Origin of the sequence: Pseudomonas sp. Irchel 3F6, assembly GCF_900187595.1 — a bacterium.
Taxonomy (GTDB): domain Bacteria; phylum Pseudomonadota; class Gammaproteobacteria; order Pseudomonadales; family Pseudomonadaceae; genus Aquipseudomonas; species Aquipseudomonas siliginis.
Genome location: NZ_FYDP01000004.1, coordinates 286,477 through 399,746, shown reverse-complemented (window position 1 = coordinate 399,746; position 113,270 = coordinate 286,477). Strand labels below are relative to the sequence as shown.

At 61.1% G+C, this 113,270-nt stretch carries 108 protein-coding genes (2 of these 108 only partly in view); 49 read left to right on the top strand and 59 right to left on the bottom strand.

Annotated elements, in window-relative coordinates:
• Positions 1-1,113, top strand: partial view of a dihydroorotase gene (locus CKW30_RS16370; RefSeq protein WP_095181336.1) — the 3' portion only. It extends 159 nt beyond the left edge of the window; only the last 1,113 of its 1,272 coding nucleotides appear in the window; its start codon lies beyond the left edge, outside the window; the stop codon is at positions 1,111-1,113.
• An 83-nt stretch (positions 1,114-1,196) separates the two neighbouring features.
• Here CKW30_RS16370 and CKW30_RS16365 read toward each other — a convergent pair whose 3' ends face one another.
• Entirely contained in the window at positions 1,197-1,631 is a 435-nt protein-coding gene (locus CKW30_RS16365; protein WP_016772734.1) for a TM2 domain-containing protein, read from the bottom strand.
• A 248-nt stretch (positions 1,632-1,879) separates the two neighbouring features.
• On the opposite strand from CKW30_RS16365, the gene CKW30_RS16360 reads away from it, so the two are divergent.
• Entirely contained in the window at positions 1,880-2,497 is a 618-nt protein-coding gene (locus CKW30_RS16360; RefSeq protein WP_024014657.1) for a C40 family peptidase, read from the top strand.
• A gap of 125 nt (positions 2,498-2,622) precedes the next feature.
• On the opposite strand, the gene CKW30_RS16355 is transcribed toward CKW30_RS16360, so the two are convergent.
• Positions 2,623-3,657 carry a type IV pilus twitching motility protein PilT gene (locus tag CKW30_RS16355; protein WP_041476813.1) on the bottom strand — a complete coding sequence of 345 codons (1,035 nt, stop codon included), beginning with the start codon at positions 3,655-3,657 and terminating at the stop codon, positions 2,623-2,625.
• Positions 3,658-3,713: 56 nt separating this feature from the next.
• Here CKW30_RS16355 and CKW30_RS16350 point away from each other — a divergent pair, with 56 nt between their 5' ends.
• The 10 genes from CKW30_RS16350 to CKW30_RS16305 all read left to right on the top strand — a co-directional run bounded on the left by CKW30_RS16350 (position 3,714) and on the right by CKW30_RS16305 (position 11,154).
• Positions 3,714-4,400 carry a YggS family pyridoxal phosphate-dependent enzyme gene (locus CKW30_RS16350; RefSeq protein WP_071172225.1) on the top strand — a complete coding sequence of 229 codons (687 nt, stop codon included), beginning with the start codon at positions 3,714-3,716 and terminating at the stop codon, positions 4,398-4,400.
• 23 nt (positions 4,401-4,423) lie between these two features.
• Positions 4,424-5,242 (top strand): pyrroline-5-carboxylate reductase, encoded by an 819-nt coding sequence (gene proC / locus CKW30_RS16345; RefSeq protein WP_095181335.1) that lies wholly within the window; start codon positions 4,424-4,426, stop codon positions 5,240-5,242.
• 11 nt (positions 5,243-5,253) lie between these two features.
• Positions 5,254-5,844: a YggT family protein gene (locus CKW30_RS16340; protein ID WP_039757546.1), complete on the top strand. Its 591-nt coding sequence runs from the start codon at positions 5,254-5,256 to the stop codon at positions 5,842-5,844.
• A gap of 252 nt (positions 5,845-6,096) precedes the next feature.
• Positions 6,097-7,236 (top strand): homoserine O-acetyltransferase, encoded by a 1,140-nt coding sequence (locus tag CKW30_RS16335; RefSeq protein ID WP_095181334.1) that lies wholly within the window; start codon positions 6,097-6,099, stop codon positions 7,234-7,236.
• Positions 7,237-7,243: 7 nt separating this feature from the next.
• Positions 7,244-7,864: a methionine biosynthesis protein MetW gene (gene metW / locus CKW30_RS16330; protein ID WP_056786380.1), complete on the top strand. Its 621-nt coding sequence runs from the start codon at positions 7,244-7,246 to the stop codon at positions 7,862-7,864.
• Positions 7,865-7,890: 26 nt separating this feature from the next.
• Positions 7,891-8,325: a DUF4426 domain-containing protein gene (locus CKW30_RS16325; protein ID WP_056786377.1), complete on the top strand. Its 435-nt coding sequence runs from the start codon at positions 7,891-7,893 to the stop codon at positions 8,323-8,325.
• Entirely contained in the window at positions 8,322-8,918 is a 597-nt protein-coding gene (gene rdgB / locus CKW30_RS16320; RefSeq protein WP_095181333.1) for an RdgB/HAM1 family non-canonical purine NTP pyrophosphatase, read from the top strand. Before CKW30_RS16325 ends, rdgB begins: the two co-directional genes overlap by 4 nt.
• Positions 8,915-10,120: a radical SAM family heme chaperone HemW gene (gene hemW / locus CKW30_RS16315; protein WP_095181332.1), complete on the top strand. Its 1,206-nt coding sequence runs from the start codon at positions 8,915-8,917 to the stop codon at positions 10,118-10,120. The genes rdgB and hemW overlap by 4 nt, the downstream gene beginning before the upstream one ends.
• Positions 10,121-10,142: 22 nt before the next feature.
• Entirely contained in the window at positions 10,143-10,466 is a 324-nt protein-coding gene (locus CKW30_RS16310) for a DUF3392 domain-containing protein (RefSeq protein ID WP_008083808.1), read from the top strand.
• Positions 10,467-10,605: 139 nt separating this feature from the next.
• The gene (locus tag CKW30_RS16305; RefSeq protein ID WP_095181331.1) at positions 10,606-11,154 is read left to right on the top strand and encodes an RNA 2'-phosphotransferase; all 549 of its coding nucleotides are present in this window, start codon (positions 10,606-10,608) and stop codon (positions 11,152-11,154) included.
• A 129-nt stretch (positions 11,155-11,283) separates the two neighbouring features.
• On the opposite strand, the gene trmB is transcribed toward CKW30_RS16305, so the two are convergent.
• The 4 genes from trmB to CKW30_RS16285 all read right to left on the bottom strand — a co-directional run bounded on the left by trmB (position 11,284) and on the right by CKW30_RS16285 (position 13,526).
• A complete protein-coding gene (gene trmB, locus CKW30_RS16300; RefSeq protein ID WP_024014663.1) occupies positions 11,284-12,009 on the bottom strand; it encodes a tRNA (guanosine(46)-N7)-methyltransferase TrmB in 726 nt (241 codons plus the stop codon).
• Between the two features lie 9 nt (positions 12,010-12,018).
• Positions 12,019-12,813 carry a thiazole synthase gene (locus tag CKW30_RS16295; protein WP_041476820.1) on the bottom strand — a complete coding sequence of 265 codons (795 nt, stop codon included), beginning with the start codon at positions 12,811-12,813 and terminating at the stop codon, positions 12,019-12,021.
• Between the two features lie 60 nt (positions 12,814-12,873).
• On the bottom strand, positions 12,874-13,074 hold the full coding sequence (thiS, locus tag CKW30_RS16290; protein WP_038861193.1) for a sulfur carrier protein ThiS: 201 nt from the start codon (positions 13,072-13,074) through the stop codon (positions 12,874-12,876).
• 71 nt (positions 13,075-13,145) lie between these two features.
• Entirely contained in the window at positions 13,146-13,526 is a 381-nt protein-coding gene (locus tag CKW30_RS16285) for a DUF423 domain-containing protein (RefSeq protein ID WP_056786365.1), read from the bottom strand.
• Positions 13,527-13,600: 74 nt separating this feature from the next.
• Between CKW30_RS16285 and mtgA the strand changes: the two genes are divergently transcribed.
• The gene (gene mtgA / locus CKW30_RS16280) at positions 13,601-14,323 is read left to right on the top strand and encodes a monofunctional biosynthetic peptidoglycan transglycosylase (protein WP_095181330.1); all 723 of its coding nucleotides are present in this window, start codon (positions 13,601-13,603) and stop codon (positions 14,321-14,323) included.
• Between the two features lie 178 nt (positions 14,324-14,501).
• Here mtgA and rpoH read toward each other — a convergent pair whose 3' ends face one another.
• The 4 genes from rpoH to ftsY form a co-directional block, all read right to left on the bottom strand.
• Positions 14,502-15,356 carry an RNA polymerase sigma factor RpoH gene (rpoH, locus tag CKW30_RS16275; RefSeq protein WP_016772717.1) on the bottom strand — a complete coding sequence of 285 codons (855 nt, stop codon included), beginning with the start codon at positions 15,354-15,356 and terminating at the stop codon, positions 14,502-14,504.
• A 115-nt stretch (positions 15,357-15,471) separates the two neighbouring features.
• Positions 15,472-16,497: a permease-like cell division protein FtsX gene (gene ftsX / locus CKW30_RS16270; RefSeq protein ID WP_016772716.1), complete on the bottom strand. Its 1,026-nt coding sequence runs from the start codon at positions 16,495-16,497 to the stop codon at positions 15,472-15,474.
• On the bottom strand, positions 16,494-17,165 hold the full coding sequence (ftsE, locus tag CKW30_RS16265; protein ID WP_016772715.1) for a cell division ATP-binding protein FtsE: 672 nt from the start codon (positions 17,163-17,165) through the stop codon (positions 16,494-16,496). Before ftsE ends, ftsX begins: the two co-directional genes overlap by 4 nt.
• The gene (ftsY, locus tag CKW30_RS16260; protein WP_095181329.1) at positions 17,162-18,649 is read right to left on the bottom strand and encodes a signal recognition particle-docking protein FtsY; all 1,488 of its coding nucleotides are present in this window, start codon (positions 18,647-18,649) and stop codon (positions 17,162-17,164) included. The genes ftsE and ftsY overlap by 4 nt, the downstream gene beginning before the upstream one ends.
• Before the next feature lie 608 nt (positions 18,650-19,257).
• Between ftsY and CKW30_RS16255 the strand changes: the two genes are divergently transcribed.
• From CKW30_RS16255 to CKW30_RS16230, 6 genes are all read left to right on the top strand, one after another.
• Positions 19,258-20,613: a pitrilysin family protein gene (locus tag CKW30_RS16255; RefSeq protein WP_041476824.1), complete on the top strand. Its 1,356-nt coding sequence runs from the start codon at positions 19,258-19,260 to the stop codon at positions 20,611-20,613.
• Positions 20,606-22,096, top strand: coding sequence for a pitrilysin family protein (locus CKW30_RS16250; RefSeq protein WP_095181328.1), 1,491 nt, complete (start codon positions 20,606-20,608; stop codon positions 22,094-22,096). Before CKW30_RS16255 ends, CKW30_RS16250 begins: the two co-directional genes overlap by 8 nt.
• Positions 22,096-22,698, top strand: coding sequence for a 16S rRNA (guanine(966)-N(2))-methyltransferase RsmD (gene rsmD / locus CKW30_RS16245; RefSeq protein ID WP_041476826.1), 603 nt, complete (start codon positions 22,096-22,098; stop codon positions 22,696-22,698). The genes CKW30_RS16250 and rsmD overlap by 1 nt, the downstream gene beginning before the upstream one ends.
• A gap of 214 nt (positions 22,699-22,912) precedes the next feature.
• Positions 22,913-24,148, top strand: coding sequence for a pitrilysin family protein (locus tag CKW30_RS16240; protein WP_256584354.1), 1,236 nt, complete (start codon positions 22,913-22,915; stop codon positions 24,146-24,148).
• The gene (locus CKW30_RS16235; RefSeq protein WP_082530280.1) at positions 24,145-25,617 is read left to right on the top strand and encodes a pitrilysin family protein; all 1,473 of its coding nucleotides are present in this window, start codon (positions 24,145-24,147) and stop codon (positions 25,615-25,617) included. Before CKW30_RS16240 ends, CKW30_RS16235 begins: the two co-directional genes overlap by 4 nt.
• A gap of 71 nt (positions 25,618-25,688) precedes the next feature.
• A complete protein-coding gene (locus CKW30_RS16230; RefSeq protein WP_095181327.1) occupies positions 25,689-26,696 on the top strand; it encodes a hydrolase in 1,008 nt (335 codons plus the stop codon).
• Positions 26,697-26,949: 253 nt separating this feature from the next.
• On the opposite strand, the gene CKW30_RS16225 is transcribed toward CKW30_RS16230, so the two are convergent.
• Together CKW30_RS16225 and CKW30_RS16220 are read right to left on the bottom strand one after the other, a co-directional pair.
• Positions 26,950-27,804, bottom strand: coding sequence for a sulfurtransferase (locus CKW30_RS16225; protein ID WP_095181326.1), 855 nt, complete (start codon positions 27,802-27,804; stop codon positions 26,950-26,952).
• A gap of 31 nt (positions 27,805-27,835) precedes the next feature.
• Complete coding sequence (locus CKW30_RS16220; RefSeq protein ID WP_016772708.1) at positions 27,836-28,507, bottom strand: TetR/AcrR family transcriptional regulator; 672 nt, start codon at positions 28,505-28,507, stop codon at positions 27,836-27,838.
• A gap of 147 nt (positions 28,508-28,654) precedes the next feature.
• Here CKW30_RS16220 and CKW30_RS16215 point away from each other — a divergent pair, with 147 nt between their 5' ends.
• The 5 genes from CKW30_RS16215 (at position 28,655) to CKW30_RS16195 (ending at position 33,382) form a co-directional block, all read left to right on the top strand.
• Positions 28,655-30,085, top strand: a complete 1,431-nt coding sequence (locus tag CKW30_RS16215; protein WP_095181325.1) for a coniferyl aldehyde dehydrogenase — start codon at positions 28,655-28,657, stop codon at positions 30,083-30,085.
• 29 nt (positions 30,086-30,114) lie between these two features.
• Positions 30,115-30,660, top strand: coding sequence for a twin-arginine translocation pathway signal protein (locus tag CKW30_RS16210; RefSeq protein ID WP_095181324.1), 546 nt, complete (start codon positions 30,115-30,117; stop codon positions 30,658-30,660).
• A gap of 131 nt (positions 30,661-30,791) precedes the next feature.
• The gene (locus CKW30_RS16205) at positions 30,792-32,387 is read left to right on the top strand and encodes a GMC family oxidoreductase (protein ID WP_095181323.1); all 1,596 of its coding nucleotides are present in this window, start codon (positions 30,792-30,794) and stop codon (positions 32,385-32,387) included.
• A 115-nt stretch (positions 32,388-32,502) separates the two neighbouring features.
• Positions 32,503-32,982 (top strand): pantetheine-phosphate adenylyltransferase, encoded by a 480-nt coding sequence (gene coaD / locus CKW30_RS16200; RefSeq protein ID WP_003229157.1) that lies wholly within the window; start codon positions 32,503-32,505, stop codon positions 32,980-32,982.
• 148 nt (positions 32,983-33,130) lie between these two features.
• Complete coding sequence (locus tag CKW30_RS16195) at positions 33,131-33,382, top strand: YfhL family 4Fe-4S dicluster ferredoxin (RefSeq protein WP_003195146.1); 252 nt, start codon at positions 33,131-33,133, stop codon at positions 33,380-33,382.
• Between the two features lie 125 nt (positions 33,383-33,507).
• On the opposite strand, the gene CKW30_RS16190 is transcribed toward CKW30_RS16195, so the two are convergent.
• Genes CKW30_RS16190 through CKW30_RS16180 form a run of 3 tightly spaced genes read right to left on the bottom strand, consistent with a single transcriptional unit; the run spans position 33,508 to position 35,525 of the window.
• Positions 33,508-33,831, bottom strand: a complete 324-nt coding sequence (locus CKW30_RS16190) for a hypothetical protein (RefSeq protein WP_041476834.1) — start codon at positions 33,829-33,831, stop codon at positions 33,508-33,510.
• Positions 33,832-33,887: 56 nt separating this feature from the next.
• Positions 33,888-34,700 (bottom strand): bifunctional DNA-formamidopyrimidine glycosylase/DNA-(apurinic or apyrimidinic site) lyase, encoded by an 813-nt coding sequence (gene mutM / locus CKW30_RS16185; RefSeq protein WP_095181322.1) that lies wholly within the window; start codon positions 34,698-34,700, stop codon positions 33,888-33,890.
• A gap of 12 nt (positions 34,701-34,712) precedes the next feature.
• Positions 34,713-35,525, bottom strand: a complete 813-nt coding sequence (locus tag CKW30_RS16180) for an HDOD domain-containing protein (RefSeq protein WP_164558347.1) — start codon at positions 35,523-35,525, stop codon at positions 34,713-34,715.
• 228 nt (positions 35,526-35,753) lie between these two features.
• On the opposite strand from CKW30_RS16180, the gene CKW30_RS16175 reads away from it, so the two are divergent.
• The 6 genes from CKW30_RS16175 to ilvD all read left to right on the top strand — a co-directional run bounded on the left by CKW30_RS16175 (position 35,754) and on the right by ilvD (position 43,475).
• Positions 35,754-36,293, top strand: a complete 540-nt coding sequence (locus tag CKW30_RS16175; protein ID WP_016772701.1) for a type 1 glutamine amidotransferase domain-containing protein — start codon at positions 35,754-35,756, stop codon at positions 36,291-36,293.
• A gap of 162 nt (positions 36,294-36,455) precedes the next feature.
• Positions 36,456-37,652 (top strand): class I SAM-dependent rRNA methyltransferase, encoded by a 1,197-nt coding sequence (locus CKW30_RS16170; RefSeq protein WP_016772700.1) that lies wholly within the window; start codon positions 36,456-36,458, stop codon positions 37,650-37,652.
• A 452-nt stretch (positions 37,653-38,104) separates the two neighbouring features.
• On the top strand, positions 38,105-39,178 hold the full coding sequence (locus tag CKW30_RS16165) for a SagB family peptide dehydrogenase (protein ID WP_056786314.1): 1,074 nt from the start codon (positions 38,105-38,107) through the stop codon (positions 39,176-39,178).
• Positions 39,175-40,152, top strand: coding sequence for a diiron oxygenase (locus CKW30_RS16160; protein ID WP_095181321.1), 978 nt, complete (start codon positions 39,175-39,177; stop codon positions 40,150-40,152). The genes CKW30_RS16165 and CKW30_RS16160 overlap by 4 nt, the downstream gene beginning before the upstream one ends.
• A complete protein-coding gene (locus CKW30_RS16155) occupies positions 40,145-41,377 on the top strand; it encodes an MFS transporter (RefSeq protein WP_095181320.1) in 1,233 nt (410 codons plus the stop codon). The genes CKW30_RS16160 and CKW30_RS16155 overlap by 8 nt, the downstream gene beginning before the upstream one ends.
• A 256-nt stretch (positions 41,378-41,633) precedes the next feature.
• Positions 41,634-43,475 (top strand): dihydroxy-acid dehydratase, encoded by a 1,842-nt coding sequence (gene ilvD / locus CKW30_RS16150; protein WP_024014684.1) that lies wholly within the window; start codon positions 41,634-41,636, stop codon positions 43,473-43,475.
• 173 nt (positions 43,476-43,648) lie between these two features.
• Here ilvD and CKW30_RS16145 read toward each other — a convergent pair whose 3' ends face one another.
• Positions 43,649-44,704 (bottom strand): phosphorylcholine phosphatase, encoded by a 1,056-nt coding sequence (locus CKW30_RS16145; protein ID WP_095181319.1) that lies wholly within the window; start codon positions 44,702-44,704, stop codon positions 43,649-43,651.
• A gap of 239 nt (positions 44,705-44,943) precedes the next feature.
• Between CKW30_RS16145 and CKW30_RS16140 the strand changes: the two genes are divergently transcribed.
• Positions 44,944-46,335, top strand: a complete 1,392-nt coding sequence (locus CKW30_RS16140) for an L-cystine transporter (RefSeq protein ID WP_056786302.1) — start codon at positions 44,944-44,946, stop codon at positions 46,333-46,335.
• Positions 46,336-46,428: 93 nt separating this feature from the next.
• Here CKW30_RS16140 and CKW30_RS16135 read toward each other — a convergent pair whose 3' ends face one another.
• A complete protein-coding gene (locus CKW30_RS16135) occupies positions 46,429-46,941 on the bottom strand; it encodes a dihydrofolate reductase (protein ID WP_095181318.1) in 513 nt (170 codons plus the stop codon).
• 85 nt (positions 46,942-47,026) lie between these two features.
• Here CKW30_RS16135 and CKW30_RS16130 point away from each other — a divergent pair, with 85 nt between their 5' ends.
• Both CKW30_RS16130 and CKW30_RS16125 read left to right on the top strand, forming a co-directional pair.
• The gene (locus CKW30_RS16130; RefSeq protein WP_095181317.1) at positions 47,027-48,400 is read left to right on the top strand and encodes a DUF2868 domain-containing protein; all 1,374 of its coding nucleotides are present in this window, start codon (positions 47,027-47,029) and stop codon (positions 48,398-48,400) included.
• Positions 48,393-49,778: a GTPase/DUF3482 domain-containing protein gene (locus CKW30_RS16125; protein WP_095181316.1), complete on the top strand. Its 1,386-nt coding sequence runs from the start codon at positions 48,393-48,395 to the stop codon at positions 49,776-49,778. Before CKW30_RS16130 ends, CKW30_RS16125 begins: the two co-directional genes overlap by 8 nt.
• Before the next feature lie 162 nt (positions 49,779-49,940).
• Here CKW30_RS16125 and CKW30_RS16120 read toward each other — a convergent pair whose 3' ends face one another.
• From CKW30_RS16120 to CKW30_RS16090, 7 genes are all read right to left on the bottom strand, one after another.
• Positions 49,941-50,498 (bottom strand): phosphonate degradation HD-domain oxygenase, encoded by a 558-nt coding sequence (locus tag CKW30_RS16120; RefSeq protein WP_095181315.1) that lies wholly within the window; start codon positions 50,496-50,498, stop codon positions 49,941-49,943.
• Positions 50,495-51,628, bottom strand: coding sequence for a TIGR03364 family FAD-dependent oxidoreductase (locus CKW30_RS16115; RefSeq protein ID WP_095181314.1), 1,134 nt, complete (start codon positions 51,626-51,628; stop codon positions 50,495-50,497). The genes CKW30_RS16120 and CKW30_RS16115 overlap by 4 nt, the downstream gene beginning before the upstream one ends.
• Before the next feature lie 118 nt (positions 51,629-51,746).
• Positions 51,747-52,772 carry a putative 2-aminoethylphosphonate ABC transporter substrate-binding protein gene (locus CKW30_RS16110; RefSeq protein ID WP_095181313.1) on the bottom strand — a complete coding sequence of 342 codons (1,026 nt, stop codon included), beginning with the start codon at positions 52,770-52,772 and terminating at the stop codon, positions 51,747-51,749.
• Positions 52,773-52,809: 37 nt separating this feature from the next.
• On the bottom strand, positions 52,810-54,534 hold the full coding sequence (locus CKW30_RS16105) for a putative 2-aminoethylphosphonate ABC transporter permease subunit (RefSeq protein ID WP_095181312.1): 1,725 nt from the start codon (positions 54,532-54,534) through the stop codon (positions 52,810-52,812).
• Positions 54,534-55,610, bottom strand: a complete 1,077-nt coding sequence (locus CKW30_RS16100; RefSeq protein ID WP_095181311.1) for a putative 2-aminoethylphosphonate ABC transporter ATP-binding protein — start codon at positions 55,608-55,610, stop codon at positions 54,534-54,536. The genes CKW30_RS16105 and CKW30_RS16100 overlap by 1 nt, the downstream gene beginning before the upstream one ends.
• A gap of 221 nt (positions 55,611-55,831) precedes the next feature.
• On the bottom strand, positions 55,832-56,695 hold the full coding sequence (locus CKW30_RS16095; protein ID WP_038861192.1) for a LysR family transcriptional regulator: 864 nt from the start codon (positions 56,693-56,695) through the stop codon (positions 55,832-55,834).
• Between the two features lie 15 nt (positions 56,696-56,710).
• Positions 56,711-58,966 (bottom strand): heavy metal translocating P-type ATPase, encoded by a 2,256-nt coding sequence (locus CKW30_RS16090; RefSeq protein ID WP_095181310.1) that lies wholly within the window; start codon positions 58,964-58,966, stop codon positions 56,711-56,713.
• An 84-nt stretch (positions 58,967-59,050) separates the two neighbouring features.
• Between CKW30_RS16090 and cadR the strand changes: the two genes are divergently transcribed.
• On the top strand, positions 59,051-59,500 hold the full coding sequence (gene cadR / locus CKW30_RS16085) for a Cd(II)/Pb(II)-responsive transcriptional regulator (RefSeq protein ID WP_016772685.1): 450 nt from the start codon (positions 59,051-59,053) through the stop codon (positions 59,498-59,500).
• Between the two features lie 125 nt (positions 59,501-59,625).
• On the opposite strand, the gene CKW30_RS16080 is transcribed toward cadR, so the two are convergent.
• The 3 genes from CKW30_RS16080 to CKW30_RS16070 all read right to left on the bottom strand — a co-directional run bounded on the left by CKW30_RS16080 (position 59,626) and on the right by CKW30_RS16070 (position 62,325).
• Positions 59,626-60,597 carry a thymidylate synthase gene (locus CKW30_RS16080; RefSeq protein WP_076564469.1) on the bottom strand — a complete coding sequence of 324 codons (972 nt, stop codon included), beginning with the start codon at positions 60,595-60,597 and terminating at the stop codon, positions 59,626-59,628.
• Between the two features lie 50 nt (positions 60,598-60,647).
• Entirely contained in the window at positions 60,648-61,463 is an 816-nt protein-coding gene (gene lgt / locus CKW30_RS16075) for a prolipoprotein diacylglyceryl transferase (protein ID WP_016772683.1), read from the bottom strand.
• A 79-nt stretch (positions 61,464-61,542) separates the two neighbouring features.
• The gene (locus CKW30_RS16070; RefSeq protein WP_095181309.1) at positions 61,543-62,325 is read right to left on the bottom strand and encodes a sulfite exporter TauE/SafE family protein; all 783 of its coding nucleotides are present in this window, start codon (positions 62,323-62,325) and stop codon (positions 61,543-61,545) included.
• 130 nt (positions 62,326-62,455) lie between these two features.
• Between CKW30_RS16070 and CKW30_RS16065 the strand changes: the two genes are divergently transcribed.
• A complete protein-coding gene (locus CKW30_RS16065; protein ID WP_095181308.1) occupies positions 62,456-63,202 on the top strand; it encodes an NRDE family protein in 747 nt (248 codons plus the stop codon).
• Positions 63,203-63,411: 209 nt separating this feature from the next.
• On the opposite strand, the gene ptsP is transcribed toward CKW30_RS16065, so the two are convergent.
• On the bottom strand, positions 63,412-65,691 hold the full coding sequence (gene ptsP / locus CKW30_RS16060; RefSeq protein WP_041476855.1) for a phosphoenolpyruvate--protein phosphotransferase: 2,280 nt from the start codon (positions 65,689-65,691) through the stop codon (positions 63,412-63,414).
• Positions 65,692-65,713: 22 nt separating this feature from the next.
• On the bottom strand, positions 65,714-66,193 hold the full coding sequence (locus CKW30_RS16055) for an RNA pyrophosphohydrolase (protein ID WP_003229203.1): 480 nt from the start codon (positions 66,191-66,193) through the stop codon (positions 65,714-65,716).
• A gap of 143 nt (positions 66,194-66,336) precedes the next feature.
• Here CKW30_RS16055 and CKW30_RS16050 point away from each other — a divergent pair, with 143 nt between their 5' ends.
• A complete protein-coding gene (locus tag CKW30_RS16050; RefSeq protein WP_041476856.1) occupies positions 66,337-66,993 on the top strand; it encodes an HAD family phosphatase in 657 nt (218 codons plus the stop codon).
• A 120-nt stretch (positions 66,994-67,113) separates the two neighbouring features.
• Here the strand turns inward: CKW30_RS16050 and CKW30_RS16045 are convergent, their stop codons facing one another.
• Positions 67,114-67,527 carry a DUF2269 family protein gene (locus CKW30_RS16045; protein WP_056786263.1) on the bottom strand — a complete coding sequence of 138 codons (414 nt, stop codon included), beginning with the start codon at positions 67,525-67,527 and terminating at the stop codon, positions 67,114-67,116.
• A gap of 41 nt (positions 67,528-67,568) precedes the next feature.
• On the bottom strand, positions 67,569-69,083 hold the full coding sequence (gene ilvA / locus CKW30_RS16040) for a threonine ammonia-lyase, biosynthetic (RefSeq protein WP_095181307.1): 1,515 nt from the start codon (positions 69,081-69,083) through the stop codon (positions 67,569-67,571).
• A gap of 317 nt (positions 69,084-69,400) precedes the next feature.
• Here ilvA and rpiA point away from each other — a divergent pair, with 317 nt between their 5' ends.
• Complete coding sequence (rpiA, locus tag CKW30_RS16035) at positions 69,401-70,075, top strand: ribose-5-phosphate isomerase RpiA (protein WP_007913886.1); 675 nt, start codon at positions 69,401-69,403, stop codon at positions 70,073-70,075.
• A 145-nt stretch (positions 70,076-70,220) separates the two neighbouring features.
• On the opposite strand, the gene CKW30_RS16030 is transcribed toward rpiA, so the two are convergent.
• The 4 genes from CKW30_RS16030 to CKW30_RS16015 all read right to left on the bottom strand — a co-directional run bounded on the left by CKW30_RS16030 (position 70,221) and on the right by CKW30_RS16015 (position 74,551).
• Positions 70,221-71,138: an SdiA-regulated domain-containing protein gene (locus tag CKW30_RS16030; RefSeq protein ID WP_041476859.1), complete on the bottom strand. Its 918-nt coding sequence runs from the start codon at positions 71,136-71,138 to the stop codon at positions 70,221-70,223.
• A 183-nt stretch (positions 71,139-71,321) separates the two neighbouring features.
• Positions 71,322-72,245 carry an SdiA-regulated domain-containing protein gene (locus CKW30_RS16025; RefSeq protein ID WP_095181306.1) on the bottom strand — a complete coding sequence of 308 codons (924 nt, stop codon included), beginning with the start codon at positions 72,243-72,245 and terminating at the stop codon, positions 71,322-71,324.
• A gap of 204 nt (positions 72,246-72,449) precedes the next feature.
• Complete coding sequence (locus CKW30_RS16020) at positions 72,450-73,115, bottom strand: fumarylacetoacetate hydrolase family protein (RefSeq protein WP_095181305.1); 666 nt, start codon at positions 73,113-73,115, stop codon at positions 72,450-72,452.
• 41 nt (positions 73,116-73,156) lie between these two features.
• Positions 73,157-74,551 (bottom strand): FAD-binding oxidoreductase, encoded by a 1,395-nt coding sequence (locus tag CKW30_RS16015; protein ID WP_024014706.1) that lies wholly within the window; start codon positions 74,549-74,551, stop codon positions 73,157-73,159.
• A gap of 205 nt (positions 74,552-74,756) precedes the next feature.
• Between CKW30_RS16015 and serA the strand changes: the two genes are divergently transcribed.
• Entirely contained in the window at positions 74,757-75,986 is a 1,230-nt protein-coding gene (gene serA / locus CKW30_RS16005; protein WP_024014707.1) for a phosphoglycerate dehydrogenase, read from the top strand.
• Positions 75,987-76,088: 102 nt separating this feature from the next.
• Here the strand turns inward: serA and CKW30_RS16000 are convergent, their stop codons facing one another.
• Positions 76,089-76,514, bottom strand: a complete 426-nt coding sequence (locus tag CKW30_RS16000; protein ID WP_095181304.1) for a DUF4399 domain-containing protein — start codon at positions 76,512-76,514, stop codon at positions 76,089-76,091.
• A gap of 135 nt (positions 76,515-76,649) precedes the next feature.
• On the opposite strand from CKW30_RS16000, the gene CKW30_RS15995 reads away from it, so the two are divergent.
• On the top strand, positions 76,650-77,213 hold the full coding sequence (locus CKW30_RS15995; RefSeq protein WP_095181303.1) for a transporter substrate-binding domain-containing protein: 564 nt from the start codon (positions 76,650-76,652) through the stop codon (positions 77,211-77,213).
• A 224-nt stretch (positions 77,214-77,437) separates the two neighbouring features.
• On the opposite strand, the gene CKW30_RS15990 is transcribed toward CKW30_RS15995, so the two are convergent.
• Complete coding sequence (locus tag CKW30_RS15990) at positions 77,438-77,923, bottom strand: DUF523 domain-containing protein (protein WP_095181302.1); 486 nt, start codon at positions 77,921-77,923, stop codon at positions 77,438-77,440.
• A 2-nt stretch (positions 77,924-77,925) separates the two neighbouring features.
• A complete protein-coding gene (locus CKW30_RS15985; RefSeq protein WP_095181301.1) occupies positions 77,926-78,558 on the bottom strand; it encodes a 2OG-Fe(II) oxygenase in 633 nt (210 codons plus the stop codon).
• Positions 78,559-78,666: 108 nt separating this feature from the next.
• Between CKW30_RS15985 and CKW30_RS15980 the strand changes: the two genes are divergently transcribed.
• Positions 78,667-79,398 (top strand): DUF2059 domain-containing protein, encoded by a 732-nt coding sequence (locus CKW30_RS15980; RefSeq protein ID WP_095181300.1) that lies wholly within the window; start codon positions 78,667-78,669, stop codon positions 79,396-79,398.
• 104 nt (positions 79,399-79,502) lie between these two features.
• Here CKW30_RS15980 and CKW30_RS15975 read toward each other — a convergent pair whose 3' ends face one another.
• On the bottom strand, positions 79,503-80,450 hold the full coding sequence (locus tag CKW30_RS15975; RefSeq protein WP_095181299.1) for an alpha/beta hydrolase: 948 nt from the start codon (positions 80,448-80,450) through the stop codon (positions 79,503-79,505).
• 99 nt (positions 80,451-80,549) lie between these two features.
• Between CKW30_RS15975 and CKW30_RS15970 the strand changes: the two genes are divergently transcribed.
• Positions 80,550-81,128: a DUF6436 domain-containing protein gene (locus CKW30_RS15970; protein WP_056786241.1), complete on the top strand. Its 579-nt coding sequence runs from the start codon at positions 80,550-80,552 to the stop codon at positions 81,126-81,128.
• Positions 81,129-81,230: 102 nt separating this feature from the next.
• Positions 81,231-83,660 carry a penicillin acylase family protein gene (locus CKW30_RS15965; RefSeq protein WP_095181298.1) on the top strand — a complete coding sequence of 810 codons (2,430 nt, stop codon included), beginning with the start codon at positions 81,231-81,233 and terminating at the stop codon, positions 83,658-83,660.
• 200 nt (positions 83,661-83,860) lie between these two features.
• On the opposite strand, the gene CKW30_RS15960 is transcribed toward CKW30_RS15965, so the two are convergent.
• The 8 genes from CKW30_RS15960 to CKW30_RS26960 all read right to left on the bottom strand — a co-directional run bounded on the left by CKW30_RS15960 (position 83,861) and on the right by CKW30_RS26960 (position 92,668).
• Positions 83,861-84,751, bottom strand: a complete 891-nt coding sequence (locus tag CKW30_RS15960) for an ABC transporter permease subunit (RefSeq protein WP_095181297.1) — start codon at positions 84,749-84,751, stop codon at positions 83,861-83,863.
• Entirely contained in the window at positions 84,748-85,629 is an 882-nt protein-coding gene (locus CKW30_RS15955; RefSeq protein WP_177327003.1) for an ABC transporter permease subunit, read from the bottom strand. Before CKW30_RS15955 ends, CKW30_RS15960 begins: the two co-directional genes overlap by 4 nt.
• Positions 85,630-85,664: 35 nt before the next feature.
• On the bottom strand, positions 85,665-86,807 hold the full coding sequence (locus tag CKW30_RS15950) for an ABC transporter ATP-binding protein (RefSeq protein ID WP_016772662.1): 1,143 nt from the start codon (positions 86,805-86,807) through the stop codon (positions 85,665-85,667).
• A gap of 63 nt (positions 86,808-86,870) precedes the next feature.
• Positions 86,871-87,968, bottom strand: a complete 1,098-nt coding sequence (locus CKW30_RS15945; protein WP_095181296.1) for a polyamine ABC transporter substrate-binding protein — start codon at positions 87,966-87,968, stop codon at positions 86,871-86,873.
• 186 nt (positions 87,969-88,154) lie between these two features.
• Positions 88,155-89,267, bottom strand: a complete 1,113-nt coding sequence (locus CKW30_RS15940; protein WP_039757472.1) for a polyamine ABC transporter substrate-binding protein — start codon at positions 89,265-89,267, stop codon at positions 88,155-88,157.
• A 171-nt stretch (positions 89,268-89,438) separates the two neighbouring features.
• Entirely contained in the window at positions 89,439-90,803 is a 1,365-nt protein-coding gene (locus tag CKW30_RS15935; RefSeq protein ID WP_095181295.1) for an aspartate aminotransferase family protein, read from the bottom strand.
• A gap of 56 nt (positions 90,804-90,859) precedes the next feature.
• Positions 90,860-92,218 carry a glutamine synthetase family protein gene (locus CKW30_RS15930; RefSeq protein WP_016772658.1) on the bottom strand — a complete coding sequence of 453 codons (1,359 nt, stop codon included), beginning with the start codon at positions 92,216-92,218 and terminating at the stop codon, positions 90,860-90,862.
• A gap of 93 nt (positions 92,219-92,311) precedes the next feature.
• A complete protein-coding gene (locus CKW30_RS26960; protein ID WP_143497970.1) occupies positions 92,312-92,668 on the bottom strand; it encodes a glutamine amidotransferase in 357 nt (118 codons plus the stop codon).
• A 278-nt stretch (positions 92,669-92,946) separates the two neighbouring features.
• Between CKW30_RS26960 and CKW30_RS15925 the strand changes: the two genes are divergently transcribed.
• Together CKW30_RS15925 and CKW30_RS15920 are read left to right on the top strand one after the other, a co-directional pair.
• Positions 92,947-94,323 carry a glutamine synthetase family protein gene (locus tag CKW30_RS15925; protein WP_016772657.1) on the top strand — a complete coding sequence of 459 codons (1,377 nt, stop codon included), beginning with the start codon at positions 92,947-92,949 and terminating at the stop codon, positions 94,321-94,323.
• 285 nt (positions 94,324-94,608) lie between these two features.
• Positions 94,609-95,241: a TetR/AcrR family transcriptional regulator gene (locus CKW30_RS15920; RefSeq protein WP_095181294.1), complete on the top strand. Its 633-nt coding sequence runs from the start codon at positions 94,609-94,611 to the stop codon at positions 95,239-95,241.
• Positions 95,242-95,402: 161 nt separating this feature from the next.
• Here CKW30_RS15920 and CKW30_RS15915 read toward each other — a convergent pair whose 3' ends face one another.
• The 8 genes from CKW30_RS15915 to CKW30_RS15880 all read right to left on the bottom strand — a co-directional run bounded on the left by CKW30_RS15915 (position 95,403) and on the right by CKW30_RS15880 (position 102,679).
• A complete protein-coding gene (locus CKW30_RS15915) occupies positions 95,403-95,618 on the bottom strand; it encodes a molybdopterin-binding protein (RefSeq protein ID WP_003229256.1) in 216 nt (71 codons plus the stop codon).
• Between the two features lie 29 nt (positions 95,619-95,647).
• The gene (ssuB, locus tag CKW30_RS15910; protein WP_095181293.1) at positions 95,648-96,454 is read right to left on the bottom strand and encodes an aliphatic sulfonates ABC transporter ATP-binding protein; all 807 of its coding nucleotides are present in this window, start codon (positions 96,452-96,454) and stop codon (positions 95,648-95,650) included.
• Positions 96,451-97,233 (bottom strand): aliphatic sulfonate ABC transporter permease SsuC, encoded by a 783-nt coding sequence (ssuC, locus tag CKW30_RS15905; protein WP_027610511.1) that lies wholly within the window; start codon positions 97,231-97,233, stop codon positions 96,451-96,453. The genes ssuB and ssuC overlap by 4 nt, the downstream gene beginning before the upstream one ends.
• Positions 97,234-97,242: 9 nt before the next feature.
• The gene (gene ssuD, locus CKW30_RS15900; RefSeq protein ID WP_016772653.1) at positions 97,243-98,391 is read right to left on the bottom strand and encodes an FMNH2-dependent alkanesulfonate monooxygenase; all 1,149 of its coding nucleotides are present in this window, start codon (positions 98,389-98,391) and stop codon (positions 97,243-97,245) included.
• A 25-nt stretch (positions 98,392-98,416) separates the two neighbouring features.
• Positions 98,417-99,391: a sulfonate ABC transporter substrate-binding protein gene (locus CKW30_RS15895; protein WP_095181292.1), complete on the bottom strand. Its 975-nt coding sequence runs from the start codon at positions 99,389-99,391 to the stop codon at positions 98,417-98,419.
• A gap of 89 nt (positions 99,392-99,480) precedes the next feature.
• Entirely contained in the window at positions 99,481-100,074 is a 594-nt protein-coding gene (ssuE, locus tag CKW30_RS15890) for an NADPH-dependent FMN reductase (RefSeq protein ID WP_095181291.1), read from the bottom strand.
• Positions 100,075-100,389: 315 nt separating this feature from the next.
• Positions 100,390-101,028, bottom strand: a complete 639-nt coding sequence (locus tag CKW30_RS15885; RefSeq protein ID WP_041476878.1) for a peroxiredoxin — start codon at positions 101,026-101,028, stop codon at positions 100,390-100,392.
• A 292-nt stretch (positions 101,029-101,320) separates the two neighbouring features.
• Positions 101,321-102,679: an OprD family porin gene (locus CKW30_RS15880; RefSeq protein WP_095181290.1), complete on the bottom strand. Its 1,359-nt coding sequence runs from the start codon at positions 102,677-102,679 to the stop codon at positions 101,321-101,323.
• 364 nt (positions 102,680-103,043) lie between these two features.
• Between CKW30_RS15880 and tauA the strand changes: the two genes are divergently transcribed.
• Positions 103,044-104,033 (top strand): taurine ABC transporter substrate-binding protein, encoded by a 990-nt coding sequence (gene tauA / locus CKW30_RS15875; protein WP_095181433.1) that lies wholly within the window; start codon positions 103,044-103,046, stop codon positions 104,031-104,033.
• A gap of 133 nt (positions 104,034-104,166) precedes the next feature.
• Here tauA and argA read toward each other — a convergent pair whose 3' ends face one another.
• Complete coding sequence (gene argA, locus CKW30_RS15870) at positions 104,167-105,468, bottom strand: amino-acid N-acetyltransferase (RefSeq protein WP_016772647.1); 1,302 nt, start codon at positions 105,466-105,468, stop codon at positions 104,167-104,169.
• Between the two features lie 262 nt (positions 105,469-105,730).
• Entirely contained in the window at positions 105,731-106,885 is a 1,155-nt protein-coding gene (argE, locus tag CKW30_RS15865; RefSeq protein WP_095181289.1) for an acetylornithine deacetylase, read from the bottom strand.
• A gap of 156 nt (positions 106,886-107,041) precedes the next feature.
• Here argE and CKW30_RS15860 point away from each other — a divergent pair, with 156 nt between their 5' ends.
• A complete protein-coding gene (locus tag CKW30_RS15860) occupies positions 107,042-108,412 on the top strand; it encodes an inorganic triphosphatase (protein ID WP_095181288.1) in 1,371 nt (456 codons plus the stop codon).
• Positions 108,413-108,593: 181 nt separating this feature from the next.
• Here CKW30_RS15860 and CKW30_RS15855 read toward each other — a convergent pair whose 3' ends face one another.
• Positions 108,594-109,058: an Lrp/AsnC family transcriptional regulator gene (locus CKW30_RS15855; protein WP_024014730.1), complete on the bottom strand. Its 465-nt coding sequence runs from the start codon at positions 109,056-109,058 to the stop codon at positions 108,594-108,596.
• Positions 109,059-109,184: 126 nt separating this feature from the next.
• On the opposite strand from CKW30_RS15855, the gene CKW30_RS15850 reads away from it, so the two are divergent.
• The 3 genes from CKW30_RS15850 to CKW30_RS15840 all read left to right on the top strand — a co-directional run bounded on the left by CKW30_RS15850 (position 109,185) and on the right by CKW30_RS15840 (position 111,786).
• On the top strand, positions 109,185-109,523 hold the full coding sequence (locus CKW30_RS15850) for a hypothetical protein (RefSeq protein WP_095181287.1): 339 nt from the start codon (positions 109,185-109,187) through the stop codon (positions 109,521-109,523).
• A gap of 92 nt (positions 109,524-109,615) precedes the next feature.
• A complete protein-coding gene (locus tag CKW30_RS15845; protein ID WP_095181286.1) occupies positions 109,616-111,400 on the top strand; it encodes a GspE/PulE family protein in 1,785 nt (594 codons plus the stop codon).
• A 65-nt stretch (positions 111,401-111,465) separates the two neighbouring features.
• A complete protein-coding gene (locus CKW30_RS15840) occupies positions 111,466-111,786 on the top strand; it encodes a DUF2388 domain-containing protein (protein ID WP_172667868.1) in 321 nt (106 codons plus the stop codon).
• A gap of 131 nt (positions 111,787-111,917) precedes the next feature.
• Here CKW30_RS15840 and gcvP read toward each other — a convergent pair whose 3' ends face one another.
• Positions 111,918-113,270, bottom strand: partial view of an aminomethyl-transferring glycine dehydrogenase gene (gcvP, locus tag CKW30_RS15835; RefSeq protein WP_095181285.1) — the end only. 1,521 nt of this gene lie beyond the right edge of the window; 1,353 of the gene's 2,874 nt are visible here — the last part of the coding sequence; its start codon lies off the right edge, out of view; it ends in the stop codon at positions 111,918-111,920.

Here is a 113,270-nt window from a genome sequence, read left to right as displayed (position 1 = left end):
GCACCTGGTCTGGTCGATCTCAATGTTGCCCTGCGCGAGCCGGGTTACAGCCGCAAAGGCTCGATCGTCAGCGAAACCCGCGCCGCCGCTGCCGGTGGCGTGACCAGCCTGTGCTGCCCACCGAAGACCAGACCGGTGCTCGACACCTCAGCCGTCGCCGAACTGATCCTCGACCGCGCCCGCGAAGCCGGCAACACCAAGGTGTTCCCGATCGGCGCGCTGAGCAAAGGTCTCGACGGTGAGCAATTGGCCGAACTGGTGGCCTTGCGCGACGCCGGATGCGTGGCGTTCGGCAACGGTCTGGAGAGCTTCCGCAACAGCCGCACCCTGTGCCGGGCGCTGGAATATGCGGCTACTTTCGACCTGACGGTGATCTTCAACTCGCAGGATCACGATCTGGCCGAGGGCGGTCTGGCCCACGAAGGCGCGGTCGCCAGTTTCCTTGGCCTGCCGGGGATTCCGGAGACGGCGGAAACCGTGGCGCTGGCTCGCGATCTGCTGCTGGTCGAGCAAACCGGCGTACGTGCGCATTTCAGCCAGTTGACCAGTGCGCGCGGTGTGGCGCTGATTGCCCAGGCGCAGGCCCGTGGCTTGAAGGTAACGGCGGATGTTGCGTTGTATCAGCTGATCCTGACTGACGAAGCGCTGATCGACTTCAACAGCCTCTATCACGTGCAACCGCCGCTGCGCACCCGCGCCGATCGCGATGGCCTGCGTGAAGCTGTGAAGTCCGGGGTGGTCTCGGCCATTTCCAGCCATCACCAGCCCCACGAGCGCGACGCCAAACTGGCCCCGTTCGGCGCCACCGAGCCGGGCATCAGCAGTGTTGAGTTGCTGCTTCCGCTGGGGATGACGCTGGTTGAGGATGGTTTGCTCGATCTGCCGACGCTGCTGGCACGTCTCAGCGCAGGCCCGGCCGAAGCGCTGCGCCTGCCGGCGGGCAAACTGGCGGTGGGCGGTGCGGCGGATATCGTGCTGTTCGATCCGAAGTCATCCACGGTGGCCGGTGAACAATGGCTGTCGAAGGGCGAGAACTGCCCGTTCATCGGGCATAGTCTGCCGGGCGTGGTGCGCTATACGCTGGTGGATGGGCGGATTACGCACCAGGCTTGATAGCCAGTTGACCCCTTCGCGAGCAGGCTCGCTCCCACAGGTATTGCGATGATTCCTGTGGGAGCGAGCCTGCTCGCGAAAGCTTACTGAAAGGCGCCCCGATTCTGCGCGTTGCGCACCGACACCTGATCGTTCAGCGTCCAGAAGTCATACAGCACGCCAATAAAGAACAACCCGCCGGTCAGCAGATACAGCAAGCCGCTGATCCATTTGCCCTGATACATCCGGTGCACGCCGAACACACCGAGGAAGGTCAGCAGAATCCACGCGACGTTGTACTCGATCGGCCCGGCAGCAAAGCGCAAATCCGCTTCGCGATCCATCGCCGGGATCAGAAACAGGTCGATCAGCCAGCCAATCCCCAGCAAACCGAAGGTGAAGAACCAGATCGTCCCGGTCACCGGTTTGCCGTAGTAAAAGCGGTGCGCGCCGGTGAATCCGAAAATCCACAGCAGGTAGCCGATAACTTTGCTGTGAGTGTCTTTTTCTTTCACGCGGGGTAGCTGATAGCTGTTCATTAAGACCTCATTGCACTCGATAGATAAATATTCTTCATTTCTTTGTGACTTTTTTACAGGTGGCCGACGTATGGCAAATGTTACCGTTGCTAGCGCGAAACCCTTGTAGAACCTGACTTCTGTCGGACAATTGCGTACTTTTTGAGCGTTTTTGGTTCCGTAGCCGGCGGAATGAATCGATGAACGGCCTCGGAACGGCAAAAAAAGCTGTTATAAAGTTGCGCGCTATCACTTATGAGCCACGCCTAATGCGACCATTTTTCAAGACATGGCTGACTATTTGCCTATTAATGCCACTGGCCGCCCACGCCACCAATCGTGAGCAACGTCTTCCCAACGTCAACGGCTTCACCCCTAAATCCCATGCTTCGGCTCCCTCGAGCAAAAGCAGCAAGAGCAAGACCACCACGCTGAGCAGCAAGAGCCGCAGCAAGCTGGTGCCACCGATGGCGAGCAAGGAAAGCAGCAATGTGCTGAGCCGTGCGGTAAACGTCCTCGGTACACCTTATCGTTGGGGCGGCAGCAGCCCAAGTAAAGGCTTCGATTGCAGCGGCCTGGTGAAATACGCGTTCAACGACGCTACGTTCGACCTGCCACGCACCTCCAACGCCATGGCCAGCGGTCACGGCGAGAAAGTCGAGCGCAAGGATCTGAAGCCGGGCGATCTGATTTTCTTCAACATCAAGAGCCGTCGGGTCAATCACGTTGCCATCTACCTGGGCAACGACCGCTTCATCCACGCCCCGCGCCGGGGCAAAGCGGTGAGCATTGACACGCTGAACAAGCCGTACTGGGAAAAGCATTACGTCGTCGCCAAACGCGTGTTGCCGAAAGAACAACAGCAACTGCGCGTAGTCCAGCGCTAACACCATGCCGATCGTTCCCACGCTCCGCGTGGGAATGACTCAATGGACGCTCCGCGTCCGCTTCGGCAGGGACGCAGAGCGTCCCGGGCTGCATTCCCACGCAGAGCGTGGGAACGATCACTCCCTCAAAAATTATCCGGCGTACGCGCTTTCTCTCGCGCATGCTCGCGGCTGATCAGGCCCTTGGTCACCAGATCTTTGAGGCACATATCGAGTGTCTGCATCCCCAACGACCCACCGGTCTGAATCGCTGAATACATCTGCGCCACCTTGTCCTCGCGGATCAGGTTACGGATCGCCGATGTCCCGAGCATGATTTCATGAGCTGCCACCCGCCCGCCGCCGATCTTCTTGATCAACGTCTGCGACACCACCGCCAGCAACGACTCCGACAGCATCGAACGGACCATCGACTTCTCGTCGCCGGGGAACACGTCGACCACGCGGTCGATGGTCTTCGCCGCCGAGGTCGTGTGCAGGGTGCCGAACACCAGATGCCCGGTCTCGGCGGCGGTCAGCGCCAGGCGAATGGTTTCCAGATCACGCATTTCGCCGACCAGAATCACGTCCGGGTCTTCACGCAAGGCCGAACGCAGTGCGGTGGCGAAGCTGCGCGTATCGCGATGGACTTCGCGCTGATTGATCAGGCATTTGCGCGATTCATGGACGAACTCGATGGGATCCTCAATGGTGAGGATGTGGTGATGGCGATGGGTGTTGAGGTAATCGATCATCGCCGCCAGCGTGGTCGATTTGCCGGAGCCGGTCGGCCCGGTGACCAGCACCAGCCCGCGCGGCGCATCGGTGATCTTGCGGAAAACATCGCCCATGGCGAGGTCTTCCATACTCAGCACTTTCGACGGAATGGTGCGGAACACGGCGCCGGCGCCACGGTTCTGGTTGAATGCATTGACCCGAAAGCGCGCCACGCCGGGTACATCGAAGGAAAAATCCGTTTCCAGATTTTTCTCGAATTCGATGCGCTGGGTGTCGTTCATGATGTCGTAGATCAGCTCGTGCACTTGCTTGTGATCCAGCGCCGGCAGATTGATCCGTCGCACGTCGCCATCGACACGGATCATCGGCGGCAGGCCGGCCGACAGGTGCAGGTCGGAAGCGCCCTGTTTGGCGCTGAAGGCCAGCAGTTCAGTGATATCCATAGCGTCCCTCAATTCCAGTAGAATGCCGCGAACCTACAGACCGCCGGCGCCTCTTGATGTCCACGATAGCAGACAACATTCTTCAGGTTAGTTCGCGCATCCAGGCAGCGGCGAAAGCTGCGCACCGCGACGAAAACAGCATCCATTTGCTCGCCGTGAGCAAGACCAAACCCGCCCAGGCCCTGCGTGAAGCCTATGCCGCCGGGCTGCGCGACTTCGGCGAGAACTACTTGCAGGAAGCCTTGGGCAAACAGCTGGAGCTGGCCGACCTGCCCTTGATCTGGCACTTCATCGGCCCCATTCAATCGAACAAGACTCGCGCGATTGCCGAGCATTTCGACTGGGTGCACTCCGTGGATCGTCTGAAAATTGCCCAACGCCTGTCCGAGCAGCGCCCGGCCGAACTGCCGCCCCTGAACATCTGCATTCAGGTCAATGTCAGCGGCGAGGCGAGCAAATCCGGTTGCACCCCGGCCGATCTGCCAGCGCTGGCCGAGGCCATCAGCGCTCTGCCCCGGCTGAAATTGCGCGGACTGATGGCGATTCCCGAGCCGACCGAAGAGCGCGCTGAACAGGACGCTGCCTTCGCCGCCGTGCAGACATTGCAGGCGAGCCTCGCTCTGCCGCTCGACACACTGTCCATGGGCATGAGCCACGACCTCGAGTCGGCCATTGCCCAAGGCGCCACCTGGGTGCGGATCGGTACCGCGCTGTTTGGCGCCAGAGATTATTCCCAGTCTTGAACGTTTCCAGATAAGGACCACACATGAGCAACATACGTATTGCGTTTATCGGTGCGGGCAACATGGCGGCCAGTCTGATTGGCGGCCTGCGCGCCAAAGGTCTGGAAGCGGCGCAGATCCGCGCCAGCGATCCGGGCGAAGACACCCGTGCCAAGGTCAGCGCCGAACACGGCATCGAAACCTTCGCTGACAACGCCCAGGCCATCGACGGCGTCGATGTCATCGTGCTGGCGGTCAAGCCACAGGCGATGAAAGCCGTGTGCGAGGCGATTCGCCCATGCCTGAAACCGAATCAACTGGTGGTGTCGATCGCCGCCGGCATTACCTGCGCGAGCATGACCGCGTGGCTCGGCGAACAGCCAATCGTGCGCTGCATGCCGAACACCCCGGCGCTGCTGCGTCAGGGTGTCAGCGGTTTGTACGCGACCAGCGAAGTAACCGCCGAGCAGCGTCAGCAAGCCGAAGAGCTGCTGTCCGCCGTCGGCATCGCCCTGTGGCTGGAAGAAGAACAGCAACTGGACGCGGTCACCGCAGTGTCCGGCTCCGGCCCGGCGTATTTTTTCCTGTTGATCGAAGCGATGACCGCCGCCGGCGTCAAACTTGGCCTGCCACAAGAGATCGCTGAGCAACTGACCGTGCAGACTGCTCTGGGCGCCGCGCACATGGCGGTATCCAGCGATGTCGACGCCGCCGAATTGCGTCGCCGCGTGACCTCGCCAAACGGCACCACGGAAGCTGCGATCAAATCATTCCAGGCTGGCGGCTTCGAAGCGCTGGTTGAAACCGCACTCGGCGCCGCCGCGCACCGCTCGGCCGAAATGGCCGAACAACTGGGCAAATAAAGGAGCCTTACATGATCGGATTGAATACCGCAGCGGTTTACGTGCTGCAAACCCTCGGCAGCCTGTACCTGCTGATCGTGCTGCTGCGCTTCGTCCTGCAACTGGTGCGGGCGAACTTCTACAACCCGCTGTGCCAGTTCGTGGTCAAGGCCACTCAGCCGCTGCTCAAGCCTTTGCGCCGGATCATCCCAAGCCTGTTCGGCCTCGACATGTCGTCGCTGGTGCTGGCGATTCTGGTGCAACTGCTGCTGATGGCGCTGACCCTGCTGCTGACCTACGGCACCACCGGAAACCCGCTGCAACTGTTGATCTGGTCGCTGATCGGCGTCACTGCGCTGTTCCTGAAGATCTTCTTCTTCGCTCTGATCATCAGCGTGATTCTGTCGTGGGTCGCACCGGGCAGCCACAATCCGGGCGCTGAGCTGGTCAACCAGATCTGCGAGCCGGCGCTGGCACCGTTCCGCCGCTTCCTGCCGAACCTCGGCGGCCTGGATCTGTCGCCGATCTTCGCCTTCCTTGCGCTGAAATTGATCGACATGCTGGTGATCAACAATCTGGCGGCGATGACGATGATGCCGGAGATTCTGCGTTTGCTGATGTGAGGTCGGGGGATGGGCGCTCGTCTTGATGTCGGCGTCGCCTGCGCCCCTCACCCCAGCCCTCTCCCGAGGGAGAGGGAGCCGATCGGGTTGTTTTCAAGGCCTGAGTTCGACTCGATATCTCAGGTCAGCATCACTCTGAAGATCGCCGCGGTCAGTCCCCTCTCCCTCCGGGAGAGGGTTAGGGTGAGGGCCGCTTGCCGCTACCCCCCACGGTCTTTAGACTTACGCCTCATTTCAACGAGAGCAGGGTCGATGCCAACTGCCTTTCCCGCCGATTCTGTTGGTCTGGTAACGCCGCAAACCGCGCATTTCAGCGAACCGCTGGCGCTGGCTTGTGGCCGTTCGCTGGCCGCTTATGACCTGATTTATGAAACCTACGGCACGCTGAACGCCCAGGCGAGCAACGCCGTGCTGATCTGCCACGCGCTGTCCGGTCATCATCACGCCGCTGGTTATCACAGCGTCGACGACCGCAAGCCCGGTTGGTGGGACAGCTGCATCGGCCCCGGCAAGCCGATCGACACCAACAAGTTCTACGTGGTCAGCCTGAACAACCTCGGCGGCTGCAACGGCTCCACCGGCCCGAGCAGTATCAACCCGGAGACCGGCAAGCCGTTCGGCGCCGATTTCCCGGTGCTCACCGTGGAAGACTGGGTGCACAGCCAGGCGCGTCTGGCTGACCTGCTCGGCATCGGCCAGTGGGCAGCGGTGATCGGCGGCAGCCTCGGCGGCATGCAGGCGTTGCAATGGACCATCACCTACCCGGATCGCGTGCGGCACTGCCTGGCCATCGCCTCGGCGCCTAAATTGTCGGCGCAGAACATTGCCTTCAACGAAGTCGCGCGTCAGGCGATCCTCACCGATCCGGAATTCCACGGCGGCTCGTTCCAGGAAGCCGGCGTGATCCCCAAGCGCGGGCTGATGCTCGCGCGCATGGTCGGCCACATTACCTATCTGTCCGATGATTCCATGGGTGAGAAATTCGGCCGTGGCCTGAAGAGTGAAAAGCTCAACTACGACTTCCACAGTGTCGAGTTCCAGGTCGAAAGCTATCTGCGTTATCAGGGCGAAGAGTTCTCCGGGCGCTTCGACGCCAATACCTATCTGCTGATGACCAAGGCGCTGGACTACTTCGATCCGGCGGCGAACTTCGACGATGATCTGGCGAAAACCTTCGAAAACGCCACAGCCAAGTTCTGCGTGATGTCGTTCACCACCGACTGGCGCTTCTCCCCGGCGCGCTCGCGGGAACTGGTGGATGCGCTGATGGCCGCGCGCAAGGACGTCAGTTATCTGGAAATTGACGCACCGCAGGGCCACGACGCCTTCCTGATTCCGATCCCGCGTTACTTGCAGGCGTTCGGCAATTACATGAACCGCATTTCGTTGTGAGAAAGCCATGAGAGCTGATCTGGAAATCATCCAGGAATGGATCCCCGCCGGCAGCCGCGTCCTCGACTTGGGTTGCGGTGACGGCGAGCTGCTGACCTGGCTGCGCGACAACAAGAACGTCACCGGTTATGGCTTGGAAAACGACGCCGACAACATCGCCGAGTGCGTGGCTAAGGGCATCAACGTCATTGAGCAGGATCTGGACAAAGGCCTGGGCAACTTCGCCAGCAACAGTTTCGACATCGTCGTCATGACCCAGGCCCTGCAAGCGGTGCATTACCCGGACAAGATCCTCGACGAAATGCTCCGGGTCGGCCGTCAGTGCATCATCACCTTCCCCAACTTCGGCCACTGGCGCTGCCGCTGGTACCTGGCGAGCAAGGGCCGCATGCCGGTCTCGGAATTCCTGCCTTACACCTGGTACAACACGCCGAACATTCACTTCTGCACCTTCGAGGATTTCGAAGAGCTGTGCCGCGAACGTGACGCCAAGGTCATTGATCGGCTTGCCGTGGATCAACAGCACCGCCACGGGTGGGCCAGTAAGCTATGGCCTAATCTGTTAGGTGAAATCGGTATCTACCGCGTCAGCAGTCCGCAGTTGGCGGACGCCCGAGTCGCGGTCTGAGCCAGGGCATTTGAAGGAGCACGAACATGAGCCGTCTAGCGTTGCTGTTATTCACCGCCTGCCTGAGCGCCAGCACCATGGCGGCGGACGTCATCAAAGGTGAGCGCAAGGAAACCTTCGGCGACATTACGGTGCACTACAACACCTTCAACTCGACGTTCCTGCAACCGGACATCGCCAAGGCCGCCGAGCTGATCCGCAGCAAGAACCAGGGCGTGATCAATGTTTCGGTGGTCAAGGACGGCAAACCGGTGATCGCCAGCGTCACCGGCACGGTCAAGGACCTGACCAGCAACAGCGTGCCGCTGAAATTCCGCCAGGTCACCGAACAGGGCGCGATCTACTACATCGCCCAGTACCCGGTGCCGCAGCAGGAAACCCGCACCTTTGAAATCAAGGTGCAGAACGGCGACAAGATCAACACCATCAACTTCAACCAAGAACTCTTTCCCGGCGAATGATGAACATCAAGCAGCTCGTACTGGCCAGCCATAACGCCGGCAAACTCAAAGAACTTCAGGCCATGCTCGGCGACTCGGTGCAACTGCGCTCGATTGGCGAATGGAGCAAGGTCGAGCCGGAAGAAACCGGCCTGTCGTTCGTCGAGAACGCGATTCTCAAGGCGCGCAACGCCGCGCGTATTTCCGGGCTGCCGGCACTGGCCGATGATTCCGGGCTGGCGGTGGATTTCCTTGACGGTGCGCCGGGTATCTACTCGGCGCGTTACGCCGACGGCCAGGGCGATGCGGCGAACAACGCCAAACTGCTCGATGCGCTGAAGGACGTACCGCAAGCCGAGCGCGGCGCGCAGTTCGTCTGCGTGCTGGCACTGGTACGCCACGCCGATGATCCGCTGCCGATTCTCTGCGAAGGCCTGTGGCACGGGCGCATCCTCACCGCTGCCAGCGGCGAGCACGGCTTCGGTTATGACCCGCTGTTCTGGGTGCCGGAGCGCGACGTGTCCAGCGCCGAACTCAGCCCGGCCGACAAGAACCAGATCAGCCACCGCGCCCGTGCAATGGATCTGCTGCGCCAGCGTCTGGGCTTGAAATGACCACTGATTCTTCCGCGTCGTCGCTGATTATCGGCGGCGCCGCGTCCTCGCCTCGGGCGCCGCTGCCAACTCTGCCGCCGCTGGCGCTGTACATCCACATTCCGTGGTGTGTGCGCAAATGCCCGTATTGCGATTTCAACTCGCACACCGCCAGCCCGGTGCTGCCGGAGCAGGAATACGTCGACGCGCTGCTGGCCGATCTCGATCAGGATCTGCATGCGGTGTATGGCCGTGAGCTGACTTCGATTTTCTTCGGTGGCGGGACGCCGAGCCTGTTCAGCGCCGAAGCCCTCGGGCGTTTGCTGAAGGGCGTCGAACAGCGCATCCCGTTCGCCGCTGACATCGAAATCACCCTTGAGGCCAATCCGGGCTCCTTCGAGCAAGAGAAGTTTGTCGCCTATCGCAAGCTGGGGATCAATCGGCTGTCGATCGGTATCCAGAGCTTTCAGCAGGAAAAGCTTGAGGCCCTCGGCCGCATTCACAACGGTGACGAAGCCGTGCGTGCGGCGGGCATGGCGCGACAGGCCGGGTTCGATAACTTCAACCTGGACTTGATGCACGGTTTGCCCGATCAGTCGCTGGACGATGCCCTGAGCGATCTGCGCCAGGCCATTGCGCTGAAGCCGACGCACATTTCCTGGTATCAACTGACGCTGGAGCCGAACACGGTGTTCTGGAATCAGCCGCCAGTGCTGCCGGAAGACGACACCCTGTGGGACATTCAGGAAGCCGGTCAGGCGCTGCTGGCCGAGCACGGTTACGCGCAATACGAAGTGTCGGCGTATGCCCAGGCCGGTCGACCGGCGCGGCATAACCTTAATTACTGGAGTTTTGGCGACTTCATCGGCATCGGCGCCGGCGCCCATGGCAAGTTGAGCCACCCGGACGGGCGCATCGTGCGCACATGGAAAACCCGCCTGCCGAAGGATTATCTGAACCCGGCGAAAAGCTTTCAGGCCGGCGAGAAATCGCTGAGCAATGACGAGATGCCGTTCGAGTTCCTGATGAACGCCCTGCGCCTGACCGCCGGGGTCGAATCGCGCCTGTATCCGGAACGCACCGGCCTGTCGCTGGACACCCTCGCCGAAGGCCGGCGCGAGGCCGAACAAAGCGGCCTGTTGCAGGTCGAACCGTCACGCCTGGCGGCGACCGAACGCGGCCAACTGTTCCTCAACGATTTGCTGCAACAATTTCTGAACTGACTTCAGCTCAAAGGGAAAACGCATGGATTTGATACTCGACCTGCTGGCCACCGTCTCCCGCTGGAGCCGCAGCAATCTCTCGGAAATCGCCCTGGCGCTGGTCGGTTGCCTGCTGGTGCTGTTCGGCGCTGACTTCAAAGGCTGGGTCGAGCAACGCCTGGGCAGCATCGCCGGCGCCCTGCGCGTGCCCCTGATGGCCCTGCTCTGCCTGATCGGCAGCGGCGCCGCGCTGATCTACGCCACGCCGTGGGTGATCAAAGGCCTGAGCCAGTTCAACAACTACAGCCTGGCGCCGGTGCTGCTGGTGGTACTGGTGTTGATCGGCGTCGTCGCCGACCGCCGCTGACCCCGCAAGCACCCCGAAACGAAATGTGGGAGCGAGCCTGCTCGCGAAGGCGTCTCGACATCCAACATCATCGTTGATCGTCAGACCGCTTTCGCGAGCAGGCTCGCTCCCACAGTTGATTGCAATGAAAGGGAAGTTCATGAGTAAAAAACTACTGGATGAGACGAGCAAATTTCTTAGCTTCGTGTTGCGTCACGAGCCTCAGGCGATCGGACTGAATCTGAATTCGGAAGGCTGGGCAAATATCGAAGCACTGATCAGCGGCGCGGCGCGTGATGGCAGGCATTTAAGTCGTGAGCTGATTGAAAACGTCGTGACCAGCAGTGACAAGAAGCGTTTTACGATTTCCGCTGATGGCCACTGTATACGCGCTGTTCAAGGCCACTCGACGAAAAGCGTTGATCTGCAATTCGAGCAGAAACAGCCACCGCAAACGCTCTACCACGGAACAGCGACGCGTTTTCTCGACTCGATCCACGAACAAGGCTTGATTCCAGGACAACGCCATCAGGTGCATCTGTCCGACGAGATCGCCACCGCGTCGGCCGTGGGTCAACGCTACGGAACGCCAGTCGTTCTGAAGGTTGCCGCGAAGCAGATGGAAGAACAGGGCTTCAAGTTCTATCAGGCCGAAAATGGCGTCTGGTTGACAGAGCAGGTGCCCGCTCGATTTCTTGCCCCCCTGTAATCTCCTCATACACAAAACAATTGTGGGAGCGAGCCTGCTCGCGAAGGCGTCTTGACATCCAACATCATCGTTGAACGTCAGACCGCTTTCGCGAGCAGGCTCGCTCCCACAGTTTTTTTTGCGTGATGCTTAAGCGATCTTTTCGAACTTCAGATCCCACACGCCATGGCCAAGGCGTTCGCCACGGCGTTCGAACTTGGTGATCGGGCGTTCGGCCGGGCGTGGGACGCATTTGCCGTCTTCGGCAAGGTTGCGGTAGCCCGGGGCGACGTTCATCACTTCCAGCATGTACTCAGCGTACGGCTCCCAGTCGGTGGCCATGTGCAGAATGCCGCCAACCTTCAACTTGCTGCGCACCAGTTCGGCGAACGAGGCCTGGACGATGCGGCGCTTGTGGTGGCGGCTCTTGTGCCACGGATCCGGGAAAAACAGCATCAGGCGATCGAGACTGTTGTCGGCGATGCAGCGGTTGAGCACTTCGATCGCGTCGCAATCGTAGACCCGCAGGTTGGTCAGCCCTTGGGTCAGCACGCCATTGAGCAGCGCGCCGACACCCGGACGGTGTACTTCAACACCGATGAAATCCTGCTCTGGAGCAGCAGCGGCCATTTCCAGCAGCGAGTGGCCCATGCCGAAACCGATTTCCAGCGAGCGCGGCGCCGAGCGGCCGAACACCTGGTCGTAATCGACCGGCGCATCGGCCAGCGGCAGCACGTACAGCGGCGCGCCCTGGTCCAGGCCGCGTTGCTGGCCTTCGGTCATGCGCCCGGCGCGCATCACGAAGCTCTTGATGCGGCGGTGTTGGCGCTCGTCGCCTTCGTCCGGCTGGACAGGCGTGTCGTTCGATTCAGTCATCAATGGCTCTTACTTGATCAGACCATCCAGCGGCGAAGAGGCGCTGGCATAGAGTTTTTTCGGCATGCGGCCGGCGAGGTACGCCAGGCGACCGGCGACGATGGCGTGCTGCATGGCTTGCGCCATCATGACCGGTTGCTGGGCGTGGGCGATGGCCGAGTTCATCAGTACAGCGTCGCAACCCAGTTCCATGGCGATGGTCGCGTCGGAAGCGGTACCGACGCCAGCATCCACCAGCACCGGGATCCTGGCTTCTTCGAGGATGATCTGCAGGTTGTACGGATTGCAGATACCCAGACCGGAGCCGATCAGACCGGCCAGCGGCATCACGGCGATGCAGCCGATTTCCGCCAGTTGCCGGGCGATGATGGGGTCATCGCTGGTGTAGACCATCACGTCGAAGCCTTCCTTGACCAGGGTTTCAGCGGCCTTGAGGGTTTCGATCACGTTGGGGAACAGGGTTTTCTGGTCGGCCAGCACTTCCAGCTTCACCAGATTGTGGCCATCGAGCAGCTCACGCGCCAGGCGGCAGGTGCGCACGGCTTCGATGGCGTCGTAGCAACCGGCGGTGTTCGGCAGAAAGGTGTAGCGATCTGGCGACAGCACTTCGAGCAGGTTCGGCTCGCCTTCGATCTGGCCCAGGTTGGTGCGGCGTACGGCGAAGGTGACGATCTCGGCACCCGAGGCTTCGATGGCCTGGCGGGTTTCTTCCATGTCACGGTACTTGCCGGTACCGACCAGCAAACGCGACTGGTAAGTACGACCGGCCAGTACAAAAGGCTTGTCGCTACGAACGATGCTCATGGGGAATCCTCTTTAAGGGTGAGGGTCTTGCAGAATTCTGTGCCCTTGCGGGCCGGGCGATCAGCCGCCGCCGATGGCGTGGACCACTTCGACGTTGTCGCCGTCGTTCAACGTAGTGTCGGCATGCTGGCTGCGCGGGACGATGTCCAGATTGAGCTCGACCGCCACCCGACGTCCGGCCAGATCCAGACGGGTGATCAGGCCCGCAACGGTTTCACCGTCGGGCAGTTCAAAGGACTCACCGTTCAACTGAATGCGCATGCACAACGCCGCCATCATTTTTAGGGGCTGGCATTCTAGCCCGATCATGACCTAAAGGTCAGTACCAAGCGTCAAGCGGTTAGCTGCAAGCGCCAGGCGGCGAGGCCGAGGCAAACCCAACCGATGAGAAACGCGAGGCCACCAAAAGGGGTAATGATGCCGAGCTTGCTGATGCCGGTGGTGGTCAGCAGATACAGGCTGCCGGAGAACAACACAATGCCGACGGTGAAGGACACGCCGGCCCAAGTGACCAGCCGCCCTGGAATCTGCGTGGCCAGCAGCGCAACGCCGAACAGTGCGAGCGTGTGCACCAGTTGGTAGGTGACGCCAGTGTGGAAGATCGTCAGGTATTCCGGCGTCAGACGGTTTTTCAGGCCGTGGGCGGCAAACGCGCCCAGCGCAACACCGGTGAATCCGAAAAAAGCAGCCAGCATCAAAAAGCCACGCAGCATGGGGAACTCCAGTCAGACGCCATCGGCAGGGTCTGTATAATGGCCCGCTCCACGGGTTCGGCCAAGCCATCTCTATGCTGCGTTCAATTTTCCGTCGTCTCACGAAGGCTCTGCTCTGGTTCGCCGGCGGCAGTGTCTTGCTGGTGCTGGTGTTTCGCTTCGTGCCACCGCCGGGCACGGCGCTGATGGTCGAGCGCAAGGTCGAATCCTGGGTCGACGGCGAGCCGATTGACCTGCAGCGCACCTGGAAACCGTGGAACGAGATCTCCGATGACCTGAAAGTGGCGGTAATTGCTGGCGAAGACCAGAAATTCCCCGAGCACTGGGGCTTCGATCTGCGCGCGATTCAGGCTGCTCTGGCCCACAACGAACTGGGCGGTTCGATTCGCGGTGCCAGCACCTTGAGCCAACAGGTGTCGAAAAACCTCTTTCTGTGGTCGGGCCGCAGTTATCTGCGCAAAGGCCTGGAAGCGTGGTTTACCGCGCTGATCGAGGTGTTCTGGCCCAAGCAGCGAATTCTCGAGGTGTACCTGAACAGCGTCGAGTGGGATGACGGCGTATTTGGCGCTGAAGCGGCGGCCCGCCATCACTTTGGTGTGAGCGCAAAGTCATTGTCGCGTCAGCAGGCGAGTTATCTGGCTGCCGTACTGCCCAATCCACGGGTGTGGAGCGCGAGTCATCCGACCGGTTATGTATCGCGCCGGGCTGGGTGGATTCGGCAGCAGATGAGTCAGTTGGGCGGAGACAGTTACTTGCTCGGGCTGAACGATTCGCGGCGGGCGCCTTGGGCTGAATAACACCGAAATTCCAATGTGGGAGCGAGCCTGCTCGCGAAAGCGGTGTGTCAGCTTGCATTGATGGCACTGATAAACCGCTTTCGCGAGCGGGCTCGCTCCCACAGGGATTTGTGTTGAAACAGAATGAAAACGCCCCGATCATCGCTGATCGGGGCGTTTTTTATTGCTGATCTACCGGTTACGCGGCGATCGACAACTTGAGCTTGTTCATCGCGCTCTTTTCGAGCTGACGGATTCGCTCGGCCGACACGTTGTACTTCTGCGCCAGGTCGTGCAGCGTGGCTTTCTCTTCCGCCAGCCAGCGCTGGTAGAGGATGTCACGGCTGCGCTCGTCCAGCACTTCCAGTGCTTCGTGCAGGTTGGTGTTGGAGTTGTCGCTCCAGTCGGCATCTTCCAGTTGACGCGCCGGGTCGTACCGGTGGTCTTCCAAGTAGTTGGCCGGAGACTGGAAAGCACTGTCGTCGTCGGCTTCGGCAGCCGGGTCGAAGGCCATATCATGGCCGGTCAGGCGACTTTCCATCTCGCGCACTTCACGTGGTTCGACGCCGAGGCTTTCCGCCACACGGTGGACTTCCTCGTTATTCAGCCACGCCAGACGCTTCTTCTGGCTGCGCAGGTTGAAGAACAGCTTGCGCTGGGCCTTGGTGGTCGCGACTTTCACAATGCGCCAGTTGCGCAGGATGAACTCGTGAATTTCCGCCTTGATCCAGTGCACGGCGAACGACACCAGACGCACACCCATTTCCGGATTGAAACGCTTGACGGCCTTCATCAGGCCAACGTTACCTTCCTGGATCAGGTCAGCCTGAGCCAGACCGTAGCCGGAATAGCTACGGGCAATGTGTACGACAAAACGCAGGTGGGCGAGCACCATCTGCCGAGCCGCCCCCAAATCCTGCTCATAGTAGAGACTCTCGGCCAGTTCACGCTCCTGCTCCGGCGTCAGCAATGGAATGCTGTTGACGGTGTGCACGTAGGCTTCCAGGTTCGCACCCGGAACCAACGCATACGCAGGTTGCAAAGAATTGGTCATACGAAAAAACCTCCCACTCACATACTCGTGCCTCTCGGCACTGCGAAAAATTGACCGGGAACTCAGGTACAAGTTCCCATAAAAACCGCAAGGTCAATCACGCGCAAAAAAGATTCTACTTCGGCGCCAGCTCCCTGAGATGACGTGCGACTGCAATCCATGCACCGATATAACCCAACAGCACCGCGCCAAGCAAGAGCGACAGACCGTCGGCCACTGGCACACCGGCCAGGGCGAAATCACTGCCGTACAAGCCGGCCAGTCCGACCACCGCATCGTTCAGCCAGTTCAGGCCGAACGCCAATACGCCCCAGGACAACAGCCCTGCACCGAAGCCATACAACGCGCCCATATAAAGGAAAGGGCGGCGCACATAACTGTCAGTGCCGCCGACGAGTTTAATCACTTCTATCTCGGTGCGGCGGTTTTCAATATGAAGACGAATGGTATTGCCTATCACCAAAAGTAATGCAGACACCAAAAGCACCGTCAGACCGAAGACAAAGCGGTCGCCAAGCTTGAGGATGGCGGCCAGACGCTCGACCCAGACTAGATCAAGTTGCGCCTGTTGTACCTTCGGCAGCTCGGAAAGTTTTTGTCTTAATGCTTCGAGTGTCGGCTTGTCGACTTCGTTCGGTGTCACCAGCACCACACCCGGCAAAGGGTTGTCAGGCAGCTCACGCAGGGCTTCGCCCAGGCCGGATTGCTGCTGGAACTCTTCCAGCGCCTGATCGCGGCCGACATATTCGGCATCAGCGACGCCCGGCATGCCTTTGATCTGCTCACGCAGCGCTTCGCCTTGTTCCGGGCTGGCGTCGAGTTGCAGGTACAGGGAAATCTGCGCCGCGCGCTGCCAGGAACCGCCGAGACGTTCGACGTTATTGAGCAACAGCGAAAGCCCCATCGGCAGACTCAACGCCACGGCCATCACCATGCAGGTGAAGAAGCTGCCGATCGGCTGTTTGCCGAGACGGCGCAGGCTGTCGAGCAGGCTGGCGCGATGGCTTTCGATCCAGGCGCGAAACAGCGTGGCGAAGTCCGGGCCGTCGTCATCGTCGTGCTTTTTCTTTTTCTGCGGTTGCGGATCGGCGGCCTTCGGGGCCACGCGCTCGGAAACCTTAGGACTGCGTGTCGCACTCATACCCCGGCCTCCCCGTCGCCGATGAGGCGGCCGCGTTGCAGGGTCAGCATGCGATGACGCATGCGCGCGATCAGTGCCAGGTCGTGACTGGCGATCAGTACGCTGGTGCCCAAACGGTTGATGTCTTCGAACACGCCCATGATTTCGGCGGCCAGACGCGGGTCGAGGTTACCGGTCGGTTCGTCCGCCAGCAGCAAGGCCGGGCGGTGGACGATGGCGCGGGCAATGCCGACGCGCTGTTGCTGACCGGTGGACAGGTCGCCCGGGTACAGATCGGATTTATCCGACAGCGCCACGCGCTCCAGCGCCGAATCGACGCGCTTGGCGATCTCGACCTTGGACAGGCCGAGGATCTGCAGCGGCAAGGCGACGTTGTTGAACACCGTGCGATCGAACAACAACTGGTGATTCTGGAACACCACGCCGATCTGCCGACGCAGAAATGGAATCTGCGCATTGCTGATAGTGCTCAGGTCTTGCCCGGCGAGCAGCAATTTGCCGCTGGTCGGCCGTTCCATTGCCAGCAACAGGCGCAACAGCGTGGATTTACCGGCACCGGAGTGGCCGGTGACAAACAAGAACTCGCCACGACGGACTCGAAAGCTCAGCTCATGCAAGCCGACGTGACCGTTCGGGTAGCGTTTACCGACCTGTTCGAAACGAATCATGAACGCTCCCGCTCGGCAAACAGTGCCTGGACAAAGGGTTCGGCTTCAAAGGTACGCAAATCGTCGATGCCTTCACCGACGCCGATGTAGCGAATCGGCAGGCCGAATTGCTTGGCCAGGGCGAAAATCACCCCGCCCTTGGCAGTGCCATCGAGCTTGGTCAGCGCCAGGCCGGTCAGTTCGACGGTCTGGTTGAACTGCTTGGCCTGGTTGATCGCGTTCTGGCCAGTGCCGGCGTCGAGCACCAGCAGCACTTCATGCGGCGCGTCGGCGTCGAGCTTGCCGATCACCCGGCGAACCTTTTTCAGCTCTTCCATCAAGTTGTCTTTGGTGTGCAGACGACCGGCGGTGTCAGCGATCAGCACGTCGATGCCACGGGCCTTGGCCGCTTGCACGGCGTCGAAGATCACCGAAGCGGAATCGGCGCCGGTGTGCTGAGCGATCACCGGAATCTTGTTGCGCTCGCCCCAGACCTGCAATTGCTCCACGGCCGCTGCACGGAAGGTGTCGCCGGCCGCCAGCATGACCTTCTTACCCTCCAATTGCAGCTTCTTCGCCAGCTTGCCGATGGTGGTGGTTTTGCCGGCGCCGTTGACGCCTACCACCAGAATCACGAACGGCTTGTTCTGCGAGGCGATTTTCAGCGGTTGTTCGACCGGTTTGAGCATTGCGGCCAGTTCGGCCTGCAGGGATTTGTACAGGGCGTCGGCGTCTGCCAGTTCCTTGCGTGCAACCTTCTGGGTCAGGCGCTGGATGATCTGCGTGGTGGCTTCAACGCCGACGTCGGCGGTGAGCAGACGGGTTTCGAGGTCGTCGAGCAGGTCATCGTCGATGGTCTTGCGCCCGAGGAACAGGCTGGCCATGCCCTCGCCGATGCTGGCGCTGGTCTTCGACAGGCCTTGCTTGAGGCGGGCGAAGAAACCGGCTTTGGTTTCTTCGGTGCGCGGGGTTTCGACTGGCGCTTCTACAGGGACTTCGACCGGCACGACCGGAGCGACCGGAGCGACAACCGGCGCAGCGGCAATCGGTGCAGGCTCCGACGGCGGGACAACCGGGGCGGCGGGTTCAGAAATGACCGGCGCAGGCTCGACAACCGGTTCAGGCACAGGCTGCGCAGGCACCTCGGCAACCGGCGCAGGAATCACTGGCGTCACATGCGGCGCCGCTTCTTCAACAAGCGCGACCGGTTCTTCTGCCACCGGCAAGGTCAGCCACGGCTCGCCGGCGGGCGTCAGCGGCAGTTCGGGAGCGGCGGGCGCTTCCGGCTCGGCTTCAGCATCCGGTTGCAGCACCGGCTCGGCGATCGGCAGCACAATCGGCGCCGGCTCTTCTTCTATTACAGGTGCAGGCGCAGGGGCCGGCTCAGGAATCGCGGGCGGCTGTTCGACGACGGGTTCCTGCGGTTTCTTCCGCAGCCATCCGAACAGGCTTTTCTTCTCGCCAGCCGCAGCTGGGCTCTTCTTGTCGTCGTTGGAACCAAACATGGAGGACGGCTATCTCACGGTAGCGACGCGCCAACAGGGCGCCCCGGCAAATAAATATTCGATGCAGAACAGACTGTGTTTCACCCAGCTTGTTCACGCGCAACATTTTGTCGAGGCACCGAAGGCACCTCAAGGATCGTATTAACGTTGATCTAAACCGGCAAAGATCAGCGAAAACGCGGAGTTTAGTGGGAAAAACACAGCTTTTCGCCGCAAACCTATACAGCCTTATCAAACCCTGAAGCCTGATAGGCGTGGCCGCCAGTAAAACGGATCAGTATCCTAGGGCGTGTCATTGATCATTACCAGTACCGCGTGGCCGCCTGAAAACGGGCCAGACAGGGCGCAGGCCGCAGGGAATGTGCTTTCCTTGCCAAGGGCTGCAACGCAGTATGGCCCGTTTTCAGGCGCCACCCGGAGGGCCGGGCCTGATAGTGTGCAGGGCTGCGTTGCTCGGAGTTTATTTGGAACAACCAAACCACACTCCTCGCGCCTTGCCCTGCACACTATCAGGCGCCGGCGCGGTACTGGTAATGATCAATGACACGCCCTACCTCTCGCCCGCTGACGCTAAGACCAAGCGGGCAGCCCAACAGGTTGAAAAACGAATGAATGCTCTAGCCCGCCGCGCTGCTGGCCTGCTGCTCAGCGCAGTCTGCCTGCCCCTTTCGGCCCTGGCGGCCGACCCGCAACCGACCCATGAATTCACCCTCGACAACGGCCTCAAGGTCGTCGTGCGCGAAGACCATCGTGCGCCGGTGGTCGTTTCGCAGATCTGGTACAAGGTCGGCTCCAGCTACGAGACTCCGGGGCAGACCGGTCTGTCCCACGCGCTTGAGCACATGATGTTCAAGGGCAGCGAAAAAGTCGGCCCCGGCGAAGCCTCGCTGATCCTGCGCGACCTCGGCGCCGAAGAGAACGCGTTCACCAGCGACGACTTCACTGCTTATTACCAGGTGCTGGCCCGTGACCGTCTCGGCGTGGCGTTTGAGCTGGAAGCCGACCGCATGGCCAATCTGCGCCTGCCGGCCGACGAGTTCGCCAAGGAAATCGAAGTCATCAAGGAAGAGCGCCGCCTGCGCACCGATGACAAGCCGATGTCCAAGGCCTACGAGCGCTACAAGGCCATGGCCTACCCGGCCAGCGGTTATCACACGCCGACCATCGGCTGGATGGCTGACCTCGACCGTATGAAAGTCGAGGAACTGCGCCACTGGTACCAATCCTGGTACGCGCCGAACAACGCCACGCTGGTGGTGGTCGGTGACGTCACTCCGGACGAAGTGAAAACCCTCGCCCAGCGCTACTTCGGCCCGGTCGCCAAACGCGACGTGCCACCGGCGAAAAAACCGCTGGAACTGGCCGAGCCCGGCGAACGCCAGATCACCCTGCGCGTGCAGACCCAACTGCCGAGCCTGATGCTTGGCTTCAACGTGCCGAGCATTGCTACCGCTGAAGACAAACGCTCGGTCAACGCCTTGCGCCTGATCTCCGCGCTGCTCGACGGCGGCTACAGCGGGCGCATCCCCACGCAGCTGGAGCGTGGCGAAGAGCTGGTCTCCGGCGGCTCGTCGGACTATGACGCCTACACCCGTGGCGACAGCCTGTTCACCCTGTCGGCCACGCCAAATACGCAGAAGAAAAAGACCATCGCCCAGGCCGAAGCCGGCTTGTGGAAACTGCTTGAGCAACTGAAAACCACCGCGCCGTCTGCCGAAGAGCTGGAACGCGTCCGCGCTCAAGTCATCGCCGGCCTGGTCTACGAGCGTGACTCGATCACCAGCCAGGCCACCGCGATCGGTCAACTGGAAACGGTCGGTCTGTCGTGGAAGCTGATGGACACCGAACTGGCCGATCTGGAAAGCGTGACCCCGCAAGACATCCAGAACGCCGCGAAAAAGTATTTCACCCGCGAACGTCTCAGCGTCGCCCACGTCCTGCCTTTGGAGACGACTCATGAGTGAGCGCAAAACCCCACGCCTGATGCTGCTTGGCCTGATTGCTGTCGCGGTGATCGGCTCGGCGGCTGTGTATCTGTCGCCCGGCGCTGACAGCCACGCCAGCGAAGCCTTGGATAACGCCAAGTCCAGCCAGAAATTGCAATCGCTGGCCGAACTCGATGGCAAGGCCCCGGCCAGCCGCAAGCTCGATGTGCAGACCTGGAACACTGCTGAAGGCGCGAAAGTGCTGTTCGTCGAAGCGCATGAGCTGCCGATGTTCGACATGCGCCTGATCTTCGCCGCTGGCAGCAGCCAGGACGGCAACGCGCCCGGCCTCGCGGTGCTGACCAACGCCATGCTCAACGAAGGCATCGCCGGCAAAGACGTCGGCGCCATCGCCCAGGGCTTTGAAGGTCTCGGGGCCGACTTCGGCAACGGTGCGTTCAAGGACATGGCGCTGGCCTCGTTGCGCAGCCTGAGCGCAACTGAGCAGCGTGAACCGGCGTTGAAGCTGTTCGCCGATGTGGTCGGCAAACCGACCTTCCCCGCCGATTCCTTCGCGCGCATCAAGAACCAGCTGCTCGCCGGTTTCGAATACCAGAAACAGAACCCCGGCAAACTCGCCAGCCTGGAGCTGATGAAGCGTCTGTATGGCGATCACCCGTACGCGCATTCCAGCGACGGCAATCCGCAAAGCGTGCCGAAGATTACCGTCGCGCAATTGCGCGAGTTCCACGCCAAGGCCTACGCCGCCGGCAATGCTGTGATTGCACTGGTCGGTGACCTGTCGCGAGCCGAAGCCGAGGCGATTGCCAATCAGGTTTCCTCGGCCCTGCCGAAAGGTCCGGCGCTGGCGAAGATCGCTGCGCCGCAGGAGCCGAAGGCCAGTGTCAACCACATCGAGTTTCCGTCGAAACAGACCAACCTGATGCTCGCGCAACTGGGCATTGATCGCGATGATCCGGATTACGCCGCGCTGTCGCTGGGCAACCAGATCCTCGGCGGCGGTGGTTTCGGTACGCGCCTGATGAGCGAAGTGCGCGAGAAGCGCGGCCTGACCTACGGCGTGTATTCGGCGTTCAGCCCGATGCAGGCCCGTGGGCCGTTCATGATCAACCTGCAGACCCGCGCCGAGATGAGCGAAGGCACCCTGAAACTGGTGCAGGACGTGCTCGCCGACTACCTGAAAACCGGGCCGACACAGAAAGAACTCGACGATGCCAAGCGCGAACTGGCCGGCAGCTTCCCGCTGTCTACCGCGAGCAACGCCGACATCGTTGGCCAGCTCGGCGCGATGGGCTTCTATAATCTGCCGCTGAGCTATCTCGACGATTTCATGCGTCAGTCGCAGAGCCTGACCGTAGAGCAGGTCCGTGATGCGCTGAACAAACACCTGAGCACGGAGAAAATGGTCATCGTCACCGCTGGCCCGACCGTGCCGCAAAAGCCGTTACCGGCCCCATCTGATAAACCTGCCGAGCAACCGCTCGGGGTTCCGGAGCATTAATGGCCACTCGAGCACCGAAAAAACCTGTGCAAAACGTGCACAACGGCGTCAATCAGCTGCGCATCATTGGCGGCCAGTGGCGCAGCCGCAAGCTGAGCTTCCCCGACGCACCGGGCCTGCGCCCGACCCCGGATCGCGTGCGTGAAACCCTGTTCAACTGGCTCGCGCCCTATGTCGAAGGGGCGAAAGTGCTCGACCCGTTCGCCGGCAGCGGCGCGCTGTTTCTCGAAGCGCTGTCCCGAGGCGCGGCCACGGCCCAGGCGCTGGACGCCAGCAACGTTGCGGTTTCCAGTCTGAAGGAACACCTCGGCACCTTGCGTTGCAGCAACGGCCAAGTACAAACCGCCGACGCGCTGCGCTACCTGGAAACCCAGGCCGCGACGCCGTTCGATCTGGTGTTCCTCGACCCGCCGTTCAACCAGAACCTGTTGCCAGCGGTTTGTACTTTGCTGGAAGAGCGCCAATGGCTGGCGGCCGATTCGTGGATCTACACGGAAAGCGAAACAGCGCCATCGACGCTGGGCCTGCCGGGCAACTGGCGCCTGCATCGTGAACAGAAATCCGGTCGTGTGTATTACGCGTTGTGGCAGCGCAGCGCCTGAACCATCCGCACTGCGCTTTAGCGTGCGGTAGATAGTTACCGCACCCAGTGCCTCGCAGTCCGCCACAGTGGTTGCCGCAATCTGCGTTAACCACTGAGGATTTCGCGTATGGATACGCTCTGCAGCCGGATGCTGCTTTTTCTTGGCCTCGCGCCGTTCATGACGCTGGCCGCCACGCCCCCCGCCGACTCATCAATTCACCCTGGAAAACGGTTTGCAGGTACTGGTGCGCGAGGATCACCGTGCGCCGCTGGTCACTTCGCATTTGTGGTTCAAGGTCGGCTCGGCAGACGAGGCGCCGGGGCAAGCCGGGCTATCGCACGTTCTTGAACACATGCTCTACAGAGGCAGCCGCAAGACCTGCGCCGGTGAGGCTTCGCGTCTTTTGGAGTCCCTGGGTGCCGAAGAAAATGCCTTCACCGCCGAGGACGTCACCGGCTACTACCAGACCTTGTCGCCGCGCTATCTGGGCGTGGTTTTCGAGCTGATGGCCGACCTGATGACGACTGCTGATTTGCACGTCGACGACCTGAAAACCGAACTGGCAGTCATCCGCGAAGAGCGCCAGTTGCGCATCGACGACGATGTCGACGCCGCTGTGCTGGAACACTTCACCAGCCAGGCGCATGTCGCCAACAGCTATCGCACGCCAGTCATCGGCTGGATGCACGACCTGCAGCAAGTGGACGCCGAGGAACTTCGCCATTGGTATCAAAGCCGTTATGCGCCGGGCAACGCCGTACTGGTGATCGTCGGCGATGTCACGCTCGCACACGTGCAGCCGCTGGCCGAGCGCTATTTTGGCGCGCTCGCAAATCGTCCCGTGCCGCGCCTGTTACGGCCCGTGGAGCTGAAAGTGCCGGGCGAGCGCAAACTGACCTTGCAGCGCAATGTCCCAGCAGAGCGGTTGCTGATGGCTTTCAATCTGCCCGGACTGGCCACGGCCAAAGACCTGCACACCGTGCACGCCCTGCGCCTGATCAACGCGATACTCGGCGGCGCACATGGCGCGCGCCTGCAAAAGAAACTGATTTTCACCGACCGCGTGCTCAATCGTGTCGACACTCACTACGACGAACGCACGCGCGGCGACAGCCTGCTGCTGTTGACTGCCGAGCTGGCCGATCCGCCGCTGACCGATCTTGAAGGTGCGCAAGCGCGGGTGTGGGAGCAGATCGAAACGTTGCGCACCACACCACCGTCGCCGGAAGAGCTCGAGCGGGCACGCACGCAACTGATCGCGCAGCAGGTGTATGCCCGCGATTCGATTCAGGAACAGGCGCGTCAGCTGGCCAGGTTCCAGGCCATCGGCTTGCCTTGGCGAATACTCGATGAAGATGCCGCTGCATTGGCGAAAGTGACGCCGCAACAGATCCGCGAAGTGGCCGCCACGTGGCTGATACCCGAGCGTCTCAGCGTTGCCCAAGTGCGCAAGGTGGACGTCCGATGAGCAGGTCCTCAAGGCGCACGGGGTTGGTCCTGATGTGGCTGTCGGCTGCGGCGGCTTGCGCTGATGGTCAGCCTGAACAAGCGCGGACATCGCGCCTGCAATCGCTCAGCGAAGTCCAAGCGCTGGAAATCAAGCCGCGCGCATTGCAGATCAGGGGCTGGAAAACCCTGACCGGCACCAAGGTGCTGTTCGTGCGCACGAGCGATCTGCCGATGTTCGATATTCACGTCAGCTTCGCCGCAGGCAGCGCCCGCGACGGTAGCCTGCCGGGCCTGGCTGCCACGACCTTTTCCATGCTCAATGAGGGTATCCCCGGCAAGGATTTGTCCGCCATCGTCGAAACCTTCGACGGGCTCGGCGCGCAATGGGAAATGGATATCGATCACGACCGCGCCGTGTTCTCCCTGCGCAGCCTCAGCGATCCGGCCAAGCGCCTACCGGCGATGGATCTGTTGACGCGAATATTCAGCGAGCCATCGCTCAGCGCCCAGCGCCTGCCGCCAGTGAAAGACGAACTGCGCGCCGCGCTCATCGCAGAGCAAGGCGATGCCGCGGGTCTGGCCTCGCAGAGCATCAAGGCACTGCTTGCGCCGGACAGCCCCTACAGCCTTCCGGTGTATGGCACGCAATGGGGCCTCAATGCCGTGACCCGGGCCGCCGTGGAGGATTTCCATCGCCGCTATTACGCTGCCCGACATGCGCAAATCACCCTGGTCGGCGACCTCACTCTGGACCAGGCACAAGCGATCAGCCTGCAGATCAGCAATGCCCTGCCCAAGCCTCCTGACGCGCTGGTATCTTCAGCAATGGCAACACCCGGAAACGTCCAGTCCAGTCACCTGGAACTGAATCAACTGCAGACCCACATTGCCTTTGCCCAAATCAGCGTGCCGCGACGACATGCCGATCACACCGCCTTGTACGCCGCCAGTCAGATTCTCGCCGGAGGCAGCAACAGTCGGTTGATGAATGAACTGCGGCACAAGCGCGGACAGGTTTATGACGTGTATGGCGCCAGCGTCAATTGGGCTGGTGGCGCCGGGTTGCTGACCGTCACCTTGCAGACCGGTAGCTCCATGAGCGACAGCACCGTCGCTTTGGTGCGCTCGATGCTCAATGATTTTCTTCGGCAAGGGCCGACCGCCCCGGAACTCGAGCACCTCAAGCGCAGGCTGGCCAACAGAAATGTGCTCACCAGCGCCAGCAACCGGCACATTCTGGCCAGACTCGTGGAGATCAACCGCTACGACTTGCCGCTCGATCTGGATTACACAATGCAACAAGTGCAGAAGCTGACGGTGGACGACATCAAACTCGCCATGAACCGTCACTTGTCTGTTGATCGCTGGGTGTCGGTTACGGTCGGCCCCAGTGTCGAGCAACAGCCACTGCCTGGACCGGAGGTTGCGCCGATCGGTCAGGCTGAAGAGGACATGTGTCGCGCCGACCCGGGCTTTGTGGCAAGTTAGGCGCTTTCGTTGAGAAGCGATAGCCCGCCCTGTGCGCCGGTCGCTTTACGCAAGACCTGTCGAGATTTGCCGTGCAATCACCGTCCCCGCTTCCCGCCTCGCGTTTCGTTCCGGCCTTCGGCCTCGGCAATCCGCATCTGCAAACCCTGTGGGGGCCGCTGTGGCGCAAGACCGTGCACATCGAGCGCGAACGCGAACGCCTGTGGCTCGAGGACGGCGACTTCCTCGACCTCGACTGGCACGGCCCGCACAGCGCCGAGGCGCCGTTGGTACTGGTGCTGCACGGTTTGACCGGCTCATCCAATTCGCCCTATGTGGCGGGCATTCAAAAGGCCTTGGCCGAGCAGGGCTGGGCCAGCGTGGCGCTGAACTGGCGCGGTTGTTCCGGCGAGCCGAATCTGTTGCCGCGCAGCTACCACTCCGGCGCCAGCGAAGACCTTGCCGAAGCCATCCAGCACCTGCGCGCGAAACGACCGTTGGCGCCGTTGTACGCGGTCGGCTATTCACTGGGCGGCAACGTGCTGCTCAAACATCTTGGCGAAACCGGCAGCAACAGCGGCGTGCTCGGCGCAGTGGCGGTGTCGGTGCCGTTCAGGCTCGACCAGTGCGCAGACCGGATTGGCCAGGGATTTTCGCGGGTTTACCAGGCGCATTTCATGCGCGAAATGGTCGCCTACATCAAGAACAAGCAGCGCCAGTTCCAGCATGACGGACGCGAAGACGGCCTGGCGAAACTGGCCGCGCTCGGCTCGCTGGAAAACATGCGTACGTTCTGGGATTTCGACGGCCGGGTCACCGCGCCGCTGCATGGTTTCACCGATGCCGAGGATTACTACCGCCGCGCCTCGAGCCGCTACTACCTCGGCGAGATCCGCACGCCGACGCTGATTATTCAGGCAGCGGATGATCCGTTCGTATTTCCCCACAGCCTGCCGCAAGCCGATGAGTTGTCAGCCTGCACCCAGTTCGAATTGCAAACGCGTGGCGGTCATGTCGGTTTCGTCGACGGCTCGTTTCGCCAGCCCGGGTATTACCTGGAGCGGCGCATACCACAATGGCTGGCCGCACTCGGTCAATGAACGCCGCATATCCCTTGCAGGAGTGAGCCTGCTCGCGATGGCGGTGGGTCAGTCTGGAAATTCAATGCCTGACAGGACGCCTTCGCGAGCAGGCTCGCTCCCACAGGGATTTGTGTCGGCATGAAAATGCATGGCACAACCTGGTTCAATGTGGGAGCGATCCTGCTCGCGAAAGCGGTGAGTCAGGTGGCATTTAACTCACAGACACACCGCCATCGCGAGCAGGCTCACTCCTACAGAGAGATCGCTGGGTTTATTCGCCCGTGGCAATGCTGCGCGACGGTTCGTTGATCCACTCGCTCCACGATCCGGCATACAGCGCACCCAGCGGATAGCCAGCCAGGCACAGTGCGAACAGGTTATGGCACGCCGTCACCCCGGAGCCGCAGTAGGCGACCAGTTCCGACGGTGAGCGATCACCCAGCTTCGCCGCAAAGCGCTGCTTGAGCTGCTCCGCCGGCAAAAAACGTCCATCACTGCCGAGGTTGTCGGTGAACGCCGCGCACTGCGCGCCGGGAATGTGCCCGGCGACCGGATCGATCGGTTCCACTTCGCCCTTGAAGCGCGGCAAGGCGCGGGCGTCGAGCAGGGTCAGGGTTGGCTGGCCGAGACGTTGTAGCAGTTGCTCGGCGCTGAGCAGCAGGCTCATGTCCGGCTGACCGCTGTAGTGGCCCGGAGTCATGCTCGGCGGATCCAGGCTCAGCGGCAGGCCGGCCGCGTGCCAGGCCTTGAGCCCGCCGTCGAGAATGAACACGCCGTCGCGCTTGCCCAGCCATGCCAGCAACCACCACGCCCGCGCCGCATACGCACCCGGGCCGTCGTCGTACAAAACCACATCGCTGTCGTTGCTGATGCCCCAGGCTTGCAGGCGCTCGATCAACACCGCCGGCTCGGGCAACGGATGACGTCCGGTCACGCCCTTCTCGACTTTACCGCTCAGATCCTGCTCCAGATCGGCGAAACTCGCCCCGGCAATGTGCCCTTCGGCGTAGCTGCGCTGGCCGTAATCCGGATCTTCGAGGGCGAAACGACAATCGAGAATCACCAGCCCCGGCTGCTCTTTGCGAGCGTCCAAAGCTTGTGGGCTGATCAACTGCGCAATCGACATAACGGGCTCCTGTGGAATTCGGCTGAACGGTTTATTTCACGTCTTCAAGGGCCTGCGCCAGCGGCACATAGAACTCGTCGAACAGTGCGTTGACTTCATCCCGCGCCTGATCGGTGACAAACCCTGCCTCAAGCACCAGCACCTGATACACGCCACGCTTCACGGCCTGTTCGCTGAGGTGGTTGGAGTTTTCCCGGGTGGTGCACAGAAAACGCACCCACGACGTCAGGATGATCCACGCATTGAGGGTCAGCGATTCGATCTGCACACGGTCCATTTTCAGGATGCCGGCGGCGACGAAGCCTTCGTAGATCGCTGCGCCCTGGATCACGCAGCGCTGGGAAAAGCGCCGATAGCGCGCGGCCAGTTCCGCATCGCTGTCGAGCAGATGCTCAAGATCGCGATGCAGAAAACGGTAACGCCACATGGCCGAGAGCAGTTCCTTGAGATAGAAACGCTTGTCCTCGACGGTCGCCGGGCGACCCTGAGGCGGACGCAAAAAGCTGTCCACCAGGGCTTCGTACTCACTGAACAACACGGCGATGATCGCCTGCTTGTTGGGGAAGTGGTAGTACAGGTTGCCCGGAGAAATCTCCATGTGCGCGGCGATGTGGTTGGTGCTGACGCTGCGCTCGCCCTGCTGATTGAACAGCTCCAGGCTGTTCTGAACGATGCGCTCGCTGGTTTTTATTCGTGGGGCCATGGCTTGAGCTTTAATTCAGAGTGCGTAGACGGCGCATCTTACGACCTAACCGGAAATGGATAAAACCTTGCCGTGCACGGAAGTCGTTTGACTTTCTAGAGCTTAGACTCTAAAAAGTGCCCATTACAATAAAATCCGGAGCCCGCGATGACTGCCGACATTGCCTACCTGCAAACCCTGCAACAGCCTCTTGAAACCCTCGATCGGCAGTTCCAGGCACAACGGGCCGCGTACGCCGCCAACCCGATGCCGCCGGCCGCACAACGTCAGCAATGGCTCAAGGCTTTGCGCGATCTGCTCAGCGCTGAACGGCAGACATTGATCGACGCGATCAGCGCCGATTTCAGTCACCGCAGCGCCGACGAAACCCTGCTCGCCGAACTGATGCCGAGCCTGCACGGCATTCACTACGCCAGCTGTCACCTGAAAAAATGGATGAAGCCGTCGCGGCGCAAGGTCGGCATGGCCTTCCAGCCTGCTTCGGCAAAGGTTGTTTACCAGCCGCTGGGCGTGGTCGGTGTGATCGTGCCGTGGAACTACCCGCTGTATCTGGCCGTAGGGCCGATGGTCGGCGCCCTGGCGGCGGGCAATCGGGTGATGCTCAAGCTCAGCGAATCGACCCCGGCCACCGGCCTGTTGCTCAAAGAGCTGCTCGCGCGGATCTTTCCCGAAGACCTGGTTTGTGTAGTGCTGGGCGAAGCGGATGTCGGCGTAGCGTTCTCGCGTCTACCGTTCGATCACTTGCTGTTCACCGGTTCCACCAGCGTCGGCAAACACGTCATGCGCGCTGCGGCGGAAAACCTCACGCCGGTCACCCTGGAACTGGGCGGCAAGTCGCCGGCCATCGTCTCCAGAGACGTACCGCTCAAGGACGCCGCCGAACGCATCGCCTTCGGCAAAACCCTCAACGCCGGGCAGACCTGCGTCGCGCCCGACTATGTGCTGGTGCCGGAAGACCGCGTCGGCGCCTTCGTCGAGGCCTACCGTCAGGCTGTGAAAGGCTTCTACCCGACACTGGCCGACAACGCCGACTACACCGCGATCATCAACGAACGCCAGATGGCCCGACTGAACGGTTACGTCAGCGACGCGACCAGCAAGGGCGCGCTGCTGATCCCACTGTTCGAACAAGGCCAGGGCCGACGCATGCCGCACAGCGTGCTGCTCAATGTCAGCGATGAGATGACGGTGATGCAGGACGAGATTTTCGGCCCGTTGCTGCCGATCGTGCCCTATCGCGATCTGGAGCAGGCATTCGCTTACATCAATCAGCGGCCTCGTCCTCTGGCTCTTTACTACTTTGGCTACGACAAACGCGAACAGCATCGCGTGCTGCACGAGACCCATTCCGGCGGCGTATGCCTGAACGACACCTTGTTGCATGTCGCTCAGGACGATATGCCCTTCGGTGGCATCGGCCCCTCGGGCATGGGCCATTACCACGGCCACGAAGGTTTCCTGACCTTCAGCAAGGCCAAGGGCGTGCTGATCAAACAACGCTTCAACGCGGCCCGGCTGATCTACCCGCCCTACGGCACATCGATTCAGAAACTGATTCAGAAGCTGTTCATTCGCTAAACGTTCGTCGACGCCGGGTAATAAAAACAATGCACCCAAGCCTGACCGAAACACCTGCCCTGTCGCGCCGTGGCCTGCTGAAATTCAGCCTCGGCGCCAGCGCGTTTCTCGCCACCGCCGGCCTTGGCGCCAGCCTCACTGGCTGCTCGTCGAGCGTCAGCGCCAACGGTTTCGTCAGTTTGCGCGACGGCGATCTGCTGTTCCTGCGCGCGCTGATCCCGGTGATGCTCGACGGCGCCGTCGCCGCCGGGGAAATGCCCGCAGCGCTAGACGGCACGCTGAAGTCGCTGGACTACAGCCTCGATCACCTGTCGCTGGAAATGCTCAAGCTCACTCGGCAACTCTTCGATGTGCTCGGCATGGCCGTGACCCGTGGCCCGCTCACCGGTATCTGGGGCAGTTGGGAAAACGCCAGCCCTGAAGCGATGCGGCATTTCCTTGAACGCTGGGAGAACAGTTCACTGAGCTTGCTGCGCATGGGCCATAGCTCGTTGCAGCAGATGGTGATGATGGCCTGGTACACCCGCGCCGAGTCCTGGGCTCACTGCGGTTATCCCGGTCCGCCGAAGGTCTGAAACCAGGGCGCGGCCTTCGCGAGCAGGCTCGCTCCCACATTTGAAATGCATCCCCCTATGGGAGCGAGCCTGCTCGCGAAGGGGCCTGCTGCATCACCTCAGCATCCAGAATAATAAAGAGAACCTGACCGATGCCCGTACCCGATCCCTTCCGCGAAGGCCTCGCCCGAGGCTGGAAAACCTACAACGGCGCGCAACTGAGCGACGACCTCATCCTCGAAGCCGACGTGGCGATCATCGGCAGTGGCGCCGGCGGCGGCACCACGGCGGAGATCCTCAGCGCGGCCGGCTACAAAGTCCTGCTGATCGAAGAAGGCCCGCTGAAGACCAGTTCGGATTTCAAGCTGCTCGAAGACGAGGCTTACAGCAGCCTCTACCAGGAAGGCATCGGGCGCATGAGCAAGGACGGCGCGATCACTATCCTGCAGGGCCGCGCGGTCGGCGGCACGACGCTGATCAACTGGACCTCGAGCTTCCGCACACCCGAGCCGACCCTCGAACACTGGGCCAGCGAGCACAACGTCAAAGGCCATAGTCCGGCAGAGATGGCGCCGTGGTTCGAAAAAATGGAGCAGCGCCTCGGCGTCGCGCCGTGGATGGTGCCGCCCAATGCCAACAACGATGTGATCCGCAAAGGCTGCGAGCAACTCGGCTACAGCTGGCACGTGATCCCGCGCAACGTGCGCGGCTGCTGGAATCTGGGCTATTGCGGCATGGGCTGCCCGAGCAATGCCAAGCAATCGATGATGGTCACGACCATCCCGGCGACGCTGGAAAAGGGCGGCGAGCTGCTGTATCTGGCGCGGGTGGAGAAACTGCTGATCAGTGGCGACAAGGTTACCGGGCTGCATTGCGTGGCGATGGACCAACGCTGCGTCGAGCCGACCGGGCGCAGCATCAGCGTCAAGGCGCGGCATTATGTGCTGGCCGGCGGCGGCATCAACAGCCCGGCGCTGTTGCTGCGCTCCGACGCGCCGGATCCGCATGAGCGCATAGGCAAGCGCACCTTTCTGCACCCGGTGAACATGTCCGCCGCGCGTTTCGCCGAGGTGGTCAATCCGTTCTACGGCGCGCCGCAGTCGATCTACTCCGACCATTTTCAGTGGAAGGACGGCACCACCGGGCCGATGGCTTTCAAACTCGAAGTGCCGCCGCTGCACCCGGCGCTGGCCGCCACACTGCTCGGCGGTTTCGGTCAAGAGAACGCGCAACACATGGCTGATCTGCCGCACACCCACGCGATGCTGGCGCTGCTGCGCGATGGCTTCCATCCGGACAGCAGCGGTGGCTCGGTGGAGCTGCGCGGTGATGGCTCGCCGGTGCTCGACTATCAGGTTTCGCAATACGCCTGGGACGGTTTGCGCCGGGCCTTTCACGTGATGGCCGAAATCCAGTTCGCCGGCGGCGCGCAATCGGTGATGCCGATGCACGCCGACGGCCGCTATGTGAAGACACTGGCCGAGGCGCGCTCAATGATCGATGGACTGAGCCTGGAGCTGTACCGCACGCGACTGGGCAGTGCCCACGTGATGGGTGGTTGTGCGATGGGTGAAGATCCGAAAAGCGCGGTCGCTGACAGCCTCGGCCGCCATCATCAACTGAGCAATCTGTCGATTCACGATGGCTCGCTGTTCCCCACCAGCATCGGCGCCAACCCGCAGTTGTCGGTGTATGGCCTGACCGCACAACTGGCGACAGCCTTGGCTGACCGACTGAAAAATCCATGAAAAAGCAGAATATTCCCATCGTCTATAGTGCTTTCTTACCCAACAGGCGACTTGGCCGACCGGGAAGGCTGCGATACCATCCGACTCCCCAACGGACTCCCGCCAGGACGACGCGATGAACCGAGTGTTGTACCCAGGTACCTTCGACCCTATTACCAAGGGCCATGGCGATCTGGTCGAACGCGCCTCGCGCCTGTTCGATCACGTGATCATTGCGGTCGCCGCCAGCCCGAAAAAGAACCCGCTGTTCCCGCTGGAACAACGGGTCGAACTGGCTCGCGAGGTCACCAAACACCTGCCTAACGTGGAAGTGGTCGGTTTCTCGACGCTGCTCGCGCATTTCGCCAAAGAGCAGAACGCCAATGTGTTCCTGCGTGGTCTGCGTGCGGTGTCGGACTTCGAATACGAATTCCAGCTGGCCAACATGAACCGCCAACTGGCACCGGATGTGGAGAGCCTGTTTCTCACGCCGTCGGAGCGTTATTCGTTCATTTCCTCGACGCTGGTGCGGGAGATTGCCGCGCTGGGCGGCGATATCAGCAAGTTCGTCCACCCGGCCGTGGCCGACGCGCTGACCCTGCGCTTCAAGAAGTAGGAGCTGCCGCAGGCTGCGATCCTTTCGTTTTTGGATCGCAGCCAAAGAGTGCCCTTGATCGCCCCCGCGTGCACTGCGAGCTTCAATGCGGCACAATTGCGCGCATTGATTTATAGCGCCCGGGCCTGCCGCCCCGGCTGGAGTTAGCATGTCCCTGATCATCACCGACGATTGCATCAACTGCGACGTCTGCGAACCCGAGTGCCCGAACGCCGCCATTTCCCAAGGCGAAGAGATCTACGTGATCGACCCGAACCTGTGCACCCAGTGCGTCGGCCACTACGACGAGCCGCAGTGCCAGCAGGTCTGCCCGGTGGATTGCATTCCACTGGACGAAGCCCATCCGGAAACTGAAGAACAGTTGATGGAGAAGTACCGCAAGATTACCGGCAAGGCCTGATCTCTTCAGTGCCCGTCCGGCCCTCTTCGCGAGCAGGCTCGCTCCCACATTTGCAATGCATTCTCCTGTGGGAGCGAGCCTGCTCGCGAATGGGCCATCAGCCACACCCCTGAAACCCGATCAGCTCACTCGCGCTGCTCGAACCCCTCCCCCGTACACCCCAGACACCGCACAAACGCTGCTTTCGCCGGGTCTACCACCAGCGCCTGACCGGCATCGCCAACACCGCCGCCGAGCGCGGTAAACGGCAACGACACCACAAACGCTCCCGCACCGATCACCGTGGCCACCACCAGCAAAGGTCGGGCAATCAGCAGGTCGCCAAGCATGGCGTACGCCGGGGGATTCTGGATGGTGTATCGCGGGTCACCGCTGCCGTTTTCCGAGGCCTGAACGGCCAAGCTGGAACACAACAGCAGCGTGACGAAGAAGACTTGCAGGAGTTTCATGGCACGATCCTTCGGGCTGAACAGTGAGACTTCTCACTATAGACCCAAGGATTTTTTCAGGTCTGGCAGCGCGGGCAAAACACGCTGGCACGCTGACCGAGCTTCACTTCGCGCAATCCGGTGCCGCAGACCTTGCAGAGCTGTCCTCCCCGGCCGTAGACAAACAGTTCCTGCTGGAAATAGCCGGGCTGACCGTCGCCGCCAATGAAATCGCGCAATGTCGTGCCGCCACGCTCAATGGCGGCGGCAAGGATGCGTTTGATCTCGATCGCCAGTTTCAAGTAACGCCCGCGGGAAATGCTCCCGGCTTCGCGGCGCGGGTCGATGCCGGCGGCGAACAGCGCTTCGGTCGCATAGATATTGCCCACCCCGACCACCACCGCGTTGTCCATGATGAACGGCTTGACCGCCATCGAGCGCCCGCGTGACAGCTTGAACAATCTTTCGCCATCGAACAGATCGGTCAGCGGCTCCGGTCCGAGGCGAATCAGCAGTTCGTGATTGAGCGGGTCGTTGCTCCACAGCATCGCGCCGAACCGTCGCGGGTCGGTGTAGCGCAGGGCCAGACCCGATTCCAGTTCGATGTCGACGTGCTCGTGCTTCAACGCCGGCAACCCGGCCTCGACCAGACGCAGATTGCCCGACATGCCCAGATGGCTGATCAGTGTGCCGATCTCGGCGTTGATCAACAGGTACTTGGCGCGCCGCTCCACCAGCACGATGCGCTGCCCGGACAGGCGCACATCGAGGTCTTCGGGGATCGGCCAGCGCAGGCGCCGGTCGCGGACGATGACGCGGCTGACACGCTGGCCTTCCAGGTGCGGGGCGATCCCGCGACGGGTGGTTTCGACTTCCGGCAGTTCAGGCATGGTGTCCTCGGATCAATGCGCGCCGAGGTCGCGAATCGTTTGTTTGAGTGTTTCGAAGTCGTAGTCCGACAGACCGACGTAATCGAGCACCAACGGGCCGACCGCGTTCCACTCGAAATCTTCGGTCTGGTTGCCCAGCACCCGATACGAGGCGCAGATGTGCTCGGCCATTTTCAGAATCGCCAGCAAATTTTTCAGCTGGCTGTTCTTCGACGATTCGTCGCTGAAAATCGCCAGCGCGTTGTGGTGGTTGGCGATGGCGGCGCTGACATGCTCCGGCAGGCGCCAGGACTTGGCAGTGTAGTAACCGACCACGGCGTGATTGGTGTTGAACACACGGTTTTCCGTATCGACCACACGGCATTCCGGGCTGGCGCTGGCATAGGCCTCTTCCAGTACGGTCATGTAGTTGGGGAAACGCTGCAGCATCAACGGTACGCCGCAATCGTGGAACAGCCCTAACGCATAGGCTTCGTCACCGGCCTGGGTGCCGATGCGCTTGGCCAGGGTCAGGCATGTCATCGCCACGTCCTGCGCGGTGTCCCAGAAACGGTTGAGGGTGACGATGGTGTCGTCGTTCATCTCGCCCTTGATCGACTGCGCGTTGATCAGGTTGATGATCGAGCGGCTGCCCAACAGGTTCACCGCACGCTGGATCGAGGTGATCTTGTTGCTCAGGCCGTAATACGGCGAGTTGACGATTTTCAGCAGCGCGCCGGACAGGCCGGGATCCTGGGAGATCAGCTTGGCGATCACCTCCAGGTCCGGGTCGGGCATGTACTGCTCCATTTGCAGATCCACCATGATCTGCGGTTGCGCCGGCACACTGATGCCTTGCAGCGATTGTTGAATCTGTTCGGTGGTCAGCTCTTGGGACATAAGTACACACTCCGGGGCAGGCGGCGATTCTAACCGCTGAAACGGCAGGGCGACACACCGATGGGCACATCGTCGGAACTTTCATCTGTGCCCAGGCTTCGGAATCTGTAGGGCGCATCGGACCTCAACGGTCCGCTGCGAAGGCAAAATCTCCACAGACTCAGGAGCTTACCGATGGCAACTTCCCTCAATGGCAAACGCGTCGCTATTTTGGTTACCGATGGTTTCGAACAGGTCGAAATGACAGGCCCCAAGGATGCTCTGGAGCAGGCCGGCGTGCAGGTCGATATCCTTTCCGCCGAGGCTGGCACGGTGAAAGGCTGGAACCATGACAAACCGGCCGACGACTTCCCCGTCAGCAACACTTTCCAGGCTGTGAGCGTCGATCAATACGATGCCGTGCTGCTGCCGGGCGGTGTGCAGAATTCCGACACCATCCGTATCGATCAGGATGCCCAGCATCTGGTCAAGACTGCCGCTTCGGCGGGCAAGCCGATTGCCGTGATCTGCCACGGCAGCTGGTTGCTGATCTCGGCAGGACTGGTCAATGGCAAGACCATGACCAGCTACAAAACGGTCAAGGACGATCTGGTCAATGCCGGGGTCAACTGGGTCGACCAGGAAGTGGTCAAGGACGGCAACCTGATCAGCAGCCGCCAACCGGATGATGTGCCGGCGTTCAGTCAGGCCCTGATTGACGCACTGGCTGCATAAGAGCTGAAATCGCTTTCGCGAGCAGGCTCGCTCCCACAGGTGAATGCATTCCAAGTGTGGGAGCGAGCCTGCTCGCGAAGGGGCCATCCGCTTTTCATCGCAGGCCAGACCGGAGCACGCGTCAACACGCTATACTCCCGCTCTTTTTTCCGGAGCGACGTCATGTCCCTGCCTAGCCTGCGCCTCAAAGCCAACGCCGACCGTCGCCTGCGCAACGGCCACTTGTGGGTCTACAGCAACGAAATCGACGTGGCCGCCACGCCTCTGCACGGCTTCAAGGCCGGCGATCAGGCGGTGCTCGAAGCCGCTGGCGGCAAGCCGTTGGGCATCGTCGCCATGAGCCCGAACAACCTGATCTGCGCGCGTCTGCTGTCACGCGACATCAAACTGGCACTCGACAAGTCGCTACTGGTGCATCGCCTGAATGTCGCACTGTCGTTGCGCGAGCGTCTGTTCGACAAACCATTCTATCGTCTGGTCTACGGCGACTCCGACCTGCTGCCGGGTCTGGTGGTCGATCGCTTCGGCGACATTCTTGTGGTGCAGATCGCCTCGGCGACCATGGAAGCGCACAAGGACGACGTGATCGCCGCGTTGACCCAGGTGCTCAAGCCAAGCGGCATTTTGTTCAAGAATGATTCCGCCGCCCGCGACGCCGAAGGCCTCAACCGTTATGTCGAAACCGTGTTCGGTCTGGTGCCGGAGTGGGTCGCGCTGGAAGAGAACGGCGTCAAGTTCGAAGCGCCGGTCATTCAAGGGCAGAAAACCGGCTGGTTTTACGATCACCGCATGAACCGCGCGCGCCTGGCACCTTACGCAAAGGGCAAACGCGTACTTGATCTCTATAGCTACATCGGTGGCTGGGGCGTGCAGGCCGCTGCGTTCGGCGCCAGCGAAGTGTTCTGCGTCGACGCCTCTGCATTCGCCCTCGACGGCGTCGAGCGCAATGCCGCGCTGAACGGCTTCGCTGACAAGATGACCTGCATCGAAGGCGACGTCTTCGAAGCCTTGAAGGAACTCAAAGCCAGCGAAGAGCGCTTCGACGTGATCGTTGCCGATCCGCCGGCCTTCATCAAACGCAAGAAAGACATGAAGAACGGCGAAGGCGCCTACCGTCGTCTCAACGAGCAAGCCATGCGCCTGCTGACCAAGGACGGCATTCTGGTCAGTGCTTCGTGCTCCATGCACCTGCCGGAAGACGATCTGCAGAACATCCTGCTGACCAGCGCCCGTCACCTGGACCGCAATATCCAGATGCTCGAGCGTGGCGGTCAGGGTCCGGATCATCCGGTGCATCCGGCCATCGCTGAAACCCGTTACATCAAAAGCATCACCTGCCGTCTGCTGCCCAACAGCTGATTGCGCTTGAACACCGGGGAGCCAATGAGCTCCCCGTTTTTTTTGCGCGCCCTCCCCCCGTTTTTTCACACTCGACATGAGTGTACTGCCCTCTTCCTACAACTTCTTTCTCGCTGCCTTGCAGGAAGTTTCGTCATGCCTGTCAATCATGGAAATTAAACCTACACAGTAAGCCTCCTGCAAAAGATCACTCCGACAAAATTACTGGAATATTCCTACTTAATATCCGCTTGCCAATATTCGATTACAAACTAATATGAAGTTGTCGCAACGAAGCGACTCAACTACCAACGAACAAGGAGTTCACATCATGAAAACCATTTATCTCGAAACAGACAAACTCGCCAACCTGGCCTTTCTGGTTGCAGCCACCGGCCGCTAAGTAAGCCTGGACGCCGGAGAGTGCCGGCACTCTGGCGTCCATCAGACTTTTTCCCGAGTGACCTGAGCCCATGTATATCAATCCTTTTCTTTTTATATTGCCGCGCCCGCCTGGACAAGTTGTCTGGAACTACAAGAACCACACTCAACACGAACTTGATCTTGATTACTCCCATCGCCTCGCCAGACTTATACACAACCCTGAATTATTTGATCCGAACAACATAATAGACACACAACTTCTGGACGCAGGAATTCTGACAACTTCCAAAATAGACAGCCCGAATTGGGGCTGGGATGAATTGTCGAAGATCTATCACATCGGCACACAAAACATACCTAGCGCACATACGCCTCGGAATATCCACGAGTGGTCCAGGCAATATCTGGCGCACTGCAGCGAAGTGCTGGCGAAGCCAGAACCTGCAGACACCCGGGCGCGGCGATCAGTGCAGCCCCTGATTACCCTGCCCGTACCGGGCGCCATTGATGATGACAGCCTGACTCAGGCCCTGATGAGGCGCAAAACCTGTCGTTCCTACACCGGTGCAGCGGTGACACTGGATGAGGTTGGCACGCTGCTGTATTTGACCCTCGGCTATCTTCCCCCACGCGACAATGCCCACGACGATCCGGTCGCACCTGGTCTCGAGGCACGCCGAAGCTGCCCGTCCGGCGGCGGACTGAACGCCTGTGAGGGATTTGTCCTGGCGCAAAATGTCAGCGGACTGGAACCCGGCATCTACGCCTATCACCCTGCCGAACACGCCCTGAGTCGGATCAATGCGCTGCCGGATCCGGAGCTGGGTCAATTGCTCGGCGGCCAGCATTTCATCAACAACCTGCCACTGGGCGTGTTCATCACTGCAAGGTTTGATCGTCTCTGGTGGAAGTACGAGCACTCGCGTGCCTATCGCATGGCCTTCATCGAAGCCGGTCATCTCTCGCAAACCTTTCAACTGGTAGCGACGACGCTGGGGTTGAACACCTGGTTGACCGGCGCATTTGCCGACGCACAGATTGAAACCCTGCTCGGCATCGCGGACAGCGCCGAGCAACCGTTGTTCTTCGTCGGCTGCGGACAAAGCGATGGCCAGGCCATGTGCCAGGAAATGCGTGATCTGCTCAGCGGAGCACAGTCATGATTCCCACGGCTATGGACGAAAGCGAAGCCCCGGTGTCATGGTCGCTCAAATTCACGCTTCCAGGCTGGGAGAACCGTGCATCGGTACGCAGCAGTGTCCACGACTATCGATTACCGGGCGATGTCGAGCAGCAATTGCAAACCCGCTACTGGTTACCCCCGGCCTTTGTGCCCTATCTGGCGCATCCGGCCATCCAGGCCAAAGGTCGCGAAACCCTGCACCGCCTTACCGCCAATCATCTGGTGTATTTCCTCGACTACACCACCCTGCTCGAACACCGCATCGTCAACCGCGCGGTGGAAGTCATCGTGCACCGCGAACTGCCCATTTATATACCGCTACCGATGAAACATGCGGCACTGCAGCTGTATACCGACGAGGGCTACCACGCGCTGTTTTCCAACCAGATTGCCGAGCAGATCGCTGCGCTCTACGGCATCACCCGGCGACCGGTCATTCCGAAGCGGATCAGCCGCATGAACGCTTTGATCGCGCGCACGCCGGAGAAAAACCGTGCATTGGCCTGGTTCCTGCTGGGATTTGTCTCGGAAACCATCATTGCCCGCGAGTTGCTGGAGGTCTGCCGCGACACGCTGGTATCCAGTGTGAGTGACATGTTGCGTGATCACCTTGCCGACGAAGCCCGGCACAGCCGCTATTTCGCCGAAGCCTTCCATTACTTCTGGATTGCGATGAACAGTCGTCAACGCCTGTTCGCCAGCAAGACCCTCGTGGAGATCATTTCCATCTTCTTCGAAGCAGATGAAGGCTGGCTGCAACAAAGCCTGCGTTCGGCCGGTATTGCCGAGATCGACGTGATGGAGATTGTCGGCGGCACGGCAACGGTGCAGGCCAACCGCGCTCGTGCACGCGTTGGCTGCAAACCTACGGTGGAGGCCTTGCACAAGGCGGGCTTCTTTGCATTGCCCCACAACCAGACACTTTTCGCCAAAGCAGGATTGATCGATGGATAAACACAGCCGTGTAGCTACCCGCCGGCAACAACGCGGTGCCGTCAGCCTGTTGTTGGCGATGATCCTGCTTGGCGTGTTTCCGCTGGATGTGCTGCTGCCTTCCTTTCCGGCATTGGCAGCTCACTTTGGCCGATCGTCTAACGACATCGCGCTGTCGATCAGTCTGTTTGCCGTGGGCATCGCATTTGCCCAGTTATTGATCGGCCCGCTGTCAGATGTGATCGGGCGCAAAGGTCTGCTGCTTGCCGGCATGAGCGTGTCGCTGCTCGGCGCACTGGGCTGCGTGCTGAGCAATGACTACACGCTGTTCCTGATTTTCCGGGTGATGCAGGCGCTGGGATGCGGTTGCTTCGTGCTGTCCCAGGCACTGGTGCAGGATCTGTTCGAAGGCAACGAGCGTGATCGCCTGCGGATCCTGATGGTCACCGCAACGGGCATCTTCATTTCGGTATCACCATTGGCGGGCACGTTTCTGCAGGCCACGCTCGGCTGGCGCGGCAGCTTCTGGGTCTTCATCGCCCTGGCCGCAGCAGTTCTGATCAAGACCTGGCGATTGCTCGACAACAGCCGTCCTCCTCATGACGCCAATCGTCTGGGCTTCATCCAGTCCTATCAGCGCGTCCTGGGCAATTTTGAATTCGTCGGCTGCTGGCTGATTTCCGCCTTCGCTTTCGCCTGCCACTTTTCCTTCATTGTCATTTCGCCGCTGATCTTCATGGAGCAGCTGCAGATGGCACCTTACGATTTCGCCTTGATCCTGCTGATTTACGGCGCCGCCTATGTCTTCGGCGGCGTGCTCGCCAGCGTGCTGAACCGGCATATCAATGCGCAACAGCAGATTTTTACCGGGCTGAGTCTGATCCTGCTCTCGGGACTGGTAATGCTCTATCTGGCCGCCAATCATGATTTGTCAGCTGCGACGGCGCTGATTCCAATGCTCATCTGCACGGTGGGCACGACCATTTCCCGGCCACCGGCTACCTCCCGCGCCATGAGCCTGTTCGCCGAAAATGCCGGCGCATCGGCGTCCGCCGGCAGCACCATCATCTTTATCTGTGGCGGGCTGGTCAGCGCCTTGATCAGCCTCGGCCCGGCCAACCTGCAAGCGACGCTGGGTTACGGCTTCGTGGTGTTGAGCGGCGTATCGCTGTTGCTCAACAGCGTGATTGGCCGTCGCGTCAGCAACCTGCGCAGCAATCCGGTGATGCCGGGAGGCGACCACTGATCCTGCCAGTCGTCATCCCGCGTGCCTCTTCAGCGGGGGAACAACGCTTTGCGCCATTCCCTCGCGACGCCAGCGGTGTAGAATCGCCTCATTCATCGCCATTCATCCCCGGCGGGTTTATGAGCTCAGGCTGAGACCAGCGGCGATCCCGCAACGTCATCGGCAGCTTCCGGACACACGGCCATTTTTCGGGTGTTTCAGAGGTCAACAGAAGCTCACTCCCCTTTAGTACGTGATTAGCCGCCCGGAGTGCTCCATGCCAGATTACCGCTCGAAAACATCCACCCACGGCCGCAACATGGCCGGCGCCCGCGCACTGTGGCGCGCCACCGGCATGAAAGATGACGACTTCAAGAAGCCGATCATTGCCATCGCCAACTCGTTCACCCAGTTCGTCCCGGGGCATGTGCACCTGAAGGACCTGGGTCAACTGGTCGCCCGCGAGATCGAACGCGCCGGTGGCGTGGCCAAGGAATTCAACACCATCGCCGTCGATGACGGCATCGCCATGGGCCACGACGGCATGCTGTATTCGCTGCCGAGCCGCGAGATCATCGCCGACTCCGTCGAGTACATGGTCAATGCCCACTGCGCCGACGCTATCGTGTGCATTTCCAACTGCGACAAGATCACCCCGGGCATGCTGATGGCCGCGTTGCGCCTGAACATCCCGGTGATCTTCGTTTCCGGTGGCCCGATGGAAGCGGGCAAGACCAAACTCGCCTCCCACGGCCTCGACCTCGTCGACGCCATGGTGATCGCCGCCGACTCCAGCGCTTCTGACGAGAAAGTCGCCGAGTACGAGCGCAGCGCCTGTCCGACCTGTGGTTCATGCTCCGGCATGTTCACCGCCAACTCGATGAACTGTCTGACCGAAGCACTGGGTCTGGCCTTGCCGGGCAACGGTTCCACTCTGGCCACTCACAGCGACCGCGAACAGCTGTTCCTGCAGGCCGGTCGCACCATCGTCGAGCTGTGCAAGCGTTACTACGGCGAGAACGATGACTCCGTGCTGCCGCGCAACATCGCCAACTTCAAGGCGTTCGAGAACGCGATGATGCTCGACATCGCCATGGGCGGTTCGACCAACACCATCCTGCACTTGCTCGCAGCCGCCCAGGAAGCCGAGATCGATTTTGACCTGCGCGACATCGACCGTCTCTCGCGCAGCGTGCCGCAGCTGTGCAAAGTCGCACCGAACATCCAGAAGTACCACATGGAAGACGTGCACCGCGCCGGCGGCATTTTCAGCATCCTCGGTTCGCTGGCCCGTGGCGGCCTGCTGCACACCGACCTGCCGACCGTACACAGCCGCAGCATGGAAGAAGCCATCGCCAAGTGGGACATTACCCAGACCAGCGACGAAGCCGTGCATCACTTCTTCAAGGCAGGTCCTGCGGGCATTCCGACCCAGACCGCGTTCAGCCAGTCGACCCGCTGGGAAACCCTCGACGACGACCGTGAAAACGGCTGCATCCGCAGCTTCGAGCACGCCTATTCGAAAGAAGGCGGTCTCGCCGTGCTGTACGGCAACATCGCGCAGGACGGTTGCGTGGTGAAAACCGCCGGAGTCGATGAGTCGATCCACGTCTTCGAAGGCAACGCGAAAATTTTCGAAAGTCAGGACAGCGCCGTGCGCGGCATCCTCGCTGACGAAGTGAAGGAAGGCGACATCGTCATCATTCGCTACGAAGGCCCGAAAGGCGGCCCGGGCATGCAGGAAATGCTCTACCCGACGTCCTACCTGAAATCCAAAGGTCTGGGCAAAGCCTGTGCGCTGCTCACCGACGGGCGTTTCTCCGGCGGTACTTCCGGCCTGTCGATTGGTCACGCTTCGCCAGAAGCTGCGGCCGGCGGCGCGATTGGTCTGGTGCAGGATGGCGACAAGGTGCTGATCGACATTCCGAACCGCTCGATCAACCTGTTGGTCAGCGACGAAGAACTGGCGGCACGCCGTGCCGAGCAGGACAAGAAAGGCTGGAAACCGGTCGAGGTGCGTCCACGCAAAGTGACCACCGCGCTCAAGGCCTATGCCCTGCTGGCGACCAGTGCCGACAAGGGCGCGGTGCGTAACAAAGCGATGCTCGACGGGCTGTAACCGTCAAATCGTCGATGCAAAAATGCCCCGCCATGTGCGGGGCTGATCGTTCCCACGCTCTGCGTGGGAATGTCTCAAGGGACGCTCCGCGTCCAGTGACGCGGAGCGTGGGAACGATCCAAAACAAGATCAAAAGATCGTAACCTTCGGCAGCTCCTACATGCGATCGTGGCTTACTGGATGTCTTCCGGTTTGACGATCACCCAGTTCTTGTCCGCCGTCACCGGCAAGCCTTCCTTGGCCTGCGCCGCCGCGTGCCTGGCCATCATGCCGTTGATTTGCGTCATGTACTTGTCCTTGCGGTTGATCCACAAGTGAATGCCGCCCTTGGCCACATCGACATCGTGGAACAGCATGTAACCGTCGCTCGTCGGGGTATCGCCGCCGACCAGTACCGGTTTTTTCCATTCATCGATATAGGTCAGGATCGCTGCGTGCTTGCCGGCCATCCACGTTGCCGGGGTCCACAGGTACGGCGTCAGCTCCAGGCCGAGGTTGGCCTTCTCGTCATATTTGCCAGCAGTGATCTGTTTGCGCGCAGTGGTCAGCTCGCCGGTCTTCTGATCCTTGAGCAGCAGTGAAACGCCAATGACGTTCTGCGGTTTGACGTTGTAACCGTACTTGGGATCCGCCGCGACCATACGCACCAGTTCCTCGGAGGCGGCGGTCATCACGTAGACCTCGATGCCGTTCTCCATCAGCTTGTTGTACAGCTCCTGCTGGCCAGTGAAGATCTTCGGCGGATTGACATCGAGCTTCTTCACCACATCGCCTTCGTAATACGTCGCCGGCACCGGTTTGCCCGAAGCCATCAGCTCGTCAACGTAGCCCTTGAGTTCCTTGAGGGTGAAGCCAGAGAATACCTGCGCCACCCACGGGTAGCAGACCATGTCGTCGACTTCGCAGAGCCGGTAGTAATAACTGAACAGGCTTTCCTTGTGCTCGGCGGTGTCCTTGAAGGGCATCAGTTTCAGCGAGGGGTCGAGCTTGTCGCGGGTAATAAGGCCTTTGTTTTCCATGAACGGCAGCAAGGATTCTTCGAGGTCGTAGCGGTAACTGGTGTTGTCCATGTCGAACACCGCGTAATTACCCTTGTTGGCGTTGGCGGCAATCATCGCGTCCAGCGCCTTGGCCTGATCCGCCGGCCAATGCTTGAGGTCCGTGGCCAATGCCTGGCCAGCAAGGCCAGCCGCCAGTGCCATAGCCAACAACGTGCGTGCAATTCTCATAGCGCTACTCCCCGATGCAAAGAGTTCGACGCTAACAAATCATTGTGACAAGCCTCGCCTGTCAGCGACCGCTTACGTCCCCTGCGCGTCAGTTGCATTGCCGACAGCGACACGCGCTTATTCCAAAAACGACGGTTGCCCAGCCATTTTGGTATTAAATCATTGCAAATCAAGCTGTTAGGCTTGCCGGTTCGCAGCAGCCCCGGATGGCTGTTGGCACAGTCTTTACTGGAGTTCTCATGAATCTACCGCTGATTCTCAACCTGCTGGTGTTCCTCGCCCTGCTCTTCGGTCTGGCGCAGACCCGCCACACTACCTGGAGCCTGGCGAAAAAAGTCCTGCTCGCACTGGTCCTCGGCGTGGCGTTCGGCGTCGCGCTGCACACGATTTACGGTGCCGGCAATCCGGTGCTGAAAGCCTCGATCGGCTGGTTCGATCTGGTCGGCAACGGTTACGTGCAGTTGCTGCAAATGATCGTGATCCCGCTGGTGTTCGCTTCGATCCTCAGCGCCGTCGCCCGCCTGCACAACGCCTCGTCGCTGGGCAAGATCAGTTTCCTGACCATCGGCACGCTTCTGTTCACCACCGCCATCGCGGCGTTGATCGGCATCGGCCTGACCAACCTGTTCGGCCTCAGCGCTGAAGGTCTGGTTGCCGGCACCCAGGAAATGGCACGCCTGCAAACCATTCAGAACGACTACGCCGGCAAGGTCGCCGACCTGAATGTGCCGCAATTGCTGCTGTCGTTCATTCCGCAGAACCCGTTCGCCGACCTGGCCCGGGCCAAGCCGACCTCGATCATCAGTGTGGTGATCTTCGCCGCATTCCTCGGGGTTGCCGCGCTGCAACTGCTCAAGGACGACGTCGAGAAAGGTCAGAAAGTGATCAACGCCATCGACACCCTGCAAGCCTGGGTGATGCGTCTGGTGCGTCTGGTGATGAAGCTGACCCCGTACGGTGTGCTGGCGCTGATGACCAAAGTGGTCGCCGGTTCCAACCTGCAGGACATCATCAAGCTCGGCAGTTTCGTCGTGGTCTCGTATATCGGCCTGGGCCTGATGTTCGTCGTGCACGGCGTGCTGGTGTCGGCCGCCGGGATCAACCCGCTGCGCTTCTTCCGCAAGATCTGGCCGGTGCTGACGTTTGCTTTCACCAGTCGCTCCAGCGCGGCGACCATCCCGCTGAGCATTGAAGCGCAGACCCGTCGTCTGGGCATTCCGTCGTCAGTCGCCAGTTTCGCTGCCTCGTTCGGTGCGACCATCGGCCAGAACGGGTGTGCCGGCCTGTACCCGGCGATGTTGGCCGTGATGGTGGCACCAACGGTCGGCATCAACCCGCTGGATCCGCTGTGGATCGCGACGCTGGTAGCGATTGTCACGTTGAGTTCGGCCGGTGTCGCCGGAGTGGGTGGAGGCGCGACGTTCGCCGCACTGATCGTGCTGCCAGCGATGGGCCTGCCGGTGTCACTGGTGGCGTTGCTGATTTCGGTCGAGCCGCTGATCGATATGGGCCGCACCGCGTTGAACGTGAGTGGCTCGATTACCGCAGGGGCGATTACCAGTCAGGTCATGCAGCAGACTGATAAAGCGTTGCTGGATGCCGATGAACACGCAGAGTTGGCCCAGGCTTAAGCTTCTCAGCGACTGAGCGGGCCTCTTCGCGAGCAGGCTCGCTCCCACACTGAAATGCGTTCCCCTGTGGGAGCGAGCCTGCTCGCGAAGCTGTTAGGCTTTCTCCCAAACCTCAAAGCTATATGCAGGTTTATCGCCCTCTGCCGGATTCGGTACATCCGACACCAGCTTCCATTCGCTCAGATCAAACTCCGGAAACCACGCATCCCCTTCCGGGCTCAGCGCTACGCGGGTCAGGTACAGCCGATCGGCCTGCGCCAGCCCTTGCGCATACAACTGCGCGCCGCCAATCAGCATCAGTTCATCAACGCCCTGGGCTTTCGCCCATTCCTCGGCGCGGGCCACGGCGGCTTCCAGCGACGGATAGACCTCGGCGCCTTCGAGCTGCAGATCAGGCTGACGGCTGACCACGATGTTCAAGCGCCCCGGCAGCGGCCGGCCGAGCGAATCCCAGGTCTTGCGACCCATGATGATCGGCTTGCCGAGCGTGGTCGCCTTGAAGTATTTGAAGTCCCCCGGCAAGTGCCAGGGCATGCTGTTGTCGACGCCGATCACGCGGTTTTCACCGAGGGCTGCGATCAGGCTGAGGGGCAGTGATTTAGTCATGCCGGCGAGGATACCAGAGCCGCGCTTACCCCGATAAGCGCCACAGCGGTTATGCTCAGCGCTCGATTTAGCGACGGGACGCCGCGTGACTGAACTGACTCCACTGCAAAACCTCTGGCTCAGCGAAACCATCCGCCTGCGCGAAGAACACGCGGGGCCGCTGGACGATCTGGAAGCCAATCGTCTGGCCCGCGCCGCTGGCGGCGATCTGCCGAGCCGCATTGCACGCCGGGCGCTATGGCTGGCCGAGCGCGACGGGCTCACCGCCGCCCTCAAGCACTGGCTGCAAGGCGCGCGTCTGGCGCTGGTGCTGTTGATGATTTTCGCCGTGCTCAGCGGCGCCGGCCTGGCTTTCGCCGCACTTGGGCAGACGCCGGTGAATGTGTTCTGGGCGCTGGGCAGTCTGCTCGGGATCAATCTGATTTTGCTGCTGAGCTGGGCGCTGGGTTTGATTTTCGCTGGCGAACACGGCGCCACCCTCGGGCGCTTGTGGCTGTGGCTCAGCGAAAAATTCGCCCGCGATGCCAAAGCCGCGCAACTGGCGCCCGCCCTGCTGTTGCTGCTGCAACGCAAGAAACTCAACCGCTGGGCACTCGGCACTTTGGTCAATGGTCTGTGGCTGCTGGCGATGCTCAGCGCGCTGATCCTGTTGCTGACGCTGATGGCCACGCGGCGCTACGGCTTTGTCTGGGAAACCACGATCCTCGGCGCCGACACCTTTATCCATGTCACCCAGGCCCTTGGCTATCTGCCGGCGCTGCTCGGCTTCAATGTGCCGACCGAGGAAATGATCCGCGCCAGCGGCGACGGCGCACTGGATATTGAAAGCGCACGACAAGCCTGGGCGACCTGGCTGGTCGGTGTGCTGGTGGTCTACGGCGTGCTGCCGCGCCTGCTGCTCGCGCTGTTCTGCCTGTGGCGCTGGAACAGCGGCAAAGCCGTGCTGCGCCTGGATCTGAACCTGCCCGGCTACGCGCAACTGCGCGAAAGGCTGATGCCAACCAGCGAGCGCCTCGGCGTCAACGACCCGGAGCCGGCGCAACTGCATCGCATCGAAAGCAACGTCGGCGAACGCGCCAGTGAAGGCGCGCTGCTGGTGGCGATCGAGTTGGACGAACAGCGTCCGTGGCCACCCGCGCTGCCGAAAAACGTCAGCAACGCGGGCATCCTCGACAGTCGCGAATCGCGGCACAAACTGCTCGAACAACTCAGTCGCTTCCCGCCGGCGCGGCTGGCCATCGCCTGCGATCCACGACGTTCGCCGGATCGCGGCAGCCTCGCGCTGATCGCCGAACTCGCGCGCAACGCTGGCGCCACTCGCATCTGGCTGCTGCAAGCGCCGCCTGGCGAAGCGCTGGACGGGCAACGTCTGGGTGACTGGCACGCGGCGCTGCAACAACTGGACCTGCCGTTTGCCGATTGCGCGCCGATGAACTGGCTGGAGAGCGGACATGACTGATGCACGCAAAGCCCCGCTGAAACTCGCGGTGGTCGGCCACACCAACGTCGGCAAGACCTCGCTGCTGCGCACGCTGACCCGTGACGTCGGCTTCGGCGAAGTCTCGCATCGGCCGAGTACCACCCGGCATGTCGAAGGCGCGCGGTTGTCGGTGGACGGCGAGCCGTTGCTCGATCTGTACGACACGCCGGGGCTGGAAGATGCGATCGCCCTGCTGGATTTTCTCGAGCGTCTGGAACGCCCCGGCGAACGCCTCGACGGCCCGGCACGACTGGCGCGGTTTCTCGACGGCAGCGAGGCGCGCCAGCGTTTCGAGCAGGAGGCCAAGGTACTGCGACAACTGCTGGCCTCCGATGCCGGTCTGTATGTGATCGACGCCCGCGAACCGGTGCTGGCCAAGTACCGCGACGAACTGGAAGTGCTCGCCAGTTGCGGCAAACCGCTGCTGCCAGTGCTGAATTTCGTCAGCAGCGCCAACCATCGCGAACCCGATTGGCGTGAAGCGCTGGCGCGGTTGGGGCTGCATGCGTTGGTACGTTTCGACAGCGTCGCGCCGCCCGAGGATGGCGAGCGGCGCTTGTACGAGAGCCTCGCCCTGCTATTGGAAAACGCCCGGCCGCAACTGGAGCGGTTGATCGCCGACCAGCAGGCGCAGCGCCTCGCCCGTCAGCAAAGCGCCGCACGCCTGATTGCCGAATTGCTGATCGACTGCGCTGCGTGCCGGCGCAGTGTGGTCAGCGAAGCCGAGCAGGAACAGCAGGCGATCAGCGAACTGCGCAAAGCCGTGCGCCAGCGCGAGCAGAAGTGCGTTGAGGCGTTGCTCAAGCTCTACGCGTTTCGCCCGCAGGACGCGGCGGCCAGTGACTTGCCGCTGCTCGACGGGCGCTGGGGCGATGATCTGTTCAACCCGGAAACCCTGAAGCAACTCGGCGTGCGCGTCGGCGGCGGCATTGCTGCCGGTGCAGCGGCCGGGGCTGGGGTGGATTTGCTGGTCGGCGGGATTACCCTTGGCGCGGCGGCGTTGGCCGGTGCGATCGCCGGCGGTGCGCTGCAAACCGCGCGCAGTTATGGCAGTCGCCTGCTCGGCAAAATCAAAGGCCAGCGGGAATTGACAGTGGATGACGCCGTGCTGCGCCTGTTGGCGTTGCGCCAGCGCCAGTTGCTGCTGGCCCTGGATCAGCGCGGGCATGCGGCGATGGACAGTATTCAGGTGGCCACGCCTCTGGACAAGACCTGGCGCGAAGGCAAGTTGCCGGAAGCGCTGAACAAGGCGCGCGCGCATCCGCAGTGGTCGTCGCTCAATCCGCAGGCGAAGTTGAATCAGGCGGAAAGGCAGGAGCAGGTTGAGGCGTTGGTTGATCGGGTGCTTGAGCTTTAGATCGCTACCCCCTCACCCCAGCCCTCTCCCGGAGGGAGAGGGGGCCGACTGTGTTGCTCTTGGGTCATACACCGACCTGAGATATCCAGTCGAACTCAGGTTTGAAAAGCATGGAGATCAGCTCCCTCTCCCTACGGGAGAGGGCTGGGGTGAGGGCTGCAATCACTCAGCCGACAACAATTTCTCAGCCTTGCGCTTTAACACACTCAGATCCACCAGCGGCACTGCAACCTCCTTCGCCAACTCATCCCAACACCGCATGCGCAAACTCAGCGCACATAACGGATCAGCCGCAAACGTATCCGCCTCAGCCTCGCTCATTACCCCGCCCTGATATTCCAGGGTGCGCCGACTCGCCTCACTCAACCGCGCGTAATAGCCCGGCTCGCGTAAGGTCAGATAGCGCTTGGCCTGGACGTGATATTCCACCAGTCGCGCCAGCCGTTCGCTGAAACCTGCCTCACGCAGATAATCGGCCCCGAGCCGTTCATGGCTGACCACGCCATAACCGCCCATGTTTTCCGCGCCCTCGGCACACAAATGGCCGATGTCATGAAAGAACGCCGCCAGCACCACTTCATCGTCGCAGCCTTCAGCCATAGCCAGTTCTGCGGCCTGGGACATGTGCTCGAGCTGCGACACCGGTTCGCCGATGTAATCGCTGGCGCCGAAGCGTTCATACAGGCCGAACACCCGGGCGATCACCTGTTCGTGATTCATGCCTCCTCCAGTAATTGCGCGATGTTGCGTTCGGCCAGCGCCGGGCCGACGCTCATGCCGACGCCGGTGTGCATCAGCGCCACGCTCAGGCCCGGTGCCGGGCGCAGGAAAGAAAACGGACCAGGCCCACGAGCACCATAGACGCCCTGCCAGCGTTCGACCACTTGCACCCGGCAGCCCAGCGTCTGCTCGGCGAGTTCGAGCATCCAGTTATCGACCTGCTCGGCGTTGAACGGTGACGCATCGCTGCCGTAATGATGCGAATCGCCGATGATGAGTTCGCCATACGGCGTCGGGCTGATCAGCAAGTGAATGCCGTTGGCGTGCAGGTGCGGTTGTTCACGGAGAATCTGCGCCTGCACCGCTGCGGCTTCCGGCAAATCGGCGAAGGCGCCGTAGTGCACGCAGCTCAGGCCGGTGAGCACGGCGTGTTGCAGATTGAGATCGACCTGCGGTTTGGCCCGCAGCATTTGCAAACGACAGATCTGCGGATTGAGCGCGGCAATCGGCTCGGCCAGCAGGGTCTGATAATCGTGGCCGGAGCAGACGATGATCTGCTTGCCGGTAAAACTGCCAGCGGTGCTGTGCAGATGCCCCGGCTCGACACCGCGCACCAGCGTGGAAAAGTGAAACTCGACGCCGAGGTCACGGCGCAAATAATCGATCAGCGCCGGAATCGCTTCGCGCGAATACAACTGCTGATCATCGATACCGTGCAACGCGGCGCGGTGATGGCTGAACTGGCCGCCATAGAGATCACGCAACGCCGCGCCGCGCAGCAGCTCGACGTTGTAGCCATGCTCGACCGCGCGGTCGGCGCAGAAGACTTCGAGCAAGTATTCTTCGGCCGCGCTGCGGGCGAACAGGTATGAGCCGTTGCGCTTGATCTGCAGGCCGGCAAGTTGCGCCCAGTCGCCCCAGATTTCGCGGCTGGCCCTGGCCAGGTCGAGCATGGTGCCGGGCGGCTGACCGGTGACCAGTGCCTGGCCGAAATTGCGCACCGAAGCGCCGAGGGGCGTGGCGGTGCGTTCGAATACCGCGACTTTGAGGCCGCGTTTGGCGGCGGCATAGGCGTGGGACAGACCGAGGATGCCGGCGCCGATGATGAGCAGGTCTTGGTGTTGTGTCATGTAGAGGTGCTCTGAATGAGAAACCGCTTTCGCGAGCAGGCTCGCTCCCACAGGGGACAGCATTGCAACTGTGGGAGCGAGCCTGCTCGCGAAGGGGCCTTGTCAGTCGATAAAGATCTTACTTGGCGACAACTTTCTCGGACTTGCCGTCATACCGCTTGCGCCATTCAGCCAGGATCTCGTCGCGATTCTTTGAGGCCCAGGCAAAGTCGTTCTTGATCAGGCGCTGCTCATAGTCGGCTGGCAATTCGGTTTGCGGCTTGGCAATCCCCGGCTGGGCGAGCACGGCGAAGTTCTCTTTGTACAGATCCATCGCCTTGGCGCTGGCAGAGAAGTCCGCCAGTTTCTTCGCTGCCTCTTCATGCGGCGTGCCTTTGATCACCGCCGTCGCTTCGATCTCCCAGCCCAGACCTTCCTTCGGCAGGATGATGTCCAGTGGCGCGCCCTGGCGTTTCAGCTGTACGGCTGGATATTCAAAGGAAATCCCGATCGGAAACTCCCCCGCCGCCGCCAGTTTGCACGGCTTGGAACCGGAGTGAACGTACTGGCCGATGTTCTGGTGCAGGCCGTCCATATACGCCCAGCCCTGCTTCTCGCCGAAGGTTTGCAGCCAGGCGCTGACGTCGAGGAAACCAGTGCCGGACGACGCCGGGTTGGGCATGACGATCTTGCCCTTGTACTCAGGCTTGGTCAGGTCCTGCCAACTGACCGGTTTGCTCAGACCCTGCTTCTCAGCCTCGACGGTGTTGAAGCAAATGGTCGCGGCCCACACGTCCATACCGACCCAGGCTGGCGGGTTGGCGGCATCGCGGTAGTTTGCACCGATCTTGCCGAGATCCTTCGGCGCGTAGCTTTGCAGCATGCCTTGCTGGTCGAGGATCGCCAGGCTGGAAGCGGCCAGCCCCCAAACGGCGTCAGCCTGCGGACGGGCCTTTTCGGCGAGCAGTTTGGCGGTGATGATCCCGGTGGAATCGCGCACCCATTTGATCTCGACGTCCGGGTTGGCCTTTTCGAAAGTTTCCTTGTAGGACTTCAGCTGTTCGGCTTCGAGGGCGGTGTACACCGTCAACTCGGTTTTTGCCGCGAAGGCATTCAGGCTGAAAGTCGCGAGCACAGCAGCGGCCAGGGCCATAGGCTTGAACATGAGCGTTTTCCTGTAGATGAGTTGATCGGGTTTGCAATCAGTGACCGGGCGCGGTTTGCCGCCAGGCCTGGGAGCGGCGCAACAGGCCGCGCGAAGCCCACGCCAGCAGCAGCGACACGCCGGCCGAAGTGAACAGAATCAGGGTCGACATCGCCGCCGCGCCGCCAACGTTGCCGGCATCGTCCATGTTCAGCACCGCCACCGCCGCGAGGATGGTGTCGGGGCTGTAGAGGAAGATCGCGGCGGAAACCGTGGTCATTGCCGAGACGAACAGGTAGCGCACGATGTCCAGCAGCGCCGGCAGGCAGATCGGCACGGTCACGCGCAGGTAATGCCGATACAGCGGCGCCTTCAGCGACAGCGCAGCGGCTTCAAACTCGGCGTCGAGCTGGCGCAGCGCGGTGGTCGCGGTCATTTGTGCGGTGGTCAGATAGTGCGCAATGGTGCAGACAATCAGCAGCGTCATCGTCCCGTAGAGCACGTGCAGCGGATTACCGCTGAGGTTGAAGAAGAAGACATAGCCGAGACCCAGCACCAATCCCGGCACCGCCATCGGCACGAAGCTGAGCATGCGCAAAGCCAGGTTCAGCCCGCGCTGAGTGCGGGTTTTCTCCATCAGATAGGCGCCGGTAAAAATCAGCACGCTGCCAATCAGCGCCGTGCCCAGCGCCATCTTCAGACTGTTGCCGTAGGCGAGCCAGCCACCGCCGGCGGTTTCGTTGAACTGATAGTGGTTGAGCGACAGCGACAGGTTGTACGGCCAGAACTTCACCAGCGACGAAAACACCGCCATGCCGAACACCAGCAGCAGCGCGGCGCAAATCAGCAAAACGATCACCAGATAGCAGCCGTCACGCAGCCTGGACGGCAGCGGTTTGAACACCTGCGCGCGTCCGCTCATGGAGTCGCCATGGCGGCGACGCAACCAGGCATCGACACCGAAACTGAACAGCGCCGGCAGCAACAGCACCATGCCGATCAACGCGCCGCGACCGAATTGCTGCTGGCCGACCACGGCTTTGTAGGCTTCCAGCGCCAACACTTGATAGTCGCCACCGACCACCACCGGCACGCCGAAATCGGTGATGGTCAGGGTGAACACCAGACAGAACGCGGCGAACACCGCCTGACGGGTCGCCGGCCAGGTGATGCTGCGAAACGCCTTCGCAGGGCTGGCGCCCATGCTCGATGCGGCATCGAAAAGCCGCGCATCGGCCAGCGACAATGCCGAGAGCAAAATCATCAGCGCATGGGGAAAGGTGTAGATCACCTCGCCCAGCACAATGCCCCAGAACCCGTAGATATTGTCCGAGAGCAACCCACGCAGCATGCCCTGATTGCCGAACAGATAGACCAGCGCAATCCCCGGCAGCATCGACGGCGCCATCAGCGGCAGCAGGGAGATCCCGCGCCAGATGCCTTTGCCCGGAATCAGCGTGCGTTGCAGCGCGTAGGCAAACAGGTAGGCCAGCGGTACGACAATGGCCGCAACGCTGAGGGACACTTTCAGGCTGTTGCCGAGCAACCAATGGAAATTGGCACTGGTCACCAACTCTTTCGCCGCGAGCCAGCCACCGCCCTGCCCGGCGTCATTGCTGAAGCCGCGCCAGAAGATCGCCAACAACGGCAGCAGCACCGCGAGGCCGAGCAACACCAGCAGAACGACTTTGCCGCCGAGCACGAACAGGCGATCGCCGATCTCGGCTTTCGAAGACTGTCGCACCTGCTTGTGCGGTAGCGGCAGCGCGAGGTTGCTGTTCATCAGGCGAACACCTGCAAACTGCGCGGCGGCAAGGCGACCATGATCTGCTGGGCGCCGAGGCGCGGCATGGCTTCTGGCGCGATTTCGGCGAGCAGCGCGTGGCCCGGCAATTGATCAAGTTCGAAGCTCATCCGGCAGCGGTTGCCGAGAAAAGTGATTTCGCGAACCCTGGCCGGGAACAGGTTCTCTTCGTGCATCAGCGGGTTGACGTTGATCGCCTCCGGGCGGCAGAACAGTCGACCCGAAGCGCCGTGTACGCTGCCCTCGGCCAGGCGCAGATTCATCCCGCCGACCTGGGCGTGACTGTCGCTGCTGCGCTGGAACGGCAGCCAGTTGCCCTGGCCGACAAACTCGGCCACGAACGGCGTGGCTGGACGGTTGTAGATTTCCTGCGGCGTGGCGTACTGCTCGACGCGGCCGTTGTTCATCACGGCGATGCGATCGGCCATCAACATCGCTTCGTCCTGATTGTGCGTGACCATCAGCGTGGTGATGCCGAGGTTGCGTTGCAGCTGACGCAGCTCAGTGCACAGATGCTCGCGCACCCGCGCGTCGAGGGCCGACATCGGTTCATCCAGCAACAGCAGCGACGGTGCCGGCGCCAATGCGCGAGCCAGCGCGACCCGCTGTTGCTGACCGCCGGACAGTTGGCCGGGGTATTTTTTCTCACTGCCAGTGAGGCCGACCAGTTCCAGCATCTGGCCGACACGCCGGCGCACTTCATCGCGCCCGCTGCCGGCGAGGCCGTAGGCAATGTTCGCCTCGACCGTCAGATTGGGGAACAGCGCGTAGGACTGGAACAGAATCCCGTAATCCCGCGCTTGCGGGGCAAGGTGCGAGACATCGCGATCGCCCAGGTACAGCTCGCCACTGTCCTGCTGCTCCAGCCCGGCGATGCAGCGCAACAACGTGGTCTTGCCACAGCCCGACGGGCCGAGCAGGCACACCATTTCGCCGGCGGCGACATCAAGGGAGACGTTATCCAGCGCAGTGAACGCGCCGAAACGCTTGTGCACGCCGCGCACTTTCATCGGCGCGCCGGGGTTGGTCAGGGCAGTTGCGATGGCAGGATTCATGGACGGACCTCAGCAAACGGATGAGGCCAATCCTAGAGTTGTAATGCGTCCGTCATGTGGCAGCGAGGCAAAAACGGCTGATAGTGGTATTCGGGGATTTTGGTTCACTGCAGATCGTTCCCACGCTCTGCGTGGGAATGCCTCATCGGACGCTCCGCGTTCGGCTTTTGGGACGCAGAGCGTCCCGGGCTGCATTCCCACGCGGAGCGTGGGAACGATCATTACGCAGGAGACATCTCTTGGGCCAGGCCAAGAAACGCCGCTGGCAACCGCGCACCCTTGCGCTCTTTGAGGCAATACAGATACTCCGGAATCTGCGGCGCATTCTCGATGGTCAGCACGCGCAACTGCGGATCATGCGGCACTTCCTGACGCGCAATGATGCTGATGCCGATATTGCGCAGCACCGCTTCGCGGATCGACTCACGGCTGCCGATTTCCAGCAGCGGCCCGAAGCTCACTCCGGCGCTGGCCAGCAACTCTTCGGTGAGGCGCCGCGTGGTCGAACCCGGCTCGCGCATCAACAACGTATGCCCGGCCAGCGCGTTCAGCGTCACATGTTCCTGCGCGGCCAACGGATGATTGCGATGCACCGCCAGCACCAGCGGATCGGTGCCGAGTACCCGGCGAATCAACCGCGCATCGTCGAGCAGCTGTGACGACGCCGCGACATCCACGCGGTAATCCTCCAGCGCTTCCAGGACCTGCTGCGAGTTGCCGATTTCCACCGACACTTCCACCTGCGGCAAACGCTCGCGGAAGGTCTTCACCAGATCGAGGATGTAATACGGCGCCGTCGCGGCAATGCGCAGCGTGCCCTGCACCTGACCGCTGTTGCGCAGGAAAAACTCGATGTCCGCCTCTTGCTGCAACAGGGTCTTGACCATCGGCAGCAAGCGCGCGCCTTCGTCACTGACGCTTAAGCGGCGCCCGCCACGGTAGAACAGTTCCACCGAATACTGACTCTCCAGATTGCGGATTTGCGTGGTCACGGTCGGTTGGCTGAGGCCGAGTTTTTTCGCCGCCAGCGTAATGCTGCCCAGGCGGGCGACCATGTAAAACGCTTTCAGCTCGGCACTCAGCACAACCATCCCTCACGTTTATTTGCGCAGCAGGCGCAAACCGTTGAACACCACCAGCAGGCTCACACCCATATCGGCAAACACCGCCATCCACATGGTGGCAAGCCCGGCAAAGGTTACCGCAAGAAATATCGCCTTGATCACCAGCGCCAGTGCGATGTTCTGTTTCAGGATGCTCGCGATGTCGCGCGACAAACTGATGAACGCGGGGATCTTGCGCAGATCGTCGTCCATCAGGGCGACATCGGCGGTTTCGATCGCGGTGTCGGTGCCGGCGGCGGCCATGGCGAACCCGATCTCGGCGCGGGCCAGTGCCGGGGCGTCGTTGATGCCATCGCCGACCATGCCGACCCGGTGGCCCTGCTTGTACAGATCTTCGATGGCTTGCAGCTTGTCGGTCGGCAGCAAGTCGCCACGTGCCTCGTCGATCCCGACCTGGGCGGCAATCGCTTGCGCGGTGTGGACGTTGTCGCCGGTCAGCATCAGGGTTTTCACGCCGAGTTCATGCAACTGACGAATCGCTTCAAGGCTGGTTTCCTTGACCGTGTCGGCCACGGCGAACAGTGCCAAGGGGCCTGCGCTGTCGAGCAGCAGCACCACGGATTTGCCCTGTTTTTCCAGCGCGAACAGCTTCTCTTCCAGCTGCGGCGAGCACAGGCCGAGCTCTTCGACCAGACGATGATTGCCCAAGTGATAAGTCTGGCCGTTGATGTCGCCTTTAACGCCCCGCCCGCCCAGCGAGGCAAAGTTATCCACAGGCAGTGCGGCGAAGTTTTTATCCACAGCGGCATTGGCAATCGCCAGCGACACCGGGTGATCGGAGCGACCGGCCAGCGCAGCAGCAATTGCCGGAGCCGTGGCGTCGGCGGTCGGGTCGAGGGACAGGTAATCGGTCTGCACCGGCTTGCCGTGAGTGATCGTGCCAGTTTTATCCAGCGCCAGATAATCAAGCTTGAAGCCGCCCTCCAGATACACGCCGCCCTTGACCAGAATGCCCTTGCGCGCCGCCGCCGCGAGGCCACTGACGATGGTCACCGGTGTGGAAATCACCAGTGCGCACGGGCAGGCAACCACCAGCAACACCAGCGCGCGGTAGATCCAGTCGAACCACGCCGCGCCCATGAACAACGGCGGGATGATCGCCACGGCCAAGGCGAAGACGAAGACCGCCGGGGTGTAGATTTTCGAGAATTGATCAACGAAACGCTGAGTCGGCGCCCGCGCGCCCTGGGCCTGTTCGACGGCGTGAATGATCCGCGCCAGGGTCGAATTGTTCGCCGCAGCGGTCACCGTGTATTCCAGCGAACCGGCCTGATTGATGGTGCCAGCGAAGACTTTGTCACCGACGGTTTTTTCCACCGGCAGGCTTTCGCCGGTGATCGGCGCCTGGTCGATGGTCGAGCTGCCGCTGACCACCGCGCCGTCCAGCGCGATGCGCTCGCCGGGTTTCACCCGCACGCGGGCGCCGAGATCGACGCTTTTCACCTCTTGTTCGCGCCAGTTGCCGTCGGCCTGCAAGACCGTGGCTTGCTCGGGGGTCATCTGCATCAAGCCGCTGATCGCATTGCGTGCACGATCCAGCGAGCGTGCCTCGATCAACTCGGCGACGGTGAAAAGGAACATCACCATCGCCGCTTCCGGCCACTGGCCGATGAGGATCGCGCCAGTCACGGCGATGCTCATCAGCGCATTGATGTTGAGGTTGCGGTTCTTCAGGGCAATCCAGCCCTTTTTATAGGTGCCGAGGCCGCCACTGAGAATCGACACCAGCGCAACGATTGCCACCACCCAGTCCGGCGCGGCGCTGGTGAAATGAATGACTTCGGCGCCCAGCGCGGTCAAGCCGGACAGCGCCAATGGCCACCAGTGTTTTTTCACCGCTGCCGGTACTGGCGCGTCGACACCCGCCTCCAGCGGCTCGGCGTGCATGCCGAGGGACTTGATCGCTTCGGTGATCGGCTCGGTGCCCGGCAGATTGTGGGTCACGCCAAGTACGCGGTTGATCAGGTTGAATTCCAGTTGCTGCACCCCGGCCAGTTTGCCGAGTTTGTTCTGGATCAGCGTCTGCTCGGTCGGGCAGTCCATTGCCTCGATGCGGAAGCTGCTCAGGCGCGCGTCGGCGCTGGTCTTTTCGCTCAGTTGCACCCGCGCAGGTGCGGCGGCTTTTGACGAGCAGCAGGAATCGCCGCCATGCGCATGTTTATGCACGGGCTGCAATTTATGACTGTGATCGTGACCGTCGCCGGGCTTGTGGGTGTGCAGGGAATCGCTCATTGGTCGCGTCCATGAAGGTGCCTGTTGCCAAGTAAAGACCCTGTAGCCACTATAGGGTCAAGCACCCTTTTGGAGATGGCGGTCATGAAGATCGGCGAACTGGCGAAACTCACCGACTGTGCGGTTGAAACCATCCGCTACTACGAGCGCGAAAACCTCCTGCCGGAACCGGCGCGCAGCGACGGCAACTACCGCGTCTACACCCAGGCCCACGCCGAGCGCCTGACCTTCATCCGCAACTGCCGCACCCTCGACATGACCCTCGAAGAAATCCGCAGCCTCCTCGCCCTGCGCGACAGCCCGCAGGATCAGTGCGAGAGCGTCAATGCGCTGATCGACGAACATATTCAGCATGTGAAGGCGCGGATTGATGGCTTGCTGGCCTTGCAGACACAACTGCTCGACCTGCGCCAACGCTGTGGCGAAGGGCCGGAGGCGGATCAATGCGGGATCTTGCAGCGGCTGGAGGTGAGTGGCGGGGTTGTCGCGACCGAAGTCGAACACTCCCATGTGGGCCGCAGCCACGGCCACTAAGCACACCGCAAAAACAAATGTGGGAGCGAGCCTGCTCGCGAAAGCGGTGTATCAGTCGACACATCTGTGACTGACACGCCCTCTTCGCGAGCAGGCTCGCTCCCACAGGGATATTGCGGTGTGGTTTAGACCGCCATCGGCGCGGTCATTGGTGGGTGGTGCTCGTAGCCTTCCAGCGAGAAATCGCTCGGTTCCACCAGCTCCAGCCACTCCGGCTGATATACACCAGTCTTGGCAAACTCCGGCACGCGGTCGGAGATTTTCAGTTTCGGCATGGCAAACGGCTCGCGCTTGAGCTGTTCGTTGAGCATGTCCAGGTGGTTTTCGTAGACGTGCGCATCGCCGATGAAATAGGTGAACCAGCGCGGCGTATAGCCGGTCAGGCGACCGATCAGGCTCAGCAGTGCGGCGCCTTCGGTGAGGTTGAACGGCGTGCCCAGTCCCAGATCGTTGGAACGGATGTAGAGGGTCAGAGAAATCTCTTTGGTCTCGACATTCGGGTGGAACTGGTACAGCAGGTGGCATGGCGGCAGGGCCATTTCATCGAGCTGGGCGACGTTCCAGCCGTGGAACAGAATGCGGCGGCTGCCCGGATCCTTGATGATCGTGTCGACGCACTGGCGTACCTGGTCGATCGCCTTGTACAGCACGACGTAGGCCTGGCCGTCTTCTTCGCCCTGAGCGATCTGCTTGTAGCCGTTGCTCAGGGTCTGTTCGATGGCAGCGGTGTTGCTCAGCGGGATCTGCTTGTACGCCGGCCACTTGCGCCATTGCACGCCGTAGATTTCACCGAGGTCGTCGTCGCCCTGACGGAACGGGTTGGCCAGCCACTGCGCGTTTTCGTTGGCGTTCTGGTCCCAGACCTTGCAGCCCAGCGCGCGGAATTCAGCGGCGTTGTTCACGCCACGCAGAAAGCCGCACATCTCGCCGATGGCCGATTTGAAGGCCATTTTGCGCGTGGTGATCGCCGGGAAGCCTTCCTGCAGATCGAAACGCAGCATCGCTCCCGGGAAACTGATGGTGTTGATACCGGTGCGGTTGGCCTGTTTGGTGCCGTTCTGAATGACGTGCGAGACCAGTTCGAGATATTGCTTCATGAGGTACCTGTGTCCTTGGAGCCCCGGCGTCGCGCGCCGGGGTTCGTAGTTTAAGCCGTCGGCGCGAGCGGCGCTGCCGGGGCGCGACGATAGGCCAGCCAGATCAGCAACAGCCCGCCGACAATCATCGGCACGCAGAGCACCTGACCCATGGTCAGCCAGTTCCACGCCAAGTAGCCGAGCTGAGCATCCGGGACGCGGACGAACTCGACGATGAAACGGAAGATGCCGTAGAACAGCGCGAACATGCCGGAGACCGCCATGGTCGGGCGCGGTTTGCGCGAGAAGATCCACAGGATCAGGAACAGCGCCACGCCTTCGAGGGCGAACTGATACAGCTGCGACGGGTGGCGCGGCAACTGCGCCGGATCGCTGAACGGCGGGAACACCATCGCCCAAGGCACGTCGGTCGCCTTGCCCCACAACTCGGCGTTGATGAAGTTGCCGATGCGCCCGGCGCCCAGGCCGATCGGCACCATCGGCGCGACGAAGTCCATCAGCTGGAAGAACGACTTGCCATTGCGCTTGCCGAACCACAAGGCCGCGAGCATCACGCCGATGAATCCGCCGTGGAACGACATGCCGCCCTTCCACACTTCGAAAATCAGCGTCGGGTTGGCCAGGTACGCGCTCAGATCATAGAACAGCACGTAACCCAGACGGCCGCCAACGATCACGCCCATCGATAGCCAGAACACCAGATCGGAGAGTTTCTCCTTGGTCCAGGTCGGGTCGAAGCGGTTGAGCCGGCGCGACGCCAACAGCCACGCGCCGCCGATGCCGATCAGGTACATCAGACCGTACCAGTGGATTTTCAGCGGACCGATGGCCAGGGCCACCGGGTCGATCTGCGGGTAAGGCAGCATTGCGACTCCTTGTTAGAGTTGAAAGCAAAATTCCCGGGTGACGCTGCCACCTCAGGATTAAGCCAGGATTGCCACGCGGTCAGAGCAGAAAGCTCAAACCCACGCAGAACAGCAAAGCGGCGAACAGCCTTTTCAGCAAGCGCGGCGACAACCTGTGCGCCAGACGCGCGCCGAGCCGAGCGAAGACCATGCTGGTCAGGGCGATGCCCAACAATGCCGGCAGATAAATAAAACCGAGACTATGGGCCGGCAACAACGGATCGTGCCACCCCAGAATCATGAAACTTAACGCGCTGGCCAAGGCAATCGGCAGGCCACAGGCCGACGAGGTCGCCACGGCCTGCTGCATCGGCACGCTGCGCCAGGTCAGAAACGGCACGGTCAGCGAGCCGCCGCCAATACCGAAAATCGCCGAGGCCCAGCCAATCACCGTACCGGCAGCGGTCAGACCGAGTTTGCCCGGTACCGTTCGGCTGGCCTTGGGTTTGACGTCCAGCGCCAGCTGCACGGCGATCACCAGGGCAAATACGCCGATGATCTTTTGCAGGTTCGGCCCGGAGATCGCTTCAGCAGTCAGCGCCCCGAAACCGGCGCCGAGCAGAATGCCCACGGTCATCCAGCGAAAAATCGCCCAGCGCACCGCGCCGCGACGGTGATGTTCACGCACGGCGTTGACCGAGGTGAATATGATCGTCGCCAGCGACGTCCCTACCGCCAAATGCGTAAGAATCGACTGATCGAAGCCCTGCAAAGTGAAGCTGAACACCAGCACCGGGACGATGATGATCCCGCCGCCAACGCCAAACAGCCCGGCGAGCACGCCCGCACAGGCACCGAGCGCCAGGTAGAGCAGAAATTCCATGACCGTCTCCAGCACGCATCGGCAAAACAGGAGCGGCATGTTAACGGATGCGCAGCCTTCTGCTCCACTGGCGATGGATGCACGGACGCCGGATGCGTAGAGTGGGCAAAAAACACACAAGGACCACCTTATGTGCCTGATTGTTTTCGCTTGGCGCCCGGACCATGCCCAGCCGCTGATCGTCGCGGCCAACCGCGACGAATTCTACGCCCGCCCCAGCCTGCCATTGGCGCCGTGGCCCGAGGCGCCGCACGTACATGCCGGGCGCGATCTTGAGGCTGGCGGCACCTGGCTGGGGATCGGCGCCAACAGACGCTTCGCCGCGCTGACCAATATTCGCGATCCGCAACAGCCACCGGCGACCAAATCCCGGGGCGAGCTGGTGGCGCGGTTTCTCACAGGTGATCTGTCAATTGATGATTATTTGAGCGATGTAGTGGCCCGTGCCGCCGAATATGCCGGGTTCAATCTGCTGCTGGGCAATGCCCATGAGTTGTGGCATTTCAATGCACGAGCGTCAGAGCCGGTGATGTTGCAGCCTGGAGTTTATGGGTTATCCAACGCGGGGCTGGATACGCCGTGGCCGAAACTGCTCAAGGCCAGGGCGGCGTTGAGCGCGGTACTGGATGATCCGCAGCCTGAGCGCTTGTTGACCCTGCTCAGCGATGCACAGACCGCCCCCGAGGCGGAGTTGCCGGATACCGGGGTGGCCATGGCGACGGAAGCATTGTTGTCGAGCGTGTTTATTGCCAGCCAGAGTTATGGCACGCGGGCGAGTACAGCGTTGGTTGTGCAGGCGGACGGAACGCGGCGGATGGTGGAGCGCAGTTTTGGGCCGTATGGCGGGCATCTCGGGGAAGTTGAGGTTTGTGTCTAACAGCAGCCCCTCACCCCAGCCCTCTCCCGGAGGGAGAGGGGGCCGACCGAAGTGCCTTGCGGTATACATCGACCTGAGAGATCGAGTCGATTATGGATTCAGCAAAGCACTTACAGGTCGACGGAGTTCTGCAGCATCCCCCAATCAGTCCCCTCTCCCTCTGGGCGGTCCGACGTTTCGGGAGGGCTAGGGTGAGGGGCCTTTGATCTTTAGAGAGCCTTGGTCACCACCGGCGAATTCATCTTGGCCAACCCGAGATTCTTCAGCGCCAGTTGCAGCGAGCTGTGGATAACCTGCGGGTTATCGATCTTCATCAGTTCGGCCAGCATCTCCTGGGCCTTGCTCAGGTTCACCTGACGCAACATCCACTTCACCTTCGGCAGGTTGGTGGCGTTCATCGACAGGCTGTCGAAACCCATCGCCATCAACAGCACCGCCGCCGCCGGATCACCGGCCATCTCGCCGCAGATGCTCACCGGTTTGCCTTCGGCGTGGGCGTCAGTGACCACGGTTTGCAGGGCTTGCAGCACCGCCGGGTGCAGATAGTCGTAGAGGTCGGCGACGCGCGGGTTGTTGCGGTCTACCGCCAGCAGGTACTGGGTCAGGTCGTTGGAGCCGACCGAAAGGAAATCGACCATCCGCGCCAGTTCCTTGGTCTGGTACACCGCTGCCGGGATCTCGATCATCACGCCGATCGGCGGCATCGGCACGTCGGTGCCTTCGTCGCGCACTTCGCCCCAGGCGCGGTGGATCAGGTGCAGGGCCTCTTCGAGTTCGTGAGTGCCGGAGATCATCGGCAGCAGAATCCGCAGGTTGTTCAGGCCTTCGCTGGCCTTGAGCATCGCGCGGGTCTGCACGAGGAAGATTTCCGGGTGGTCGAGGGTGACGCGGATACCGCGCCAGCCGAGGAACGGGTTGTCTTCCTTGATCGGGAAGTACGACAGCGATTTGTCACCGCCGATGTCGAGGCTGCGCATGGTCACCGGTTGCGGGTGGAACGCGGCGAGCTGTTCGCGGTAGATCGCCAGCTGTTCCTTCTCGCTCGGGAAGCGCTGGTTGATCATGAACGGCACTTCGGTGCGGTACAGGCCGACCCCTTCGGCGCCACGCTTCTGCGCCCGCGCCACATCGGCGAGCAGGCCGGTGTTGACCCACAGCGGCATGCGGTGACCATCGAGGGTCACGCACGGCAGGTCGCGCAGGGTGTCGAGGCCCAGCGCCAGTTGTTTCTCTTCTTCGACGACTTCGGCGAACTGCTTGCGCAGCACTTCGCTCGGGTTGGTGTAGACCTCGCCACGGGTGCCGTCGACGATCATTTCGATGCCGTCGACCTTGGCGTACGGCAGATCGACCAGGCCCATCACTGTCGGAATGCCCATGGCTCGGGCGAGAATCGCGACGTGAGAGTTACCCGAACCGAGTACCGAAACCAGACCGACCAGCGTGCCTTCCGGCACCTCGCCGAGCATCGCCGGCGTCAGCTCTTCGCTGACCAGAATGGTTTTTTCCGGGTAGACCAGATTCTGCTGGCGCTCTTCCTGCAGATAGGCGAGCAAGCGGCGGCCAAGGTCTTTGACGTCCGAAGCACGCTCGCGCAGGTAGGCGTCGTCCATCAGTTCGAAACGGTTGACGTGCTCAGTGACCACCTGACGCAGCGCGCCCTGAGCCCACTGCCCCGTTTTGATCACCGTGGTGATTTCGCTGCCCAGCGAGGCATCGTCGAGCATCATCAGGTAGACGTCGAACAACGCGCGCTCTTCCGGGCGCAGTTGGGTCGCGAGTTTGGCGGACAAGGCGCGCATGTCGGCGCGCACGCCTTCGATGGCAGTCTTGAACAGCGCCAGCTCAGCGTCGATGTCGGTGATGGTCTTGTCCGGCACCACGTCCAGGTCCGCCGGCGGCAGCATCACCACGGCGGTACCGACGGCAGCACCCGGCGAACCCGGTACGCCGACGAACTTGGCTTCCTGAATGCCCTTGCCCTGCCGGCCCAGACCACGGATCGAACCGGTGGCCTCGGCGTGGGCGATTACACCAGCAAGCTGCGCGCTCATGGTCACGAGGAAGGCTTCTTCACCTTCGTCGAACTGGCGGCGTTCTTTCTGCTGGATGACCAACACGCCGACGACGCGGCGGTGGTGGATGATCGGTGCACCGAGGAACGAGGCGTAACGCTCTTCACCGGTTTCGGCGAAGTAGCGATAGCGCGGGTGAACCGAAGCGTTTTCCAGGTTCAGGGGTTCTTCACGCGTGCCGACCAGACCGACCAGACCCTCGTTGGGGGCCATGCTGACCTTGCCGATCGAGCGCTTGTTCAAGCCCTCGGTGGCCATCAGGACGAAGCGATTGGTTTCCGGATCAAGCAGGTAGACCGAGCAGACCTGGCTGCCCATGGCCTCTTTGACGCGCAACACAATAATCCCCAACGCCGCCTTGAGATCCTTGGCGGAGTTAACTTCCTGGACGATCTTGCGCAGCGTATTGAGCATGGCTCGGGGTCGAACTCCGTCGTCAGTCGCGCGCTAAAAGGCGCGGGGCAAGCTCTTTGAGAGCGCGTCGATACACCTCGCGCTTGAATGTCACCACCTGGCCCAACGGATACCAATAGCTGACCCAGCGCCAGCCATCGAACTCCGGTTTACCGGTCAGATCCATCCGCACCCGCTGCTCGTTGGAGATCAGGCGCAGGAGGAACCATTTCTGTTTCTGGCCGATGCACAGCGGTTGGCTGTGGGTACGCACCAGGCGTTGCGGCAAACGATAGCGCAACCAGCCCCGGGTACAGGCCAGTATTTCAACATCTTCACGTTCCAGGCCAACTTCTTCGTTCAGCTCGCGGTACAAGGCGTCTTCCGGCGTCTCCTCGGGGTTGATCCCCCCTTGCGGAAACTGCCAGGCGTCCTGATTGATACGGCGAGCCCATAGCACCTGGCCGGCGTCATTCGTCAGAATGATCCCGACATTGGGGCGGAAACCATCGGGGTCGATCACGGCAACAACCTCGCAAACGCATGTCGCCGCATTGTTCCACAAAGCTTGATCAGGCGGCAACGAAGGTTCCTACCTTATGTGCACTCTTGTGAAAAGACCGTATTCTTGTCGCCTTTTTACTGACTTTTCAGCGGGTAACTGCAATGCGCCTGGCTCTATTCGATTTGGACAACACCCTACTGGGCGGCGACAGCGATCACGCTTGGGGCGATTATCTGTGCGAGCGCGGCTTCCTCGACCCGATCGCCTACAAGGCGCGCAACGACGAGTTCTATCAGGATTACCTGGCCGGCAAGCTGGACAACGCCGCCTACCTGAACTTCTGCCTGGAAATTCTCGGCCGCACGGAAATGGCCGTGCTTGAGCAATGGCACAGCGATTACATGCGCGACTGCATCGAGCCGATCGTGCTGCCCAAGGCACTGGAGCTGCTGAAGAAGCACCGCGATGCCGGCGACAAACTAGTGATCATCACCGCCACCAACCGTTTCGTGACGGCACCGATCGCCGTGCGCCTGGGCGTGGAAACCCTGATTGCCACCGAATGCGAAATGATCGACGGCCGCTACAGCGGGCGCAGCACCGACATCCCGTGCTTCCGCGAAGGCAAGGTCACGCGCCTCAATCGCTGGCTGGAAGAGACCGGCTATTCGCTCGAGGACAGCTATTTCTATAGCGATTCGATGAATGATCTGCCGCTGCTGGAGCAGGTGGCGAATCCGGTGGCGGTGGATCCGGATCCGAATCTGCGGGCCGAGGCCGAGAAGCGTGGCTGGCCGGTGATTTCGTTGCGCGACTGAGATTGCTATCGCTGGCAAGCCAGCTCCCACAGGGTTCTCAGTGTCCACTTAATCTGTGTTCACTGAATACCCCTGTGGGAGCTGGCTTGCCAGCGATGGGGGTCAACTCGGCCTCAAGCCTTAAACCGGCTTGGCCCCCATCAACGCCGCTATGGCGACAAATCCGACGCCGCTGACAATCGCCAGCGCCAGATTGAATGTGCGATTGCCCACCCCGCTCGTCCACAACCGATCCAGCCGGACCAGCAGCCAGACCGCACTGAACGTGGCCACGGCGTAGATCACGCTGGATCCCAGAATCCACAATTGGCCCAATGGCCAGCCCACCAGGTGCACCAACCACCAGCCGGTGAAAGGCATGCTGAGCATGCCGATCAGCATCAGACACCAGATGAACAGCCACGGACGGCGCATCGTACTGGCCGGCCCTTCGCTGCGATTTCGCCAGGTCAGGGCGGCGAGCCCCAGCCCGCTCGCGAGGATCACCACGGTCGCCGCAACGTGGAGGACTTTCAGGGTGGTCAGGGTTTCCATGTCGTTCTCATCCGTAGATCCATGCCCATCAGCGTAGCCGCTCAGCCAAGAAACAGCTGATAGGCCGGGTTGTCGCTTTCATCCCAGTATGGATAGCCGATTTCCACCAGCGCCGCCGGCACCAGATGACGTTCGTCATGCGGCACTTGCAAGCCGGCGACCACACGCCCGTCCGCCGCGCCGTGGTTGCGGTAGTGGAACATCGAGATGTTCCAGCGCCCGCCGAGCTTGTTGAGGAAGTTGAACAGCGCGCCCGGGCGCTCCGGGAATTCGAAGCGCAGCACCACTTCATCGACCACCTGCGCGGCGCGGCCACCGACCATGTGGCGAATGTGCAGCTTGGCCAGCTCGTTGTCGGTCAGGTCGAGCACCGGAAACCCCTGCTCGGTCAGGCTCGCCAGCAAGGCGCTGCGCGGATCGTTGTCCGGGTGGGTCTGCACGCCAACAAAGATGTGCGCTTCGCTGCCGGTGTTGTAGCGGTAATTGAATTCAGTGATCTGGCGCTTGCCGATGGCTTCGCAGAACGCCTTGAAGCTGCCGGCCTTTTCCGGAATGGTCACGGCGATGATCGCTTCGCGACCTTCGCCCAGTTCGGCGCGTTCGGCGACGTGGCGCAGGCGGTCAAAATTGACGTTGGCGCCGGAGTCGATGGCGACGAAAGTCTGCCCGCTGACGCCACGTTGCTCGACGTACTTCTTGATTCCGGCCACGCCCAGCGCGCCGGCAGGTTCGGTGATCGAGCGGGTATCGTCGTAGATATCCTTGATTGCTGCGCAGATCTCGTCGGTGCTGACGGTAATCACTTCGTCGACGTAATCCTTGCAGATCTCGAAGGTGTACTGGCCGATCTGCGCCACCGCCACGCCGTCGGCGAAAATGCCCACGGCCGGCAGAACCACGCGCTCGCCCGCTGCCATTGCCGCTTGCAGGCAGTTGGAGTCGTCCGGCTCGACGCCAATTACCTTGATGTCCGGACGCAGGTATTTCACGTAGGCCGCGATACCGGCGATCAGGCCGCCACCGCCGACCGGGACGAAAATCGCATCCAGCGGCTGCGGGTGCTGACGCAGGATTTCCATGGCCACGGTGCCCTGCCCGGCAATGGTGTGCGGATCGTCGTACGGGTGGATGTAGACGTAGCCTTTTTCATCGACCAGTTTCAGCGAATAGGCCAGCGCTTCCGGAAACGAGTCACCGTGCAGCACCACTTTGCCGCCGCGCGAACGCACGCCTTCGACTTTGATTTCCGGGGTGGTCTTGGGCATGACGATGGTGGCTTTGACGCCCAACACTTTCGCCGCCAGAGCCAGACCCTGCGCATGATTGCCCGCCGACGCGGTGACCACGCCACGAGCGCGCTCTTCGTCGCTCAATTGCGTCAGCTTGTTGTAGGCGCCGCGAATCTTGAACGAGAACACTGGCTGCAAGTCTTCGCGCTTGAGCCAGATGTCATTGCCCAGCCGCTCGGAGAGCTGGCGGGCGTTCTGCAGCGGGGTTTCTACGGCAACGTCATAAACGCGCGAGGTGAGGATCTTTTTGACGTACTGTTCGAGCATCGGAAAGCATCACTGGCGATTGGGCGGGACCAGCGAGTCTAACCCGCCTTTTGCCGAGGCGACCACACTAAACAGGTGGTTTTAAGGTCTGGAAACCCAATCTTGAGTGAGCACCGTTGTGGTGAGGGGATTTATCCCCGCTGGAGTGCGAAGCGCTCCCCTGCTTTTTTTCAGTCACACCGCGTTCCTGGGTTTTACGACGACTGCGTCGCCGAACGGGGATAAATCCCCTCGCCACAGCTTGTTTCCCCCTGTACCACCGCGAGGCCTATAATGCCGGCCTTTCTGCCCAACCCTTGCCCGCTTCCGGAGCCCGCATGACCCAGGATCAACTCAAACAGGCCGTGGCCCAGGCCGCCGTCGACTTCATCCTGCCGAAACTCGACGACAAGAGCATCGTCGGCGTCGGCACCGGCTCCACCGCCAACTGCTTCATCGACGCCTTGGCCCAGCACAAGGGCGCGTTCGATGGCGCCGTTGCCAGCTCCGAAGCCACTGCCGCGCGCCTCAAGGGCCACGGGATTCCGGTGTATGAGCTGAATACCGTCAGCGATCTGGAGTTCTACGTCGACGGCGCCGATGAGAGCGATGCGCACCTGAACCTGATCAAGGGCGGCGGCGCGGCGCTGACCCGCGAGAAGATTGTCGCCGCTGTGGCCAAGACCTTCATCTGCATCGCTGACGCCAGCAAACTGGTGCCGGTACTCGGCGAGTTCCCGCTGCCGGTGGAAGTCATCCCGATGGCCCGCAGCCACGTTGCCCGCCAACTGGTCAAACTGGGTGGCGACCCGGTCTACCGCGAAGGCGTGCTGACCGACAATGGCAACATCATCCTCGACGTGTTCAACCTGCAGATCACCAACCCGGTGGAGCTGGAAGCACAGATCAATGCCATCGTCGGCGTGGTCACCAACGGCCTGTTCGCCGCGCGTCCGGCGGATCTGTTGTTGCTGGGCACCAGTGAAGGCGTGAAAACCCTGAAGGCTGAGTAAGCCGGACTGCCCACACTGGTGTGGGCAAATGAAATACCTGTGGGAGCTGGCTTGCCAGCGATAGCGGCCTGTCAGTCAACAATGATGTTGAAAGTGATGGCCTCATCGCTGGCAAGCCAGCTCCCACAGTGTTTTGGGGTGTTGGTTAGGGCTGTGCCGGTTTCTTGAACACGTAAAACAGATTCGGCTCGCTCACCAGGTACAACGTGCCGTCATCATCCATTGCAATTCCCTCCGCCTGCGGCACGGTTTTCTGCAAACCCTGGCGCCCGCCGCTGATCGACATGGTGCTCAACGGGCGCCCGTCGACATCCAGTTCGATAATCAACCGCGACTCGTCCGACAGCGCCAGCAAGTGCCCGCTGCGCTCGTCGTACTGCAGACTCGACAGATCACGCACAAACATTCCGGCATCGCGCTTGGGGTTGTTGATCACGTGCACCGCGTAGGTCTTGTCCGGTTTGAAATGCGGGAAGCCGTGGACTTCGTAGATCAGCATCGGGTCGCGTTCTTTCGCCACGAACAGCCGCTTGCCCACAGAATCATAAGCAAGCCCTTCGAAACCCTTGTTGCCGGACATGTGCACGCCAAGGGTCATTTGCTCGGCATCCTCGGCATCGAGAAAAGTGGTGTCGGCCTCGAGGTGGATCTTGATCAGGCGTTGCTGACGCTCGTCGGTGATCACGTAGGTGTCGGCACTGATGTACTCGACGGCTTCCGGATCGCCAAACCCCACCAGAGCGATGCGCCGCAGAATCTTGCCTTCCAGGGACAATTCGACCAGTTCGGAATTCTTGTTGGTGACCGTGAACAGACTTTTGCGCACCGGATCGTAGGTCAGCGCCGAGACGTCATCGTCGAGCCCCTCGATCGGCCGCGCCTCGATCGTCACCCGATACTGGTCGAGCCCGATCGCCTCGCTGCTCACCGGTTGCCACAGCGTGTGCAGGTTGAACCAGGCGCGCTCGAACAGACGCAGGTATTGGCCGATCGCGATCAACGCAATCAGGACAATCATCAACAGGACGAGAATCAGCGGTTTGGGGCGGGCAAGTCGACGCATTCAGGCAGGCTCGGATTCATGACAGGCCGATGAAATATCACGCCTGTCTGAACTGAAGCTTAATGGCCACTTGCCTCAGATCACAAGCCAAGCGCCGTAGGAGCTGCCGAAGGCTGCGATTTTTTGACTTTCATAAGCAAGATCAAAAGATCGCAGCCTGCGGCAGCTCCTACAGGGAAGGCATCACCGGTGTTTTTCGAATCGGTAGAACAGGTTCGGCTCGCTGACCATGTACAGCGTGCCGTCCGCATCCATGGTCATGCCTTCGGCGCGGGGAATGGTGTCTTTCAGACCGTTGAAATTCCCAAGCAACGTCATGAAGCTGACTTGCTTGCCATCCTCGTCGAGTTCAAGCAACAGGTGTGAATCCGCCGACAGCACCAGCAGATGGCCAGTGCGCGGATCGACAGCCAGCGCCGACAGGTTGCGCAGATCCAGCTGATCGCTGGCCAGCTTCTGCTTGTCGCCCTCCAGGGTCTGGCCGCCATCGCTTTTCCAGGTGAACAGCGCCGGTGGGCGTTCCTCCCCCAGAATCAATCGCTGATTGCGCGGATCCCACGTGATGGCCTCAAACGCCTTGTTCTGATCTTTCGACGGCCCGAGGTCGTATTTCGGGAAATCGGCGATGTTCAGCTCACGAGTCGCGGCGTCGATCTTGACGATCGACAAGGTATGCTCACGCTCATCGACAATGGCCAGCAAGCCGTTTTCCATGACCGTCAGGCCTTCCGGATTGCTCCAGCCCACCAGCGGCATCTTGCGCAACACGTCGCCCTGAAGCGTCAGCTCGACCAGGAAGGCATTCTTGCCCATCACCGCAAACAGGGTCTTGGTCTGCGGGTTATAGGCCAGATCCGAAGCTTCGTCCTTTTCCATGCCCGGCAGCGGCTTGGCATCGATCACCACCTGATAATCCGGCAGCCACACACTCTCCTTTTGCTCGGCCTTGCTCTCGAAGCGCTCCAGCACCCACAGCACGCCGCGATCATCCCAATGCATGGCGAACGCCAGTCCATAGGCTGCGGCGATGACCAGCAACAGCCAGACATACCAGCGCAGGACGAAGCGCGAACGGGAGGGGGATTTCTGCTGAGTTCGAGATGCCATCGAGGGATGCGTTCCGTTAATTCAGGCCAAGGGTAATAGCACAAAGAGGCCGGCTGAGACGCCAGAATCGCGGGAATTATCCAGAGAGGATGTGAAAAAAACGGGAAATGGCGGGATTGGCGTGTGCGTTTGCCAGCAACACAATTGTGGCGAGGGGATTTATCCCCTCACCACAAAGCTCACCCCCTGCAAGGGCTTCTGCGGTTAGCGCACGCTGCTGCTGAAGCTGCTCGCCCCCGGCAGTTCGAGGACGATTTCATCGCCGACGTTCAGCGGGCCGACGCCCACTGGCGTGCCGGTGAGGATCACGTCACCGGCCTGCAGCGAGAAGCAGCCAGCCATGTGCTGGATCATCGGCACGATCGGGTTGAGCATCGCGCTGCTGTTGCCGTCCTGGCGCACTTCGCCGTTGATGGTCAGGCGGATGCCGATGTCGGTCAGGTCAGCGAAGGTGCTGCCGACCACGAACGGCGCGATCACCGCCGCGCCGTCGAACGACTTGGCGATTTCCCACGGCAGGCCCTTGGCTTTCAGCTCGGCTTGCTTGTCGCGCAGGGTCAGGTCCAGCGCCGGGGCAAAACCGAAGATTGCGTCGAGGACTTCTTCACGGCTCGGTTTGGTCGACAGCGGCTTGCCGATCAACACAGCGATTTCCGCTTCGTAGTGCACCGAACCGCGCTCGGTCGGAATGCTGAAACCGCCTTCCAGCGGCACCACGCAACTGCCCGGCTTGATGAACAGCAGCGGCTCGGTCGGCACCGGATTGTCCAGTTCCTTGGCGTGTTCGGCATAATTGCGGCCAATGCATACGACTTTCCCGATCGGGAAGTGAATGCGCGTGCCGTCGACGTACTGGTGCTGATAGCTCATTTACCGACTCCTGCCTTTATTGATTCAACAGAGATTACCGATCAAACCGGGAAAATCTTGCCCGGGTTCATGATGCCGTTCGGGTCGAACACTGCCTTGACCGCTTTCATGTACTCGATCTCGGCCGGCGAGCGGCTGTAGGTCAGGTAATCGCGCTTGGTCATACCGACGCCGTGCTCGGCCGAGATCGAGCCGTTGTACTTCTCGACGGTTTCGAACACCCACTTGTTGACGGTGGCGCACTTGGCAAAGAACTCGTCCTTGCTCAGGTTTTCCGGCTTGAGAATGTTCAGGTGCAGATTGCCGTCGCCGATGTGGCCGAACCAGACGATTTCGAAATCCGGGTAGTGCTCGCCAACGATCGCGTCGATTTCGCGCAGGAACGCCGGTACTTTCGAGACGGTAACCGAGATGTCGTTCTTGTACGGCGTCCAGTGGGAGATGGTTTCGGAGATGTACTCGCGCAGCTTCCACAGATTGTGCAGCTGGGTTTCGCTCTGGCTCATCACACCGTCGAGTACCCAGCCTTGTTCGACACAGTGCTCGAAGGTTTCCAGCGCGCTGTTGGCCACTTCTTCGGTAGTCGCTTCGAATTCCAGCAGGGCGTAGAACGGGCACTCGGTGTCGAATGGCGCCGGCACGTCGCCACGGCCCATGACCTTGGCCAGCGCCTTGTCGGAGAAGAATTCGAACGCCGTCAGGTCGAGTTTGCCCTGGAAGGCATGCAGCACCGGCATGATCGAATCGAAATCGGCGGTACCGAGGACCATCGCCGTGAGGTTTTTCGGCGCGCGATCAAGGCGCATGGTCGCTTCGACGACGAAACCGAGGGTGCCTTCGGCGCCGATGAACAGCTGACGCAGGTCGTAACCGGTGGCGTTCTTGATCAGGTCCTTGTTCAGTTCCAGCACATCGCCCTTGCCGGTGACGACCTTCATGCCGGCCACCCAGTTGCGGGTCATGCCGTAGCGAATCACTTTGATCCCGCCGGCATTGGTGCCGATATTGCCGCCAATCTGGCTGGAACCTGCCGAGGCGAAATCGACCGGATAGTACAGGCCGTTTTCTTCGGCGACGTTCTGCAGATGCTCAGTGACCACGCCCGGCTGGCACACGGCGGTGCGATCGGTGAGGTTGACGTCGAGAATCTGGTTCATGTAATCGAACGAAACCACCACTTCACCATTGGCCGCCACCGCAGCGGCGGACAACCCGGTGCGCCCGCCGGATGGCACCAGCGCAACCTTGTGAGTGTTGGCCCAACGCACCACGGCCTGCACTTGCTCGATGGTCTTGGGAAACACGATGGCGCTCGGTGCCGGGGCGAAGTGCTTGGTCCAATCCTTGCCGTAAGTGTTCAGGGAGTCGGCGTCGGTGAGGACTTTGCCAGGCTCAACCAGGGTCTTCAGTTCATCAATCAGCGCAGGATTGGTCATCGACAGAACTCTCGAACAATTCATGGTCATCCTGAGAACGCTTCACGTCGCAGGAATGAGTGTTTAGCGGGGTGGCTATGCTAGCATACCGACCCCGCAGGACAGTGCCCAAGGCCAGATCCGCGGTGACGGCTTTGTTGCCGTGCGGGTCAGCTCCAGGCTGCTCCCTCCCTGCCATTTTTCTCCGGGATACAGGTTTACGCAGATGAGCAAGACTTCTCTCGATAAGAGCAAGATCAAGTTCCTTCTTCTCGAAGGCGTCCACCAATCGGCTGTCGACGTCCTCAAGGCGGCGGGCTACACCAGCATCGAATACCTGACTGGTTCCTTGCCGGAAGCCCAGCTCAAGGAAAAGATTGCTGACGCTCACTTCATCGGCATTCGCTCGCGCACGCAACTGACCGAAGAGATCTTCGATCACGCGAAGAAACTGGTCGCGGTCGGCTGTTTCTGCATCGGCACCAACCAGGTTGACCTCAGTGCGGCCCGCGAGCGCGGTATTGCCGTGTTTAACGCGCCGTACTCCAACACCCGTTCCGTAGCCGAGCTGGTACTGGCCGAAGCGATCCTGCTGCTGCGCGGCATCCCTGAGAAAAATGCCTCCTGCCACCGTGGCGGCTGGATCAAGTCCGCTGCCAACTCGTTCGAGATCCGTGGCAAGAAACTGGGCATCGTCGGCTACGGCTCGATCGGCACGCAGCTGTCGGTTCTGGCTGAAGGTCTGGGCATGCAAGTGTTCTTCTATGACACCGTGACCAAGCTGCCACTGGGCAACGCTACGCAGGTCAACAATCTGCACGAGCTGCTGGGCATGTCCGACATCGTCACCCTGCACGTACCGGAAACCGCCGCCACTCAGTGGATGATCGGCGAGAAGGAAATCCGCGCCATCAAGAAGGGCGGCATCCTGATCAACGCTGCACGTGGCACCGTGGTCGAGCTCGACGCCTTGGCGGACGCGATCAAGGACAAGCACCTGATCGGCGCGGCCATCGACGTGTTCCCGGTGGAGCCCCGCTCCAACGACGAAGAGTTCGAAAGCCCGCTGCGTGGCCTCGACAACGTGATCCTGACCCCGCACATCGGCGGCTCGACCGCCGAAGCGCAAGCCAACATCGGTCTGGAAGTGGCGGAGAAACTGGTCAAGTACAGCGACAACGGTACCTCGGTGTCGTCGGTCAACTTCCCGGAAGTGGCCCTGCCGGCTCACCCTGGCAAGCACCGCCTGCTGCACATCCACGAGAACATCCCGGGTGTGATGAGCGAGATCAACAAGGTCTTCGCCGAAAACGGCATCAACATCTCCGGTCAGTTCCTGCAGACCAACGAGAAGGTCGGTTACGTGGTGATCGACGTCGATGCCGAATACTCGGAGCTGGCGCAAGAGAAGCTGCAACACGTCAACGGTACTATCCGTAGTCGGGTGCTTTTCTAAAAGCCTACAAGCGGCAAGTGAAAGCGCTTTGCCTTTACTTGCCGCTTGCAGCTAGCCACTTGAAGCTGAATAAAAAAGGGAGCCCCGAAAGGCTCCCTTTTTTTATTTCACGTTGACCGTGATTTTTTCCGAAACGATCGATGGGTCGAACGGCATGTGGCCGCTGTCGCCGAGGATCAGTTGCAAGGTGTGCTTGCCCGGGGCCAGTTTGATCGTGGCTTCGGTCTGCGCCTTGCCGAAATGCATGTGGTGAGCGTCAGTCGGAATCGGCGCGCCTTCGGCCGGCAGGTCGTCGACGTCGATCAGCAGGTGATGGTGGCCGGTGTTCCTGGTGGTGTCACCCGCCGGGGCCAGCGCGACGTTCTTGACGCCGAACTTGACCTTGAATTCCTGCGAGACGGTGGCGCCGTCCTCGGGAGAAACGATGAACACTTCAGCATCCTTCGGCGCTGGCGTCGCCGCACTGGCCAGCACCGAAACACCCATCAGCACACCGGCCAACGCTGCACGAGACATAAAGCTTTTCATTTTCTTCTCCAGTTTTTCCGTAAAATCCGCACGGTCATGACAACTTCATGACCATTCGTTGTCGAAGGCACTCGACAACCATAGCAAAGCGAGCCTGAATCAGAGCGTCGCGATAATGATTTCAAAGGAGTGACCATGCGCTTGCTGCCTGGCCTGATCTGCCTGCTACCCCTTCTGAGCCCGCTGGCTCACGCCGAACTGATTGATGACGTCAACGACCGTGGCGAGCTGCGCATAGCCCTTGAGGCTAATACACCGCCCTTCAATTACAAGGAAGGCGACACCCTCACGGGGTTCGAGGTCGAGCTTGGGCAACTTCTGGCCCAGGAGCTGGATGTACGCGCCGACTTCATCGTCACCGACGAGGGCGACCTGCTCCAAGGCGTTGAAAGCGGCAAATACGATGTCGCGCTCAACCACATAGCACTGACACCCGAACTCAAGGATCGTTTCGACTTCAGCGAGCCGTACGGCGAGGTCGACGGGCAATTGCTGGCGAAGAAGGACGAGACGCCGCGGCCGCTGGTGCTGGTGCAGGCGTTGACCGAAGCGAAGCCGAAAGCGGCAGCGCCGGTCGAGTTGGCGATCCCGTTTCAGAAGGGTAATCCGGCATTTCAGGCCAGCCTCAAGAGCGCGCTGGAACGGATCAAGGCGGATGGGCGGTTGGCGGCGCTGTCCGAGAAGTGGTTGAAACCGTAAGAGCCCCTCACCCTAACCCTCTCCCGGAGGGAGAGGGAACTGATCCGGGGATGCTTTAGAGGTACGCCGACTTGGGATTGCTATACCGAATCCGAAATCGACTGATCATGGCTTTGTCGAATCCCTGGTCGCCAAGGTCTTTCAGGTCGATGGACAGCGCCAGACACCTCGGTCGGCCCCCTCTCCCCCCGGGAGAGGGCTGGGGTGAGGGCAACGATGGCGGATCAGTCCAAAGCCGCCAGAGTCACCGCCGCCTCAACCAGCTCAAGTTCACTGAAAACCCGAACCCCATGACGCTTGAGCAACGCCGCCGTCACCCCTTCGCCACTGACTTTGACCCCACTGAACGTGCCGTCATACGTCAACAGATTCCCGCAAGAGGGGCTGTTGGCCTTGAGCACCGCCACCCGAATGCCGTGCTTTTGCACCAGTTCCAGCGCTTGCCGCGCCCCCTCGAGAAATTGCGCGCTGACATCCTCGCCATCGGTAGTGATCACAGCAGCAGTGCCATCCAGCACCTCACCGCCCTGCCCGCCGGGAATCTCCGCCGCCGCCCGCGGCGTCGGCAATCCACCGGCCACCTCCGGACACAACGGCACTACCCGCCCTTCTTCGATCCACTGCTCAAGCAGATCAAACGGCCCGCTCGCGCCACCGTCATAACGCACGCGATGGCCCAGCAGGCAGCGACTGACCAGGATCTTTTCCATGTTCAGAACGGCTCGTTGCCACGGCGACGGAACCAGCCAGTCAGCGACAGCCGTTCGCGCTGGGCCGGCAATACTTCGTGAGGCACTTCGCCGGAGAGAAACACCGCTAGGCAGCCGCCGGTCGGCTGCACGTCGTGCACGCGCTCATCGCCCAGGTACATGCGCAACTGTCCGCCGTCCTCCGGCAGCCAGGCGTCGTTGAGGTAGATCACGGCCGAGACCATGCGCCGGTCATCATCGCGAAAGCGGTCGAGATGCTTGAGGTAGAACGCGCCGGGCGGGTACAGGGCGAAATGGCATTCGAAATCTTCAAGCCCCAGAAACAAGCCACGATTGAGTGCCTCGCGCAGCCTGTCCATCAGGCTCAGGTAGCGGTCAGTGGCGTCGGCCTGACCCGGGTCGATCCACTGGATGTGATCGCCGCGAATACCCTCGCGAATCTCCGAAAACGGCCCGCGACCGACCGCCGCCGGCGCCAGCTCACCCTCGGCTTCACGTTTACGGCACTCAGCCGCCAGCGCCCGGGTCAGATCGGCGGGCAGGAAGATGTTCTGCTGCGACCAGCCGTGTTCGGCCAGGTCGTCGACAATGCGTAACAGCAGCGGGTGTTCAGAGGATATCGGCATGGCGCGCATAGTATGCCGACGGCGATAAATCCGACAGAGCCACGCAGCGCCTTGCTAGGAATTCTCGACAAGTACCGGCACCGCACGGACAATAGTCCGCTGCTGACAGGAGTCCCTATGCGCCGTTTGCTTTTTTCACTGTTGATGTTCTGCGTATTGCCCGCCTGGGCGGACGGCCACGATCAGTTGTACAACGTCGCCGGCTGGCCAGAACAACGCGCGCATTTCAACGATGCCCTGAGCGCCGCCCAGCAGCGCTATCAGAACAGCCTGCCGCCTGCGGTATTTCAGGCGCTGGTCAACAACAGCAATCAACGCTTTGCCGCGCAGGCCATGGATCAGCGTGCCGAAGCGCAACTGCGGCAGAAACTCGCCGACCCGAAACCAGCGCTGACCTTCTTCCAGTCACCGCTGGGCAAGAAAATCGTCGCCGCCGAATTGCTCGCAACCCGTCGCGATCAACTGGCAAAAAATGCCCAGGGCCTGCCGAAGATGCAGGCCAGCGACAGTCGCTTGCTGATCATCGGCCATCTCGCTCAGGCCCTGCCGGCCCGTGAGGCTGGCGCCGAGGTCAGCCTGGCGATTGCCGGCGTGGCAGCGGACAGCTTGAGTTCGATGATTCCGGGATTGCTTGGCGGCGGTCAGGCGCAGGGCATGTTGAATGGTCAGCGCCAGCGGCTGATGGATCAGATTGGCGCCGATCTGAACAACACGTTGCTCTACGTCTATCGCGATTTGTCGGATGAAGAGCTGGAAGAGTTTGCGACGTTTGCCGAGTCGACCGAGGGCAAGGCTTACTACCAGGCGGCACTGGCGGCGATTCGGGCGGGGTTGGCGGTCGGCCAGTGATGTTCGTTACCTGAAAGATCGCATTCGCGAGCAGGCTCGCTCCCACAGTTGTAACGCATTCCCCTGTGGGAGCGAGCCTGCTCGCGAAGAGGCCCTCCCAGGCACTAGAGATTCCGGCCCCTGATCCGCTTGCTCAAGAATTCGAAATACTCCTCACGCATCTCCGCCGTTTCATTGGCCAGGTGATGCCGTGCCTCGGCCAACAGCAGAATCTGCGGCCGGTCGAACTTCCATTTCAACACCTGCAGATTGTGCTGCCAGTCGACAGTCATGTCCGCCTGCCCCTGAATGATCAGCGGCCGTCGCGGACTTTTTTTCGCGTGCTCGACGCGGATGATCCAGCGCGACAGCGCGCCCACCCATTTCGTCGGCAGACGTCTTGGCTGCAACGGATCGGCCAGCAGAAACGGCAGAAAATCCGGATCGTTGGAGTTCTCGCTGAAGCGTCGCGCCACACCGCGTACAAACGGCCGCAGCAGGTAATAACTCAGCTGCGACCAGCCCCACGCCCTTGGTCGCACCAACGGCGCCAGCAGAATCACCTGCCCCTGCGCCGGGCTGTTCTCGCCATAATTGAGCAGATGATCGACGACAATCGCGCCACCGGTGCTTTGCCCGCACAAATGCCAAGGCTGCGGCAGCGCGATCGAGTTCGCTTCAGCGAACAGCGCCTGCAACACGTCCTGGTATTCAGCGAAATCACGAATGCTTGCCCGTGGCCCGCTCGACAGACCATGGCCCGGCAAGTCGCAGGCGATCACGGCGAAATCCTGATCCAGCGCCCACTCGATCACATGCCGGTACAGGCCGATGTGGTCGTAATAACCGTGGAGCAGAAACAGCGTCGCCTTGACCTTCTCCGGCCACCAGCAATGGCTGACCAGCTCGTAGCCATCGACTTCGAAACGACCCATGCCGCGCCAGACATCGCGCTCGGCGAAGTCGGTCTTGTAGAAGCGCTGATAATCCTTCGCCTCATCCGATAACGGCTGCCACTCGGCCAATGGCTTGAGGCTCGCGCGTAAATGATCGGGGTCGAAAGTATCAGGCATGCGGACATTCCAGAGCGGGAAACGGACTTTATCGGCCTGCGATATTCATCTCTAGAGGCAGACATGGCAAGCTAGCCGGCCTTTCGAGGATCGAAAACCATGCGTTCGCCCTACCGCACCGCACTGTTCGCCAGCCTGCTCGCGCTGATCTGCGCCGGGGTGCTATGGGCGGCGTATGACTGGTTTCAGGGCCGCTATCTGCGCGCGTTCAGCGAACATACGGCGGTATTTTCCGGTGACCCGCTGCGCCTGCCGGACAACCTCGCCGGGCCGGGAAATATCCGCCTCGTGCACTTCTGGGACCCGGCCTGTCCGTGCAATGTCGGCAATCAACAGCACCTGAGCGAGATGGTCGAACAGTTCGGCGCGCGTGGAGTGGAGTTCTTCGCCGTGCAAAAGCCCGGCAGCCACGGCCAGTTGCCCGCCACCCTCGCCAGCCTGAAAACCATCATCGTCCTGCCCGGCGCCGAACAGATCCCCGCCAGCCCTGCCGTGGCGATCTGGGATCGCAGCGGCAAACTCGCCTACTTCGGCCCGTACAGCGAAGGCTTGACCTGCAACTCCAGCAACAGCTTTATCGAACCGATCCTGCATGCCCTGACGGAAGATCGCCCGGTCAATGCTACCCACACCTTGGCGGTGGGTTGTTATTGCCCATGGCCGGCGGACGCGAAGTAAGGCATTCCGGACTTTTCAAGGACAGCGCTGCACCGCACAGATGCTCTGTGCTAAATGTTTGCAGCCCGACGGGTGGCCTTCCCGCCTGCACAAGGAGTCACCATGAAGCGTGCGTTGATCGTCGTTGCCCTGCTCATCGTTGTCCTGCTCGGCGCCGCCGGCGGGTATATCTACAGCAAGCAGCCGACGCGCCAGGGCCAGGTCGAGCTGCGCAACCTGCAAGGCTCGGTGACCGTGCGCTATGACGAGCGCGGTGTGCCGCATATCCGCGCCGAGAACGAAACCGACCTCTATCGCGCCCTCGGTTATGTGCACGCGCAGGATCGTCTGTTCCAGATGGAAGCCATGCGCCGCCTCGCCCGGGGCGAGCTGGCCGAAGTGCTCGGGCCGAAACTGCTCGACACCGACAAACTGTTTCGCAGCCTGCGCATCCGCGAGCGCGCGGCCAGTTACGTCGCCAGCCTCGACAAGCAGTCGCCGGCATGGAAGGGCCTGCAAGCCTATCTGGATGGCATCAACCAATATCAGGACACCCACGCCGCGCCGATCGAGTTCGACGTGCTGGGCATCCCCAAACGGCCGTTCACTGCCGAAGACAGCATCAGCGTCGCCGGTTACATGGCCTATAGCTTTGCCGCCGCATTTCGCACCGAGCCGCTGCTGACCTACGTGCGCGATCAGCTCGGCGCCGATTACCTCAATGTGTTCGATCTCGACTGGCTGGCCAAAGGCGTTCTGGCCACCGATCACACCCGGCACGCACCGGCCCTCGCCGCTGGCGACTGGCAGGACCTCACCGCCCTCGCCCGCCTCACCGCCCTCGCCCGCCTCAGCGAACAGGCGCTGCTCGACAACGGCCTGCCGCAGTTCGAGGGCAGCAACGCCTGGGTGATTGCCGGCAGCCGCAGCCAGAGTGGCAAGCCGTTGCTGGCCGGCGATCCGCATATCCGCTTTTCGGTGCCGTCGGTGTGGTACGAGGCGCAGCTGTCGGCGCCGGGTTTCGAGTTGTACGGCCATCATCAGGCACTGGTGCCGTTCGCGTTTCTGGGACACAACCTCGATTTCGGCTGGAGCCTGACCATGTTCCAGAACGACGATCTCGACCTGATCGCCGAGAAGGTCAACCCGGACAACCCCAATCAAGTCTGGTATCGCGGTCAGTGGACCGAGATGCTCGTCACCGAACAACAGATCAATGTGAAGGGGCAGGCGCCGGTGACCCTCACCTTGCGCCAGTCCCCGCACGGCCCCATCGTCAACGATGCCCTCGGCAGCGCTGCCGGCAAGACCCCGATCGCGATGTGGTGGGCGTTCCTCGAAACACCTAACCCGATCCTCGACGGCTTCTACCAGCTCAACCGCGCCGACACGTTGGCCAAGGCCCGCGCGGCAGCGGCCAAGGTGCAGGCGCCGGGCCTGAATCTGGTGTACGCCAACGCCAAAGGCGATATCGCCTGGTGGGCCTCGGCCTTGCTGCCCAAACGTCCGGCCGGGGTGCAACCGGGCTTCATCCTCGACGGCAGCACGCCCGAAGCGGACAAGGACGGCTACTACCCGTTCAGCGCCAACCCGCAGGAAGAGAACCCGGCGCGCGGCTATATCGTCTCGGCCAACTTCCAGCCCGTGTCGCCGACCGGCATGGAGATCCCCGGTTACTACAACCTTGCCGATCGTGGTCAGCAGCTTGACCGTCAGCTCAGCGACAACCGGGTGAAGTGGAGCAACGAGGCCAACCAGCAACTGCAACTGGGCACGGCGACCGGTTACGGCCCGCGTCTGTTGGCGCCACTGTTGCCGGTGTTGCGTGAGGTGGTGAGTGATCCGGCGCAGCTGAAACTGGTCGAGCAACTGGCGCAGTGGCCCGGCGACTATCCGCTGAATTCGATCAGCGCGACGGTGTTCAACCAATTCCTCTACGACCTTGCCGACGCGTCGATGCGCGATGAGTTGGGCAATGAATTCTTCGAGACACTGCTGTCGACGCGGGTAATCGATTCGGCGTTGCCACGCCTGACGGCCAAGGCGGACTCACCGTGGTGGGACAATCGCAGCACGCCGGCCAAAGAAACCCGCGCCGATGTCGTGCGCACGGCGTGGGCGGCAAGCATGGCGCATCTGAAACTGACCCTCGGCGATAACGTGGCCGGTTGGCAGTGGGGCGCGGCGCACACCCTGACTCACGGCCATCCGCTGGGGCAGCAGAAGCCGCTGGATCGCCTGTTCAACGTCGGCCCGTTCGCGGCGCCGGGCAGCCACGAAGTGCCAAACAACCTCTCGGCGAAGATCGGCCCGGCGCCATGGCCGGTGACCTATGGACCGTCGACGCGGCGTCTGGTGGATTTTGCCGATCCGGTCCATAGCCTGACGATCAATCCGGTCGGCCAGAGTGGCGTGCCGCTGGACAGTCACTATGACGACCAGGCCGAGGCGTATGTGGAGGGGATTTATGTGCAGGCGCATTTCAGCGAGGAAGAGGTGCTGGCGAATACGCGCAGTACGTTGAAGCTGCTGCCTGCGCGGGCTGCGCGATAGATTGATGCAATCTGCACCGGCCCTTTCGCGAGCAAGCTCGCTCCCACAGGAGATTGCATTCCAAATGTGGGAGCGAGCCTGCTCGCGAAAGCGCTGTGTCAGCCGGCATCTGAGTCGACTGACACTCTGTCTTCGCGAGCAGGCTCGCTCCCACATTTACAACCAGGTTGGCCGCAGGGTTGAGGCCAACCTGATATTGCTTAGGCCGCTTCCGGCGCTGGCGCGCGGCGTGCGTCCGGTTGTTTCCACGAATCGGCGGCGCTTTCTTCGATGGCTTGCTGGATGGCTTTCTTGCGTGCTTCTTCGGCGCGGCGGCTGAAGAACCAGACGAGGAAGGTCACCAGCGACACCGCCAGCAGAATGAGACTGGCCACGGCGTTGATCTCCGGCTTCACGCCCAGGCGCACGGCCGAGAACACTTCCATCGGCAGCGTCGTCGAACCCGGGCCGGACACGAAGCTCGCCAGCACCAGGTCATCCAGCGACAGCGCGAACGACATCATGCCGCCCGCCGCCAGCGATGGTGCGATCATCGGGATGGTGATCAGGAAGAACACCTTCCACGGCCGCGCGCCCAAGTCCATCGCCGCCTCTTCGATCGACAGGTCCAGCTCACGCAAGCGCGCTGACACCACCACCGCCACATACGCGGCGCAGAACGTGGTGTGGGCGATCCAGATGGTGACGATGCCGCGCTCCTGCGGCCAGCCGATCATTTGGGCCATGGCCACGAACAGCAGCAACAGCGACAGACCGGTGATCACTTCCGGCATCACCAGTGGTGCGGTCACCAGGCCGCCGAACAGCGTGCGGCCCTTGAAGCGGGTGATACGGGTCAGCACGAACGCTGCCAGGGTACCCAGTGCCACCGCCGCCACGGCGGTGTAGCAGGCGATTTCCAGCGAGCGCAACACCGAGCCCATCAATTGCGAGTTGTCGAGCAGGCCGACGTACCACTTCACCGACCAGCCGCCCCACACCGTCACCAGTTTCGAGGCGTTGAACGAGTAGATCACCAGGATCAGCATCGGCAGATAGATGAACAGCAGACCCAGTACCAGCATCAGGCTGGAGAAACGGAAGCGCTTCATTCTTTACCCTCCATTTCCTTGGCCTGACTGCGGTTGAACAGAATGATCGGCACAATCAGGATCGCCAGCATCACCACCGCCAGCGCGGACGCCACCGGCCAGTCGCGGTTGTTGAAGAATTCTTGCCACAGCACTTTACCGATCATCAAGGTTTCCGGGCCGCCCAGCAGTTCCGGGATCACGAACTCGCCGACCACCGGAATGAACACCAGCATGCAGCCGGCAATGATGCCGTTCTTGGACAGCGGAATGGTGATTTTCCAGAAGCTGTTGAAGGTGCTCGAACCCAGATCCGACGCGGCTTCCAGCAGACTCTGATCATGCTTCACCAAGTTGGCGTACAGCGGCAGGATCATGAACGGCAGGTACGAATAGACAATCCCGATGTACACCGCCAGGTTGGTGTTGAGGATCTGCAGCGGCTCGTCGATCAGGCCCATGCTCATCAGGAAGCCGTTGAGCAGGCCGTTGTTGCTGAGGATGCCCATCCACGCGTACACGCGGATCAGGATCGCCGTCCAGGTCGGCATCATGATCAGCAGCACCAGCACCGTTTGCAGCTCCTTGCGCGCGCTGGCGATGGCGTAGGCCATCGGGTAACCGATCAGCAGGCACAGCACGGTGCTGATAAAGGCCATTTTCAGCGAGCCGAGATAGGCGGCGATGTACAGTTCGTCGTCGCCAAGCAACGCGTAGTTGCCCAGGTTCAGCAGCAGTTGCAGCTTCTGCTCGGCGTAGGTGTAGATCTCGGTGTACGGCGGGATCGCCACGTCGGCTTCGGCGAAGCTGATCTTCAGAACGATGAAGAACGGCAGCATGAAGAACAGGAACAGCCAGATGAACGGCACCCCGATGACCAGCTGCCGGCCATTGGGGATGATTCGGTTTATACGGCGTTTGAATTTGCGCATGTTCATGAGCGAAGTACCACGCCGCTATCGTCTTCCCACCACACGTAGACCTGATCGCCCCAGGTCGGACGCGCGCCGCGACGTTCGGCGTTGGCGACGAACGACTGCACCAGTTTGCCGCTCGGCAATTCGACGTAGAACACCGAGTGCCCGCCCAGATAAGCGATGTCGTGGACCTTGCCGCTCGACCAGTTGTACTCGCAGGTCGGCATGTCGGCGGTGACCAGCAGTTTTTCCGGGCGAATCGCGTAGGTGACCGACTTGTCCTGCACCGAGGTACTGATGCCGTGGCCGACGTAGATCTGCCGGTCGAGGTCCTTGCAGGTGATGGTCGCGTGGCCTTCGGCGTCGTCGATCACTTCGCCTTCGAAGATGTTGACGTTGCCGATGAATTCGCAGACCAGACGGCTGGTCGGGGTTTCGTAGATATCGATCGGGCTACCGATCTGCGCGATCCAGCCCAGGTGCATGATGGCGATGCGCTCGGCCATGGTCATGGCCTCTTCCTGGTCGTGAGTCACCATCACGCAGGTCACACCGACGCGCTCGATGATTTCCACCAGTTCCAGCTGCATCTGCGAACGCAGCTTTTTGTCCAGTGCGCCCATCGGTTCGTCGAGCAGCAACAGCTTCGGCCGCTTGGCCAGCGAACGGGCCAGGGCCACGCGTTGACGCTGGCCGCCGGACAGTTGATGCGGCTTGCGCTTGGCGTACTGGCTCATCTGCACCAGCTTGAGCATCTCGGCCACGCGGGCGTCGATCTCGGCCTTGGGGATCTTGTCCTGCTGCAAGCCGAAGGCAATGTTCTGCGCCACGGTCATGTGCGGGAACAAAGCGTAGGACTGGAACATCATGTTGATCGGACGGTCGTACGGCGGCATGTCGGTGATGTCGACGCCGTCGAGGAAAATCCGCCCTTCCGTGGGCCGTTCGAAGCCTGCCAGCATCCGTAGCAAGGTGGATTTGCCCGATCCCGAACCGCCGAGCAGAGCAAAAATTTCGCCCTTCTTGATTTCCAGGGACACGTCGTCCACGGCAATCGTCTCGTCGAACTTCTTCGTGACCCGGTCGATTTTGACCAGCACCTGTTTTGGTGTCTGGTCGCCCTCGAGGGCTTTCTTGTAGGCGCCGGAGGCAACTGCCATTTACGAAACTCCCAACAGAAGCAGCAGTTCGCCCCGCAAGACGAACCCTGGATAGTTTGTGCGTTATTTGCCCGACTTGACCTTGGTCCAGCTACGGGTCATCAAACGCTGAATATTGGCTGGCAACTCGGTCGACACGTAGGTCTTGTCGAGGACTGCTTGCGGTGGGTAAACCGCTTCATCGGTGCGAATGGATTGTTCCATCAGCTTGTCCGAACCCGGATTGGGGTTGGCGTAACCGACGTAATCACTGACCTGGGCGATCACCTCAGGTTTCAGCAAATAATTGATGAAGGCGTGGGCCTCTTTGACGTTGGACGAATCCTTGGGGATCGCCAGCATGTCGAACCACAGCGCGCCGCCCTCTTTCGGAATCGAATAGGCGATGTTGACGCCCTTCTTGGCTTCCTCGGCACGGTTCTTCGCCTGGAAGATATCGCCGGAGAAACCGATGGCCACGCAGATGTCGCCGTTGGCCAGATCGCCGATGTACTTCGACGAATGGAAATAGGTCACGTAGCGACGCACCGCGAGCAGCTTGGCGGTGGCCTTTTCGTAGTCCTTGGTGTTGGTGCTGTTGGCGTTCAGGCCCAGGTAATTGAGCATGGTCGGCATCATTTCGTCAGCCGAATCGAGGAACGCGACACCGCAGCTGTGCAGCTTCTTGATGTTTTCCGGCTCGAACAGCACGGCCCAGGAATCGATCTTGTCGATACCCAGCACAGCTTTGACCTTGTCGACGTTGTAGCCGATGCCGTTGGTGCCCCACAGATACGGTACGGCGTAGAGGTTGCCGGGATCGTTCTGCTCCAGGCGCTTGAGCAGCACCGGGTCGAGGTTGGAATAATTCGGCAACTGCGCCTTGTCGAGCTTCTGGAACGCGCCCGCCTTGATCTGCTTGCCAAGGAAGTGGTTCGACGGCACGACCACGTCGTAACCGGTGCGCCCGGCGAGCAGCTTGCCTTCCAGGGTTTCGTTGGAGTCGAAAACGTCGTAGACCGGTTTGATCCCGGTCTCTTTCTCGAAGTCGGCCAGAGTCGATTCGCCGATGTAATCGGACCAGTTATAAATATGCACCGTACCGGCAGCCTGGGCTCCGACAGCGATTGTCAGGCCGGCAGCGGCCAGCAGGGCTTTGCGCAAAGAAGAAAATACAGGCAAGTGGAGGTCCTCTAAATTGATTGGGCCCAAGTTGCCCCGCGCTGCATGACAGCCATGGCTGCCCGACAACAAAACCGGCGCGCAACTTACCCTCGAAAAACCGATCCAGCAAAACTTTCTGTCATTTAATTATCCGCTGGCCGCCGTCGCGACGACGACGGCCAGTGGTTGTGGCGACAAACCGGCTTATTTGCCCGATTTGATCTTGGTCCAGCTGCGGGTGATCAGACGCAGTGTGGCGGCGTCCAGATCGCTGATCGCATAGAGCTGCTTCTTCACTTCAGCCGAAGGATAGATGCTCGGGTCGCTGGTGATGTCCTTGTCCACCAGAGGCGTTGCCGCCTTGTTGCCGTTCGGGAAACGCACGGCGTTGGTGATGCCGGCCATCACTTGCGGCTCCAGCAGGTAGTTCATGAACTTGTAGGCGGCTTCGACGTTTTCGGCATCCTTGGGAATGGCGACCATGTCGTAGAAAGTACCGGCGCCTTCTTTCGGAATGGTGTAGGCCAGCTTGACCTTGTCACCGGCTTCCTGAGCGCGGGTCTTGGATTGCTCCAGGTCACCCGAGTAACCGACGGCGACGCAGATGTTGCCGTTGGCCAGGTCCGAGATGTACTTGGAAGAGTGGAAGTAGGCGACCGAAGGACGGATCTTCAGGAACAGGTCTTCGGCAGCTTTCAGATCAGCCTTGTCCTTGCTGTTGGTCGGCTTGCCCAGATAGTGCAATGCCGCCGGAATCATTTCGGTCGGCGCATCGAGGAAGCTCACGCCGCAGCTTTTGAGCTTCTCGATGTTTTCCGGCTTGAACACCACGTCCCACGAATCGATCTTGTCGATGCCCAGCGCGGCCTTGACCTTGGCCGGGTTGTAGCCGATGCCGATCGAGCCCCACATGTACGGGAAGGCGTGTTTGTTGCCCTGGTCGCTGGCATCGCCAACGGCCTTGAGCAGGTCTTCGTCGAGGTTTTTCCAGTTTGGCAGCTTGGACTTGTCCAGCTCCTGGTAAACGCCGGCCTTGATCTGCTTGGCGAGGAAGTTGTTGGAAGGCACCACGATGTCGTAACCGGACTTGCCGGCCAGCAGCTTGGCTTCCAGGGTTTCGTTACTGTCGAAGACGTCGTAGACGACTTTGATCCCGGTGGCTTTTTCGAAGTTGGCCACGGTGTCCGGCGCGATGTAGTCGGACCAGTTGTAGACGTGCAGCACCTTGTCGTCCGCGTGCACCGCACCCGCCATCATGCCCGCCATGGACAGCGCGAGCAGAGTCTTGCCAGCTAGCTTTTTACCTAATGCCTTCATGCGTCATGCTCCAAATTTTTCTTTTTTGAACCACTTTGTTCAGCGGCCGAACCCGGACAACTGGAACCGCGGCTAGTCTGGCAAGATCCGAGGCGGTCTTTCAACAAAAGACCGGCCTTTCTGACAGCTTTGAGCGAGTGCGCCGCAGCTCCCCCGCCCAAAGCCTAGCACCTAGGCCTGCAGCGCATTGAGGGTCAGGTCCAGACACTTGCGTGCTTTTGTAACCAGCTCATCGATCTCGGCTTTGCTGATCACCAGCGGCGGCGCGATGATCATGGTGTCGCCGACTGCGCGCATGATCAGGCCGTTGTCGAAGCAGAACTGCCGGCAGATCATGCCCACGCCCTTGCCTTCGTAACGCTTGCGCGTGGCCTTGTCCTGCACCAGCTCGATCGCCCCCAGCAGACCGACGCCGCGAACTTCACCCACCAACGGGTGATCGTTCAGCTCGCGCAGACGTTTCTGCAAATACGGTGCCGTTTCGTTGTGGGCGTTCTCGATAATTTTTTCGTCGCGCAGGATGCGGATGTTTTCCAGGCCCACCGCTGCTGCCACCGGGTGCCCGGAGTAAGTGAAGCCGTGGTTGAAATCGCCGCCTTCGTTGAGCACGGCCACCACCGAATCACGCACGATCAATCCGCCCATCGGGATGTAGCCGGAGGTCAGGCCCTTGGCGATGGTCATCATGTCAGGCGCAAGGTCGTAGAAATCGCTACCGAACCACTCACCGGTACGGCCAAAGCCGCAGATCACTTCATCGGCAACGAAGAGGATGTCGTACTTGGCGAGGATTTCCTTGATGCGCGGCCAGTAGGTGTCGGGCGGAATGATCACGCCGCCGGCACCCTGAATAGGCTCGGCAATAAAGGCACCGACGTTGTCGACGCCGACTTCGAGAATCTTCTCTTCGAGCTGATTGGCCGCCCAGATGCCGAACTCTTCCGGCGACATGTCACCACCCTCGGCGAACCAATACGGCTGGGCGATGTGGACGATGCCCGGAATCGGCAGGTCGCCCTGCTCGTGCATATAAGTCATGCCGCCGAGGCTCGCGCCGGCCACGGTCGAACCGTGATAACCGTTCTTGCGGCTGATGATGACTTTCTTGTTCGGCTGGCCTTTGATCGCCCAGTAGTGACGGACCATGCGCAACATGGTGTCGTTGCCTTCAGAGCCGGAGCCGGTGAAGAACACGTGGTTCATGCCTTCTGGCGCCACGTCGGCAATCGCCTTGGCCAGTTCCAGTGCCGGCGGGTGGGCAGTCTGGAAGAACAGGTTGTAGTACGGCAGCTCGCGCATCTGTTTGGCGGCGGCATCGGCCAGTTCATCGCGACCGTAACCGATCGCCACGCACCAGAGGCCAGCCATGCCGTCGAGGATCTTGTTGCCTTCGCTGTCCCACAGATAAACGCCCTTGGCGTTGGTGATGATCCGCGGGCCCTTCTCTTTCAGTTGCTTGAAGTCGCTGAACGGGGCCAGGTGGTGATCGCTGCTCAGCGCTTGCCACTCACGGGTTTGCGGGTTGTTGCTGGTCATGCCAATTCTCCTTGTTATCGGTGAAGGCGCGACGGCTGGCCGCCGCGCCCGGCGTATCAGACGGCGAAGAGCAGGTACTCACGCTCCCACGAACTGATCACGCGCTTGAAGTTTTCATGCTCGGCGCGCTTGACCGCGACGTAGCCGGTGATGAAGGTCTTGCCGAGATACTTCTCGATGGTCGCGCTGTTTTCCATACGCTCCAGCGCGTCTTCGATGGTCAGCGGCAGGCGCAGGTTGCGGCGCTCGTAACCACGGCCGACCACTGGCGCGCTCGGGTTCAGGCCCTCAACCATGCCGATGTAACCGCAGAGCAGGCTCGCGGCGATCGCCAGGTACGGGTTGGCGTCGGCGCCCGGCAGACGGTTTTCCACGCGCCGGTTCTGCGGGCCGGCATCCGGTACGCGCAGGCCGACGGTACGGTTCTCTTCGCCCCACTCGACGTTCACCGGTGCCGATGTGTCCGGGAGGAAGCGGCGGAACGAGTTGACGTTCGGCGCGAACAGCGGCAACAGCTCGGGGATCAGCTTCTGCAAGCCACCGATGTGGTGCAGGAACAACTGGCTCATGGTCCCGTCTTCGTTGGAGAAAACGTTCTTGCCGGTCTGAATGTCGATGATGCTCTGGTGCAGGTGCATGGCGCTGCCCGGCTCGCCGGTCATCGGCTTGGCCATGAATGTCGCAGCGACATCGTGCTTGAGCGCGGCCTCGCGCATGGTGCGCTTGAACACCAGAATCTGATCGGCCAGCGACAGGGCATCACCGTGACGGAAGTTGATTTCCATCTGCGCGGTGCCGTCTTCGTGGATCAGCGTGTCGAGGTCCAGCTCCTGCAATTCGCACCAGTCGTAGACGTCTTCGAACAGCGGGTCGAATTCGTTGGCCGCTTCAATGGAGAACGACTGCCGGCCGATTTCCGGACGGCCCGAGCGGCCGATCGGCGGCTGCAACGGATAGTCGGGGTCGTCGCTGCGCTTGGTCAGGTAGAACTCCATTTCCGGCGCCACGATTGGCTGCCAGCCCTTGTCGGCATACAGCTTCAAGACTTTCTTGAGGACGTTGCGTGGCGACAGCTCGATCGGGTTGCCTTGCTTGTCGTAGGTGTCGTGGATCACCTGCGCGGTCGGCTCGATGGCCCACGGCACCAGGTACACGGCGTTCTGGTCGGGGCGGCAGATCATGTCGATGTCGGCCGGGTCGAGCAGTTCGTAATAGATGTCGTCTTCGACGTAGTCGCCGGTCACGGTCTGCAGCAGCACGCTCTCCGGCAGACGCATGCCTTTCTCGGCGATGAACTTGTTGGTCGGCGAAATCTTGCCCCGGGTGATCCCGGTCAAGTCGCCGATCATGCATTCGACTTCTGTGATCTTGCGGTCTTTCAACCAATCGGTGAGCTGGTCGAGGTTGTTACTCATAAATGCCTCTGGGCTGAGTCTCCTGACGCGATGTCAGGCAATTTTGACGCTTGCGGCGTCGCGTTAAAGGGGGCTTGCTCGCGCAGTGCCGGCTTACGCCTGGCACCGCGCATAGACAATGAAAGAGGAGCTTACCTGCCCTTGACGCTGGCGTTGCATTTCCCGTGCACTTTGCAAACGTGCAGAATCAAAAGCACGGCGCCAAGTGCGGCACGGGCTTTGAGCGGGAAAGAGTTCTATAGTGGAAGGAGACGCCATAAAGCGGATGCTGTGCCCGACGTCCAGAATATCGGACGCTGCCGTTTTGCCGGATGTTGACGAGAGTCTCGTCGACAGGCTGCGCGCCTTGCTGGCTGCGCTACGGACGGATTGATCGCCACTGATGTGATGAGCATGCAGACCGGACTGTTGCGAGCAGTCGGTGATGCCGATTAACGGCAGGCGAGACATGAAGCACCCCGGTATTATTGCTGTTATGGGTTTGACCGGAGCTTAGCCTTGTTCATTTTTTTACACAACACCCCCGTAAAAAATACAACACGGCCTGCTCAAGCCCGCAGCTGAGCAACGTTCAAGGTTTGAAAAAACGCCCCAAAGTGCCCCATAAATGCCCTTCAAGCGCTTTTTCGGGGCAAAAAAGGCCTCGCTTGACTTCGGCAGGCCGTTCGGGTTGACTGAAACCAGAAAAGATCAATGATTGATATTTTTAACAACAAAGGTGTTGCATCATGTCGGTACCCCCGCGTGCCGTTCAGCTTAACGAAGCGAACGCGTTCCTTAAGGAACATCCTGAGGTTCTGTACGTTGACCTTCTGATTGCGGATATGAATGGTGTGGTGCGCGGCAAGCGCATCGAACGCACCAGCCTCCACAAGGTTTACGAGAAAGGCATCAACCTGCCGGCCTCTCTATTTGCTCTGGATATCAACGGCTCCACGGTGGAAAGCACCGGTCTGGGCCTGGACATCGGCGACGCCGATCGTATCTGCTATCCGATCCCCGATACCCTGTGCAACGAGCCATGGCAGAAGCGCCCGACCGCGCAGCTGTTGATGACCATGCACGAACTCGAAGGCGATCCGTTCTTCGCCGATCCCCGCGAAGTGCTGCGCCAGGTGGTGACCAAGTTCGACGAGCTCGGCCTGACCATCTGCGCCGCCTTCGAACTCGAGTTCTACCTGATCGACCAGGAAAACGTGAACGGCCGTCCACAGCCGCCACGCTCGCCGATCTCCGGCAAACGCCCGCACTCGACTCAGGTCTACCTGATCGACGACCTCGACGAATACGTCGACTGCCTCCAGGACATTCTGGAAGGTGCCAAAGAGCAAGGCATCCCGGCCGACGCGATCGTCAAGGAAAGTGCCCCGGCGCAGTTCGAAGTGAACCTGCACCATGTCGCCGACCCGATCAAGGCCTGCGACTACGCGGTCCTGCTCAAGCGTCTGATCAAGAACATCGCCTACGACCATGAAATGGACACCACCTTCATGGCCAAGCCGTATCCGGGCCAGGCGGGCAATGGTCTGCACGTACATATTTCGATTCTGGACAAAGCCGGCAAAAACATTTTTGCCAGCGAGGATCCCGAGCAGAACGCCGCGCTGCGTCACGCGATCGGCGGTGTGCTCGAGACCCTGCCGGCGCAGATGGCTTTTCTCTGCCCGAACGTCAACTCCTACCGTCGCTTCGGCGCGCAGTTCTACGTACCGAACTCGCCATGCTGGGGCCTGGACAACCGCACCGTGGCGATTCGCGTACCGACCGGCTCTGCCGATGCCGTACGTATCGAGCACCGCGTGGCCGGCGCCGACGCCAACCCGTACCTGCTGATGGCTTCGGTACTGGCCGGCGTGCACCACGGCCTGGTCAACAAGATCGAACCGGGCGCGCCTGTCGAAGGCAACAGCTACGAACAAAACGAGCAGAGCCTGCCGAACAACTTGCGCGATGCCCTGCGCGAGCTGGACGACAGCGAGGTGATGGCCAAGTACATCGATCCGAAGTACATCGATATCTTCGTCGCCTGCAAGGAAAGCGAGCTGGAGGAGTTCGAACACTCCATCTCCGACCTTGAGTACAACTGGTATCTGCATACCGTTTAAACGGTTTGCAGCTTCAAAAAAACGCCGTTGGCTGACTCAGCCAGCGGCGTTTTTTTATGTCCAACCACAAAACCTGTGGCGAGGGGATTTATCCCCGTTGGGTTGCGAAGCAGCCCCAAATCCATCCCACTCGGTGTGTCAGGAATACCCGGCTCTCAGGGTTTACGACTGCTGCGCAGCCGAACGGGGCGGTGCGACGTTTCGCTAAATCCCCTCGCCACAGGGTACTGGCAGACAACACCTGAACCGCCTCGTACAATGCCCGCTGCCCCGCAGGAGACTTCCATGACGCGTCCCGCCACCGTCCGCAAACCCCGTGCCCGCAGTCAGGCGCGGATCGATTCGATCCTCGATGCCGCGCGCACGTTGCTGGCGGCGGAGGGCGTGGCCAGTCTGTCGATTTACAGCGTGGCCGAGCGCGCGCAGATTCCGCCCTCCTCCGTGTATCACTTTTTCGCCAGCGTCCCGGCGCTGCTCGAAGCGCTGACCGCCGATGTCCACGCAGCCTTCCGCGCTTGCCTGCAAGCACCGATCGATCATGATGCCTTGCGCGACTGGCGAGATCTGTCGCGACTGGTCGAACAGCGCATGCTCGAGATCTACGATCAGGATGCCGCCGCACGGCAATTGATTCTGGCGCAACATGGCCTGACCGAAGTCACCCAGGCCGACCGCCAGCACGATCTGGAACTGGGCGACCTGATGCACAAGCTGTTCGACCAGCATTTCGAGTTGCCGAGGCTGCCGGACGATGTCGATGTGTTTGCCCTGGCGATGGAACTGGGCGACCGGGTCTATGCACGTTCGGTGCAGCAGCACGGGCAGATCACCCCGCGCATGGCCGAGGAAGGGATGCGCGTGTTTGATGCCTATATCGGGTTGTACCTTCCGCCGTATCTACCCAAAAGAAATCTCTAGCGCATGCACCGGCCCTTTCGCGAGCAGGCTCGCTCCCACATTTGAAATGCGTTCCCCTGTGGGAGCGAGCCTGCTCGCGAAAGCCGCGCCGCCGAATCCGCGACAGGCACAAAAAACCCCGCAGGGCTCACACCCTCCGGGGTTGTTTTTTGCTCACCGGCTCACAACTTGGCGATGGACACCTCGGTGGATTTCACAAAGGCGATCACCTCACTGCCGACCACCAGCTCCAACTCTTTCACAGAACGGGTGGTGATCACCGAAGTGACGATGCCCGAAGCGGTCTGCACGTCGATTTCCGACAGCACGTCGCCGAGGACGATTTCCTTGATCGAGCCTTTGAACTGGTTGCGCACGTTGATGGCTTTGATAGTCATGGCATTGATTCCTGTCGTTGATAAAGGTGTTATTGCGCCCAGCGCAGTTGCGTAGGCAGGGGTGAAACGGGTTCCGGCGCCGGCGGTTCGCCGGGCAGGGACAGAACACGGTTGAGCACTTCGGTTTCCAGTGCGGCGAGGCGATGCGAGCCACGCACCCTGGGGCGCGGCAGTTCGACGTGCAGGTCGAGGCCAACTTCGCCGTCCTCGATCAGGATCACCCGATCGGCGATCGCCACCGCTTCACTGACGTCATGGGTCACCAGCAGCACGGTAAAACCGTGTTGCTGCCAGAGCCGTTCGATCAGTTGCTGCATCTCGATGCGGGTCAGGGCATCCAGTGCGCCGAGCGGTTCGTCGAGCAGCAGCAGACGCGGCTGGTGAATCAGCGCCCGGGCCAACGCCACGCGCTGCTTCTGGCCACCGGACAATGCTGCCGGCCACTCATTGGCGCGATCTGCCAGGCCCACTGCTTCCAGTGCATCCAGCGCTTGCTGGCGCCAGTTGCCCTTGAGGCCGAGACCGACGTTGTCGATGATCTTTTTCCACGGCAGCAGCCGCGCTTCCTGGAACATCAGCCGCGTATCGTCGCGCGCCTGGCTGAGCGGCGCGGAACCGGCCAGCAGCTCGCCGCCAGTCGGTTGATCGAGGCCGGCGAGCAGGCGCAAAAACGTGCTCTTGCCACAACCGCTGCGCCCGACCACGGCGACAAACTGCCCCGCCGGAATGTGCAGATCGATGTCGCGCAACACTTGGCGTGAGCCGAAGGTTTTCTGCAGGTTGCGCACCGCCAGCGGTATCCCGCGCAGCAGGCGTGGAGGTTGTTGAGCAGTCATGCCGCACCTCCCTTGGCAACCTGATAGGCCGGATGCCAGCGTAGCCACACGCGCTCAAGTCCCCGCGCGGCGAGGTCGGCGAGTTTGCCGAGCACCGCGTAAAGCAGGATCGCCAGCACCACCACGTCGGTCTGCAAGAACTCGCGGGCGTTCATCGCCAGATAGCCGATACCGGAGCTGGCCGAGATCGTTTCAGCGACGATCAACGTCAGCCACATGAAGCCCAGGGCGAAGCGCACGCCGACCAGAATCGACGGCAACGCACCCGGCAGAATCACCTGCCAGAACAGGCTGAAACCGCTCAGACCATAACTGCGCGCCATCTCCACCAACGCCGGGTCGACGTTGCGGATGCCGTGGTAAGTATTGAGGTAAATCGGGAACAAAGTGCCCAGCGCCACGAGGAAAATCTTCGCTGACTCGTCAATGCCGAACCACAGGATCACCAGCGGAATCAGCGCCAGGTGCGGCACGTTGCGGATCATCTGCACCGAGCTGTCGAGCAGGCGTTCGCCCCACTTCGACAGGCCGGTGATGAAACCCAGCACCAGACCGATGCTGCCGCCGATGGTGAAACCGAGTGCTGCGCGCCAGCCGCTGATCGCCAGGTGTGTCCAGATCTCGCCGCTGCGCACCAGACTGACACCGGCTTCGATCACCGCCACCGGTGCCGGCAGAATCCGCGTCGACAACCAACCGGCCGACACCGACAACTGCCACACCGCCAGCAGCAACACCGGCAACGCCCAAGGCGCGAGGCTGTGGATAAATTTGTTCATGGCCGCGCCTCAGCTCTGCGACGCGGCTTTGGGCAGGATGTCGTTGGCGACCATCTCGCCGAACGGGCTGACATAACCGGCGCTCTTCGGCAGTTCCGGGCGCTCGACGTCGAGGTGTGGGAACAGCAACTCGGCCACGCGATACGATTCTTCGAGGTGTGGATAACCGGAGAAGATGAAGGTGTCGATGCCCAGATCCGCATATTCCTTGACCCGCGCTGCCACGGTCGGGCCATCGCCGACCAGCGCGGTACCGGCACCGCCGCGCACCAGACCGACGCCGGCCCAGAGGTTCGGGCTGACTTCAAGGTTGTCGCGGCTGCCGCCGTGCAGCGCGGCCATGCGTTGCTGGCCGACCGAATCGAAGCGCGCCAGCGAGGCCTGGGCACGCTGGATGGTGTCGTCGTCCAGGTGCGAGATCAGCCGATCCGCCGCCTGCCAGGCTTCGGCGTTGGTTTCACGGACGATCACATGCAGGCGAATGCCAAAGCGTACGGTGCGGCCGAGCTTGGCAGCTTTGGCACGCACTTGTGCGATCTTCTCGGCCACCGCGGCCGGCGGCTCGCCCCAGGTCAGAACCATCTCGACCTGCTCGGCCGCCAGATCCTGCGCCGCTTCCGAAGAGCCACCGAAATACAGCGGCGGACGCGGTTGCTGGATCGGCGGATACAGCAGCTTCGCGCCTTTGACGCTGATGTGCTCGCCGTCGTAATCGACGGTTTCGCCTTCCAGCACACGGCGCCAGATGCGGGTGAATTCCACCGAGGCTTGATAGCGTTCCTCATGGTTGAGGAACAGACCGTCGCCGGCCAGTTCTTCCGGGTCACCACCGGTGACCAGATTGAACAGGGCACGCCCGCCGGACAGACGATCCAGCGTCGCAGCCTGGCGCGCCGCGACCGTCGGGGAAATGATCCCGGGGCGCAGGGCGACGAGGAATTTCAGACGCTGGGTCACCGGAATCAGCGAGGCCGCGACCAGCCATGAGTCTTCGCAGGAACGCCCGGTGGGTATCAGCACACCGCCAAACCCCAGACGATCCGCCGCTTGCGCGACCTGTTGCAGATAACCGTGATCAACCGCGCGGGCGCCTTCGGCGGTGCCAAGGTAATGGCCGTCGCCGTGGGTCGGCAGGAACCAGAAGATGTTGAGGCTCATGGAGTGGTCTCCTTGTGGATTCGAATTACTGGGCTTGGGAGCTTTGGGCCACAGCGGCCGGCGGGGTCCAGATCACATCCTTGATGCTCAACGGCTTGGGAATCAGCTTGAGCTGGAAGAACGTGTCGGCGATTTTCTGTTGCGCAGCGACCACTTCCGGGGTCAGGAACAGCGCGCCGTAGCCCTGGCGTTTCACCGAGGTCAGGGTGATGTCCGCCGGCAGGCCAAGCAGTGGCGCGACCTGTTGCGTCACGTCTTCGGGATTGGCTTTCGACCATTCACCAACCGCGCGCACCTCTTCGACGAGGGTCTTGATCACCTCGGGATTTTTCTGCGCGTAAGGTTTTGTGGCCAGATAGAACTGGTGGTTGTCGACGATGCCTTTGCCGTCACGCAGGGTGAGCGCTTGCAGTTGTTTCTCGGCAGCGGCCTGATACGGATCCCAGATGACCCAGGCGTCAACGCTGCCACGTTCGAACGCAGCGCGGGCATCGGCCGGCGGCAGGAACACGGTCTGAATATCGCTGTACTTGAGGCCGGCGTCTTCCAGCGCGCGCACCAGCAGGTAGTGGACGTTGGAGCCTTTGTTCAGGGCGACTTTCTTGCCTTTGAGATCGGCCACCGATTTGATCGGCGAGTCTTTCGGTACGAGGATCGCTTCGCTGTTCGGTGCTGGCGGTTCATAGGCGACGTAGAGCAGATCCGCGCCAGCGGCCTGGGCGAAAACCGGTGGAGTTTCGCCGGTCACGCCGAAATCGATCGAGCCAACGTTGAGGCCTTCGAGCAGCTGCGGGCCGCCGGGGAATTCCGTCCATTGCACGTCGACGCCTTGCGCCGCCAGACGTTTTTCCAGCGTGCCTTTGGCTTTGAGCAGCACCAGCGTGCCGTACTTCTGATAACCGATCCGCAATGTCTCGGCTTGAGCTTGGGTGATGGCGCCGAAGGTGACAGCCGCAGCAAACAGAGCGACCAGACCACGACGCAAAAATACAGTGCGCATAGCGCTCTCCTTTTTGCTGTTGGGTTGTGGCTGCACCTGCTTGCCCGTTGGCGGGCGAGTAAGGCCAGTACTTCAAATTTCGATGAGGCTTAAATGCTCCAGCGAGCACTCAACAAACGTTCGTTCAGCAGGCCTGGCTCCAGCGGTTTCGGCCGGCGCGCCATGGCGCCGATGAACTGATCCAGGGCCTCGTGTAACCGTTGCTCCAGGGCAGGCGCCAGTTGCGCGGCGGCACTGCCTTCGCCATAAGCGATCTGGCTGTCCTCGGCGAAAATACCCTGAAGCATTTCCTGCGCTTTGAGTGCCGACAGCACGGGCTTGAGGGCGTAATCGACCACCAGCATGTGAGCGATGCTGCCGCCCGTGGCCATCGGCAAGACAATCTTGTGGTTCAAGGCACGCTCGGGGAGCAGATCCATCAGGGTCTTCAGCGCACCGGAAAACGAGGCCTTGTAAACCGGCGTGGCGATCAGCAGGCCATCGGCGTTTGCGATCTGTTGCAACAAGTCGAGGACCTTCGGACTGTCGAAGCGCGCGTGGAGCAGATCCTCGGCCGGGAAGTCCCGCACCTGATAACTCACCACTTCCACCCCTTGCTGTTGCAACCAGCGTTGCGAACGCTCCAGCAGCACCCCGGAACGGGAGCGCAGGCTGGGGCTGCCACCGAGTGAGACGACCAGCATTGCAGATTCCTTTAAGCGTTACAGGCGATTCGCAGGCTGCGATCTCGCTTCAATGGCAGTGACCTTACCAGCTGATTTATATATCCATAAATCATATTTATTCATTTGGTTATGCGTTTAAGAAATATGAAGATAAGCAGAATCCAGGCGAAAAAAAAGGCCGTCGAAACGGCCGAAATTCCCCTGCGTTGTGATTCTGGATTCTCAAGTGCCTGGACTGACGCCTTCGCGAGCAGGCTCGCTCCCACAGGGGAATGCATTGCAAATGTGGGAGCGAGCCTGCTCGCGAAAGCGGCGGTGACTGCACCACAAATCTTATTTGTTCGGCTGCGGCGTCAGGCGCAGGTACGGCTTCACCGCGCGATAACCTTTGGGGAAGCGCTGCTTTATCTCGTCCTCATCCTTGAGCGACGGCACGATCACCACTTCTTCACCGTCCTGCCAGTTAGCCGGTGTGGCGACTTTGTAGTTGTCGGTGAGTTGCAGCGAGTCGATCACCCGCAGAATCTCGTGGAAATTACGCCCGGTGCTCGCCGGGTAGGTGATGGTCAGACGGATCTTCTTGTTCGGGTCGATGACGAACAGTGAACGCACGGTCAGCGTGTCATTGGCGTTCGGGTGGATCAGGTCGTAGAGATCGGAGACCTTGCGATCGGCATCGGCCAGGATCGGGAAGTTGACGATAGTGTTCTGGGTTTCGTTGATGTCCTCGATCCACTTGTGGTGCGAGTCCACCGGGTCAACCGACAGCGCGATGGCCTTGACGCCGCGTCGGCTGAATTCATCCTTGAGCTTGGCGGTGAAACCCAGCTCGGTGGTGCACACCGGAGTGAAGTCCGCCGGATGGGAAAACAGCACGCCCCAGCTATCGCCCAGCCATTCGTGAAAACGAATCTTGCCGGCGCTGGAGTCCTGTTCGAAATCGGGGGCGATGTCGCCGAGTCTGAGGCTCATGGTGCTGCTCCTGATGAGGGATGGGAGGCAACAACTGTAGCTCGGGATCGATCAGCGTGAAAAAGAATAAATAACTAGATATCTAGATCATTAATGAATATTAAACATCTGTTCATTGGACACCGACCCGCATCGCGACGAACATCCAACGCAAGGTTCGAGAAGGCCTTGAGTTGCAGCAAAGAGGGAAATCGAGAAGGGCTTACGGGGGTGAGCCTGACTCGAAACGCAAAAGCCCCGTCCGGCGCGATGCCGGACGGGGCTTTTTTTTGCTTCAGTTGCTCGAGCGCTATTACAGCAGCGGGATCGAGTAGCTGAGGATCAGGCGGTTTTCGTCCTGGTCGCGTTGACCAGCGATGTCGGTGCGCCACGAAGCGTTTTTCCACATGAAGCCGACGTTCTTCAACGGGCCTTCCGGAACCACGTACGCCACGGTCAGATCGCGTTCCCACTCGGAAGCGCCATTGGAGGTTTGCACACGACTCGCGTAGGTATCGACATTGTCGCCACGCAGGTAAACCATGCCTGCGGTCAGGCCAGGCACGCCAACCTTGGCGAAGTCATAGGAGTAACGTGCTTGCCAGGTGCGCTCGCCGGCACGGTTGAACTTCTGGATCTGCATGTCGGTGATGGTGTAGTTCGACGAACCGTCGCCCTGGTTCAGCCAAGGGAAGTCGCTGCTGCCGTTGCTCACCTGATAGCCGCCACCAAAGGTGTGACCGGCAACGGTGTACAGGAACAGGCCGCTGTACAGATTGTTGTCGACCTTGCCTTTGCCGTTACCCAGCGAACTGTTGCCGTAGGCACCGTTGCTGAAATAGGCAGATTCATCGCCATTACGGCCGTCGTCGGAGCTATTGAAGTAACGGAAGTCGGACTTCAACACACCTGGACCGATCGACCAGTTATGCACCAGACCCAAGAAATGCTGCTTGTAGAAGTTTTCCAGATTGCCGTAGTAGTACTGGGCAGTCAGGTCCTTGGTGATTTTGTAATCACCACCGGCGTAGATGAACTTGTTGCTGTTCGCGGTGCGTGCGTTTGCACCACCGATCGACAGCTGTTCATTGTTGCTGGAGTTACGACCTTTCACGTGCTCGATCTGGCCACCGACCAGAGTCAGGTCCTTGATCTCGCCGGAAGTGATCTGGCCACCCTGCCAGGTTTGCGGCAGCAAACGACCGTCGTTGGTGACGATGACCGGGTTCTTCGGCTGCAGAGTACCCAGCTTCAGTTCGGTCTGGGAGATCTTCGCTTTGGCTGTCAGGCCCAGGCTGGAGAAGTTATCAACTGCCTGACCGTTGGATTCGCTTGGGAAAACAGTGCCGCCGTAAGCAGTGCCTGGGGTGCCGTTGGAGGCAACGTTACCGTTGGTGCCGCCGCCCGAATCCAGACGTACGCCCAACAGGCCGATGGCATCGATACCGAAGCCGACAGTGCCTTGGGTGTAACCGGAAATGAAACGCAGATCGAAGCCTTGGCCCCACTCTTCGTTGCGGCTTGGTTCGGCAGTGCCGTTACGGTTGTCAGTGTTGATGTAGAAGTTACGCAGACCCAGAGTAGCCTTGCTGTCTTCGATGAAACCGGCGGCGCCTGCCTGCTGCGCCATAACCCCAACGGCCACAGCCAGGGCCAAGGTGGACTTGTTCATGTATCGCTCCTCTCGTTCTAATTCTTGTGTTCCTGGTTCGGGGTCGATTGGCCCTGAATCCTAAGATCCCCGATTAGCGCCAGACCGTGACTGCCAAGTCAATCGTAACCTTGTATGTCTACGACCATCGTCTAATCGCGAGTGATTTGGTCCCTGCAGCGTAAAGACTTCCTGATAATCCCAAAAAGAATTTATTCGTTCTTTTTCATGCCATTCAGGTATATGGCCCATTAATGGCCATCCGCGCCGGGAAACAGCGTATCGGCGCCTAAGCTCATTCCTAAATGGTATTTGTTGACCTTTTTTTAGATCGATTAGCTTTGCCGTGCTCCCAACACGGCAAATCCCATCGAAAAGGCGACGCATCATGGCGAAACGCGCACTATCAAGTCAATTTGTTACAGTTTGTGTGTCGGCACTGTTTTCTTTTTCCACACATGCCGCCGGTCTGACGGTCGGTTACCAGACCGGGATCGATCCGAGCAAAGTGCCGCAGGCCGATGGTGTCTATGAAAAAACCATCGGCGAGAAGATCGACTGGCGTCGTTTCAACAGCGGCCCGGAAGTCGTCACTGCCATTGCTTCTGGCGACGTACAGATCGGCAACCTTGGCTCAAGTCCCCTGGCAGCAGCTGCTTCACGCAATCTGCCGATCGTGGCGTTCATCGTTTCGGCACAGATCAATGCCGCCGAAGCATTGGTGGTGCGCAACGGCAGCGGCATCGACAAACCGCAGGACCTGATCGGTAAAACCATCGCCACACCGTTCGTGTCCACCTCGCACTACAGTCTGCTTGGGGCGCTGAAGCACTGGGGCCTGAATACCTCGCAAGTCAAAGTGGTCAACCTGCAACCGGCGGAAATCGCCGCCGCGTGGAAGCGTGGCGACATTGACGGGGCCTTTGTCTGGTCGCCGGCGCTGGGCGAGATCCGCAAGACCGGCAAGACCCTGACCGACGCCGCCCAGGTCGGCCAGTGGGGTGCGCCGACCTTTGAGGTGTGGGTGGCGCGCAAGGACTTTGCCGAGAAGCATCCCGAGATCGTGGCCAAGTTTGCCAAGGTCACCCTGGAGTCGTTCGCTGATTACGCCGCACACAAAGACAGCTGGACGGCCGACTCGGTGCCTGTGCAGAAAATCGCCAAATTGACCGGTGCCAACGCAGCAGATGTGCCGGAACTGCTGGCCGGATCGGCGTTCCCGGATGCCAAGGCGCAGCAAAGCACGGCGCTGCTGGACGGCGGCACCGCCGAGGCCATTGCCGAAACGGCGAAATTCTTGAAGGAACAGGGCAAGGTCGAGACAGTGCTGGCGGATTATTCGCCGTACGTCAGCGCCAAATTCATCACTGACTGAATGCAGAAAGTGGCGAGGGGATTTATCCCCGTTGGACTGCACAGCAGTGCCCCAGCGATTCCAAGTGAAACCACAGGGGGCCGCTACGCGACCCAGCGGGGATAAATCCCCTCGCCACAGACCTCGCTGTTGTTCAGAGGGTCTTTTCGAAGATCTTCGAATTGCGCTGATAGTTGTACAGCGACGCCCGCGCCGCTGGCAGGCGTTCCACGCTGCTTGGCTCGAAACCGCGCTCGCGGAACCAGTGCGCGGTGCGCGTGGTGAGTACGAACAGGGTTTTCAAACCCTGCGCCCGCGCGCGGGTTTCGATGCGTTCGAGCAACTCGTCGCCGCGTCCGCCGTGGCGGTATTCCGGATTCACCGCCAGGCACGCCAGTTCGCCGGCATCGGAATCGGCAATCTGATACAGCGCCGCACAGGCGATGATCATGCCTTCGCGCTCGACCACGCTGAACTGCTCGATCTCGCGCTCCAGCACTTCCCGCGAGCGGCGCACCAGAATGCCTTGCTCTTCCAGCGGACTGATCAGGTCGAGCAAACCGCCGACGTCTTCAATCGCCGCTTCGCGCACCAGTTCGAACTGCTCTTGCGCCACCAGCGTACCGCCACCGTCACGGGTGAACAGTTCGGTTAGCAATGCGCCGTCTTCGGCGTAACTGACGATATGACTGCGCGCCACGCCGCCACGGCAGGCTTCGGCGGCGGCATCGAGCAATTCCGCTTGATAGTTGCTCATGCCCAGACGCTGCAAATGTGCCGGCACTTGTTGCGGGCGCAGTTCACGTACCAGTTTGCCGTTCTCGTCGATCAGGCCGAGCTCGGCGCCAAACAACAGCAGCTTGTCCGCGCCCAGATCAATCGCGGCGCGGGTGGCGACGTCTTCGCAGGCAAGGTTGAAGATTTCGCCGGTCGGCGAATAGCCCAGCGGCGACAGCAATACGATCGAGCGCTCGTCGAGAAGGCGGTTGATGCCCTTGCGATCAACCCGACGCACTTCACCGGTGTGGTGATAGTCGACACCTTCCAACACACCGATCGGCCGCGCGGTGACGAGGTTGCCGCTGGCCACGCGCAGGCGCGAGCCCTGCATCGGCGACGAAGCCATGTCCATCGACAGCCGCGCTTCGATGGCGATGCGCAACTGGCCGACCGCATCGATCACACACTCCAGCGTCGCGGCATCGGTGATGCGCATGCCGTGATGGTAATGCGGGGTCAGGCCACGGGCGGCGAGGCGGGTTTCGATCTGCGGGCGCGAGCCGTGCACCAGCACCAGACGCACGCCAAGACTGTGCAGCAAGACCAGGTCGTGGACGATGTTGCCGAAATTCGGATGCTCGACGCCGTCGCCGGGCAGCATGACGACGAAGGTGCAATCGCGGTGGGCATTGATGTATGGGGACGCGTGGCGAAGCCAATTGACGTATTCGGGCATGAACCTGGGCCTGTAATAAAGAGCAGCCGAAAAAAGGGGCGAAACGAAAAACGCACAGCGGGCTGATGGTTATCGTCGGAACAGGCTTGGCGACACGCGCGCTCTCCTCATGAATACGGGTTGGGGTGCAGGCAATTTACCGGGTTGATGCAAGACATCTAACCCTGTGGGAGCGAGCCTGCTCGCGAAAGCGGTGGATCAGGTTCATCAATGGCGACTGACAAAACGCTTTCGCGAGCAGGCTCGCTCCCACACAGGGCCGTCATCGTTCGTCTGTCGTCAGGCAGTAATGTTCAATCAACTGCCGAATCAGATGCACGGTAGGCTGCAAACGTGACATTTCAAGGTACTCGCCGGGTTGATGCGCGCAGGCAATGTCGCCGGGGCCGAGGACGATGGTTTCGCAGCCGAGGCGCTGAAGATAAGGCGCTTCGGTGCCGAACGCTACTGCTTCGGCGCGATGGCCGGTGAGCTTTTCAGCGATGCGCACCAGTTCGGCATCTTCGGACTGCTCGAACGGCGGCACTTCCGGGAACAGCGGTTTGTAATCGATTTTCACCTTATGCCGCTCGGCCACCGGGTTGAGCTTGCGCAGGATTTCCGCGCGCAGCAGGCTCGGGTCCATGCCCGGCAGCGGCCGCAGGTCGAATTCCAGCGAGCACTGGCCGCAGATGCGATTGGGATTGTCGCCGCCATGAATGCAGCCGAAGTTCATCGTCGGTTGCGGCACGCTGAACTGTGGGTTGCTGAATTCACGCTGCCACAACAGACGCAGACCGCGCAGTTCGCCGATGGCATCGTGCATCGCTTCAAGGGCGCTGTGGCCCAGGCGCGGATCCGACGAATGGCCGCTCTGCCCGAGGATGTCGATGCGCTCCATCATGATGCCTTTGTGCATGCGAACCGGCTTGAGCCCGGTCGGCTCGCCGATCACCGCCGCGCGGCCCAGCGGCTGCCCGGCCTCGGCCAGTGCGCGGGCGCCGGACATCGAGCTTTCTTCGTCGCAGGTGGCGAGGATCAGCAGCGGTTGCTTGAACGGCTGATCGAGCAGCGGCCGCACGGCTTCGATGATCAGCGCGAAGAAGCCCTTCATGTCACAACTGCCCAGCCCGACCCAGCGACCGTCGACTTCGGTGAGCTTCAGCGGGTCGGTCTGCCACAACGCGTCGTCATAAGGTACGGTGTCGCTGTGCCCGGCCAGCACCAGGCCGCCGGGGCCGCTGCCGATACTGGCAAGCAGATTGAATTTGCCGGGGCTGACCTGCTGGATATCGCAGCTGAAACCCAGGTCACCGAGCCAGCACGCCAGCAGATCGATGACGGCGCGGTTGGACTGGTCCAGGTTCGGTTGGGTGCAGCTGACCGATGGCGCGGCAATCAGCGCGGCGAACTGGTCTTGCATGGACGGCAATGGCATCACTGACTCCAGGTCCCGGATTGAGGCCCACTATAGAACCATCCGGCGCGCGGAATAAACCGCCGCAGGGCGTAGGAACTTTGACTCCTGTACACTGCACGGCCTTGGCAGCCACACATTCCCCCGGCTGCGCTCCCGATTCTGGATGTTCCGGCCATGCAAAAAGAAACTGAAATCAAACTCCGCGTCAGCCGCGAAACCCTCGCTGCCCTGCGCGAGCACCCGCTGCTGAAGAAACGCAACAAAAGTGGCTGGGAACGCCGTGAGTTGATGAACCAGTACTTCGACACCCCCGAGCGCGACCTCGCCCAGGCCAAGGTCGCCCTGCGCCTGCGCAAGGACGGTGACGAAGTGATTCAAACTCTCAAGACCCGCGGCCAGAGCGTCGCCGGTCTGTCCGAGCGTAACGAGTACGACTGGAAACTGCCGAAAGCCAAGCTCGACGTGAAGAAACTCGACGGCGAATGCTGGCCCGAGTCGCTCGCCGAGCTGGACAAGAAAACCCTCAAGCCGATCTTCACCACCGATTTCGTCCGCGAGCGCGCCGAAATCGCCTGGGGCCGTGGCAAGACCAAAGTGGTTATCGAGGCCGCGCTGGATCTCGGCCACGTAGTGGTCGGCAAACAGAAAGAAGAAATCTGCGAACTGGAACTGGAATTGCGCGAAGGCGAGCCTGCCGCGTTGCTGGAACTGGCTGCCGAACTGGCCGAAACCCTGGCGCTGATGCCATGCGATATCAGCAAGGCCGAGCGTGGTTATCGCCTGCACGACGCCAACAGCTACTCGCTGAGCCTGCCAGCGCCGCAGCTGACCAGCGAAACCCGTCTCGACGACGCCTTCGCCGCGCTGAGCTGGCATCTGCTCGGCAGCAGCCAGCGTCTGGCCGAACAATATCGCTTCAACGGCCACTGGCGTCTGCTGCAGGACTGGGTCGAGAACCTCGCGGAAATGCGCGCCCTGCTCAGCAGCCTCGGCCAGGCCGCGCCGCGTCAGTCGACCCACGATTTGCGCGTGGCCCTCGATGCCTTGCTGGAAGACTGGCGTCCACTGGTACAGGTCGGCATCGAAGACGAAGACGTGCGCAAGGCCGCGCCCGAGCAGTTCCTCGAAGAGCTGGAAGACCCGCGCTGGGGCCAGTTCTCGCTGCACGCTTCACGCTGGCTGCTGGCCCGCACCTGGACCGCCGACCGCAATACTCGCGGTAATCGTCAGGGTGACGCGCAACTGCACAGCTGGCTGCCGCGTCTGCTCGGCGAAGAAGCCACTGCTCTGCAGCTGCAACGCTATCAGCAGCAGCCGGAAGATCTTGCTGAACAACTGCCGCGTATCGAACGCATTCAGGTCTGGTTGCACCATGCGCGCAACGTGCTGGACATCCCGGAAATGGATCGCCTGTACGGTGAGCTGAACAAACTGGCGCAACTGGCCAACGAGCCGACCATCACCGACGAACTGCTCGATGCGCGCAAGCATCAGGCAATTGCGGTGTACCAGAACCGCGCCTGGAAAATCCTCCTGCGCAGCTAAACACCTTCCCACCTGATCGTTCCCACGCTCTGCGTGGGCACGCCTCAATGGACGCTCTGCGTCCGCTTTGGGACGCAGAGCGTCCCGGGCTGCATTCCCACGCGGAGCGTGGGAACGATCAAGCAGGGTCTGCTGCGCAGCCCAGCGGGGATAAATCCCCTCGCCACAAAGGCCATCCGCACTAGACCGGCAGGCTGGTGGTGGACTTGATTTCAGAAAGCGCCACGATCGAATTCACTTCCTGTATCCCCGGCACCAGCGACAGCTTTTCGAAAAAGAACCGCTCGTACGCCTCAATGTCCGCCGCGACTATGCGCAACATGAAGTCCACCGCACCCATCAGCACATAACACTCCAGCACTTCCGGAAAGCCGCGAATCGCCTCGGTGAATTCAGTGAAGTTCGAACGCCCATGAGCGTTGAGTTTGATCTCGGCAAAGATCTGCGTGTTCAGGCCGATCTTCTTGCGATCCAGCAAGGTCACCTGACCGCGAATAATGCCCTCCTCCTTCATCCGCTGAATCCGCCGCCAGCACGGCGATTGCGACAAGCCGACCTGCTCGGCGATCTGCGCGCTCGACAGCGAAGCGTCTTCCTGGAGCAAGGCGAGGATCTTGCGGTCGTAGGCGTCCAGCTCGCTGTGCATAAAAAATCCTCAAAGATCAGCTTTCACGAATCAACTCTTTCGATAAATCCGTTCAGACGCCGATCATAGCCAAGAAATACCCCGCACCGAATGTAAAAATTTCTCCAGTGATTTTGGAGACTCGCCATGCCGCACCTTGAAGCCGTGAACAGCACCCCCACCCGCGTCGATGTCTGGAACGTCAACAACGCTCACTGCCTGGCGCAGTACCGGATCCTCGCCGAGGCCGAGCCGGATCTGCTGGTGCGGGTGCTGAATCTGTTCGCTTTGCAGTTTCTGACGCCGGAGCAGGTCAACGTCCAGCGCCAGGACGATCTGCTGTCGATCGACCTGCTAATGGGCGGCCTGAGCTGGCATCGCGCGCAAGTGATCGCGGGAAAACTGCGCAACCTGATCAGCGTCTGCGCGGTGGACCTGCACAACGCCGACGCCGCGTGGCAAGCGCCCGCCCAGGCTGCCGGCTGACAAATCCGGCAACGGCTTCGTCGGGTAGTGGCCCAACGGTCAGCAGAGCCACGACTATCCTTTTGCGCATGACGCTTAAAAAGGAAAGCCGCATGTCCGTTCAATTTGTCACTCAGGACCGCTGGCTGGACCTCAACGATGTATTACGGGAACTGGTCGCCCAAGGCTTCATCTGCCAGGACGCGGCGGAACAGGCGCTCAATGCCCGCCGTCGCCATGCTGCTCACGGGCAGATGCATCCGCTGGAATTCATCGCCAGCCAGCAACTCGACGACCTCAGCCGTCCGGGCAAATATCTGGATCTGGAAAGCCTGACCCTGTGGCTGGCGCAACAGGCCGGTCAGCCGTATTTGCGCATTGATCCGCTGAAAATCAATGTCGCGGCGATCACGCCGCTGATGTCCTATGCCTTCGCCCAGCGCCACAAGATTCTCGCCGTCGCCGTGGACCGCGATTCGGTCACCGTGGCCAGCGCTCAGCCCTACGTCAGCGGTTGGGAAGCCGACCTGACCCACGTGTTGAAGCTGCCGATCAAACGCGTTGTGGCCAACCCGGTCGACATCCAGCGCTTCAGCGTCGAATTCTTTCGTCTGGCCAAATCGGTCAGCGGCGCCAGCAATGCCGACGCCCAGGGCGGCAACCTCGGCAATTTCGAACAACTGCTCAATCTCGGCGCCAGCGACCAGGAACCGGACGCCAACGACGCGCACATCGTCAACATCGTCGACTGGCTGTTCCAGTACGCCTTCCAGCAGCGCGCCAGCGACATCCACATCGAACCGCGCCGTGAGCACGGCACCGTGCGCTTTCGCATCGACGGCGTGTTGCACAACGTCTATCAATTCCCGCCGCAGGTGACCATGGCGATTGTCAGTCGCCTGAAAAGCCTCGGTCGCATGAACGTCGCGGAAAAACGCAAACCCCAGGATGGCCGGGTCAAGACCAAGACCCCGGACGGCGGCGAAGTGGAGTTGCGTTTGTCGACCTTGCCGACGGCGTTCGGCGAAAAAATGGTCATGCGGATCTTCGACCCGGAAGTGCTGCTGAAAAATTTCGACCAGTTGGGTTTCAGCGCCGACGACCTGCGGCGCTGGCAGGACATGACCCGCCAGCCCAACGGCATCATTCTGGTCACCGGGCCGACCGGTTCGGGCAAGACCACCACCCTGTACACCACGCTGAAAAAACTGGCGACGCCGGAGGTCAACCTCTGCACCATCGAGGACCCGATCGAAATGGTCGAGCCGGCCTTCAACCAGATGCAGGTGCAGCACAACATCGAACTGACCTTCGCCGCCGGGGTGCGCGCGCTGATGCGGCAGGACCCGGACATCATCATGATCGGCGAGATCCGCGATCTGGAAACGGCCGAAATGGCGATTCAGGCCGCACTCACCGGCCACTTGGTCTTGTCCACCCTGCACACCAACGATGCACCGAGCGCCATCAGCCGTTTGCTCGAACTCGGTGTGCCGCATTACCTGATCAAAGCCACCGTGCTCGGCGTTATGGCTCAGCGTCTGGTGCGCACCTTGTGCCCGCACTGCAAGGCGCCACTGACGCTCGAGGATGAAGACTGGCAAACCCTGACCCGGCCCTGGCAAGCGCCGCTGCCGAGCAATGCGCAGCGAGCGATCGGTTGCCTGGAATGCCGCGACACCGGCTATCGCGGCCGCGCCGGGGTCTACGAAATCATGCAACTGAGCGACAGCCTCAAAGCGCTGATCACCCCGGATACCGACCTCACCGCGATCAGGCGTCAGGCATTCAAGGAAGGCATGCGCAGCCTGCGCCTGTCCGGCGCGCAGAAAGTCGCGGCGGGGCTGACCACGGTGGAAGAAGTGCTGCGGGTGACGCCGCAAAGTGAGTTGAAATAATTCAGCACGGAACTGGATCGGGGGATCGGCTATCCAACGCCGTAGTCAATCCCAGGAGTCACCTCATCATGCGTCTCAAACTTGCTGTCGCCACCTTGGCCCTGCTGTCGCTTCCCGTTGGTTCGGCCATGGCGGACAGCTTTTGGCGTAACGTCATCTCCTCCGGTGCCACCACCGGCTCGACCTACCTGACGTTCAAGGATCACAAGCTGATCGTCGCCGCCCAGGACGACGCCGGCAGCTTCGTCGCCAGCGACGGCGGCATCCGTGGCCCGTACCTGGAAGCAGCCATGCAGAAAGTCCGCGCCGACAACCCGGGCCTGCAGGCTTCGGACATGGAACTGGCGAACGCGATTCTGGCGAAGAACGCCGTGGCTTCCGAGTAAGCCTCGCACCCTCAAAAATGCCGCTCGATCGAGCGGCTTTTTTTTTTGCGCCAGAATCAAAAGATCGCAGCCTTCGGCAGCTCCTACCTTTGGAATGCATTCCTACTGTAGGAGCTGCGATCTTTTGATCTTCAGCGGTAATCATCCACCGGCACGCAGGCGCAATACAGATTTCGATCGCCGTAGACGTTATCCACCCGATTCACCGCCGGCCAATATTTGTGCAATCGGGTGTGCGCATCCGGGGTAATGCCCTGTTCGATGCTGTACGGCCGTTCCCAGATCCCAGTGACATCGGCCAGCGTATGCGGCGCGCGTTTGAGCGGGTTGTCTTCGCCCGGCCAGTTGCCCTTCTGCACTTCATTGATCTCGGCGCGAATGCTCAGCATCGCCGCGATGAAGCGGTCGAGCTCTGCCTTGGACTCGCTCTCGGTCGGCTCGACCATCAACGTACCCGGTACCGGGAAGGACATGGTCGGCGCGTGGAAGCCGTAATCCATCAGACGCTTGGCGACGTCCTCCTCGCTGATGCCGGTCTGAGCCTTCAGTGGGCGCAAATCAAGAATGCATTCATGCGCCACCCGGCCGTTGCGCCCGGCGTAAAGCACCGGGAATGCCCCGGATAGATGCTGCGCCAGATAATTTGCCGCCAGAATCGCCACCTCGCTGGCGTCCGCCAGTTGCGGGCCCATCATGGCGATGTACATCCAACTGATCGGCAAAATGCTCGCACTGCCCCACGGTGCTGCGCTGACTGCGCCGTTCTGCGCCAGCGGCCCGTCAATCGGCACCACCGGATGGTTGGCGACGAACGGCGCCAGATGCGCACGAACGCCGATCGGCCCCATGCCCGGCCCGCCGCCGCCATGGGGAATGCAAAAGGTCTTGTGCAGGTTCATGTGCGACACGTCGGCGCCGATGTCCGCCGGTCGGGCGAGACCAACCTGGGCATTGAGATTGGCGCCATCCATGTACACCTGGCCGCCGTGCTGGTGGATCACTGCGCAAATTTCGCTGATGCCCTCCTCGTAAACGCCATGGGTCGACGGATAGGTCGCCATCAGGCACGACAACCTGTTCCCGGCCTCGGCGGCTTTCAGCTGCAAATCATCCAGATCGACGTTGCCCGCCTCATCGCATTCGACAATGACAACACGCATTCCGGCCATCTGCGCCGAGGCCGGGTTGGTGCCATGGGCCGATGACGGAATCAGGCAGATATCCCGCGCGCCCTCCCCCCGGCTCTCGTGATATTTACGGATCGCCAAAAGCCCGGCGTATTCGCCCTGGGCGCCGGAGTTGGGCTGCATGCAGATCGCATCGAAACCGGTAATCGCGCAGAGCCAACGCTCAAGCTCTTCGATCATCAGCGTGTAACCGACAGCCTGCTCCCTCGGCACAAACGGATGCAGATGGGCGAACTGCGGCCAGGTGATCGGGATCATTTCGCTGGTGGCGTTGAGCTTCATCGTGCACGAGCCCAG

Bases quoted from the DNA above. Each gene is read 5' to 3' on its own strand.
- CKW30_RS16015 (WP_024014706.1), bottom strand. From the start codon at position 74,551: ATGACCAATCCTGCGCTGATTGATGAACTGAAGACCCTGGTTGAGCCT.
- CKW30_RS16090 (WP_095181310.1), bottom strand. From the start codon at position 58,966: ATGAGCGATTCCCTGCACACCCACAAGCCCGGCGACGGTCACGATCAC.
- CKW30_RS16065 (WP_095181308.1), top strand. From the start codon at position 62,456: ATGTGCCTGATTGTTTTCGCTTGGCGCCCGGACCATGCCCAGCCGCTG.
- CKW30_RS15980 (WP_095181300.1), top strand. From the start codon at position 78,667: ATGCGCCGTTTGCTTTTTTCACTGTTGATGTTCTGCGTATTGCCCGCC.
- CKW30_RS16110 (WP_095181313.1), bottom strand. From the start codon at position 52,772: ATGTTCAAGCCTATGGCCCTGGCCGCTGCTGTGCTCGCGACTTTCAGC.
- CKW30_RS16020 (WP_095181305.1), bottom strand. From the start codon at position 73,115: ATGAGCTATCAGCACCAGTACGTCGACGGCACGCGCATTCACTTCCCG.
- hemW (WP_095181332.1), top strand. From the start codon at position 8,915: ATGACCACTGATTCTTCCGCGTCGTCGCTGATTATCGGCGGCGCCGCG.
- ssuD (WP_016772653.1), bottom strand. From the start codon at position 98,391: ATGAGCCTCAACATCTTCTGGTTCCTGCCGACCCACGGCGACGGCCAT.
- CKW30_RS15940 (WP_039757472.1), bottom strand. From the start codon at position 89,267: ATGAAGGCATTAGGTAAAAAGCTAGCTGGCAAGACTCTGCTCGCGCTG.
- CKW30_RS16335 (WP_095181334.1), top strand. From the start codon at position 6,097: ATGCCAACTGCCTTTCCCGCCGATTCTGTTGGTCTGGTAACGCCGCAA.
- CKW30_RS16000 (WP_095181304.1), bottom strand. From the start codon at position 76,514: ATGAAAAGCTTTATGTCTCGTGCAGCGTTGGCCGGTGTGCTGATGGGT.
- CKW30_RS16165 (WP_056786314.1), top strand. From the start codon at position 38,105: ATGTATATCAATCCTTTTCTTTTTATATTGCCGCGCCCGCCTGGACAA.
- CKW30_RS16195 (WP_003195146.1), top strand. From the start codon at position 33,131: ATGTCCCTGATCATCACCGACGATTGCATCAACTGCGACGTCTGCGAA.
- thiS (WP_038861193.1), bottom strand. From the start codon at position 13,074: ATGCGCATTCAGTTGAACGGTGAGTCCTTTGAACTGCCCGACGGTGAA.
- metW (WP_056786380.1), top strand. From the start codon at position 7,244: ATGAGAGCTGATCTGGAAATCATCCAGGAATGGATCCCCGCCGGCAGC.
- CKW30_RS16105 (WP_095181312.1), bottom strand. From the start codon at position 54,534: ATGAACAGCAACCTCGCGCTGCCGCTACCGCACAAGCAGGTGCGACAG.
- CKW30_RS15880 (WP_095181290.1), bottom strand. From the start codon at position 102,679: ATGAACAAGTCCACCTTGGCCCTGGCTGTGGCCGTTGGGGTTATGGCG.
- rdgB (WP_095181333.1), top strand. From the start codon at position 8,322: ATGATGAACATCAAGCAGCTCGTACTGGCCAGCCATAACGCCGGCAAA.
- CKW30_RS16115 (WP_095181314.1), bottom strand. From the start codon at position 51,628: ATGACACAACACCAAGACCTGCTCATCATCGGCGCCGGCATCCTCGGT.
- CKW30_RS15925 (WP_016772657.1), top strand. From the start codon at position 92,947: ATGTCGGTACCCCCGCGTGCCGTTCAGCTTAACGAAGCGAACGCGTTC.
- rpoH (WP_016772717.1), bottom strand. From the start codon at position 15,356: ATGACCAATTCTTTGCAACCTGCGTATGCGTTGGTTCCGGGTGCGAAC.
- serA (WP_024014707.1), top strand. From the start codon at position 74,757: ATGAGCAAGACTTCTCTCGATAAGAGCAAGATCAAGTTCCTTCTTCTC.
- CKW30_RS16255 (WP_041476824.1), top strand. From the start codon at position 19,258: ATGAATGCTCTAGCCCGCCGCGCTGCTGGCCTGCTGCTCAGCGCAGTC.
- CKW30_RS16155 (WP_095181320.1), top strand. From the start codon at position 40,145: ATGGATAAACACAGCCGTGTAGCTACCCGCCGGCAACAACGCGGTGCC.
- CKW30_RS15920 (WP_095181294.1), top strand. From the start codon at position 94,609: ATGACGCGTCCCGCCACCGTCCGCAAACCCCGTGCCCGCAGTCAGGCG.
- CKW30_RS16160 (WP_095181321.1), top strand. From the start codon at position 39,175: ATGATTCCCACGGCTATGGACGAAAGCGAAGCCCCGGTGTCATGGTCG.
- CKW30_RS16170 (WP_016772700.1), top strand. From the start codon at position 36,456: ATGTCCCTGCCTAGCCTGCGCCTCAAAGCCAACGCCGACCGTCGCCTG.
- CKW30_RS15845 (WP_095181286.1), top strand. From the start codon at position 109,616: ATGTCCGTTCAATTTGTCACTCAGGACCGCTGGCTGGACCTCAACGAT.
- CKW30_RS16145 (WP_095181319.1), bottom strand. From the start codon at position 44,704: ATGAGAATTGCACGCACGTTGTTGGCTATGGCACTGGCGGCTGGCCTT.
- CKW30_RS16215 (WP_095181325.1), top strand. From the start codon at position 28,655: ATGACTGCCGACATTGCCTACCTGCAAACCCTGCAACAGCCTCTTGAA.
- CKW30_RS16125 (WP_095181316.1), top strand. From the start codon at position 48,393: ATGACTGATGCACGCAAAGCCCCGCTGAAACTCGCGGTGGTCGGCCAC.
- CKW30_RS16030 (WP_041476859.1), bottom strand. From the start codon at position 71,138: ATGCGTCGACTTGCCCGCCCCAAACCGCTGATTCTCGTCCTGTTGATG.
- trmB (WP_024014663.1), bottom strand. From the start codon at position 12,009: ATGACTGAATCGAACGACACGCCTGTCCAGCCGGACGAAGGCGACGAG.
- mutM (WP_095181322.1), bottom strand. From the start codon at position 34,700: ATGCCTGAACTGCCGGAAGTCGAAACCACCCGTCGCGGGATCGCCCCG.
- CKW30_RS15975 (WP_095181299.1), bottom strand. From the start codon at position 80,450: ATGCCTGATACTTTCGACCCCGATCATTTACGCGCGAGCCTCAAGCCA.
- ilvD (WP_024014684.1), top strand. From the start codon at position 41,634: ATGCCAGATTACCGCTCGAAAACATCCACCCACGGCCGCAACATGGCC.
- CKW30_RS15850 (WP_095181287.1), top strand. From the start codon at position 109,185: ATGCCGCACCTTGAAGCCGTGAACAGCACCCCCACCCGCGTCGATGTC.
- CKW30_RS16220 (WP_016772708.1), bottom strand. From the start codon at position 28,507: ATGGCCCCACGAATAAAAACCAGCGAGCGCATCGTTCAGAACAGCCTG.
- CKW30_RS15960 (WP_095181297.1), bottom strand. From the start codon at position 84,751: ATGAAGCGCTTCCGTTTCTCCAGCCTGATGCTGGTACTGGGTCTGCTG.
- CKW30_RS15860 (WP_095181288.1), top strand. From the start codon at position 107,042: ATGCAAAAAGAAACTGAAATCAAACTCCGCGTCAGCCGCGAAACCCTC.
- CKW30_RS15990 (WP_095181302.1), bottom strand. From the start codon at position 77,923: ATGGAAAAGATCCTGGTCAGTCGCTGCCTGCTGGGCCATCGCGTGCGT.
- CKW30_RS16210 (WP_095181324.1), top strand. From the start codon at position 30,115: ATGCACCCAAGCCTGACCGAAACACCTGCCCTGTCGCGCCGTGGCCTG.
- CKW30_RS15885 (WP_041476878.1), bottom strand. From the start codon at position 101,028: ATGAGCCTCAGACTCGGCGACATCGCCCCCGATTTCGAACAGGACTCC.
- ssuC (WP_027610511.1), bottom strand. From the start codon at position 97,233: ATGAACAAATTTATCCACAGCCTCGCGCCTTGGGCGTTGCCGGTGTTG.
- CKW30_RS16140 (WP_056786302.1), top strand. From the start codon at position 44,944: ATGAATCTACCGCTGATTCTCAACCTGCTGGTGTTCCTCGCCCTGCTC.
- CKW30_RS16350 (WP_071172225.1), top strand. From the start codon at position 3,714: ATGTCCACGATAGCAGACAACATTCTTCAGGTTAGTTCGCGCATCCAG.
- CKW30_RS16190 (WP_041476834.1), bottom strand. From the start codon at position 33,831: ATGAAACTCCTGCAAGTCTTCTTCGTCACGCTGCTGTTGTGTTCCAGC.
- CKW30_RS15950 (WP_016772662.1), bottom strand. From the start codon at position 86,807: ATGGCAGTTGCCTCCGGCGCCTACAAGAAAGCCCTCGAGGGCGACCAG.
- rpiA (WP_007913886.1), top strand. From the start codon at position 69,401: ATGACCCAGGATCAACTCAAACAGGCCGTGGCCCAGGCCGCCGTCGAC.
- argA (WP_016772647.1), bottom strand. From the start codon at position 105,468: ATGCCCGAATACGTCAATTGGCTTCGCCACGCGTCCCCATACATCAAT.
- CKW30_RS16120 (WP_095181315.1), bottom strand. From the start codon at position 50,498: ATGAATCACGAACAGGTGATCGCCCGGGTGTTCGGCCTGTATGAACGC.
- CKW30_RS16070 (WP_095181309.1), bottom strand. From the start codon at position 62,325: ATGGAATTTCTGCTCTACCTGGCGCTCGGTGCCTGTGCGGGCGTGCTC.
- CKW30_RS26960 (WP_143497970.1), bottom strand. From the start codon at position 92,668: ATGTCTCGCCTGCCGTTAATCGGCATCACCGACTGCTCGCAACAGTCC.
- CKW30_RS16325 (WP_056786377.1), top strand. From the start codon at position 7,891: ATGAGCCGTCTAGCGTTGCTGTTATTCACCGCCTGCCTGAGCGCCAGC.
- CKW30_RS16235 (WP_082530280.1), top strand. From the start codon at position 24,145: ATGAGCAGGTCCTCAAGGCGCACGGGGTTGGTCCTGATGTGGCTGTCG.
- ftsY (WP_095181329.1), bottom strand. From the start codon at position 18,649: ATGTTTGGTTCCAACGACGACAAGAAGAGCCCAGCTGCGGCTGGCGAG.
- cadR (WP_016772685.1), top strand. From the start codon at position 59,051: ATGAAGATCGGCGAACTGGCGAAACTCACCGACTGTGCGGTTGAAACC.
- CKW30_RS15855 (WP_024014730.1), bottom strand. From the start codon at position 109,058: ATGCACAGCGAGCTGGACGCCTACGACCGCAAGATCCTCGCCTTGCTC.
- CKW30_RS16365 (WP_016772734.1), bottom strand. From the start codon at position 1,631: ATGAACAGCTATCAGCTACCCCGCGTGAAAGAAAAAGACACTCACAGC.
- CKW30_RS16205 (WP_095181323.1), top strand. From the start codon at position 30,792: ATGCCCGTACCCGATCCCTTCCGCGAAGGCCTCGCCCGAGGCTGGAAA.
- CKW30_RS16135 (WP_095181318.1), bottom strand. From the start codon at position 46,941: ATGACTAAATCACTGCCCCTCAGCCTGATCGCAGCCCTCGGTGAAAAC.
- CKW30_RS16360 (WP_024014657.1), top strand. From the start codon at position 1,880: ATGCGACCATTTTTCAAGACATGGCTGACTATTTGCCTATTAATGCCA.
- CKW30_RS16295 (WP_041476820.1), bottom strand. From the start codon at position 12,813: ATGAGCATCGTTCGTAGCGACAAGCCTTTTGTACTGGCCGGTCGTACT.
- ssuE (WP_095181291.1), bottom strand. From the start codon at position 100,074: ATGCTGGTCGTCTCACTCGGTGGCAGCCCCAGCCTGCGCTCCCGTTCC.
- CKW30_RS16340 (WP_039757546.1), top strand. From the start codon at position 5,254: ATGATCGGATTGAATACCGCAGCGGTTTACGTGCTGCAAACCCTCGGC.
- coaD (WP_003229157.1), top strand. From the start codon at position 32,503: ATGAACCGAGTGTTGTACCCAGGTACCTTCGACCCTATTACCAAGGGC.
- rsmD (WP_041476826.1), top strand. From the start codon at position 22,096: ATGGCCACTCGAGCACCGAAAAAACCTGTGCAAAACGTGCACAACGGC.
- CKW30_RS16285 (WP_056786365.1), bottom strand. From the start codon at position 13,526: ATGCTGCGTGGCTTTTTGATGCTGGCTGCTTTTTTCGGATTCACCGGT.
- CKW30_RS15895 (WP_095181292.1), bottom strand. From the start codon at position 99,391: ATGCGCACTGTATTTTTGCGTCGTGGTCTGGTCGCTCTGTTTGCTGCG.
- CKW30_RS15970 (WP_056786241.1), top strand. From the start codon at position 80,550: ATGCGTTCGCCCTACCGCACCGCACTGTTCGCCAGCCTGCTCGCGCTG.
- ilvA (WP_095181307.1), bottom strand. From the start codon at position 69,083: ATGCTCGAACAGTACGTCAAAAAGATCCTCACCTCGCGCGTTTATGAC.
- CKW30_RS15930 (WP_016772658.1), bottom strand. From the start codon at position 92,218: ATGAGTAACAACCTCGACCAGCTCACCGATTGGTTGAAAGACCGCAAG.
- CKW30_RS15985 (WP_095181301.1), bottom strand. From the start codon at position 78,558: ATGCGCGCCATGCCGATATCCTCTGAACACCCGCTGCTGTTACGCATT.
- CKW30_RS16175 (WP_016772701.1), top strand. From the start codon at position 35,754: ATGGCAACTTCCCTCAATGGCAAACGCGTCGCTATTTTGGTTACCGAT.
- CKW30_RS16050 (WP_041476856.1), top strand. From the start codon at position 66,337: ATGCGCCTGGCTCTATTCGATTTGGACAACACCCTACTGGGCGGCGAC.
- CKW30_RS16025 (WP_095181306.1), bottom strand. From the start codon at position 72,245: ATGGCATCTCGAACTCAGCAGAAATCCCCCTCCCGTTCGCGCTTCGTC.
- CKW30_RS15935 (WP_095181295.1), bottom strand. From the start codon at position 90,803: ATGACCAGCAACAACCCGCAAACCCGTGAGTGGCAAGCGCTGAGCAGC.
- CKW30_RS16080 (WP_076564469.1), bottom strand. From the start codon at position 60,597: ATGAAGCAATATCTCGAACTGGTCTCGCACGTCATTCAGAACGGCACC.
- CKW30_RS15965 (WP_095181298.1), top strand. From the start codon at position 81,231: ATGAAGCGTGCGTTGATCGTCGTTGCCCTGCTCATCGTTGTCCTGCTC.
- ftsE (WP_016772715.1), bottom strand. From the start codon at position 17,165: ATGATTCGTTTCGAACAGGTCGGTAAACGCTACCCGAACGGTCACGTC.
- mtgA (WP_095181330.1), top strand. From the start codon at position 13,601: ATGCTGCGTTCAATTTTCCGTCGTCTCACGAAGGCTCTGCTCTGGTTC.
- ftsX (WP_016772716.1), bottom strand. From the start codon at position 16,497: ATGAGTGCGACACGCAGTCCTAAGGTTTCCGAGCGCGTGGCCCCGAAG.
- argE (WP_095181289.1), bottom strand. From the start codon at position 106,885: ATGCCATTGCCGTCCATGCAAGACCAGTTCGCCGCGCTGATTGCCGCG.
- CKW30_RS16355 (WP_041476813.1), bottom strand. From the start codon at position 3,657: ATGGATATCACTGAACTGCTGGCCTTCAGCGCCAAACAGGGCGCTTCC.
- CKW30_RS15915 (WP_003229256.1), bottom strand. From the start codon at position 95,618: ATGACTATCAAAGCCATCAACGTGCGCAACCAGTTCAAAGGCTCGATC.
- CKW30_RS16045 (WP_056786263.1), bottom strand. From the start codon at position 67,527: ATGGAAACCCTGACCACCCTGAAAGTCCTCCACGTTGCGGCGACCGTG.
- CKW30_RS15995 (WP_095181303.1), top strand. From the start codon at position 76,650: ATGCGCTTGCTGCCTGGCCTGATCTGCCTGCTACCCCTTCTGAGCCCG.
- CKW30_RS16100 (WP_095181311.1), bottom strand. From the start codon at position 55,610: ATGAATCCTGCCATCGCAACTGCCCTGACCAACCCCGGCGCGCCGATG.
- CKW30_RS16310 (WP_008083808.1), top strand. From the start codon at position 10,143: ATGGATTTGATACTCGACCTGCTGGCCACCGTCTCCCGCTGGAGCCGC.
- CKW30_RS16250 (WP_095181328.1), top strand. From the start codon at position 20,606: ATGAGTGAGCGCAAAACCCCACGCCTGATGCTGCTTGGCCTGATTGCT.
- ptsP (WP_041476855.1), bottom strand. From the start codon at position 65,691: ATGCTCAATACGCTGCGCAAGATCGTCCAGGAAGTTAACTCCGCCAAG.
- lgt (WP_016772683.1), bottom strand. From the start codon at position 61,463: ATGCTGCCTTACCCGCAGATCGACCCGGTGGCCCTGGCCATCGGTCCG.
- ssuB (WP_095181293.1), bottom strand. From the start codon at position 96,454: ATGACTGCTCAACAACCTCCACGCCTGCTGCGCGGGATACCGCTGGCG.
- CKW30_RS16225 (WP_095181326.1), bottom strand. From the start codon at position 27,804: ATGTCGATTGCGCAGTTGATCAGCCCACAAGCTTTGGACGCTCGCAAA.
- CKW30_RS16305 (WP_095181331.1), top strand. From the start codon at position 10,606: ATGAGTAAAAAACTACTGGATGAGACGAGCAAATTTCTTAGCTTCGTG.
- proC (WP_095181335.1), top strand. From the start codon at position 4,424: ATGAGCAACATACGTATTGCGTTTATCGGTGCGGGCAACATGGCGGCC.